This is a genomic window from Burkholderia sp. BDU5, from assembly GCF_001522845.1.
Lineage (GTDB): Bacteria > Pseudomonadota > Gammaproteobacteria > Burkholderiales > Burkholderiaceae > Burkholderia > Burkholderia mayonis.
Window position 1 is genome coordinate 115,344 of record NZ_LOWC01000142.1, and the last position, 113,902, is coordinate 229,245.

The following is a 113,902-nucleotide window of genomic DNA, read 5'->3' on the forward strand; positions in this document are numbered from 1 at the left end:
GCGCGGGTGCGGGCAACACGCAGCTCGAGACGCTCGTCGCCGCGATGGAGCGGGAGGGGCACGACACGCGCACGACGTTCGAGCTTGTGATGACGCTCGCGCGCAGCACCGACGCATTCCTGAATCCCAAGACGGCGCACATCCAGCCGGCGAACATCGCGAGCGGGCTGTACGGACTCTTCTCCGGCTATGTGCCGCACATCCAGAAGGCGGCGCAGGAGTTCGACGTCAACGAGTTCGAGCTGTACAAGCGGCTCGCGGAGCGCAAGCTCGTCGCCGGACAGGAAGACATCATCATCGAAGAGGCGAGCCGGCTCGCGCGCGAGCGGGACGCACAGCGCGCGACCGACGGCGTGCGGATTCGCGAGCTGTCCGCGTAGGCGCGCGGGCGCTGCTTCACATGATCGAACGATCGAACGAGGAGGCAATCGTGGCCGGTTTGAATGAACGAGGTTTCGGCGCATGGGATTGGGTCGAGCGCGAAGTATTGACCGATCGGATCGAGCGGCAGGTCGTCTCGGGCGACGCGCTGATGATGGCGAAGCTGTTCCTGAAGAAAGGCGCGTTCGTCGGGACGCACTCGCATCCGAACGAGCAATTCACTTACATCCTGGAAGGGCGCCTGCTGTTCCGCTACGGCGTGCAACTCGAGCACGAGGCTGAGGTCGGGCCGGGCGAGATCCTGCACATTCCCGCGAACGTGCCGCACAACGCGCTGTGTCTCGAAGACGCAGTCGATCTAGACGTGTTCACGCCGCTGCGGGCCGACTGGCTCGCGCCGGGCGGCAATCGCTATTTCGCCGGCGCGTCGGCCGCGGCTTCGTCCGCGTCGGCGACCGAACGATGACGGCTACCAACGAGGCCGACGAACCGAGGAGGCGCCGTGCTCATTCAGGATGCATTGCTCAAGATGTCGTTCTACGTGTCGCTCGTGCTGATCGTGCCGGGGCCGACGAACACGCTGCTGCTGTCGTCGGGCCTGAAGGTCGGCCTGCGCGGCACCTGGCGCCTCGTGATTGCGGAGGCGCTGGGCTATGTCGCCGCGATCTCGCTATGGGGATTCTTCCTGCTGTCGGTGGCGGCCAGCCGGCCGTGGCTCTTCGGCACGATCAAGCTGTTGAGCGCCGCATACATCCTGTGGCTCGCAGTCAAGATGTGGACGAAGAGCCGCGCGCTGCACGACCTGTCCGCAGGCCCGATCGGCTTTGGAGACCTGTTCGTCGCGACACTGATGAATCCGAAGGCGCTGCTGTTCGCGAGCACGATGTTCCCGCTCGAAGCGTTCAGGTCGCTCAGCTACTTCGGATGGGCGGTCGTCGCGTTCCTGGTCGTGCTGGCGCCGATCGGCGTCGGCTGGTCGAGTCTCGGCGGCCTGCTGACGTCGCAGCGTTCGTGGGCCGCGCATACGTCGACGTTCATGCGCTGTGCGTCGCTCGTGCTCGCGACGTTTTCGGGCTCGCTCGCGTATTCGGTGTTGGGGCATTGAGCGGACGCACGGTTCGTGTGCAGCGTCGAACGATCGTCGTCGACGGGGCGAGCGACGCAATCCACGTATGACGCGACGGGACGAGCGGGCGACGGACGAGTCGCGAGCATGCCTGATCGATCGATGCGCGGGTGCCGTCGTCTCTCCCGTCCCGCCCCACCGCTCACGCACCGTGCGTCGCGATCCACGCGCCCCAGAACAGGCTCGCGAAAAACCGCACCGGCTCGCGAAACCCGGCGGCGTCGAGCAGCGCAAGCACGGCGTCCTCGGACGCGGGCGGATCGGCGCCGCGCAGGATCGTCGCGAGCTTCTGCGCGACTTCGTCGGGCGATGCCCCGTGCATCCGCCAGCGCTGCGCCCATGCGCTCAGCAGCCGCGGATGCTCGGCGTAGCGGCGGTAGTTGCCTGCGACGACGAGCGGCGCGCCCGGCTTCAAGCGCCGCGCGATCGAGCCGAGCAGCGCGGCCTTCGCGTCGTCGCCGGGCACGTGATGCAGCACGCCGATCAACGTCGCGCCGTCGAAGCGCGCGTCGGGCGGCAGATCGTCGACATAGCCATGATGCATTCGCACGCGCGCGTCGAGGCCGGCCGCCGCGACGTTCGCGCGTGCGAGGTCGAGCATCGGCTGTGAAGGATCGACGGCGGTGAAGCGCCAGCCGGGCTCGAGGCCCGCGAGCGCGACGATCTCGCGCGCGGTGCCGCCCGCGCCCGCGACGAGGATCTGCGCGGCGCCGTCTTCCGCCGCGGCGGAAGACGCGAGCATGCACGCGGCGAGATCGTGACACGCGTCGTAGCCCGCGAGCGCGATTCGGCTTTGCGCCGCGTATTCCGCGGCGCGCGATGGGTCGAATTTTGCGGCGCCGGATGGCGTGGACATGGCGGTCGGACTCCTGATCAAATGCGCGGCCGGGGTGGCGTGCGAAACGAAGCAGGAGCGTAGACGGCGGCGCGAGCCGCAACAAGTCAAGCGTCGATCATGGTATCGCGACTACCGCTCTTTTTCAGGGTCACTCCACGTTTAAAGCCTGCTGCGACGCTCGCATCGCGGCCCGAATCGGCGCATACTGATTGCCCCTTCTTCGTCGGGCCACGCGTGTCATGCATGTGCGCCGCACACGGCGCATCGTCATGCCTCTGAACGCAGGAGGAGCGCATCATGTCCGAATGTCCTCACGATCCATATGCGCGGCACCATTCGCATTGCCTGCCGTTCGGCGCACAACCGTGCGGCGCGGCTGGTGCGACCACACGCACGCATTTCCGCGTCTGGGCGCCCGCGCATGCGACCGCCACGCTCGCGCTCGAAACCGCGGACGGCCCGCATGAACTGCCGATGGCGCCCGCTGGCGACGGCTGGTTCGAGACGTTTGCCGATTGCGGCGCCCATACGCGCTACCGGTACCGGCTCGATGATTCTCTGACGATTCCCGATCCTGCCTCGCGCTCGCAGCCGGAAGGCATCGAAGGGCCGAGCGAAGTGATCGATCCGCGCGCGTTCACGTGGCGCCATACGTTCTGGCGCGGCCGGCCGTGGGAGGAGATCGCGCTCTACGCGGTCCAGCCCGGCGCGGCGGGCGGCTACGACGGCGTGCGCCGCCGTCTGCCGCAGCTCGCGCGGCTCGGCGTGACGGCGCTCGAGCTGCTCGCGGCGCCGCAAGCGCGTGACGACAGCCTGCCGTTCGCGCCGATCGCCACTTACGGCGGCCCCGAGGCGCTGAAGCAACTGATCGACGACGCACATGGCTTCGGTCTCGCGGTACTGCTCGATCTCGATTACGCGCGCTTCGGCTGCGGCACCGACGAAATGCGGCGCTACGCACAGCCTTTCTTCCATACGCGCGACGATCCGCTGCAGGCGCCGCCGCTCGCGCTCGATCATCCGCAGGTCTGCGAGTTTTTCTGCGACAACGCGCTGTACTGGCTCGAAGAATATCGATGCGACGGGCTGCGAATCCGCGAGGCGGATCGCATCGACAGCACGTGGCTGTGCGAGATCGCCGACCGCGTGCATGCGGCGATGCCGACCGATCGGATCGTGCATCTGGTGCTCGGCAGCGAGCGGCATCCGTCACATCTCGCCGATACGCATTTCGACGCGCAATGGAACGGCAGCGGCGAGCGCGCGCTGTACCGGCTGACGGGCCGCCGTGACCGCGCGCGCGGTGACGGCGTGTCGACTCATCAGTCGATTCACGCGCTCGCGCGCGCATTGACTGCGGACGGCGCGGTGTTCCAGCGCGCGCAGCCGATCGGCGACGGCGGGATGGCCGACGTTGGGCTACCGCTCACGTCGCTCGTGCTGTCCGACGGTGTCGTGCGCGATGCGCGCGAGGCGGATCTCGCGGCGCTCGCGCTGTCGTTGCTGACACCGCAGATTCCGCTGATCTTCGACGAAGCTGCGGGCGACCCGTCGCGACGCCACTTCCTGCAGTCGGCGCTCGCGGTGCGCGCGAAGCTGATCGCGCCGCGCCTCCTCGACGTGCAGCCACGCACCGCAGACATGCTGCGCACGGCCGACGGCGTCGAAGCCGATGCGCTAGTCGCCGCGTGGCGGCTCGGCGACGGAGAGACGCTCAGCATCGCGCTGAATCTGTCGCCGCAGCCGGTGCCGTTCTACGGCGCGCCGGACGGGATGATCGTGTTCGAGACACCGGGCCGCGCGAGAGATCGCGTCGACGGCGGCGAACTGCCGGCATATGCGCTCGTCGCGTGGCTGACGGGTGACGTCAATCAGTACGCGCTAACGCACGATGCGCGTCGCTACGCGGATGTCGCGCCGCGACCGTTGGGCAGCGTTTGAGCGGGCGAAAGCGCTCGGGGGGGCGTCGCGTCGGCCGAGCCGGCGGCGCCTGCGCCGTTTCGTCCGATCAGGATGGCTGAACGAACGCGGGCCGAAGACGGCGTGCGCGTGACGAGGTGACAGGCGCGTGGCGCCCGTTGCTGGATCGTCTCCTACCAGAGCCCTCGAATGCTGGCGATGCCGTGCGCGCGATGCGCGCGCGCCGTCGCCAGATGCTCGCGCGTCATCCCGCCGAGCGCGTAGACGGGCATGCGCGCTTGCGCCGCGTATTCGGCGAAGCGGCGCCAGCCGAGCGTCGGCGCGCCGGGGTGCGTGAGCGTCGGCAGGACCGGGGAGAGCGTCGCGAAATCCGCGCCGATGCGCTCCGCGTGCCGTAGCTCGTCGAGCGAGTGGCACGCGGCCGATAGCAGGTAGTCCGAAGAGATGGGGCGCGCGCTCGCGTTTCGCAGCGCCGCGCTGCCGAGATGCACGCCGCTTGCGCCGAGCGCGAGCGCTGCATCGGCATCGATCGGCCCGTTGACGATCAGGTGCGCGCGTTGCGCGCGGCATCGTGCGGTCGCGTCGGCGGCGAGCGCCGCGTACGCGGCGGCATCGAGCGACTTCACGCGCAATTGGACAAGTGTGAGCCCCGTCTCGAGCGCGGCCGACAGCCGGTCGAGAAACGCCGCGAGGTCCGCGTCGGAACCGGAGGCCGGCTCCGGCGTGATCAGGTAGTACGGCGGCAGTGCGAGGACATCGGTCATTTCGCCATCCTACGCAGCCGCAGCCGCACTTTCGCGCGCCGCCCGCTCATTCGTCCGCCTCCTTGAACGCCTTCGGATACACGCGCACGAGCACGATCCGCGGCCCGATCATCTTCTTCACGACGACGTCGAAGCGATCGAACGACACGCGTTGGCCTTCGGTCGGCAGGTCGTTGAGCGCCTGGATCACGAGGCCGCCGACCGATTCCGCACGACCCTCGTCGATGTCGATCCCGAGCGCCTGTTCGAGCGACACGACCGGCAGGCTGCCCTTGCCGATCAGCGTGCCGTCGTCGAGGCGGCTCCAGTCCGAATCGCCCTGACGGAACTCGTCGTGGATCTGGCCGACGAGCGCGCCGAGCAGGTTGTCGAGCGTCAGGTAGCCAATCGGCTTCTCGCCTTTCTTGCCGACGAGCGCGAAGTGCGGCGCGCCCTTGCGAAAGCGGCGGAACAGGTCGAGCGCGGGCGTGTCGGGCTTCACGTACTGCACCGGGCGCATGTAGTCGGACAAGTCGGCTAGCGACGCGCCCGCGTGCCGCGCGAGCAGCAGATCCTTCAGGTGGATGAGGCCGTTCACGCGCTCGCGCGACTTGTCGTCGAAGAGCGGGTAGCGGCTGAAGCGGTGGCGTGCGACGACTTCCATGTTGTCCGCGAGCGGCACGTCGCGGCGCAGGCCGACCATCTCGTGCGCGGGCCGCATCAGGTCCGATACGGTCATCGACGAGAAATCGAGCGAATGCGCGAGCGTGTTCCATTCGTCGGTGCTGTACGTGTCCTTCGACGCCTTCGCCGCGCCGGCCGTGTTTCGACGGCTGCGCAAGATCAGCTTCAGCTCGTCGGTCGAGTAGTGCGCGTCGCCGCCGTGATCGGCGGACAGCCCCGCGAGCCGCAGCACCGCGTTCGCGCTCGAGTTGAGCACCCAGATCGCCGGATACATCGCCCAGTAGAACGCGTAGAGCGGAATCGCGACCCATAGGCCGGTCTTCTCGGCCTGGCGGATCGCCATCGATTTCGGTGCGAGCTCGCCGACGACGATGTGCAGGAACGAGATCATCGAGAACGCGAACACGAGCGAGATCAGATGCACGAGCCGTTCCGACTCGACGCCGACGAACGCGAGGATCGGCGACAGCAACGCGGCGAACGCCGGCTCGCCTATCCAGCCGAGGCCGAGCGAGGCGAGCGTGATGCCGAGCTGGCAGGCGGACAGATACGCGTCGAGCCGCGCATGGACGATCCGCAGGATGCGCCCGCGCAGGCCGTGCTGGCGGGCGAGAGACTTGACGCGCGTCGCACGCAGTTTGACGAGACCGAATTCGGCGGCGACGAAAAAGCCGTTGAGGGCCACGAGGAACAACGCGCCGACGAGCGCGAAGATCTGTATCAACGAAGGAACTCCGGAAATGAACGAAGCGACAGTATAAGGTTGGAAAGGAAAGCGTAATGTATCGCGGCGTGATCGTGACGCGCGCGGCCGATCACGCGCGGGCGGCGGGAATCGTCAGCGTGAGCGTAGCCGGCGCGCCGTCCGCGAGCGGGCCTTGCGCGAACCTGCCGCCGTGCGCGCGCGCGACGCGCTGCGCGAGTGCGAACACCGACGCCGGACGTTCGCCCTGGCGTTCGGCGAGCGCATCGCGCCGTGTGAACATTTCGAATACGTGCGGCAGCGCCGCGTCGGTCAGCGCCGACGGCCGCGCGTGGAGCGTCACGTCGAAGCGCGTCGCGTCGGTCGCGGCGTCGCAGCGGAGCGCGACTTCGCTGCCGGGCGCGCTTGCTTCGATCGCGAACGTCAGCATCGACCACAACGCCTGCGCGACGCGCTCGCGGTCGCAATCGAGCGAAGCGCCGGGCTGCGCGAGCGGCGCGATCGTCACGCCCGTGCCGCGCGCGTCGCCGAGCGCGGCGCGTGCGAGCGCCGCGCATTCGTCGACGAGCGGCGCGAGCGCGACGCCGGCGCGTGCGATCGGGAGCGTGCGCGTCTCGGCGCGCGGCGCGTCGACGACCGTTTCCAGCAAGCTCGTCTGTTGCTCGATCCCGATCCGGATGCCGGCGAGCGCGCGTTGCAGGATGTCGTCGCCGGGCGCGAGCCGGCGCTCGAGCACGTATGCCCAGCTGTGCATCGCGTTGAGCGGGCTGCGCAGGTCGTGCGACGCGACGGACAGCGCGTGGTCGCGGACGAACAGCGCCACCTCGGCGGCGAAGCGCGCGGCGCGTTCGCGCAGCAGCGTGGCGGCCGGATCGGCGGCGGACGGAGTCACAGTGTTTCCCTTGCGTGAAATCGAGATGACGGGCGAATCGACATTATAGGGAGCGGACGCGCGCGCGGCGCCCGGCGCGCGTCAAGCGGGGAGCGCGTCGTTGTCGTCGGCGCGCCGTGTCTGGCCCGGCAGAAGCTGGCAGACGAGAAGCCCCGCGAGCATCAGCGTGCAGCCCATCAATGCGCGCAGCGACAGCGTCTCGCCGAGCGCGGCCCAGCCCGCGATCGCGGCGAACACGCCTTCCATGCTGAAGATCACGGCCGCGTGCGCGGGCGCGGCGTTGCGTTGCGCGACGACCTGCAGCGTGTAGCCGACACCGACCGACAGCAGCCCGCCATACAGCAGCGTCGGCAGCGCGCGCACGATCGACGTGCCGCCAACGGGCTCGATCGCGAGCCCGAGCGCGAGACACAGCGCGCCGCAGACGACGAACTGCATGAACGACAGCACGAGCGGATCGTGCCGGCGCACGAGATGGCCGACCGCGATCACGTGCACGGCGATCACGATCGCGCCCGCAAGCTGGAACCAGTCGCCGTGCAGCATCGAGAAGTGCTCGTCGACGCTGAGGAAATACAGGCCGATCGCCGCGAGGAGCGCGCCGAGCCACGTGCCGGTTCCGGTGCGATGCCGGAAGAACACGCCGATGATCGGCACGAGCACGACATAGAGCGAACTGATGAAGCCCGCGTTCGCGATCTTCGTGTATTGCAGGCCGATTTGCTGCATCGAGATCGACACCGCGAGCAGCCCGCCCAGCACGAGCCCCGGCAGCAGCAGCGTGCGGTCGCGCGCGATCGCCGCGCAGTGCGCGCGCGCCGCGCCGTTCAGGCGCAACAGCGGCACGAGCACCGCCGCGCCGAGCAGGAAGCGCAGCCCGGTGAACAGGAACGGGCCGATCACGGCGAGGCTCAGTCGCTGCGCGACGAACGCGGACCCCCAGATCGCAGCGGCGGCGAGCATCAGTAGATTGGCGCGGAGGTGTTGGCGGGCGTCGTGATTCATGCGGTGGTGGAAAAGCAGACGAAAGGCGGTAAATCGGCAGACGAAACCTAACAGTCTACTCGCGTCCGGCCGACTGCGCCGGCCCCGCCAGGCTGTCGGCGAAGCGCCGCAACGTGTCCTTCGAGCGCACGTCGCGCACCCGCGAATACAGCGCGACCTGCGAGTCCGGCAGCGCCGGCAGCCCGAGGCGCGCGCCGACGTCGACGAGCGAGCGCGGCGCGACGCGCCGGGCGAGCGGACACACCGCAAGGCCCGCGGCGGCGGCGGCGACGACGGCCGCGACACCGCCGCCCGTGAAGCGTTCGCGCCACGGCACGCCGGCGCGATCGAGCGCGCGCAGCGCGGCCGCGCGCACGCCGCACGGGCCGGCCAGCACCGCGAGCGGCAGCGGCTCGCCCGTGCGCGGTGTCCAGCCGGGCGCGGCGAGCCACGCGAGCGGCTCGGTGAAAAGCAGCGTCGCGTCGTCGCGCGGTGGGTCTTCGCCAGGTTCGTGGCGGACGAACGCCGCGTCGAGGCGCCGCTCGTCATATTGCACGAGCAACCCGGCGGATATCCCGACGTGCATCTCGAGCGCGAGCCCCGGGTCGTGCCGGTTGAGGCCGGTGAGGACGGCCGGCAGATCGGGCACCGCGACGTGCTCGCTGACGCCGATCGACAGCCGGCGCTGCTCGGACGACAGCGCGGCGAGCGCGCGCTCGTGCGCGTCGAGCAGGTCGCGCGCGGCAGGCAGGAACGCGGCGCCGACGGCTGCGAGCGTCACGCGCCGCGGCGTGCGTTCGAGCAGCGGCTTGCCGAGCTGCGCTTCGAGCCGCTTGAGCTTGAGGCTGACGGCCGATTGCGTGGTGCCGAGCGCGTCGGCGGCGCGCGTGAAGCTCGCCAGGTCGGCGACGAGGACGAACGCGCGGACGGCATCGAGGTCGAGCAATTTCATTTCAAATGAAAATAGATGAAATATTGATTGATATCTATTCATTATAGATGTCGAGACCTAAGCTGCATGCGTGTCCCAACCCACGAGGAGAAACACGATGCCGTTCACCCGTATCGCATTGCGCGAAAGCAAGTCCGCCGAATACCGCCGGGCGTTGTCGGAGGGCGTTCATCGCGCGCTGCAGCGTGCGTTCGACGTGCCAGCCGACGATATTTTCATGACCGTGACCGAGCACAGCGCCGATAATTTCTTCTACGGCCGCGACTATCTCGGCATCGTGCGCAGCGACGATCTGGTGATGATCCAGATCACCGCGAACGACACGCGCACGCTCGAGCAGAAGCGCGAGCTGTATCGACTGATCGCCGACCATCTCGCCGAACGTCCGGGTGTGCGTCGCGAGGACGTGTTCATCAGCCTCGTCGAGGTGCTGAAGGAGGATTGGTCGTTCGGCAACGGCGTCGCGCAGTACATGAGCTGAAACTCGACGCAGCGAAGCCGGTCGGACGGCTGAAGGCCGATAAGCCGACATGAAAAGCCGAAACGCGGCGCGCCCGCGCGTAGACGATTCACTTCGTCCGCGCGCGGCGTTCCGCCTCACAAGTTGTAAATGAGGCTGTCTAGTATAGGGAACGTCGGAGTCCGTCGACGAGCGTGGGACGCGCAGCGGACAGGCCCGACCATCGCCGGAGCTTCCATGGCGCGTGTTCTGGAAATCGTGTTGGATTTTCCGCTGCAGGGCTGGCAAGCCGAACGCGGGTCGCGGGCGCGCACGTCGCGCGGCGCGGCGCGCGACTTCGGCGTGGAGCTTGCGCGGGCATGGCGGATCTGTCCGCCGGTGAAAATGCGTCGCGGGCACGAGCGCGTGACGATTGAGCCGTGCCGGTTCGTCGAAGCGGAGCCCGACGACGGCGGCCGCTGGCAGACCTGGATCGAGACGAGCGGGCAGGCGCGGCGGGTGCTTGCGGCGCGTAGCCATCCGTTCGTGCCGGGCGTCACGGTGCGCGAGCGCTTCGACGACTACCGCGGCGATGTGCGTATAGCATCGCAGGCGTCGGGGGCGGCAGCCGCATCGCCGGCAGCGGCGGAGGCCGCGCAGGGAAGCACGCCGCCGCCTGATTCGCCGGCGGCGGTGCGAGCGGCGCCGCCGCCGCGGGGCCGGGCGTCGAAAGCTGCTTCCGGACGCTCGTCGAAGCATGCGTCGACGAGCGCGTCTCCGCTGCCGGGCGAACCCGGCGCAAAGGGCGGGGCTCGATCTTCCGAAACCGGTCCCGCCGCGTCCGGAGATTCGATCGCCGATTCCGCTTCGATCGTCGGCGCCGCCGTTTCCGGCGCGGCTTCCGCCGATTCGCAATCTGCCGATCAATGGGCGCACGGCTTCGTCGCCGATCGCCGTCGCGGACGGTGGCTGGACGCCGACGGCATCGAAGTCGAACTGACGCTCGACGACATCACGTTCGCGCCGGCGGCCGCCGCCGCGTCTTCCACCGCTACCCAAGCCGCGCCGTTGCGCGTCTGCGAATTGCGTCTCGCTGTCGCCGACGCGGACGATCCCGATGCGCGCGCCGCCGCGTTGCGCGCGCTCTTCAGCGCGGCCCGCGAGCTGAGCGGCGCGTGGCCGGCATCGCTGTCGCTGACGAGCGTCCTCGACCGCGCGTGCACGGGCGAAGCACCGGACGCGCTTGCCGCGCCGGTGAAGGCGCAGTCGGTCGATTTGTCGAAGACGCGTACGCAGCGTGCGGCATTCTTCGCGCTCGGCTGCGGCGTGACCGGGCACTGGCTCGGCAACGAAGCCGGCGTGCGCGACGCGGGCGATCCGGAATACGTCCATCAGATGCGCGTTGCGCTGCGCCGGCTGCGCACGCTCGCACGGCTGTTCCCGCGTTGTGCCGACGTCGCGTGGAAGGACGCGTTCTCCGGCGATCTCCGCTGGCTCGCCGGGATGCTCGGCACGGTGCGCGACTGGGACGTCTGCGTGACGTCGACGCTACCCGATCTTGCCGCCGCGGACGGCGACGAGGCCGCGTGGGCCGGCGCGCTCGATGCCGCACGCGCGCAAGGCGACGCGGCGCGCGCCGAGTTGCGGCAGGCGCTCGGCACCGCGCGCTATGCGCAGCTCGTGTTCGCATGGCTCGAATGGCTGAGCCTGCTTCCGCTGACGCACGACGATCCGGCGCGCGGCAAGGCGCCGTCGCTCAAGCGACACGCGGCGAAGCGCGTGAGCCGGCTGTTCGGCCATCTGTACGGCTCGGGACGGCTGACGACGCTCGACGCGGCCGCGCGTCACCGCGTGCGGATCGACGCGAAGCGATTGCGCTACGCATTGGAATTCTTCTCGTCGCTTGCGTCGCGCCGCACGCGCGAGAGGACGGTGCGGCTGCTCGCGCGCGTGCAGAACGCGCTCGGCGATGCGAACGACGCGGCTGTCGCGCTGCGCTGTCTCGAGCGGCTGTCCGCACCGCCGTATCAGCTCGGCTTCGCGCGCGGCTACGGCGCGGCGGCGCAGCGCTATGCGGCGGAGGTGGCCGAGCAGATGCTGCGCGGGATGCGGCCGCCGAAGATCGGCGGCAGGAAGGCGTGACTATAATGGCTCCCCGTCTTGCTTCGCTGCGTCGATGACCGCCGATTCGTCCTCTCCCCGTTCCGACGCGCCCGCCGCGCACGAGCCGCTCGCACTGCGCGGCGAACTGTGGCTGAATGCGGGCGCCCAGACGCTCGGCGGCGCGACGCGCATCGCGCTGCTCGCCGCGATCGGCGAGACTGGCTCGATCACGCGCGCGGCGAAGGCGGTCGGCCTCAGCTACAAGGGCGCATGGGATGCGATCGACACGATGAACAACCTCGCGGGCGAGCCGCTCGTGTTGCGTTTGACGGGCGGCAAGGGCGGCGGCGGCACGACGCTCACGCCGCGCGCGACGGCGCTGATCGCGGCGTTTCGCGCGATCGAGCGCGAGCATCGGCGCTTCATCGACGCGGCGAGCGCAGCCGTCGAAGGCTTTGCGGTCAATTGGGAACTCATCGGGAGAATAGGCATGAAGACGAGCGCACGCAATCAGCTGTTCGGCAAGGTTCTGTTGGTCAAGCACGGCGCGGTGAACGACGAAGTGGTGCTCGCGTTGCCGGGCGACCACACGATCACCGCGGTGGTCACGCACGAGAGCACCGAGGCGCTCGGGCTCACGCCGGGCGTCGACGCATGCGCGCTCGTGAAGGCGTCGTGGATCGTGCTCGCGGTCGACGACGGCGCGCCGCTCAAGCTGTCGGCGCGCAATCAGCTACCTGGCGTCGTCGAGACGGTCACGCGCGGCGCGGTGAACAGCGAAGTGCTGCTCGCGCTCGACGGCGGCATGACGCTCGCGGCGATCGTGACGAACGATAGCGTCGATGCGCTCGGGCTCGCGAAGGGCGTGAGCGCGGTGGCGGCGTTCAAGGCGTCGAGCGTGATTCTGGCGGTCAACGGCTGATGCGGCGGCCGTGTTCGCCGGGCGGTATTCGGTGACGCGAGCGAGGGCGGAACGAAGCCGGCTCGAAGCCGGCGTTTTTGCGTCTGTCCGTTCGCCGAAGAAACGAGCGCGCGGCCGTATGCCGTCTCGTGGAGAGGCGTTAAGAACCGCGTCGAACGGAGTGGAATGGCCGAACATGTCGAAAGATTTGCGCGGTTCCCGGCGGACGATCGCCAAGCAGCCGTATCGCGCGACGCATCGACATCGAAATCGCATCCCGGCAAGCACCGGCCGCGCAAACGACGCGAGCCGATCTCGTCACCGAATGCTCGTCGCCCATTCGGCGATTGGCGCCTCGGGCAGCACGCGCCCTTCCTGAAGCTGCACGACCTGATCGCCGAACGCGGCGACATCGTCCGGATCGTGCGTGATCAGCACCATCGGAATGTCGAGCCGCATCTGCAGATCGGTCAGTTCGCTGCGCATCCGCTGGCGCATCGCGACGTCGAGTGCCGAGAACGGCTCGTCGAGCAGCAGGATCCGCGGTTGCGCGATCAGCGCGCGCGCGAGCGCGACGCGCTGCTTCTGTCCGCCCGACAGCTGCGCCGGATAATGCCCGGCGAGCGCCTCGAGTTCGAACGCGCGCAGCCAGTATGCGGCTTCGACCGGCAGCGCCTTCGCGCGCGGATTGCGCCAGCCGCGCTTCAGGCCGAACGCGAGGTTTTGCCGGACGTTCAGATGCGGAAAGAGCGCGTAGTCCTGGAACAGATACGCGACACGGCGCGCCTGCGTCGGCATGTCGATGCCGCGTGCTTCGTCGAACAGCGTGTCGCCGCCGAGCGAGATCGTGCCGCAATCGGGCGCGAGCAGTCCGGCAATCGCCTGCAGCGTGAGACTCTTGCCGGCGCCCGACGGCCCGAACAGCACGATGCGCTGCGCGGCCGACGCAAACGACACGTCGAGCGTGAAATGCCGTTCGGGCGTGACGAGCGTCTTGCGGATGTCGACGACGAGGCTCATCTCATCGCGCTCCGACGAGCGCGCGCTGCGGCACGAGCCGCCCCGCGGCGAGGAGGATCAGCACGCAGGTCACCGACGTGACGAGCACGAGGAAGTTCGCGGTCGTGTCGTTGCCCGCCTGCACGGCCGCGTAGACGGCGACGGACAGTGTTTGCGTGCGTCCGGGCAGGTTGCCCGCGATCATCAGCGTCGCGCCGAATTCGCCGAGCGCGCGCGCGAATGCGAGCAGCGCGCCCGCGAGAATGCCCCGCGCGGCGAGCGGCAGCGTCACGCGAAAGAAAATCCCGGCTTCGCTGACGCCGAGCGTGCGCGCCGCGCGCTCGAGCTGCGGATCGACCGCTTCGAACGCGGCGCGCGCGGATTTCAGGATCAGCGGAAACGCGACGACCATCGACGCGATCACCGCGCCTTGCCACGTGAACACGAGCTGGATGTCGAGTTCGTCGAGCCACGCGCCGAACACGCCGCGCCGGCCGAGCAGCACGAGCAGGTAGTAGCCGAGCACCGTCGGCGGCAGCACGAGCGGCAGCGTCAGCAGCGAATCGATCACGTCGCGCGCGCCCGAGCGCCAACGCGCGAGCGCATAGCCCGTCGCGACGCCGAGCACGAGATCGAGCGCCGTCGCCCAGCCGGCGACCTTCAGTGACAGCAGCAGCGGAACCCAGGCGTCGTGCATCGCGTATCCCGATCAGTTCGCGGCGTTCGCGGCCGGCTTGAAGCCGTACTTCGCGAGCACCGCCTGGCCCGCTGGCGACAGCACGAAGGAGACGAAGCCTCGTGCGGCGCCCGCGTGCCGGCTGTCCTTGACGACGGCGATCGGATAGGTGATCGGCGTTTGCGTCGGGACGGTCAGCGCGACCTTCACGCGCTCGGGCATCACGGCCGCATCGGTGCCGAACACGAAGCCCGCGTCGACTTCGCCGCGCGCGACGTAGTCGAGGCTCTGACGCACGTTCGCGGCGAGCACGCCCTTCGCGCTTACGTCGTTCCACACGCCGGCCGCCTTCAGCGCGCCCTCGGTGTAGCGGCCGACGGGCACCGACGCCGGATCGCCGAACGCGACGCGCTTCACGGCGGGCGCCGCCAGATCGCGCAGCGAGCCGAAGGTCGCGCGGCTGTCGGTGGACACGATCAGTACCAGCGAGTTCTCGGCGAAGTCGCGGCGCGTGCCGTCGGCGATCACGCGCTCGGCGACCGCGCGATTCATCGCCTTCTGGTCGGCCGACGCGAACACGTCGGCCGGCGCGCCCTTCGCGATCTGCTGCATCAGCACGTCGGACGCGCCGAAGTTGAACAGGATCTTCGTGCCCGGATGCTGCTTCTCGTAGGCGTCGCCGACTGCCTTGAACGCATTGGTCAGGCTCGCCGCGGCCGATACGACGAGTTCGTCGGCGGCATGTGCGGCCGGAGCGGCGAAGCCGGCCGCGAGCGCGGACAGCGTCGCGAGACGCAGGAACAATCGGCGGGCGGAACGGACGGGAGCGGACATGGCGGGAAACAATGACGTGGAGGAAAACCGTAATCGTAATATAGGCGAGGTTATAACGCCCCGGGTTTTCGTACTGTGTTGGTGCTGCATGACGCCGCAGCGCGCGAAGGGCGGCTTAGGACGGCGGGAAGCGGGACAATTGGGCAGCGGAACAGCGGAACAGCGGAACAGCAGGATCGCGGAAACGCTCGGCGGCTTCCCGGCCTGCTTTACGCGCGGACCGCCGTCGGCATGCCGAGCGTCTGTTGCTGGGCTGGTCGCGACGCGGGCCGGTAGTTCGGATTCGCTTTCCAGCGCGCCCGCACATACGGACGCTCGTGGCCGGAAAGCTGCAGCGCGACCGCGGTAACCCAGCGATGCGACGGCACGGTGACTCCGTGCAGCGCGATCGTGACGGCCACGAGGCTCGTCGCGACGGCGGGCGCCGACCAGCGGTGCGGCATCGCATGCCACGAGCCGGCGATGAACGACAGCGCGGCGACGGCGCCGATGATGCAGCCCGTGACCGCCTCGGACGGCGAATGCGCGTCGAGCGCGACGCGCGACAGCCCGACGGCGATGCCCGCCGCGAGCCCGACCACGATACCGGCGATGCGCACCGCCGGTTTCGCACGAGCGAGCGCCAGGAACATCGCGACCGGATAGACTGATGTCGACAGCATCGCATGACCGCTGAAGCCCGTGAAATCCCACGCGCGCACGCCGATGCCCCAGCCGAGGAACGCGATTTTCGTGAGCGCGACGATACCGATCGCGACGCCCAGCACGGCGAGCCATGCGGCGGCGCGGCGAAGCGAATAGCCGAGCGCGAGCCAGACGGCGATCGTGATGGCGAGGGGCAGGGTCAGGCCGGCACCGCCTAGGGCGGTGATCGAGATCCACAGACGGGGCGGCAAATCGAACATCGGGGGCTGCGGGCAGGTACGGGAAATGCGGGATACTTGCTTAACGCATGAGCCGTCAATAGCGACTACAACGAAGACAAGCGCGAGCGCCCAGTATACAGGTCGTCGTGGGCCGTGCTCCGATCGGAGGCCGGTGGGGAACTATCGGGTGTCGGGATAAATCCCAGAAACAGTGTTATTGTGCATTGCACAAACCAAAATGATTGCGCCCATTGCGGCGTCCCTAATTTCTGACTGCGAGCCCCGACCGATGACCAAAAGTCTGACGAAACTCTGGCTGGGCGGCGTGAAACGCATGCTGCACATGCCGAACTCGCGGACGTCGAAGTCCGCTCTGAAGGCTGCCCAAAAGATGGCGACCGACTGGCCGTTCGCCGGACCGATTGCCGCTGCCGTCGCAGCGCCCGCTGAACCGGCGCCGCCTGTCGCGCGCGAGTCCCGTGTCCGGCCGCGCGCGGCCGCATGGGCGGACGGCGAATGGACTCGCGCCGATCACCCGCTGCCGCCCGCATTCGGGCGCTTCGTCAAGCATCTCGAATACGGCCTGTACGTACCGTCTGGAGCGGACGCGGAAGGCCTGCCGCTCGTCGTGATGCTGCACGGCTGCAAGCAGGACATGGATCAGTTCGCGCAAGGCACGCGGATGAACCTGCTCGCCGATCGATACGGCTTCGCGGTGCTCTATCCGGAGCAATCGCTCAACGCGCATGCACACGGCTGCTGGCATTGGTACGACGACACCGCGCACGGTGGGCGCGGCGAAGCGCAGGCGGTCGCCGTGCTCGTCGACGCGCTCGTTGCCGAACGCGGCTTCGATGCGTCGCGTGTCTATGCGGCCGGCATGTCGGCGGGCGCGGGGCTCGTGTCGCTGCTCTCGCTGCATTTCCCGCAGCGTTTTGCGGCCGTGGCGCTCCATTCGGGACCCGCGTTCGGCGACGCTCACTCCGGGATCACCGCGATGGACGTGATGCGCCGCGGCCTGCACCGCAATCCTGCCGTCGTCGTCGACGCGCTCGTGGAGCCGGGCGCGCATCCGGGGATGCCGGCCCTCATCATGCATGGCGACGATGACCGCGTCGTCGCACCGAAGAATGCGGACGAGCTCGCGGTCCAGTTTCTGCGGCTGAACGGCCTCGCCGACACCGAAGGCGAACCGACGGGCGTCAAGCGCTTCGAGGCGCGCGCGGCCGACGTGCACACGATCGACTACCGGTGCGACGGTGAATCCGTCGTGCGCCTCTGCCGGGTTCAAGGCCTCGCGCACGCGTGGTCGGGCGGCGACGACAGCGTGCCGTTCCACTCGGCGACCGGTCCGGACGCGAGCGAGCTGATCTGGTCGTTTTTTGCGTCGCGCGCGAGGGCGGTTGTCGCGTCGTAACGACGCACGCTTCGAAAGCGGTTGGCTCGAGGTCAGGGTTTTCCCTATAATACGGGTAAATACCTAAGATAAAACCCTTGGATTGGAGTGACCGATCATGTACTTGCTGAGCCGCCTGTTCCTGTTCCTGACGAAGTCGCCCGAGCAACGCGCGAAGGAACGCGCCGATGCGTATCTTTCCGCCGCATCCGATCTGTACGACCTCGAATTCCGCATGCGCAAGCTCGACCGCGAAGCCGCGCTCGATCGCTCGTGATTCCGCGTTAAGCGCGTATTAAATTTATACGCATAAAGTTGTCAAACTGAAGAGGGCGCGCCGGCTCGATGACCGGCGTGCCCTCTTTGTCTTTTCGGCGCTCGCCCGCCGCGCGCAGCGTTACGCGACGACGAGGCGCACCGCGACGTTGTTGCGAGTCGCGTTCGAGTATGGACACACCTGGTGCGCGCGATCGACGAGCGCCTTTGCTGCCGCTGCGTCGAGACCGGGCAGCGCGACGCGCAGCTCGACGTCGAGCGCAAACCCACCTTCCTCGTTCGGGCCGATGCCCACTTCGGCTGTAACGGTCGTGTCGGCGGGCAGCGTCTGCTTGTTTTGGCCCGCGACATACTTCATCGCGCTCAGGAAGCATGCCGAGTAACCGGCGGCGAAGAGTTGCTCGGGATTCGTGCCTTCGGCGCCCGCGCCGCCGAGTTCGCGCGGCGCGGCAAGCTTCACGTCGAGCTTCTGGTCATGGGTCGTCGCGCGGCCGTCGCGGCCGCCGGTGCTGGTTGCCGCCGTCTTGTACAGAATGTTCATGCTGCCTATATGAACGCGTCCCGTTTGCAACAGTTTTCGTGTGGTCAGACTTGACAGGATGGGCTGCAGCTCTATATTCGGCCTTGTTGCAGCCGATACTGCCCGCTGCGGACCCCTATGAAATACGCTGACTCGCACCTCATTCTCCTGGCGAGCTCGAAGCTCTACACGGCATGCAGGTTTAGCGAGTCCCGGTCCTACCTGGCTTGTCATCACACTCGATTACTGCGCAACCTTTCGACGTTCACCCTGTGTTAAGCGTTGAACTTCTACCTCGCGTGAGCCGTTCAAGCCGGCTTCACGCTTACGTAGTCCTTCCGGTACGGCCTGTCATGGGCGAGCACCGCCCAGATCGTCCGTGCCATCTTGTTCGCCAGCGCGACGATCACCATATTCGTCGGTCGCCGCTTCTTCATCTGCTCGATCCACGGGTCGGGCTGCTTCGCATTCGCCACCACGCTGCGCGCGCCGTGAATCAGCAGCGTGCGCAGATACGTGTCGCCTCTCTTGCTGATGCCATGCAGGTTCACCTTGCCGCCCGAGCCGGTCTGCTTTGGCGCCAACCCGACCCACGCGGCAAACTCGCGACCGGACTTGAACGCCTTCGGATCGCCCATCATCGCGACTGCTGCCGTGGAGGTCAGCAACCCCACACCGGAGATCTCGCTGATCGCTTTCACGGCCTTGTCCTCCTTCTCCCATTCGCGCATCCGGCGTTCGATCTCGGCAACCTGCTCGTCGAGCTTTGCCAACCCGTTCCACTGCTCGCGCAGCGTATCGATCAGTGCCGCTGGCAGGCGCTCCGCAATTCGGCCAAGTGCCGCTGGTATCTCCTTGTCCAGTGCTGCTCGCCCCTTGCTCGTCACTTCGCCGTATTCCGTCAGCAGGCCACGCAGTCCGTTGATCTGCATCGTGCGGAACTTCACAAGCTGCTCGCGCATCCGGTGCAGCGCCAACATGGCCTGCTGCATTTCGGTTTTCACCGCGACCGGCTTGCCTGGCTGCTACACCGCCAGCCAGATCGCCCGCGCGTCTGCCGCATCGTTCTTGTTGCGGATGTTGAACGCCTTCACGAACTCGGCTGGCATCAGCCTGACCTCATGACCCATCCTCGTCAGAGTTGCCGGGCCCAGTGGTGCGCACCGCCGCACGCTTCCATCCCGATCAGGCACGGCGCACGGTTCGCGAAGTGCTCGAGAAACTCGGCCCGCTTGATCGGCCGGTTCACGATCTCTCCGCTTGTCTGATCGACGTAATGCACCTGGAAAACCTGCTTGGCGATGTCCACGCCCACGGCCATACCGTTCCTCGTGGATCCTCCGGTTGCCGGGAAATGCGCGCATTTCCCACCTGGGCACTTCGATGGCGTTGGCCCGTGAGGATCCTCCTGCCTCTGCTCTCACGTTCACGGGGGGGGGGCGCTCATTTCAATTCTCCTACTTCGTGAGGGGAAAGGGCCCGGCGAATTGCGAAGCGCGGGCCACGGCAGAAATATATCTAACTAATTATTAGTGTGCAAATTAAATTTTCGGGGTACGATCCGACGGTGACGAACGCGTGTCGATCAGGCGTCGCTGGCGTCCGAGAGCGCTTGTCGCAGCCGCGTGAGATCCTCGCGCAGGCGGATCAGGAAATCGGGCGTCTGTCGCATCGCGCAAAACAGCTCGGCAGGCACGGAGCGGGCCTTCTGCTTCAGCGCGGCGCCTTCGGTGGTGAGCCGCGCGTGGACGATCCGCTCGTCATTCGTGTCACGCACCCGCTCGATGTAACCGAGCGCTTCCAGGCGCTTCAGGAGCGGCGTGACCGTGGCCGGATCGAGGCTGAGCCGCGCGGCGATGTCCTTGACCGCCATGTCGTCGGATTCCCATAGCACGAGCATCGCGAGGTACTGCGGATAGGTGAGCGCGAGCTTGTCGAGCAGCGGCTTGTACGCCTTCGTCATCGCGAGCGACGTCGAATAGAGCGCGAAGCAGAGCTGGTCGTCGAGCGTGAGCGGGAAGGTCGGCGAGTCGTTCATGGCGAGATTTTCTGTAATGTGCAAAAGATTAGAGTCCTAATGATTTTGCGCCTGATCGTGCCGGTTGGCGAGAGGTGCTGGGTGGTCAAAAGGGGGATGGATCGATCGACGGCGGCAAGGGGCCGAGTTTGGCAGCGAGGCCAATGGAGCGAAGTTGCCGCGGGTTGGGCGTGGATTCGACGAAATGTGCAAGAGGCGCAGCGTCGAAAACCCGAGCGAGCGTCGTTCGGCTACGTCGCGTGTCACATCGGCAACATGGCGCCGGATGCCCGCATCCGAGCGGGCATTAATATCGGCTTGAGCGCCGCGTCATCGGCGCTTTTTCCGTCAAAGCACCCGCCGCGGCCTCAGCGTCGACTCCGCCCGACGCACTGACGCACGCGATGCATGCTCGGCCGCGCCGCCGCGCCGCCGCGCCGCCGCGCCGTCTCCGTCCGCGTTGCCTACCGAGCAGAATCCGGAAGATTCGGCGCGCCCGGCTCCTGCACGCCGTAGCAGCCGCGATAGGTCGCGTAGAACGAGCAATAGAGCATTGCGGTGATAATGATCGATGCCGGCATCATCACCGTGAGTGCGTACGCGCCCGCGCCGAGCGCTTGCATCAGCGCGGCGAGCCCGAACGACACGCCGAGCGCGACCGCGAACCACAACAGCCCGTAGATCGTGAACGCGCCCTTGTTGCGCCAGCAGCTCACGACGCTGAAGAACAGCGCCTTCACGGGCGGAATGTCGTGCCACGCGGTGAGCACCGGCGCGAACCAGAACATCATTGCGACCGGCATGTACAGCGCGGCCGCGATCAGCACCGCAATGGCGACGCCCGGCGACGCGAGCGCTTCGGGTTCGAGGTTCTCGGCACCGAGGCCGAACATGATCTTCAGCAGCATGCCGCCGTCGCCGAGCGCCGAGCACGCGAACACGAGCGCCATCGACACGATGTAGATCCCGCCGAGCGCGAAGAGCCGCTGCGTGACGACGGGGCCGTACGAGCGAAAGCCATCGATCAGGATCGTCGGCAGCACCTGCTTGCCTGCGATCGTGTCGCGGCACGCCGCCATGAAGCCGACCGCGATGCCGGGAATGAACAACAGCGGCAGCGCCGCGCCGATTACCGGCACGAGCGATACCAGCATCATCGCGAGCAGGTACGTGAAGAACAGCGTGACGAACGCGAGCGGATTCCGCCGGAACAGCCAAATGCCCTGGCGGAACCACACGTAGCCGGTCTTGGCGGGAACTTCGATCAGTTGCATGCGTGGGTCTCGGGGAGCGTGCCCGCGTGCGCGATGCGTTCGCGCAGGATGCGTTCGAAATGGCCCGGGTCGTGCGGCTTGAGCATCTGCGCGGCGCGGGGGAGGTGGAAATCATACAGGCGCGACACCCAGAAGCGGTACGCGCCTGCGCGCAGCATGTCGCCCCAGTGGCGCCGCTCGCCTGCCGTGAACGGGCGCACCGTCTGATACGCGCGCAGCAGCGCGTCGGCGCGCACGGCGTCGAGCACGCCCGTCGCGAGATCGACGCACCAGTCGTTGACCGTCACCGCGACGTCGAACAGCCATTTGTCGCAGCCGGCGAAGTAGAAATCGAAGAAGCCGCCGAGCCGCACCGTATGCCCGGCGCCCCGATCCGCTTGCGCGAACAGTGCGTTGTCGCGGAACAGGTCGCAATGGCATGGGCCTTCCGGCAGCGCCGCATAGTCGTCGGATGCGAAGAGCGCGGCCTGGTATGCGAGCTCGCTTTCCAGCAGCGCGCGCTGCTCGCCGGTGATGAACGGCGCAATCGCGGGCACCGTCTCGCGCCACCACGGCAGGCTGCGCAGGTTCGGCTGATACCGCGGATAGTCGCGGCCCGCGAGGTGCAGGCGCGCGAGCATCTGGCCGACTTCGACGCAGTGCTCGGCGCGCGGCGCGAGCTCCGCCGCGCCCTCGAGCTTCGTGACGATCGCGGCCGGCTTGCCGTGCAGCTCGCCGAACAGCGTGCCGTCGTCGCGCGCGACGGGCGCGGGCACGGGCACGCCGTGCTTCGCGAGATGGCTCATCAAGTCGACGTAGAACGGCAGTTGCCCGGCCGTCAGGTTCTCGAAGATCGTGAGCACGTATTCGCCGCGCGTGGTCGTCAGGAAGAAGTTGCTGTTCTCGATGCCGGACGGGATGCCGCGGAACGCGACAACGTCGCCGAGATCGTAGTGGCGCATCCAGAGTGCGAGGTCAGCGTCGGAAACTGCGGTGAAAACGGCCATGCAAGAGACGTTGGTTCGGGTTGGCGTGCCGGCGGCGCGCCGGTGTCGCGAAAAGGGCGGAAGAGGGGCCGGCGCCGCGTGGCGCCGGCGGGCGTCGTCAATAGCGCAGGTTGACAGACGGCAGGCGGGTGACCGGCACGCCGGCGTCGTGCGGACGCGGCGACGTGTCGGGCGACGCGCTCATCTGATAGCGGGTGCCGAAGTTCGATTTCACGTTGATCTCGACCGGCTTGCCGCGATCGCGGTATTCGGTGACCTCGGTGCCGTTCTTGCTTTTTTCGTGAAAGCTCGGCGTGCGCTTCACGTCGTTGAAATCGACCTTCGACGTCACTTCGGCGCCGGGGCGGTTGATCTTCGTGAGATCGGGCAGCCCGGCTGCCTCGTTGGCCGCGGCCTGGGCCTTCGCGTCGGCTGCCGCCTGGGCGGCATCGGCGGCGTAGGCGGGGCCGCCGAGAGCGAGTGCCGTCATGGCGGCGGCAAAAAGGAGCGGCTTCATCGTGTTTCTCCCAGTGAACCATTCGATTTTAGCAAATACCGGCGTCTTGACGGTGCCGTCCGTCGACACGCGGGCGGCCTTGCCGTCGCGATGGGCATCGGCCGCGCAAGCGGGTTCCGTGGTAATGTCGAAACGATCTGACGAGGCACCGCTACATGAAGAACGATCCCAACCGCCGTTCCCGGATGCATACGCCGGACAGTCCGTCCGTCGACGCGTTCGACGACCCGATCGCCGCCGTCGCGCGGCTCTCCGAGATCTACGAAACGAATACCGCGTTCCTGCGCGACGCGTTCGCGCGCTATCGCCGCAACGACACGTTCGACGAGCGCGTGCGCGCGTGCTATCCGTTCGTGCGCATCCGCACCGACGTCAACACGCACGTCGATTCGCGCCGCTCGTATGGCTTCGTCGCCGGTCCGGGCGTGTTCGAGACGACCGTCACGCGCCCCGACCTGTTCGCGTATTACTACCGCGAGCAATTGCGCCTGCTCGCGAAGAACCATCACGTCCGGATCGAAGTGGGCGTCTCGGCGCAGCCGATCCCGGTTCACTTCGCGTTTTCCGAAGGGATCCACCTCGAAGGCGATCTCGATCGCGATCGCCTCGTCGCGATGCGCGACGTGTTCGATACGCCGGATCTCGCGTACCTCGACGACCGGATCGTCAACGGCACATACGAACCCGCGCCGGGCGAGCCGCATCCGCTCGCGCTCTTTACCGCGGCTCGCGTCGATTTCTCGTTGCATCGGCTGCGCCACTACACGGCGACGCTGCCGACGCATTTTCAGAACTACGTGCTCTATACGAACTACCAGTTCTATATCGACGAATTCGTGAAGCTCGGCCGCACGATGATGTCGGCGAGCGACGATCCCGAGGTGCGTGCGTATCGCAGTGAATACACGGCGTTCGTCGAGCCGGGCGACGTGGTCACGTACAACGCGAACCTCGGCGATGCGTCGACGGAAGGCACGCCGCCGCCGCGCGCGCCGCAGATGCCCGCGTATCACCTGAAGCGCGCGGACGGCAGCGGGATCACGATGGTCAACATCGGCGTCGGACCGTCGAACGCAAAGACGATCACCGATCACATCGCGGTGCTGCGTCCGCATGCGTGGGTGATGCTCGGCCACTGCGCGGGGCTGCGCAACACGCAGCGTCTCGGCGACTACGTGCTCGCGCATGGCTATGTCCGCGAGGATCACGTGCTCGACGCGGATCTGCCGCTGTGGGTGCCGATCCCGGCATTGGCCGAAGTGCAGGTCGCGCTCGAGCGCGCGGTCGCGCAAGTCACGCAGCTCGAAGGCGTCGAGTTGAAGCGCGTGATGCGTACGGGCACCGTCGCGAGCGTCGACAATCGCAACTGGGAACTGCGCGACCATCGCGAACCGGTGCTGCGGCTGTCGCAGAGCCGCGCGATCGCGCTCGACATGGAAAGCGCGACGATCGCCGCGAACGGCTTCCGCTTCCGCGTGCCTTACGGGACGCTGCTGTGCGTGTCGGACAAGCCGCTGCACGGCGAGTTGAAGCTGCCCGGAATGGCGGACCAGTTTTATCGCGGGCAGGTCGATCAGCATCTGCAGATCGGCGTGAAGGCGATGGAGATCCTGCGCACGAACGGCCTAGACCGGCTGCATAGCCGCAAGCTGCGCAGCTTTGCGGAAGTGGCGTTTCAGTGACAACCCCCTGACTGTACAAGGCTCCCCAGCTGGTTCGGGGGGGCCTTCTTGTCTAACATCAGCGTCAGTGTCTAACTTGCGCGCTTCAATGGGACTGGCCGGGCGCGTTCCACTTCGCGCGACTTCATGTAGTGCGCCGTCATACTCTGGCTTATCGCGAGCGCAGCCTGCAGTCTCCTTTGGAGAGCAGGTTGCAAGTTCGCATGTCGATCCTTGGATCGATCTTGTTCGCGCTGACGTGCAGGCGATGGATTACGCCTTTGAGTATGTCCCGTTTCCGTCTGCGGGCATCGGTGCGGTGTGCGCTCGCGACGCACGATGCGGCCGCATTGGCTGTAGCGGCGCGTCGGCGCGAAAAACACGAAAAAGAGAATCGAATACGAAGCAGAGAATCGCGGCCTGCGGGCCGCTCTTGCCACTGGCGCTGAACGGCTGCGCATCGCCGTCCGAACTGCACGGCAACCGATCGCGACGATCTGGCCAGCGTTTCCGGTGCCGCCAGTGTGGGTACATATTATGCTGGTTCTGCGCCTTCGAAAACCTGAGCGGCCGCGCCTTCAAAAATTGAGATTGAATTTCCGCTTCCGACTCCGATAAAGTAGTTGTATGAACTAATTACAATTCCATTTTTCCCGGTGTTTTCTATGACAACTCCGCGAAGGATATTGAGTAGCATATCAATATACCCGCGTGCAAACGGTGGGGAGTTGGCGGTCCTGTCTCTTATGGTGGAATTTATCGATTCTTGAGGGTTTGCCTCGATGTAAATCCATCCGTGACCTGTATATGCAAGTCTCTCGTGGCGTGCGATTGTATATTGATGGCCGTCAGAGGGAATCCTGGACCAATCATCATTAGCGGTAATCGAGAGAGGACAGTTCGATTGATTGTGGATAATTATATTCATAACTGATGCGATGTATTCTTGTGAATTTTAAATAAATTAGTAATGAATTTGATATTTTGTGAGGCTGATGATTTTTTGCTCATTGGTGAACCGAGTCGGCGTGCACCCTGTTGTGATGGAATGTATCTTTTTGCTAGTTATTAAAAAGTAATGATATTGAATCATATATGTAATAATTTGTTCTGCCTATTTTTTCTAAGATTCTTTTCTGTTTTGTGACAATTGTTAATAATTTAATTTGTTTGTTGGTCTGATTGCCGTGGTAGTCCTGCTCACTTTATTGAGACGCTTCCTGGAGGCGGGGCGAGGAGGCGTTGTTGGGCCGGCCAATTGCTTGGGCCGGCCAATTGCTGCGGACTGGTTGTTGGCGATGCGCCGTTCACATGCTCATTGCTTCGCGCTGCCAAGGGCCGCCAACGTAGTCCCAACGGCGAACCGGCCGCCGGGCAAGAAGTACCTGACGGTCAACGCGTACGCCGAGACGGCGGGCGAGAAGCCAGCATACCGAAGTGCGTGGCGAGCGGGCCAGCGCTGTTTGATTCCGGCAGTGTGGATTTACGAGCCGAAATGGGAAACCGGAAAGCACGTCCGCTACTGGATCGGGCTCGCTGGCTGGCGGCCATTTTGTGTCGTCGGTTTGTTGTGTGCGCGGAAGACGCTGAAAGGCGGCGAAATCCTCGCAATGGCGATGCTGACGGTGAGCGCCGACGAGCATCCGATGATGAGGCACGTGTACCGCCCGGGCGACGAGGAGCGGTCCGTTGTCATCCTGCGGTCAGTCGATGACGACGCGCGATTCGACGCGAAAAATGTCGAAGTCGCGCGCACGTCGTGGTCGCTTTCTCAGGCGGACGAGATGGCAGCCGAGCCAGCGCTGAGGTCGTGGAAAGGCTGTCTAACTTGCCAAAAAGCACAGATCAATTCGCGGGAAAAGATACAGCGCGTCAAGTGATTGAAGTTAGAGAAACTCTGGAAAGCATTGATTTTGCAGCGTAGTGCGACTTCGAACTGCGCTGCTTCGCGGAGGTCGCGTTCCCGTAACGCGACAACGCGCCGGTGCGTGCGGCGCCGAGGCGATTGCGCAAAAGACGACAAGGTCGTCCATGATCCGATCATGGACGACCTTGTCGAGAAGATCGTCGGCCTGACTGAAACTGCCCGATCGGGCTGTTTCGTTTCGCATTGGCCGGCTGCGCAGACGGCCGCCGTCGATGTTTGCCGCGCGGCGCGAATCAGGCGCGCGGCATCAGCATTCGCCCTTCTTCGCGTGTCCCGGCGGGCAGAATCCGCGATGGCGGTGATGCTCCTCCCACTCGCGACGTTCCCAATAGCGGTGGCCGTCCCAGTAACGGTCGCCGTGCCAGCCGACGATGACGGCGGGCGCGGGCGCGGGGGCGACGACGACGGGGGCGGGCGCCGGTGCGACGACGGCAGGAGCCGGCGCGCCGATGTTGACGTCCACATTCACGGCGTGCGCCGCGCCCGATAGCGCGATACCGATACCGGTCAATGCAAGGGCGATCAACGAGCGTTTCATGTTCTTTTCCTCACGAGTTGAGATGAGCGTCCGTTCCGACGCGTGCAGGCTTCGAGCCCCAAACCCGCCGTGTCCGTTCCGACGGACACGCAGCAGGACAAAGTGTGGCGGCGCGGTGGATTAATTGGCGTGTGGATTTGTAACGGTGCGTTCTCGCACAGTTCGCGCGGCCGGATGCGGGTAGGGCGCCGCTTGACAATCCGATCGGCGAGCATATCGATTCGGGACGCGTGGCGCGCCGAATTTGACATTTGCCCTGCGGCCGGTGAAATGAACGGTTACGAAGTGCGTGCCGCGCCGCGCCCAAATCGCTGGGTTTCGATCGTCGCGGCGCACAAGAAAAACGGGCGGGCGCTTCGTCGGCCCCGCCCGTTCGCGTGTACTCGATGTGCGCCGTGCGCGCCGCAACGGCATGCGGCGCGCGTGTTCGTCACAGGTAGAACATCCGGTCCTCTTCCGGCCGCGGCGGTTGCGCTTCCTCAGTTTCCTCGCCGCGATCCTCGTAGAACGCCAGCACCGCTTCGAGCACTTGGTCGGGATCGTCGATCACCTTCATCAGGTTCATGTCGTCCGGATTGATGAGGCCCATCGGAATCATCTGATCGCGGAACCACTGCAGCAGTCCGGTCCAGAATTCGCTGCCGACGAGCACGATCGGTACGAGGCGCGATTTCTTCGTCTGAATCAGCGTGAGCACTTCGGACAGCTCATCGAGCGTGCCGAAGCCGCCCGGCATCACGATCACCGCGTCCGAGTTCTTCACGAACGTGACCTTGCGCGTGAAGAAATGGCGGAAGCGCAGCGAGATGTCCTGGAAGTGGTTGCCGGCCTGCTCGTGCGGCAGCTCGATGTTGAGGCCGACGGACGGCGCCTTGCCGGCGTGCGCGCCCTTGTTCGCCGCTTCCATGATCCCCGGGCCGCCGCCCGAGATCACGGCGAAGCCCGCGTCGGACAGCTTGCGCGCGATCTGCACCGCGAGTTTGTAGTGCGGCGAATCCGGTTTGAGGCGCGCGGAACCATAGATGCTGACGGCAGGGCGGATCTCGGACAGGTACTCGGTCGCCTCGATAAACTCTGCCATAATCGTGAACATCTGCCACGAAGCGCGGGCCTTCTTCGCCGTCGCGCGTTCTTGATCTGCGAGCGAACGCAGACTCGGAATCACTTTTCTCTTATTCATAATGCCTGAAGAACGAAATCTGGAAGGTAAGACCCTGCTATTGGTTGATGGTTCGAGCTATCTGTATCGGGCTTACCATGCGATGCCTGATTTGCGCGGCCCTGGCGGGGAGCCGACCGGAGCGCTCTACGGAATCATCAATATGCTGCGCCGCATGCGCAAGGATGTCAGTGCAGAGTATAGCGCGTGCGTGTTCGACGCAAAGGGCAAAACCTTCCGGGACGATCTGTACGCCGAATACAAGGCGCACCGGCCGCCGATGCCGCCCGATCTCTCGCTGCAGATCGAGCCGATCCACGCGGCGGTGCGCGCGCTCGGCTGGCCGCTCCTGATGATCGAGGGCGTCGAAGCCGACGACGTGATCGGCACGCTCGCGAAGGAAGCCGAGCGGCGCGGAATGAAGGTGATCGTGTCGACGGGCGACAAGGACCTCGCGCAGCTCGTCACCGGCCACGTCACGCTGATCAACACGATGACGAACGAGGCGCTCGATCGCGACGGCGTGCTCGCGAAGTTCGGCGTGCCGCCCGAGCTGATCGTCGATTATCTGTCGCTCATCGGCGACACCGTCGACAACGTGCCGGGCGTCGAGAAATGCGGCCCCAAGACGGCCGTCAAATGGCTGTCGCAATATGGCACGCTCGACGGCGTCGTCGAGCACGCGGGCGAGATCAAGGGCGTCGTCGGCGACAACCTGCGCCGCGCACTCGATTTCCTGCCGCTCGCGCGCAAGCTCGTGACGGTCGAGACCGCATGCGAGCTCGCGCCGCACGTCGAGTCGATCGAGTCGTCGCTCGCGACGGACGGCGAAGGCCGCGACGCGCTGCGCGACATCTTCTCGACCCACGGCTTCAAGACCTGGCTGCGCGAGCTCGACAGCGAGCCCGCCGCGAACGGCGCGGCCGCTGAGGCCGGCGCGGTTCAGGATCCTGCAAGCGGCGCGACCGCCGAACTGCCGCTCGCCGCCGCGCGCAACTACGACACTGTGCAGACGTGGGAGCAGTTCGACGCATGGCTCGCGAAGATCTCGGCTGCGGAGCTGACCGCGTTCGATACCGAGACGACGTCGCTCGATCCGATGCTCGCGCAGATCGTCGGCTTGTCGTTCTCGGTGGAGCCGGGGCACGCCGCGTACGTGCCGGTCGCGCATCGCGGGCCGGACCTGCCCGCGCAGCTGCCGCGCGACGAAGTGCTCGCGAAGCTGAAGCCGTGGCTCGAGGACGCGGGCACGAAGAAGCTCGGCCAGCACCTGAAGTACGACGCGCAGGTGCTCGCGAACCACGGGATCGCGTTGAACGGCATCGAGCACGACACGCTGCTCGAGTCGTACGTGCTCGAATCGCATCGTACGCACGACATGGACAGCCTCGCGCTGCGCCATCTCGGCGTGAAGACGATCAAGTACGAGGACGTCGCGGGCAAGGGCGCGCAGCAGATCGGCTTCGACGAGGTGCCGATCGACAAGGCGTCCGAGTATGCGGCCGAGGACGCGGACATCACGCTGCAGCTGCATCGCGCGCTGTATCCGCAGATCGAGCGCGAGCCGGGGCTCACGCGCGTGTATCGCGACATCGAGATGCCGGTGTCGCTCGTGCTGCGCAAGATGGAGCGCACGGGCGTCCTGATCGACGGCGACCGGCTGACCCGGCAAAGCAGCGAGATCGCGACGCGGCTCGTCGAGCTCGAGCAAGAGGCGTATGCGCTCGCGGGCGGCGAATTCAATCTCGGCTCGCCGAAGCAGATCGGCCAGATCTTCTTCGAGCGGCTGCAACTGCCCGTCGTCAAGAAGACGCCGAGCGGCGCGCCGTCGACCGACGAAGAAGTGCTGCAGAAGCTCGCCGAAGACTATCCGCTGCCGAAGCTGCTGCTCGAGCATCGCGGCCTGTCGAAGCTGAAATCGACCTACACCGACAAGCTGCCGCGAATGGTCAATCCGAACACCGGCCGCGTGCACACGAACTATGCGCAGGCGGTTGCGGTCACGGGGCGGCTTGCGTCGAACGATCCGAACCTGCAGAACATTCCGGTGCGCACGGCCGAAGGGCGGCGCATCCGCGAGGCGTTCATCGCGGCGCCGGGCAGCAAGATCGTGTCGGCCGATTATTCGCAGATCGAACTGCGCATCATGGCGCACATCTCCGAGGACGAGTCGCTGCTGCGTGCGTTCGCGCATGGCGAGGACATTCACCGCGCGACCGCGGCCGAGGTGTTCGGCGTGACGCCGCTCGAAGTGACGTCCGACCAGCGGCGCATCGCGAAGGTGATCAACTTCGGCCTGATCTACGGGATGAGTTCGTTCGGCCTCGCGTCGAACCTCGGCATCACGCGCGATGCGGCGAAGCTCTACATCGACCGCTACTTCCTCCGCTATCCGGGCGTCGCCCGCTACATGGAAGAGACGCGCACGCGCGCGAAAGAGAAGGGCTACGTCGAAACCGTGTTCGGCCGCCGCCTGTGGCTGCCCGAGATCAACGGCGGCAACGGTCCGCGCCGCCAGGCCGCCGAGCGCGCGGCGATCAACGCGCCGATGCAGGGCACCGCGGCCGACCTGATCAAGCTGTCGATGATCGCAGTCGACAACTGGCTCGAGCGCGGCGGCTTCGCCGCGCGGATGATCATGCAGGTGCACGACGAACTCGTGCTCGAGGTGCCGGAAAGCGAACTGTCGGTCGTGCGCGAGAAGCTGCCCGAAATGATGTGCGGCGTCGCGAAGCTGAAGGTGCCGCTCGTCGCCGAGGTCGGCGTCGGCGAAAACTGGGAAGAGGCGCACTGACGCGTCGTCCGCGCGACGTGCGCGTCGCAGGTATGCGCCGTGCATCAGGCCCGGCGCGTACCGTTTCCATCACATCCCCCGCCGTTTCTTTCGCGCTCGTTGCAATTTAAGCGCTTGCGGCTGTCATGCAAACTCCGGGACAATGCAGAAACTGGCATCGCCGCACCGTGATCGCGCGGATGCGAGCGACGCCGAGGCGCTCGCGTGCCTAAAGTGTCCGAACTAGTTAGGATGTCGATTGGCGGCGAACGCGGTCGTGCTCGCCGCCTTGACCGCAAGCAGTCTCGAATCGTAAGGGGAATCGGATGCATCGTTTCATCATCGTCGGCGGCGGTGCGGGCGGGCTCGAATTGGCGACGCGCCTCGGGGACCGCTATGGCGCGCGCGGCAATCGGCCCGCGCGTGCTCTCGTCACGCTCGTCGATCGTTACCCGACTCATATCTGGAAACCCCTGCTGCACGAAGTGGCGGCGGGCAGCATGGACCCGTTCACGCAAGAGCTCGAATATGCGGCGCAGGCGCGCTGGCACGGCTTCGAGTTCCATCAGGGCGAGCTGATCGCGCTCGACCGCACGTCGCGGCGCGTGACGCTCGCGCCCGTCGCCGATAACGACGGCGCCGAGCTGTTGCCGCAGCGCGAGCTCGAATACGACACACTCGTCATCGCGATCGGCAGCACGACGCATTACTTCGGCGTGCAGGGCGCGCCGGAGCATTCGATCGCGCTCGACACGGTCGCCGAGGCGGAGCGGTTCCGCAAGCGCCTGATCGCCGCGTGCATGCGAGCCGAGCATCAGCCTCACGAGCTCGTCGCGCAGACCGCCTCCGCGACGGACCCGGCAGATCCTGCCGAGCCTGCAGACCCGGTGGAGCCTGCCGAGCCGCGCATCCAGGTCGCGATCGTCGGCGGCGGGGCGACGGGCGTCGAACTGTCCGCGGAGCTGCGCAACACCGCTCAGGTGCTGTCCGCGTACGGGCTGCACAAGCTCGATCCGCGACACGACGTCGGCATCGTACTGATCGAGTCCGGGCCGCGCATCCTGCCGGCGCTGCAAGAGCGCGTGTCGACGGCAACCGCCGAGCTGCTCGAGAAACTCGGCGTGCGATTGATGCTCGGCGAGCGCGTGACCGAAGTCGCGCCGGGCGTTGTGCGCACAGCGAGCGGCAAGAGCGTGCGCGCGGACCTGACGGTGTGGGCGGCGGGCATCAAGGCGCCCTCGGTGCTCGCGAAGCTTGACGGCCTCGAAGTGAACAAGCTCGGCCAACTGGTCGTGCGCCGCACGCTGCAGACCGAGACCGATCCGAACGTCTTCGCGCTCGGCGACTGTGCAGGCTGCGCGTGGCCCGGCCACGACCGCAACGTGCCGCCGCGCGCGCAAGCCGCGCATCAGCAGGCGAGCTTCATGCTGCGTGCGTTCGCATGCCGGCTCGAAAGCCGGCCGCTGCCCGAATTCACCTATCGCGATTTCGGCTCGCTCGTGTCACTCGGGCACTTCAGCGCGGTCGGCAATCTGATGGGCGGGCTGATCGGCGGCAACATGCTGATCGAAGGGCTCTTCGCCCGCTTCATGTACATGTCGCTGTATCGATTGCACGTCGCGGCGCTGCACGGTTATCCGCGGATGGTGCTCGACACCGTCGCGCACTGGCTGCGGCGCTCGACGCTGCCGCGGGTGAAGCTGCACTAGCGAAGCCGCGGAGAGAACGGCGGCATGGCGCGAGCCGGCCGTCGTTCGCGCGGCGCTCGTTCGGCGCGCGTGGCTCGTCGGCTCCGGTGCTGCCGAATCTCGCCGCCGGCGCGCGCGCCGTCACTTTTCTTCATGCGCGACACGCATTGGCTTCTCCTTGCGCTCGCACGCGCATCGTTCGTCGTCCGTAGTTGCTCATGATTCAGGCCTCACCCCGAGGGATGAAGCCGACGGTCGATCCGCCCGAGCGGAGTGCGGGCGGATATGATGGTCCGCGGTGTCGGCATGGAGGTTGGCTTCTTCTTGATGCGCAGAGCCCGTCCAGTAGTTGGGCCCGCAGTCCCGCGAGCACCCCGTATTGTGATTTGGGGCGGCAACGCCCTTGAGCGCGTCTAGTAGACGAGCTGCGACACGCCGCAAGTCAGCGACATGTCGTGGATCGTGCTTTCGCCGACCTGCACACCGAGCAACTGCAGCAGCGGCACGACCGCCGAATCGAGGCCCGACAGCATCGGCGGCAGCACGCCGCCGAGGAACGTATCGAGCGCGGTCTGGATCGGTCCGAGCGGCAGGCTGATGCCGATGAGCGAGATCTGCGTCTGCTGCAGCGATGCGCCGAGGCCCGACAGCGCATTGCCGAGCACGCTGCCGACGCCATTCGAATTCGTGCTTTGATAGCCGCCCGTCGTCCCGTAGAACGTGAGCGTCGGCGTGCTGCTCGCGGGTACGTCGGCCGGGAGCGACGCGAGCGACTTGATCGTCACGAGGTTCGCGATGTTGACGAGCGTCGCGGGCGTCGAGCAGGTGAACGGCAGCGACGCGGACAGGTTGGCCGGCGTGTCGCCGATGCACAGGTTCGCGAGGCCCGTCTGCACGCCGATGGCCGACGTGCAGGTCGACGGCGACGACTTGCAGCTGGCCGACTCCAGCCACGCCTGCCCCGGCGCGATCTGTAGCGACAGCGGCAGGTTCACCTGCACCGGCACGAGCGCGCCGAGCACCCCGAGCGGCAGGTTTGCCGTGCCGAGTCCGATATTCAGATAGAGCCGCACCTGCGCCGTTCGCGCGATCGTGCGCCAAGTCTTCGTGACGGGATCGACGCCTGCCTCGCCGATGCCGAGCACGGGCGGCTGGATGATCTGCACTTGCAGGCTCGCGTTCAATCCGCCGACGTTGAGCCCGTTCGCAAGCGAGAACGCGGTTTGGCCGGTGGCGATCTCGGCGGCGACGAGAAGCGCGTCGAACGGGCTGAACGTCGCGTCCAGCGCGGCCTGCGGGTCGGACAGACCGACCGAGAAGATGCCTGTCGAATTCGCGGTGTTGCCAATCTTGAAAGTCCGCCCGCCCGGGATGTTCGCGCTGACGATCGTCTGCAACGCGCCGATGCTCGTCTGCAAGTCCGTATTCGCGACCGACGTTTGCGACAGCGCGGTCAGCATCCAGCTCGCGAGCTGCGGGACGGTGGTCTGCGTATTCAGCAGCGCGTTCACGGTACCGACGTTCGCGGCCGCCATCAGGTCCTTGATCCTGATCCGCGAATTCGCGAGGCCTTGATACGACAGCACCGACAGATTCAGATTCGCGCCGAGCAGCCCGTTGAGAAGCGCGTTCACGACGCCGCCTTGCAATTGCGCGAGCGTCGTGCCGATCGAATACGCGCCGACGTTGGTCGCTTGCGCGGTGCCGGTTGCAGCGACCGTGCGCTGCGAGCCGAGGAAGTAGTACGGCACGGTGCGCGTGACCGTCACCTGAACCGCGTTGAGCTGCGCGTCGCTGTCGGCTGCCGAGCCTGCGGCCGAGCCCGCGAAGAAGCTCGGCCCCGCGTTGTCCTTCACGTCCCAGCGGCCGCAGACGACCGTCATCGATTGTCCCGACGCACTGCTGTCGAAGCCATTGCCGAGCGCCGCCGATTGCGCGGTCGCGGCGGGCTTCACGCAGCCGTCGTCCATCGTTTGAGCGGCCGCGAGCGCGACCGTGTCGGCGATGCCTTGCAGCGCGCGGCGCTGATAGAACAGATTGCCGAGATCGACTGCGCCGAGCGCGGCGATCACGACGCCGATCGCGATCGCCGCGATGACGGCGAGCGAGCCGCGCTGACGGGCGGGCGAGCGTCGTGCGCGGCGCTGCCGACTCGGCTTGCGGCGGTTGGAAATATCACCGGTGATCGGGCGGCGTGTCGGCTTGTTCATTCCCACCTCGTTGTGCTTCGTCGGCGTTGCGTATTCTGATTTGCGCGATGCGCGATGCGCGATGCGCGATCGATCGGCATCGGACGTTCGTTGTCATCGACGGCGCTCCCGGTTCGCATGCACCGCGCAGCGCTCGCCGCACACGGGCGCCTTCTGTTCGGCTGCGACTGTCGGCGGGGGGTGCTGCCGGTTGCGCGCATGGCGCGCCAGCGAATCATGCGGGCAATCGCATTTATTTGGCAATCCAATATTTTCCCGGAATACGTGTCGACGAGGACTTATCTCGATATGCAAGGGGAAATGAAAAGCAGGGAGTGGGAATCCGTAGGAATGTGAATGAAATGGGCGCGTGCGATTCGATGACGGTCACGGCGGAAAATGGCAATGCATGTCGCATGCGTGGCGCGTGCGACACGACGATCGATCGTTCGATACGCGCTCATGCGACATGCTGCGCTCGCCGGCGATTGCATGTCGAGGACGCGACGCGCATCTTCGGCCGGCATTTCGATGCAATGTTCTAGAAGCGCCGACAGTGGCGATCAGGCATCGCGCCGCGACCTGTTCGCGAAGGCCGGCCAATGCCGCCGCGATTTTCACTTCTGACAAAAGGTTGACGCCTCCCCGCATTGTTGGGCATCGTGTGCGGGTTCCGCCTCGGCGGGGCGGGCGGCGACGCTCGGCGCGGCTGCATCGCGCCAGGGCCGCCGCGGTTCGAATTCATGTCGCCGCCGCGTGCGCCGCGTGGCCGCGACAACGAGAAGAGAGGAGCACATCCATGTTGAAACCCGAAGTCGACAGCCTGGTTCCGCACGTTCCGTTCAGCCGCCGCAAGTTCGTCAAGACGGCGCTCGGCGGCACCTTCGCCGCGGCCGTGCTGCCCGTGTCCGCCCAGACGATCGCGACCGACAGCGCCGGCCTCGACGTCGACACCGTCGAGATCCGCTCGGGCGACGCGAGCGTGCCGGCCTATCGCGCGCAGCCGGACGGCAAAAGCAACCTGCCCGTGATCGTCGTGATCCACGAGGTCTTCGGCGTGCACGCCCACATCGCCGATATCTGCCGGCGCTTCGCGAAGCTCGGCTATCTGGCGATCGCGCCGGATCTGTACGCACGACAGGGCGATCCGTCGAAATATCCGTCGATCCAGGCGCTGCTCGACCAGGTGGTCAGCAAGGTGCCCGACCGGCAGGTCAGCGAGGATCTCGACGCGACGGTCGCGTGGGCGGGGAAGAACGGCGGCGACCTGTCGCGGCTTGGCGTGACGGGCTTTTGCTGGGGCGGCAGGCAGGCTTGGCTGTTCGCCGAGCACAATCCGCACGTGCGTGCGGCGGTCGCGTGGTACGGCAGGGTGGTCGGCGAGACGAACGAGATGACGCCGTTCAATCCGGTCGATCATGCGTCGCAACTGAAGGCGCCTGTGCTCGGCCTCTACGGCGGCAAGGACGACAGCATTCCGCAGCGCTCGCTCGCGGAGATGCGCACGCGTCTCGCGGCGGCCGGCACGAAGGCGGCGCGGGAATCGGAGATCGTCGTGTACCCGGACGCGGGCCACGCGTTCTTCGCCGATTACCGCCCGAGCTACGTGAAGGCGGACGCCGAGGATGGGTGGAAGCGCGCCGTCGCGTGGTTTCGGCATCACGGCGTGATGTGACGCCGGTACGCGCCGCCGTGGCGGGCGGCGGCGCGCGTGGCGTGTCGCTTATGGGTTCGCGCCGGTCGCGACGGGGCGGGACGGATCCGCGCTCCATTCGCTCCACGATCCCGCATAGAGCGCCGGGTCGTGCAGGCCGGCGATCTCCATCGCGAGCGCGTTGTGGCATGCGGTGACGCCCGAGCCGCATTGCAGGATCACCTTGTTCGAAGGCGTCGCGCCGAGCAGCGGATTGAATGCCTCGCGCAGCTCGTGGCCGCTCTTGAAGCGGCCGTCAGCCGTCAGGTTGTTCTTGAAGAAATGATTGAGCGCGCCAGGGATGTGTCCGCCGACGCGATCGATCGTCTCGTTTTCGCCGCGATAGCGGTCGGCGGCGCGGGCATCGATCACGAGATGGTCCCTCGTCGAGAGATTCGCGAGCACCGTTCGCGCATCGACGACCGTCGCGAGCGGCGCGGCCGCGTGGAAGTCGCCCTGGGTCTTCTGCGGCGTGCCCTGTGTCGCCGCGTGGCCGGCTGCTTGCCAGGCCTGCAGGCCGCCGTCGAGCACCGCGGCGGAATCGTGGCCGAGCCAGCGCAGCAGCCACCAAAGGCGCGCCGCGTACATGCCGCCTTGCGCATCGTACGCGACGACCTGCTGATTCTGCTTGAGCCCGTGGGCCTTCAGCGTGTCGACGAGCGCGTCGCGCGCGGGCAATGGGTGACGACCGTTCGTGCCGGTCTTCGCGCCCGACAGGTCGCGGTCGAGATGCAGATAGTGCGCGCCGGGAATGTGACCGGCTGCGTACGCTTGCTCGCCCAAGCCGGTATCGGCGAGATCGAAGCGGCAATCGAAGACGAGCACGCTGTTCGGCGCGGCCGCAAGACGTTCGGCGAGATTGTCGGCCGAGATGAGCGTGGTGTAGTGAGTGTGTGGCATGACGACTCCCTTGGAGAAACGGGCCGGATGCTCTAAGTCTAAACAAAAAAAGACGGGCTGCAGCCCGTCTTTCTTTTCCGTGCCGATCCGGCGCAAGGCCGGGAGCGGATCAGGTTTCGACGAATGTCGGATGAAGCGTCGCGCGGGACTCCGCTCAGATCGCGCCGAGCTGCCGGCGCAGGAACTCATGGAAGTGCTGCATGCCGTCTTCCATCGGGCTCTGATACGGGCCAATCTGCGATTCGCCGCGCTCCATTAGCGCGCGGCGGCCGGCGTCCATGCGCAGCGCGATTTCGTCGTCCTCGATCGCGGTTTCCATGTACGCGGCGCGCTCCGCCTCGACGAACTCGCGCTCGAACAACGCGATTTCCTCAGGGTAATAAAACTCGACGATGTTCGTCGTCTTTTGCGGGCCGCGCGGAATCAGCCACGACACGACGAGCACATGCGGATACCACTCGATCATGAGGCCCGGATAGTAGACCATCCAGATCGCGCCGAACTCGGGCGGCACGCCGTCGCGATAGCGGAGGACCTGATCGTGCCACTTCTGGTACGTCGGGCTGCCCGGCTTCGCGAGCGCGTTGTGCACGCCGACCGTCTGCACGCTGTACCAGTCGCCGAACTCCCATTTCAGGTCGTCGCACGACACGAAGCTGCCGAGACCCGGATGAAACGGGACGACGTGGTAGTCCTCGAGGTAGACCTCGATGAAGGTCTTCCAGTTGTAATTGCACTCGTGAATCTCGACGTGATCGAACATGTAGTCCGAGAAGTCGAAATGGTGCTTCGTGCCGAGCTGCGCAAGATCGTGCGCGACGTCGCGGCCCTCGGCTTCGAACAGCAGGCCTTGCCAGTTCTGCAACGGCGTCGCGTGCAGGTTCAGGCAGGGCTTGTCCGGAAAATGCGGCGCGCCGAGCAGTTGGCCGTCGAGATCGTAGGTCCAGCGATGCAGCGGGCAGACGATGTTCTGCGTCTGCCCGCGGCCGTTCAGCATGATCGCCTGGCGATGGCGGCACACGTTCGAGAGCAGTTCGATCTGCGAAGTCTGGTTGCGCACCAGCACGCGGCCCTCGTTTTCGGAAGGCAGCGCAAAATAGTCCCCCGCTTCGCGCACCATCAATTCGTGCCCGACATAGCGAGGTCCCTTCTTGAAAAGTGTTTCGATTTCGCGCGCGAGGAGCGCCTCATCGAAATAAGCGGTGACTGGAAGCTGGCTGTGTGCCGACTTCAGTTGCAATGCGTCGCTCAGATTGGACATTCCCACTCCCGGTGAAAGCGTGAAAGCAGTGAACAACCCAACCATCGAAAATTCGATTTAGGGGAACCGGCGATTATACCCGGATCAACTTTCTTGGGGTGGGATAAGTGACTGATTTGTGTCAAATTTTTCCCGGAATTTGGACGGGTTTCGTGCGATTTGCACACGAAGCGCGCTGCGCTCGAGCCCCTTGAAGCCAAGTCGGCAGGTCGGAAAATTCTCTTTTGCCGTAGAATGTCCGACTTGTTTTGACTTTTGACACCCCGTCCATGGCGAAAACCGCAACCCCAGGCGCGTCCGCGTCCGACCCCGGTTCCGGACCGCTGCCGGAAAATTACGAGGCGGCGCTCGCGGAACTGGAGGCGCTCATCGCCCGAATGGAGGGCGGGACGCTGAGCCTCGAGGATTCGCTTGCGGCGTATCGCCGCGGCGCGGCGCTCGTTGCATTTTGCCAACAACAATTGGAAAAAGCGGAGCAGCAGGTGCGTGTGCTCGACGGCGCCACGCTCAAGCCGCTTTCCGCCGGAACGGCCGCCGCGGACGGCGGAGACGACGATCTATGACATTCGACCAATGGATGCGCTCGGTGCTCGAGCGTGTCGAGACGGCCCTCGGCCATTATTTGCCGGCCGAAACTGTAGCGCCCGCACAACTGCACGAAGCGATGCGCTATGCGGCGCTCGGGGGGGGGAAACGGGTGCGTCCGCTGCTGTGCCATGCGGCGGGCGAGCTCACTGGCGCGTCGGAAGCGGCGCTGAACGCTGCAGCGGCGGCGCTCGAAATGATTCACGTGTATTCGCTCGTGCATGATGATATGCCGTGCATGGACGACGACGCGCTGCGTCGCGGCAAGCCGACCGTCCATGTCGAGTATGACGAGCCCACCGCGCTTCTCGTCGGCGACGCGCTGCAGTCGCAGGCCTTCGTCGCGCTGACGGACGCCGCCGCGCTGCCGCTCGACCGGCAGGCCGCGCTCGTGCGCGAGCTCGCGCTCGCGAGCGGCTCGATCGGCATGGCGGGCGGTCAGGCGATTGATCTCGCGAGCGTCGGTCATGCGCTTTCGCGCGACGCGCTCGAGACGATGCACCGGATGAAGACGGGCGCGCTCCTGCGTGCGTCGGTGCGGATGGGCGCGCTCGCGGGCGAGACGCCGTCCGAAGACGCGATGCGCGCGCTCGACGCATACGCGGCCGCTGTCGGCCTCGCGTTCCAGGTGGTGGACGACATTCTCGACGTCACCACCGATTCCGCGACGCTCGGCAAGACGGCCGGCAAGGACGCGGCGAACGACAAGCCGACCTACGTGTCGATCATCGGCCTCGACGCGTCGCGCGCGCTTGCCGCGCAACTGCGCACCGACGCGTACGCCGCGCTCGAACCGTTCGGCGCGCGCGCACGGCGCCTGGCTGAACTGGCGGACCTGGTGGTGAACCGGGTCAGCTGACGCGAAAGCCCGCCGCCGCGCCCATGCTACGGGTGGTGCGTGTAAGAAGTGCGGGCGCGTTTGTTTTCCTACAATGGAACGACGATGTACGACTTGCTGAAAACCATCGACGACCCGGCGGATCTGCGCCGTCTCGATCGTCGCCAACTGCAGCCGCTCGCCGACGAGCTGCGCGCGTTCGTCCTCGACAGCGTGTCGAAGACGGGCGGCCACCTGTCGTCCAATCTCGGCACGGTCGAGCTGACGATTGCGCTGCACTACGTGTTCGACACGCCGGACGACCGGATCGTGTGGGACGTCGGTCACCAGACCTATCCGCACAAGATCCTGACGGGCCGCCGCGACGCGATGAAGTCGCTGCGCCAGCAGGACGGCATCTCCGGCTTCCCGCGCCGTTCGGAGTCCGAATACGACACGTTCGGCACCGCGCATTCGAGCACGTCGATTTCGGCCGCGCTCGGGATGGCGATCGGCAGCAAGCTGCAGGGCGACGACCGCTTCTCGATCGCGGTGATCGGCGATGGCGCGATGACGGCCGGCATGGCGTTCGAAGCGATGAACAACGCGGGCGTGTCCGAGGATGCGAAGCTCCTCGTGATCCTGAACGACAACGACATGTCGATCTCGCCGCCCGTCGGCGCGCTGAATCGCCATCTCGCCCGCCTGATGTCGGGCCGTTTCTACGCGGCCGCGCGCGCGGGCGTCGAGCGCGTGCTGAGCGTCGCGCCGCCCATGCTCGAGCTCGCGCGCAAGCTCGAGGAGCATGCGAAGGGCATGGTCGTGCCCGCGACGCTGTTCGAGGAATTCGGCTTCAATTACATCGGGCCGATCGACGGCCACGACCTCGATTCGCTGATCCCGACGCTGCAGAACATCAAAGAGCTGCGCGGGCCGCAGTTCCTGCACGTCGTGACGAAGAAGGGCCAGGGCTACAAGCTCGCCGAGGCCGACCCGGTGCTCTACCACGGCCCCGGCAAGTTCAACCCGGCTGAAGGCATCAAGCCGTCCACGACGCCCGCGAAGAAGACCTACACGCAGGTGTTCGGCGAGTGGCTGTGCGATGCGGCCGAGCTCGATTCGCGCGTGGTCGGCATCACGCCGGCGATGCGCGAAGGCTCCGGCATGGTCGAGTTCGAGAAGCGCTTCCCGGAGCGCTACTACGACGTCGGCATTGCCGAGCAGCACGCGGTGACGTTCGCGGGCGGCCTCGCGACGGAGGGGCTCAAGCCCGTCGTCGCGATCTACTCGACGTTCCTGCAGCGCGCTTATGATCAGCTGATTCACGACGTCGCGCTGCAGAACCTGCCCGTCGTGTTCGCGATCGACCGCGCGGGCCTCGTCGGCGCGGACGGCGCGACGCACGCGGGTGCGTACGACCTCGCGTTCCTGCGCTGCATCCCGAACATGACGGTGATGGCCGCGTCGGACGAGAACGAGTGCCGACAGATGCTGCATACCGCGCTGCAGCAGCCGAACCCGACCGCGGTCCGTTATCCGCGCGGCGCGGGCACGGGCGTTGCGACCGTCAAGGCGTTCACCGAGATCCCGCTCGGCAAGGGCGAGGTGCGTCGCCGCACGTCGCAGCCGGAGGGCAAGCGCGTCGCGATTCTCGCATTCGGCACGATGGTCGCACCGTCGCTCGCGGCGGCCGAAGTGTTCGATGCGACCGTCGCGAACATGCGCTTCGTGAAGCCGATCGACGCCGAGCTCGTGCAGGAGCTCGCGCAAACGCACGATTACTTCGTCACCGTCGAGGAAGGCTGCGTGATGGGCGGCGCGGGCTCCGCATGCGTCGAGGCGATGATGGAGGGCGGCGTGATCCGTCCGGTGCTGCAGCTCGGCTTGCCAGACCGTTTCATCGATCACGGCGATCCGGCGAAGCTGCTGTCGATGTGCGGTCTCGACGGCGACGGTATCGCGAAGTCGATTCGCGAGCGCTTCCTGAGCCACGCGACGAGCGTCGCAAGCCCGGCGAAGCGCGTCGCGTAAGCCGTCGCGCGGTGGCTTTCCCCCGAATGCATGGGCCTGCGGGCCCATGTCGCATTTCCGGCAGGTTATGCGGCATATGGCGATGTCGTGCCGCGTGACCCTATAAGGATCGAACAAGATGAACCTGATGAATCCCGAATTCGTGATGCCCGACGTGCAGAGCACGGTCGACACCCGACAGATGCCGATCCAGCGCGTCGGCGTGCGGGCCGTCCGACATCCGCTGACCGTGCGCACCGCCGAAGGCGAGACGCAGGCCACGGTCGGCACCTGGAATCTCGACGTGCATCTGCCGGCCGATCAGAAGGGCACGCACATGTCGCGCTTCGTCGCGCTGCTCGAGGAAACCGACGCGCCGCTGACGGCCGACGCGTTCCGCGCGATGCTGGCGACGATGCTCGAGAAGCTCGAAGCGCAGGCGGGACGCATCGAGGTATCGTTTCCGTACTTCGTGAACAAGACGGCGCCCGTGTCGGGCGTGCGCAGCCTCCTCGACTACCAAGTGACGCTGACGGGCGACGTGTGCGACGGCGTTACGCGCGTGTTCGCGAAAGTGCTCGTGCCGGTGACGAGCCTCTGCCCGTGCTCAAAGAAGATCTCGCAGTACGGCGCGCACAACCAGCGCTCGCACGTGACGATCGACGCGGAGCTCGCGGCCGACGTGCCGGTCGAGGATCTGATCCGGATTGCCGAGGAAGAGGCGTCGTGCGAGCTGTGGGGGCTGCTCAAGCGCCCTGACGAGAAGTTCGTCACCGAACGCGCATACGAGAATCCGAAGTTCGTCGAGGACCTGGTGCGCGACGTCGCGCGACGGCTCGATGCGGACGAGCGGATCGTCGCGTACGTGCTCGAGGCGGAGAATTTCGAGTCGATCCACAATCACAGCGCGTATGCACTGATCGAGCGCGACAGGCGGCGAGCCGCGTAGGCGTCGCGCGGCGGTTGTAGCCGTATGCGGAAAGGGGCCGTTCGACGTGAACAGCCCCTTTCGTTTTGGGTGACGGCAATCGAATGACTGCGGTTCGGGAGCGGTTGTCGCGTGGTGATGGCTGGTGCGGGGCATCGATCGTAGTCGGCGCGTGTGCCGAGCGGGCGGGTGCGCGGCGTTGGCGATATTCGCCGACATTTGCAGGCGGCCGGTACAACCCGCCGGTTGCCTGCGCCTCATCGTCGATGGAAAGCCGACCGCGACGCGGTATGGCAGCGGTGCTGCGCGGCCATCTCGCCGCGGCGATGTTTCTTCGGGTGCGTCTTCGACAGGCGCGCTGCGCTTCAGCGCGCAAGCGACGCCAGATCCCAGCGCGGCCTCACGGTGAACGCGTAGTCGCGGCTCGCCTGCGACGGCCAGCGCGCAAGCCGCAGTGCACCCGCGAGCGCGATCATCGCGCCGTTGTCGGTGCAGAGCGCGAGGTCGGGGTAATGGACGTCGAAGCCGCGCTTCGCGGCCGCGGCCGACAGCGCCTCGCGCAGCTGGCGGTTCGCGCCGACGCCGCCCGCGACGACGAGCCGCTTGAGCCGCGTCTTCTTCAGCGCGGCGAGCGATTTTGCGACGAGTACGTCGACGGCCGCGTCGACGAAGCCGCGCGCAAGGTCGGCCTTCGCGCGCTCGAACCCGGCGCCGCTCGCGTGCGCTGCTTCGAGCTTCTTCATCTGCGTGAGCACCGCGGTCTTCAGCCCGCTGAAGCTGAAATCGAGATCGCCCGAATGGAGCATCGGCCGCGGCAGCGCGACCGCGCCCGGCGTGCCGGTTTCGGCGAGCTTCGACACTTCCGGTCCACCCGGGTAGCCCAGACCGAGCAGCTTCGCGGTCTTGTCGAACGCTTCGCCCGCGGCGTCGTCGAGCGTTTCGCCGAGCGTCTCGTAGACGCCGACGTCGGTGACGCGCATCAGTTGCGTATGGCCGCCCGACACGAGCAGCGCGACGAACGGGAACGGCGGCGGCTCGGCGACGAGGAGCGGCGACAGCAGGTGCCCTTCGAGATGATGGATGCCGATCGTCGGCTTGTCCCACGCGAACGCGAGCGCGTTCGCGATGCTCGCGCCGACGAGCAGCGCGCCCGCGAGGCCCGGGCCCTGCGTGAACGCGATCGCATCGATGTCCTCGCGGCGCGCGCCGCTCGCGGCGAGCACCTCCTCGAGCAGCGGCAGCGCGCGGCGAATGTGGTCGCGCGACGCGAGCTCGGGGACGACGCCGCCGTATTCGCGATGCATCGCGATCTGCGAGTGGAGCGCGTGCGCGAGGAGGCCGCGCTCGGTGTCATAGAGCGCGAGGCCGGTTTCGTCGCAGGAGCTTTCGATGCCGAGAACGAGCATGATGGTGTGCGGCGGCCGCGTCGAGACGCGCGCGGCCGGAAATCAACGTAACAGAAAAGTATAACAGCGCGGTCGCTTTGTCCGTCGGCGCGCGGGCGAAGTGCCGCGCGACGCAGGTACAATCCGCGCCATGGAAAATTTCGACATCGCAGTGATCGGCGCGGGCGCGGCCGGCATGATGACGGCCGCGGTGGCCGGTCAGCTCGGCCGGCGCGTCGTGCTGCTCGATCACTCGCCGCGGCTCGCGGAGAAGATTCGCATCTCGGGCGGCGGGCGTTGCAACTTCACGAATCTGTACGCGGGGCCGGACAACTACCTGTCGTCGAATCCGCATTTCTGCCGCTCGGCGCTCGCGCGCTACACGCCGCGCGATTTCCTCGGGCTCCTGAAGAACTACCGGATCACGTGGCACGAAAAGCACAAGGGGCAGCTCTTCTGCGACCATTCGAGCGACGCAATTATCGACGTATTGAAGGGCGAATGTGACGCGGGCGGCGTCGCGTGGCGGCGGCCTGTGTCGGTCGACACGGTGCGGCACGTGCACGCGGATGGCTTCGCGCTCGACACGAGCGCGGGCGCGATCGGCGTGCGGGCGCTCGTCGTCGCGACGGGCGGGCTGTCGATCCCGAAGATCGGCGCGACCGATTTTGCCTACCGGATCGCGAAACAGTTCGGCCACAAGCTCGTCGACACGCGGCCGGCGCTCGTGCCGCTGACCTTCGCCGTCGATGCGTGGGCGCCGTTCGCGGCGCTGTCGGGCGTGTCGCTCGAGGCGCGGGTGTCGACCGGCGCGAAAAAGGTCGGCGGTGAGTTCGTCGAAGACATCCTGCTCACCCATCGAGGACTGTCCGGGCCCGGGATCCTGCAGATTTCGAGCTACTGGCGCTCGGGCGAGCCGATCCATGTCGATCTCGTGCCGCAGCTGGACGCGGCGGACGAATTGGTCCGCGCGAAGGCGGGCTCGCGACGTCAGATCGGGGCGCTGCTCGCCGAATGGGTGCCGGCGCGGCTCGCGCATGCGTGGCTCGAGGCCGAGCGGGTGCGCGTGGACGCGCGCCTCGCCGACCTGCCGGACAAGACGCTGCGCCGGATCGGCGAAACGCTGTCGCGTTGGACGCTCACGCCGAACGGCACTGAGGGCTACCGGAAGGCCGAGGTGACGAAGGGTGGGATCGACACGCGCGAGCTGTCGTCGGCGACGATGATGAGCGAGCGCGTGCCTGGCCTCTTCTTCGTCGGCGAGGCGGTCGACGTGACGGGCTGGCTCGGCGGCTATAATTTCCAGTGGGCGTGGGCTTCGGGCGTCGCGGCCGGGCGCGCGGCCGCCGACTGCACGCACCGCTTGACGGGTTAGTGCGTTTGTGCAAGGCGTCTGCTATACTCCAAAACCTTTCTCCGCGATACCTTTACTTTTTTTACGTGACGGGTCATGACGATCATCCGCGTTAAGGAAAACGAGCCTTTCGAAGTTGCGATGCGCCGCTTCAAGCGCACGATCGAAAAGAACGGTCTGCTGACTGAGCTGCGCGCGCGCGAGTTCTATGAGAAGCCGACTGCGGAGCGCAAGCGTAAGAAGGCCGCTGCGGTGAAGCGCCACTATAAGCGCATCCGCAGCCAGATGCTGCCGAAGAAGCTCTACTGAGTATTGCCCGCGCCGCGTGGTTCGCTAGGCGGCGCACCGATGGGATTCGCCGAGCGCAGCCCGTCGATGCCGAATTCGAGCAAACCCGCTTGAGAAACCGTCTCAAGCGGGTTTTTGTGTTGACGCCGCTGGGCGGTGTCGCATGGAATTTTCATACCGGATATACGATGAGTCTGAGAGACCAGATCAGTGAAGACATGAAGGCCGCGATGCGCGCGAAGGAAAGCGAGCGGCTGGCGACGATCCGCCTGCTGCTGGCTGCGATCAAGCAGCGCGAGGTCGACGAGCGCGTGACGCTCGACGATGCGGGCGTCATTGCGGTCGTCGACAAGATGATCAAGCAGCGCAAGGATTCGATCAGCCAGTTCGAAGCCGCGGGCCGCACCGACCTCGTCGAGAAGGAGCAGGCGGAAGTCGCGGTCCTGACCGCGTACATGCCCGCGCAGTTGTCGGAAGCAGAGGTGGCGGCCGAAGTGCGGTCGGCCGTCGCGCAGACGGGCGCAGCGGGCCCGCAGGACATGGGCAAGGTGATGGGCGTGCTGAAGGGCAAGCTCGCCGGCAAGGCCGACATGACAGCCGTGTCCGCGCTCGTCAAGGCGGCGCTCTCGAAGTAACCCCGGCCGGCGCGACGCGCGCCCGCCCGTCAAGCGGCCCGGCGGCCGCGGCGGCGCGCGTCGGCCGGCACGTCTTCCGATCGATCCAACGGTGATTCCGCATTCGTTCCTGCAGGATTTGCTGAACCGCGTCGACATCGTCGACGTGGTCGGCCGGTACGTGCAGCTCAAGAAGGGCGGCGCCAATTTCATGGGGCTGTGCCCGTTCCACAACGAGAAGAGCCCTTCGTTCACGGTCAGTCCGACGAAGCAGTTCTACCATTGCTTCGGTTGCGGCGCGCATGGCACCGCGATCGGCTTTCTGATGGAGCACGCGGGGCTCACGTTTCCCGAGGCGGTGCAGGAGCTCGCGCAATCGGTTGGGCTCACGGTGCCGCACGAGCCGTCGCCGATGCGCGGCGGTGGCGGTGGAGGCCCGGGCGACGGCTATGTGCCGCCCGCCGCGTCGAAAGCGGTCACGACCGCGCTGTCGGATGTGATGCACGCCGCTTGCGACTATTACCGTAAGCAGTTGCGCGGTGCGCCGAACGCGATCCAGTATTTGAAGCGGCGTGGACTGACGGGCGAGATCGCACTGCGTTTCGGGCTCGGCTACGCGCCGGACGGCTGGCAGAACCTCGAGGCGGCGTTCGACGACTACCGCCACGATTCGCTCGTCGATGCGGGCCTTGTGATCGTCAGCGAGAAGACCGATGGGAACGGCGCGGCGCGCCGCTATGACCGGTTTCGCGAGCGGATCATGTTCCCGATCCGCAACGTGAAGGGGCAGGTGATCGGCTTTGGCGGCCGGGTGCTGGGGGGCGGCGAGCCCAAGTATTTGAATTCGCCCGAGACACCCTTATTCAACAAAGGCAGCGAACTATACGGGTTGTTCGAGGCCCGGCTCGCGATCCGCGACCACAAATACGCGCTCGTCGTCGAAGGGTATATGGACGTCGTCGCGCTCGCGCAGCTCGGCTTTCCGAACGCGGTGGCGACGCTCGGCACCGCGTGCACGCCGATTCACGTGCAGAAGCTGTTGCGGCAGACGGACACGGTCGTCTTCAGCTTCGACGGCGACTCTGCCGGCCGGCGCGCCGCGCGGCGCGCGCTCGAGGCGTGCCTGCCGCACGCGGCGGACAACCGGACGATCCGCTTCCTGTTCCTCCCGCCGGAGCACGATCCGGACAGCTACGTGCGGGAATTCGGGACGGATGCGTTCTCGGAGCAGGTGAAGCGGGCGATGCCGCTGTCGCAGTTCCTGCTGAACGAGGCGATGGCGGGCAAGGAGCTCGACCAGCCGGAGGGGCGCGCGAAGGCGCTGTTCGACGCGAAGCCGATGCTGCAGGCGCTGCCGGCGAACGCGTTGCGTGCGCAGATCATGCACATGTTCGCCGACCGGCTGCAGATTCCGTTCGACGAAGTCGCGGCGCTCGTCGAAGTGGACGCACGGATCGCCGCGCCGGCCCGTCAGGCGCCCGCGCGCAGCGAGCGGCGGCGCGTGACGGACAGCGAGAAGCGCGCGCTGCGCAATCTGGTGATGCATCCGCGGATCGCGGCGACGCTCGACGACGAGAGCCTCGCGACGCTGCGGGCGCTGCCGAGAAACGGGGAACTGTTCGACGAGGTGGTCGGCCATGCGCGCGCGCTCGGCGATGGGGCGGAGTTCCGGCTTTTGTCGGATGTGCTACGCAATTCGGCTAACGCGCCCACCTACGACGAAATTTTCCGGGAAATTCTGGTCTATGATGAAAATGTCCGCGACTTGATGCAGCAGAATCCGGAAAGCGACGTGGCGCAGGAGGGTCTGCGCGAGCAGGAACGGATCGCAGGCGAGGAGCTTCAGGCAGCGGTGCTCAAGATGCGCTACGACGCATGCTGTGACAGGCTCAACAGCCTTTCGAAGCGGCCGGCGCCCTCTTCCGAGGAATTGGCGGAAATCAAGGACTTGCATCAGAACCTGGCAGACATGAAGCGAAGGCTCGGGCTGTGAACCGGCCGGGGAAGGGTCTGTCTCAACGTGCTATAATATAAGGTTTTCAGCGGTTTGTTTTCTTAGCAGAGGCGAGAATCGCAATGGCAAAGACTATCGGCGGAAAAAAAGCGGCGGGCAAGGCGACGGAATCGACCGTGAAGGTCGCGACGGCCAAATCCGCAGCTTCCGCAAAGACGTCTTCGGCCCGCGCGGCGCACCCTGTGAGGAAGAGGGCCGCGGCCGGCACCGCCAAGGCTGCGCCGGCGCCGACGGCCAGCGCATCACGGGTCGTCGTGAGGTCCGAAGCGAAGACGGCCAAGCCGGCTTTGAAGCGGGCGAGTGCGAAAAGCGCAAGGGGAGCGGCTGCCGCGCCGGACGAAACGGCAGCTACTCGAGCATCCACGGTTCAACCGGCTGTAGTCCAGCAGCCGCGAGTCGATTTAGCCGGTACGGCGAACTCCATGACGAAAAAGCTGAACGAAGTATCCGTCGATGACGACGCAAACCAGAGCGACGAACAGCCTACCGCTGCGTCGGGCAAAGGCGAAAAAGCCAAGGCGCGAGATCGCCGCGCCAAGGAAAAGGCGCTGCTGAAGGAAGCGTTCGCGACGAGCACGCCCGGCACGGCCGAGGAGCTCGAAGAGCGTCGTACGAAGCTGCGCGCGCTGATCAAGCTCGGCAAGGAGCGCGGCTTCCTCACGTATGCCGAAATCAACGACCATCTGCCGGACAACTTCACGGAAACGGAAGCGCTCGAAGGCATCATCGGCACGTTCAACGACATGGGCGTCGCGGTGTACGAGCAGGCACCCGACGCCGAGACGCTGCTGTTGAACGACAACGCGCCCGCCGCGTCGTCCGACGACGAGGTCGAAGAGGAAGCGGAAGTCGCGCTGTCGACCGTCGATTCCGAATTCGGCCGCACGACCGATCCGGTGCGGATGTACATGCGCGAGATGGGCACGGTCGAACTGCTCACGCGTGAAGGCGAAATTGAGATCGCGAAGCGGATCGAAGACGGCCTGCGCCACATGGTGATGGCGATTTCCGCGTGCCCGACCACGATCGCCGACATCCTCGCGATGGCCGAGCGCGTCGCGAACGAGGAGAGCCGCGTTGACGAGCTCGTCGACGGCCTGATCGATCCGAACGCCGCGGACGCCGACGGCTTCTCCGAAAAGGACGCCGAGGAAATCGAGAACGAGGACGAGGAAGCCGAAGAGGACGAAGAAGAGGAACAGGAAGACGACGACGGCGCCGCGCAGGCGACTGCCAACGCGGCCCAGCTCGAAGCGCTGAAGCGCGCGTCGCTCGAGAAGTTCGCGCTGATCAGCGAATGGTTCGACAAGATGCGTCGCGCGTTCGAGAAGGAAGGCTACAAGTCGAAGTCGTACCTGAAGGCGCAGGAGACGATCCAGAACGAGCTGATGTCGATTCGCTTCACCGCGCGTACCGTCGAGCGTCTGTGCGACACGCTGCGTGCGCAGGTCGACGAAGTGCGTCAGGTCGAGCGTCAGATCCTGCATATCGTCGTCGACAAGTGCGGCATGCCGCGCTCGGAGTTCATCGCGCGCTTCCCGAGTAACGAGACCGATCTCGACTGGGCCGAGAAGATCACGGCCGAAGGCCATTCGTACAGCGCGATCCTGTCGCGCAACATCCCGGCGATCCGCGAACAGCAGCAACGTCTGCTCGACCTGCAGGCACGCGTCGTGCTGCCGCTCAAGGACCTGAAGGAAACCAACCGCCAGATGGCGGCGGGCGAACTGAAGGCGCGTCAGGCGAAGCGCGAGATGACCGAGGCGAACCTGCGTCTCGTGATTTCGATTGCGAAGAAGTACACGAACCGCGGCCTGCAGTTCCTCGACCTGATCCAGGAAGGCAACATCGGCCTGATGAAAGCGGTGGACAAGTTCGAATACCGCCGCGGCTACAAGTTTTCGACGTACGCCACGTGGTGGATCCGACAGGCCATCACGCGTTCGATCGCGGACCAGGCGCGTACGATCCGGATTCCGGTTCACATGATCGAGACGATCAACAAGATGAACCGCATCTCGCGGCAGATCCTGCAGGAAACCGGCCTCGAGCCGGATCCGGCAACGCTCGCCGAGAAGATGGAGATGCCGGAAGACAAGATCCGCAAGATCATGAAGATCGCGAAGGAGCCGATCTCGATGGAAACGCCGATCGGCGACGACGACGATTCGCATCTCGGCGACTTCATCGAGGACACCAACACGGTCGCGCCGGCCGATGCCGCGCTGCATGCGAGCATGCGCGATGTCGTGAAGGACGTGCTCGATTCGCTGACGCCGCGCGAGGCGAAGGTGCTGCGGATGCGCTTCGGCATCGAGATGAGCACCGATCACACGCTCGAGGAAGTCGGCAAGCAGTTCGACGTCACGCGTGAGCGGATCCGTCAGATCGAGGCGAAGGCGCTGCGCAAGCTGCGTCATCCGAGCCGTTCTGACAAGCTCAAGTCGTTTCTCGAAGGGAACTGATCGTCCGTCTCCGATCGATCGCCGCCGGGGGCAGAAATCCGGCGGCGATTTCCTTACTTAGTTGTTACAATGCCGACCCGGCCAGCATTACCGGGTCTTTTTTTGCGTCGCGTTCGTTTTTAGGGCCTGTAGCTCAGGGGTTAGAGCAGTCGACTCATAATCGATTGGTCGTGGGTTCGAAACCCACCGGGCCCACCAAGATTCTTATTTCTACTTCAGCGGCTGAGTTCAATCTGCGTCTCTTCCGGGGCAATGCCGGGGGAAGAAAACGACGATTCGAGGCGCGCGATCTCCAGTGCGTTCTGCTGCCAAGCGGCTTCGTTTGGCTCTTGTCATAGGCAACGCTGCGCCAAAAATTCACCACCGCACGATAGCCCACGAGTGTCGATTTTTCGACGCGCTCGACGGTGATCCAGGTTAAAGTCATGTCGCGAGCGTAACGGCGCTGGAGGCGGCAATTGATTCAATGCGCATCCCGCTGCAGGAGGAACGCGTCGCCGTGCCGTGAGGCGACTGCATGGCTGGCCCGGGTATCATCGTGCCTGTGCGCCGCCCGTCTCGGCATAATCCGCTTTCGCCAGTCACCCGATGCCCCAGTCCGCAAAGCTCTCCGAGGTTCTCACTCTTGCCGAAGTCCAGTCGCTGGCTGAAACGAAGACGTTTGCGCGCGGCAAGGCCTATTTCCATGATGGCGCGGTCTCCCGTTTGGAGGCGCGCGACGAAGCTGTTCGTGCCAGCGTACGCGGCACGCATCGTTACCGGGTTGAACTTGCCGTCGACGACGATGGCGAACTCGCTTACGACTGCAACTGTCCGGTGGGCGACGACGGTGTTTTCTGCAAACACGCGGTCGCCGTTGCTCTCTCTTGGCTCGAAAATTCGGGCGAAGAGGTGTTCCATTCCGACGAGCCCGCCCTGGAGAAGCCGCGCAGGAAGCGAAAGACCTACGAGGAAGTGATTCGGGAATACGTAGCGACGCTGTCCAAGGACGCGCTTCAGGACTTGTTGCTCGAAGCCGTCACGCGCGACCCGACGCTGCGCGACAAACTGCTGTTCTCCGCGCGTGCGGCGGGGGCATCCGACTTGGCTGGGATGAAGGCTGCCGTGAGGCAGGCGACACGTATTTTCCGACCGCTGGACTGGCGGGAAGCGGGTGCATACGGTGATGGCCTGATGTCGCTGGCCGATATGTTGCACCAGAGGCTTTCCGGGTCACACGCCGCGCAGGTGGTCGAACTGTCAGCACTGGCGATTGCCGGCGCGGAAAAGAGTCTCGAGCAGATTGACGATTCGGGCGGGGAGGTGATGCCGGCGATTTTTGAGCTTGCAGCCGTCCACCTCGATGCATGTAAACTGACTCGACCGGATCCCGTAAAGCTTGCGGAGCGGCTTTTCCGTTTGCAGACGGAAGGCATGTGGGACACTTTCTACAATGTCTTGCCAGCGTATGCGGAGCCGCTGGCCGATAACGGCTTGCGCCGCTATCGTCAACTCGTCAGCGAGGCCTGGGAAGCGCTGCCCGCGCTCGCTCCCAGCAACGAATTTCGGCGGTCATTCGACTCGCGGCGCATGAAGTTAGACCATGCGATGGAGGCGCTGGCCGAGCTTGACGGGGACGTCGATGCGCTCATTCGCATCCGTTCGAAGGATCTGTCGAGTTCGTACCGCTTCTTGCAGGTGGCGGAGCTTTGCGCAAATCACGGTCGCCTGGACGAAGGACTCGCGTGGGCGGAGCGTGGTCTCAAGGAGTCGGGCAGGAATGTTGATTCGCGCCTGCTCGACTTCTGCGTTGATGCGTATCTGCGTCGCAGCGAATTCGAACAGGCCGATGCGTTCGCATGGCGACGTTTCGAGATGCACCCGACGGCCGATGCATTCCCCGCATTGATGAAGGTCGCTACGGCTACCGGTAAGCATGACGAAATCCGGGGGCGTGCGCTCAGGCGCCTCTGGGCGCTGGTCAGGGAGGAGGAGTCGGTCGCAAAATCGAAGCGCACCGTCTGGCATCGGTCAACGCGAACCGAACTGGTCAGAATTTTTCTTGCCGGGAAAGAGAACGACGTTGCATGGGAGACGTTTAACGGCGGTCCGGTTGCAACACAACTGTGGCCGGAAATGGCGGCTGTCCGTGGCAAGACCCATCCGCACGATGCCATCGCCCTCTATCATCGCCTGCTGCCGGTTGCTGCGGAAAGCGGTACACGCAACGCCCGATATGATGAAGCGTTCGACATCGTGCGCGCCATCAGCCGCTTGCGGGCAAAGCTCGGTGAGCGCGCGGAGTTCAACAGCGAACTGGAGGAGATTCGGGCGACATATCGCGCGAAGCGCAACTTCATCAAACTGCTCGCCACACTGTCCTGAAGTCGCCCTCAGGCCGTGTCGGGCAGATATCTGCCCGGAGCCAAGGCACTGGTCGTGCGCTTTTGCATCTCCGAGCCGTTGGCCGGCAGCGTATGCTCCCACAGTGCAATGTGCTCATTGAGAAGGCCCGCCAGCCAGCGAAAATATTTCTCGCTGATGAAGCGCTGGCGGCAGCGATTCGAAAAATCGTCCATCTCTCGGGCCTTGCGTTCGAACTCCCAGAGCGCGGGTTGCGGACGGTACGCTCCGTTCTTACCACTGCTCGAAATGGGCATTCAGGTTTCCATCCATCTCCCGTCTCGGTATAAACCAGAGTACACGAAAGAGTTGTCTATACAATTTTGGGCGGTTAGGGTGAGCGCTCCGAACCTCAGACTTTTCCCGGACCCGCCGCCATGCCGAACGCCACCGACGTCCAACGCCGCCCGTTGCGCGAGCGCCGCACCATCGATTACATCCCCGGCCACGAACGCCACGGCAGGCTGTCGAGCCAGTTCACGCTGTGGCTCGGCGCGAACCTGCAGGTGACGGCGATCGTCACCGGCGCGCTCGCGGTCGTGCTGGGCGGCGATGTGTTCTGGTCGCTCGTCGGGCTCGCGCTCGGCCAACTGCTGGGCGGCGCGGTGATGGCGCTGCACGGCGCGCAGGGGCCGCAACTTGGCCTGCCGCAGATGATCTCGAGCCGCGTGCAGTTCGGCGTCTACGGCGCGGTGATTCCGCTCGTGCTCGTCTGCCTGATGTACGTCGGCTTCTCCGCGAGCGGCACCGTGCTCGCCGGGCAGGCGCTCGCGCAGCTGTTCGGCGTCGCCGACACGGTCGGCATCTTCGCGTTCATCGCGGTCGTCGTCGTGCTCGCGGTGTTCGGCTACCGGACGATCCACGCGCTCGGCCGCGCGTCGAGCGTCGTCGGCGTGATCGCGTTCGTCTATATGTTCGCGCGGCTCCTGTCCGGGCACGATATCGGCGCGCTGCTCGCGATCCGGCATTTCTCGCTGTCGAGCTTCCTGCTCGCGATGTCGCTGTCCGCGTCGTGGCAGATCGCGTACGGGCCGTACGTCGCCGACTACTCGCGCTATCTGCCGCGCGCGACGTCCGCGCGCCGCACGTTCTGGGCGATCGGTCTCGGCTCGGTGCTCGGCGCGCAGGCGTCGATGGCGTTCGGCTTGTTCGCGGCGGCGCTTGCGGGCAAGCAGTTCGCCGGTCACGAAGTGCAGTTCATCGTGAGCCTCGGCGCGGGCGGTGCGACGGCCGCGCTGCTCTATTTCGCGATCGCGTTCGGCAAGCTGACGATCACGACGCTCAACGCGTACGGCAGCGTGATGTCGGTCGCGACGATCGTCACCGGTTTCTCGGGCCGCACGCAGATCTCGCAGCGCGCGCGGATGGCGTACGTGCTCGCGATGGTCGCTGCGGTCGCGTGGCTCGCGCTCGTCGGCCGCCACGCGTTCCTGAAGGATTTCTCTGCGTTCATCCTGTTCCTGCTCGCGTTCTTCACGCCGTGGAGCGCGATCAATCTGGTCGACTTCTATTGCGTGACGAAGGAGCGCTACGACGTGCCCGCGCTCTACGATCCCGACGGCCGCTACGGACGCTGGAACGTCGCGGGCGTGTCGATCTACGCGGTCGGCGTGCTCGTGCAGATGCCGTTCATCGCGACCGAGTTCTACACCGGGCCGCTCGTCGCGAAGCTCGGCGGCACCGACATCTCGTGGATCATCGGCCTCGTCGTGCCCGGCGTTCTGTATCATGTGACGGCACGCAGGCGAGCCGCGCACATCCCCGAGCGGCTGGTCCTGCCGGACGAGCCCTCATTGTCATGACTGATTCCGCCGTTTCGTCGCAGGCGCTTCCGCCTTCCGATGCCGTTCCGTCGGCCGATCCGCACGCGTTCGACGCGCTGCACGCGTTCGTCGAGCGCCATCCGCGTCTGTTCGTGCTGACGGGCGCGGGCATCAGCACCGATTCCGGCATTCCCGGCTATCGCGACCGCAACGGCGCATGGATGCGCTCGCAGCCGATCCAATTGCGAGAATTTCTCGATTCCGATCACGCGCGCCGCCGCTACTGGGCGCGCAGCATGCTCGGCTGGCCGGTGGTCGGGCGCGCACGGCCGAACGCGTCGCATCACGCGCTCGCACGGCTCGGCGCGGCGGGGCGTGTCGCGCGGCTCGTCACGCAGAACGTCGATGGGCTGCATCAGCGTGCAGGCAGCACCGACGTCATCGAGCTGCACGGCGGCATCGACGGCGTCACCTGTCTCGATTGCGGCGCGCATCATGCGCGCGTGGCGATCCAGCAAATCCTCGAAGCGGACAACCCCGCGCTGCTCGACGCGCAGGCGGAGCCCGCCGCCGACGGCGATGCGCATCTCGAATGGCGCGCGCTCGACACGTTTCGCGTACCCGCGTGCCCCGCGTGCGGCGGCCTGCTGAAGCCCGCTGTCGTGTTCTTCGGTGAGAACGTGCCGCACGAGCGCGTCGCGGCGGCCGCGCGTTCGCTCGACGAGGCCGACGCGATGCTCGTCGTCGGCTCGTCGCTGATGGTGTATTCGGGCTATCGGTTCTGCGTGTGGGCGAACGACCAGCGCAAGCCGATCGTCGCGATCAATCTCGGGCACACGCGCGCCGATCCGCTGCTGGCGCTGAAGGTCGAAGCGTCGTGCGGACAAACGCTCGACGCGCTTGCCGCGCATCTCGGGCTCGCGGCGAGCGGCGCGCATGATGCGCGCGGAAGGCTTCACGTTTGACGCACCCATACCGACTCGTTTCGTCATGCAGATCGATTCTTCTTCGCGCCAATGGGCGCCTGCCACCGAACGCAATCGCGAGCCGATTCTCGACGTGCTGAAGCGCGTACTGCCGGTGCGCGGCACCGTGCTCGAGATCGCGAGCGGCACCGGCCAGCATGCGATTCACTTCGCGGCCGCGCTGCCCGACCTCGTCTGGCAGCCGACCGATACGGAGGCGGCGGCGCGCGCGTCGATCGCCGCGTGGGCGGCCGATGCCGCGCTGCCGAACCTGCGCGCGCCGCTCGCGCTGGATGTCTGCGTCGAGCCGTGGCCGCTTGCCGCCGCCGATGCGATCGTCTGCATCAACATGATCCACATCGCGCCGTGGGCGGCCGCGTGCGCGCTCTTCGACGGCGCGGCGCGCGTGCTGCCCGACGGCGGCGTGCTGTATCTGTACGGACCGTATCGCCGCGGCGGTGCGCACACGGCCGAGTCGAACGCGCAGTTCGACGCGCAGCTGCGCAGCCGCGATCCGGCGTGGGGCGTGCGGGACCTGGAGACGGTGGCCGAGCTCGGGCGCGCGGCGGACCTCGCGCTCGACGAGATCGTCGAGATGCCGGCGAACAATCTGAGCGTCGTGTTTCGGAAGCGCGCGTGAGCGCATGCGGGGCGAGCGTCGGGCGGGCGCGCTCGCGTGCGGGCCGATCGCGTGAGCGCAGAACGGATGCCGCCGCGCTCCCGCCGTTGCGCGCACGACGCAAATCGACCAAGCTCGCGTGCGCACGTCGAAAGTATTCCGAACTAACGCGGAAGCATCACCGAACCGGCGTTGCCTCGCCGCCGAATCCATGCGCCGAACCGGCGTTGAGCCAACGCCGAATCCGCATCCAGCCGCCACCGTGCGGCCGGACAACGTGGGCCGAATCGCTCCCGAACCCCTCCCATTCGCGGCGCACTCGCGCGGTTTCCCTTATCCTTGCGCCTATGCGCGCGACCCCGGTGGGTCGCGTCCTGTTTTTTCCGGAGAATTGAACAATGGGCAAACAAGCAATCGGTGTGGTCGGTCTCGCGGTGATGGGGCGCAATCTGGCCTTGAATATCGAAAGTCGTGGCTATGCGGTGTCGGTCTACAACCGCAGCCGCGAGAAGACCGATGAACTGATCGCCGAATTTCCCGATCGCAAGCTCGTGCCGACTCATACGCTCGAGGCGTTCGTCGCGTCGCTCGAGACGCCGCGCCGCATCCTCCTGATGGTGAAGGCGGGCGAAGCCACCGACGCGACGATCGCGGCGCTCAAGCCATTGCTCGACAAGGGCGATGTGCTGATCGACGGCGGCAACACGCACTTCACCGATACGATTCGCCGCAACCAGGAGCTCGCGCAGGCGGGGCTGCACTTCATCGGCACGGGCGTTTCGGGCGGCGAGGAGGGCGCGCTGCGCGGCCCGTCGATCATGCCGGGCGGCCAGCGCGACGCGTACGATCTCGTCGAGCCGATCCTCAAGCAGATCGCCGCGAAGGCGCCAGCCGACGGCGAGCCGTGCGTCGCCTACATGGGCCCGGACGGCGCGGGCCATTACGTGAAGATGGTCCACAACGGAATCGAGTATGGCGACATGCAGCTGATCGCCGAGAGCTACGCGGTGCTGAAGCAGGTCGCGGGCCTGACGAACGACGAACTCGGCGCGGTCTACGCCGAATGGAACCAGGGCGAGCTCGACAGCTACCTGATCGAGATCACCGCGAAGATCTTCGGCAAGAAGGACGAAGAAACCGGCAAGCACCTCGTCGACGTGATCCTCGACCGCGCCGCGCAGAAAGGCACGGGCAAGTGGACGAGCCAGAACGCGCTCGATCTCGGCGTGCCGCTGCCGCTCATCACCGAATCGGTGTTCGCGCGCGTGCTGTCGTCGCTGAAGGATCAGCGCGTCGCGGCGAGCAAGGTGCTGACCGGGCCGACGGCGGCGCCGCTCGAAGGCGATCGCGCCGCGTTCGTCGAGTCGGTGCGCCGCGCGCTGTACCTGTCGAAGGTGATCTCGTACGCGCAGGGCTTCGCGCAGCTCGACACGGCGTCGAAGGAATACGGCTGGCACCTCGATCTCGGCACGATCGCGAAGATTTTCCGTGCGGGCTGCATCATTCGCGCGCGCTTCCTGCAGAAGATCACCGATGCTTACGCGAAGAATGCGGCGCTCGCGAATCTGCTGCTCGATCCGTACTTCCAGGACATCGCCGCGAACTATCAGTCTGCGCTGCGCGATGTCGTGGTCGCCGCGGTGAAGGCGGGCGTGCCGGTGCCGGCGTTCGCGTCGGCGGTCGCGTACTTCGACAGCTACCGGTCGGCGCGCGTGCCGGCGAACCTTGTGCAGGCGCAACGCGACTTTTTCGGCGCGCACACGTTCGAGCGCACGGACAAGCCGGGCAGCTTCCACGCGAGCTGGGCCGAGTGACACGCGCGATCGGTAATTGTTGCAATCATCTATGCTATTGGTAGGGTTTTTCTAGAGGGAGATGGCAATTGTTATCGGTCGCGAAACAGTGTTTTCGTTGATCAATGGTTTTCCCTAGGTGCCTTGGTGACTAGACTGTGATTAATCGCTGCTCGCATGGTGCTTGCGGCGAAGCAAAAAAAGTCACGGAGGTTGGATCATGAAATCGCTTATCGCTACTGTCGCAGTCGCCGCCGCTCTCGCCGTCCCGGCCGTTTCGTTCGCTCAACAATCGAATGGCCCGGTGACCCGCGCGCAAGTCAAGGCCGAGCTCATCCAGCTGGAGCAAGCGGGCTACAACCCCGCCGCTGACCGCGTGAACTACCCCGAGGAAATCCAGGCGGCCGAAGCGCGGATCCACGGCCAGCAGAACGTCGCCGCACAGGCCGACACGAGCGGCTACGGTGCGCAACCGGCGGCTGCCGCCGAATCCGGCACGCCGAACAAGATGAAGCGCATCGCCGATGGCGCACCGGTCTACAAGGGGCGTTGAGCGGCACGGCGTTACGTCGCGCGCCGCATTCGAACGCGGGCGCGGAGAATTCAGGCCGGCGCATAGCAGCAGTCCACTCAGCCCGCGCGTTCCATTCGATGGAGCGCGCGGGCTGAGTCTTTTAGGGCGCTGAAAAGCGCGGCGGCGCGCGGGCCGGCCGCAGCCATCGCCCGGCGCACGACGCATTTGCCCGTCGAACGATCGCATTCGCCGCTGCGCTGCCCGCCGGAAGCGGGCGAGGGCGCATGTCGGGCAGGTTTGGCCAGCCGGCCGAGTCCCTGGCAATTTACATCGGCCATGTCGGGCGAGTTACTATCCATCCGGCATGGGGCCGCGCGATCGCCGCGCCGGCCGCCGCAACGCCACGGGAATGCCCATGAAGATCGTCCGCAGCAGGCGCTTCACCGCATCGCGCGCGTGGGGCGCCATCGACATCGCCAACATGCGCGGCATCACGACCCGCCTGCATTGGACGGATCAGCCGTACAAGTGGCACGTGAACGACGGCGAGGAAGTGTTCGTCGTGCTCGACGGCCGGGTCGAGATGCGCTATCGCGATGCCGGCGCCGAGCATGCGACCGTTCTCGAGGCGGGCGACATCTTCTTCGCGTCGGCGGGGACGGAACATGTCGCGTGCCCGCTCGGCGAGGCTCGGATTCTTGTCGTCGAAACCGAAGGCAGCGTTTGAGTTCCGATAGGAACGGTCCGGCCGGGGCTCGTGCGGCGTTGGCCCGAAAAGAAGTGGTGTGGCCATGCGCGCCCCCCCAGATGCGGGGCTTGGCTTGGCCCGGCTGTTCGGACGCGCAAGCAAAGGCGGCGCACGCCGCCGCAGCAATGAAGTGAAATGATGGAGGTACGCTTGAGAAGCAATATGTTCGTGGAACGGCCCGGCATGGGCTGGGCGGTGCGTGCGACGCTCGTCGCGGCGGGCGCCGCGCTCGTCGGCGGTTGCACGCTGACGCCGTGGACCGACTCGTGGCAGCCGACGCACGTGCCGCAGCAGCCAGCGCCGCGGGCGTCGTCCGGCGTGCTCGCCGGCTATTACCGGGCGAATCCGGGCGATACGCTCGCGAGTATCGCGTCCGCGTTCGGTCAGCGCACACTGGACGTCGCGAGCTGGAATCACATGGCGCCGACCGACATGGTGACGCCCGGCCAGGTGCTGCGCGTCGCGCCGCCGCCGAGCATGACGACGCTCGCGCCGCCGCCTTCCGCCGCGCAGCCGGAAGCGGCCGCGCAGGCGCTCGCGTGGCCTGCGCGCGGCACCGTGACGACGCCGTTCGGCGCCGGCAGGAATCACGGGATCGTGATCACCGCGACGGGCGGCGATCGCACGGTGCGCGCGGCCGCGCCCGGACGCGTGGTCTACGCGGGAACGGGCGTTGCCGCATATGGCCCGCTCGTGATCCTGAAACACGAGAACGGTCTCATCACCGCGTACGGTCACAACGACAAGCTGCTCGTCAACGAAGGCGATGCGGTGAGCGCGGGCCAGCCGGTCGCGGAGATGGCGACCGACGCGAGCGGCCGCTCGACGTTCGAGTTCGAAGTGCGGCGCAACGGCAAGGCCGTCGATCCGCTCGGCCTGCTGCCGCGCGTCGGCCCCTGACCATCCCTTCGCGCCGCCCGCCGCGTCGTGCGCGGCCGCCGCGCGACGCTTCCCCGGCTCGCCGGGGCGCGCTCGGGCGCACGGCGGCACCGTCAGGCGCGCTCCGTCTGCGGTGCCGGCGCGCCGGCCCAGTTGCCGAGCAGCACGATCAACGCGGCGAATCCGATACTGCCTGCCGCGATCGCGCCACTGTACGCGGCGACGATCAGATAGCCGTGCGCACGCGGATCGACGAACGGATACGGATACCAGTCGACGAACGCGCCGCGCACGAGCGTATAGCCGAGATAGGCGAGCGGAAAAGCGAGCCAGCGCGCGAGATGCGACCAGTCGATCCGCACGCGCGGCGCGACATACAGCCAATCGAGAAACACGGCGATCGGCATGATCCGATGCAATACCCAGTTCGTATAATGCGGCGTCGCGTGATGCAGCGCATCCACATCCGCGAGCAGCAGCGCGTAGACGATGCCCGCGATCGCCATGTAGAGCACGACGGCGCCGCGCGCCGATTCATAGCGTCGCGACGGCGGTCGCGTAGCGAGCCACAAGCCGGCGGCCAGCACGGCAGCCGCGTACAGGCTGCTCAGTTGCGTGAAGTAGCTGAAGAAATTGCTGAGCCGGAAGGTCGGCGCGTGCCATCTGAGCGCGATGCTGTAGCTCGTCGCCGAAAGGGTCAGCGCGCAGCACAGGAGCCTGTAGGCTGCGACGAAAACGGCTTTCTGCATGGTGGGGCCTTGCGTGTAGCGGTGATGCGGGCGTCGTGGCGGGATCGTGCGCGACTGTTCGTTTCTAGAATCGAGCATAGTTCACGCGTCGCTTCGCCGACATGCGGCCCTACCCGAGCCTGCCCGACGCGCTATTGCGCCGAAACTTGATCGAGCTGCATGGACGGCGCATCGCGCGTCATTACAATTCGATAACGTCGCGGGCGATGCCGTACGCGATGCCGTGGTTCCCTTCAATACGAACGAGACTGATCATGAACCGTGTCCCCGCCGGCCAGGCGCGCTACAACCGTCCTGCCGTGTTCTTCCATTGGGCGATCTTCCTGCTCGTCGCGTTCGCGTATCTCTCGATCGAAGTCCGCGGGCCGAAGGGTGCCGACAGCCGATTGTTCTGGTCGAACGTCCACTACCTCTCCGGCACGCTCGTGCTGACGTTCGCAGTGCTGCGGATCGTCTGGCGGTTCGCGACCCGCGCGCCGCGCGCGCTGCCGCAGCCGGCGTTGCTCTCGCTGCTGTCGAAGCTCGCGCATCTCGCACTGTACGTGTTCATCGTCGCGCAGCCGCTCCTCGGCATCATGACGCTGAACTTCGGCGGCAAGCCCGTGACGCTCGCCTGGATCGACTGGTCGTTCACGCTGTTCGGCCCGAATCCGGGCCTGCGCTCGTCGATCAAGGACGCGCACGAGGTGATCGGCAACGTGTTCTATTACGTGATCGGCCTGCATGCGCTCGCCGCGCTCTGGCATCACTTCGTGAAGCGCGACGCGACGCTGCGCCGGATGACGTTCTGACGACGCGTCGCGACGCCGCGCCGCACATCGTTGCGCATGCAACGATGCATGCGCGAGGGCGGCGCGGCCGCGACCGTTTCACGCTATTCAAGCCAGCCAACATTCTGTAACATTCGGGCGGCATTACATTCCCTTTACGCCATCCCGCGCCATGCCCAACCGATTCCGCAAACTGACTGCCTGGCTGGGCATGCTTGCGATCTGGTTGGCGATCGTCGCGCCGCTCGTCTCGCAGGCGAACGCGCGGCCCGCCGGGCCGTCCGACGCAGTGATCTGCGGCGACGAGCACCACGCCCGGCCGGCCGAAGCCGGCGCCGCGCACGGCGGTCCCGCACACGACGGCGTCGCGCATCACGCACTGCATCTCGACGCCTGCGGCTACTGTGCATTCTTCGCGCACAGCCCGGCGATCGGCACGGCTGCGCCGGCCGCCTGCGCCGTGCATGCGGCGGCCGTTGCGCCGTCCGTCGCACCTCGCGCCGCCGCGCCTTCGCTCGCACGCTACAACCGCGCCTATCCGCGCGCCCCGCCGACAGACGCCTGAACGCCTGATTTCATTCCTGTTCACGTAATCCCCGCATCCGTTCGATCTGCCGATCGCGCGGAGGGGCGTCCTTAGAGTTTCGATTCATGACATCCAAGTACTTGCGTCACGTGCACGCCGCGCGTGCAGAACGCGCGCGCCGTCGCCGTCGCGCGATCAGCCTGACCGTCCCCGCGCTTGCTGCGGGCGCCTTCACCTTCAATCTCGCGCCGGCCGTCGCGCAGACGACCGACGTCGCGCATCGTCACGACGCCGCCGGCACGACAACCGGCACGACAGCGGACGCGCCCGTGCTGCCGACGATCGAAGTCGTTGCGGCGCCTGAATCGACGCCGCTCGTCGTCGTCACCGATCCGAAAGCGCCGCGCCAGCCGCTGCCCGCGAGCGACGGCGCCGATTACCTGAAGACGATTCCCGGCTTCGCGTCGATCCGCAGCGGCGGTACGAACGGCGACCCGGTGCTGCGCGGGATGTTCGGCTCGCGCCTGAACATCGTCGCGAACGGCATGCCGACGCTCGGCGCGTGCCCCGGCCGGATGGACGCGCCGACGTCGTATATCGCACCCGAGAGCTACGACAAGGTGACGGTCGTCAAGGGGCCGCAGACGGTGCTGTACGGGCCGGGCGCGTCGGCGGGCACGGTGCTGTTCGAGCGCGTGACGCCGCGCTTCAAGACGCCGGGCATGCGTTTCGACGGCAGCGTCGTCGGCGGCTCGTTCGGCCGCAACGATCAGAACGTCGACGTGACCGCCGGCACGCCGGACTTCTACGGCCGCGTGACCGCGAACCATGCGCATTCGCAGGACTACGAGGACGGCAGCGGCCGCACGGTGCCGTCGCAGTGGGACAAGTGGAATGCGGACGCGGCGCTCGGCTGGACGCCAGACGACAACACGCGGCTCGAGCTGACGGCGGGCACGGGCGACGGCTACGCGCGCTACGCGGGCCGCGGGATGGACGGCGCGCATTTCCGGCGAGAGACGTTCGGCCTGAAGTTCGACAAGAAGCACATCGGCGACGTGCTCGACCGGATCGAGGCACAGGTCTTCTACAACGAAGCCGATCACGTGATGGACAACTACACGCTGCGGATGCCCGATCCGACGAGCAGCATGCCGATGCGGATGGCGTCCGAAGTGCGGCGCCGCACGCTCGGCGCGCGCGTCGCGGCGACGCTGCGCTTCACCGATGCGTTCAAGCTCGTGACGGGCGTCGACGCGCAGTCGAACCGTCTCGATTCGCGCTCGGCGATGGGAATGCAGAACTACGGCGACAAACCGTGGAATCCGCAGGCGAACATGTGGAACGCGGGCGCGTTCGGCGAGCTGACCTGGTATGCGAGCGACGTGTCGCGCGTGATCGGCGGCGCGCGGATCGATTACGCGGCTGCGCGCGACAAGCGCGCGACGACGGGCGGCATGATGACGAGCATGCGCAACCCGACCCTCGACGATCTTCGCTCGCGCGTGCTGCCGAGCGGCTTCGTCCGCTACGAGCGCGATCTCGCGTCGCTGCCCGTCACCTGGTACGCGGGCATCGGGCACGCGGAGCGCTTTCCCGATTATTGGGAACTGTTTTCGGCGAAGCGCGGCCCGGCCGGCTCGGTGAACGCGTTCTCGGCGATCAAGCCGGAGAAGACGACGCAGCTCGACATCGGCGCGCAGTACAAGAGCGACAAGCTCGATGCGTGGATATCCGCCTACGCGGGCTATGTGCAGGACTTCATCCTGTTCGACTACGCGACGGGTCCGATGGGGCAGACGACGCAGGCGACGAACGTCAACGCGCAGATCATGGGCGGCGAACTCGGCGCGTCGTGGCGTCCGCTTACGCCATGGCGCTTCGACGCGTCGCTCGCGTATGCATGGGGACGTAACGTACAGAGCGGCGCACCGCTGCCGCAAATGCCGCCGCTCGAAGCGCGCTTCGGCGTCGAATACTCGCACGGGCCGTGGTCGGCAGGCGGCCTGTGGCGCGTCGTTGCGCCGCAGCATCGCTATGCGTTGAACGAGGGCAACGTGGTCGGCAAGGACTTTGGTCCGAGCGCCGGTTTCGGCGTGCTGTCGCTGCATGCGCAGTACAACGTGAGCAAGGCGGTGCAGATTTCGGTCGGCATCGACAACGTGCTCGACAAGGCTTATGCGGAGCACCTGAACCTCGCGGGCAACGCCGGTTTCGGCTACCCGGCGAACATGCCCGTCACGGAGCCCGGCCGCACCGCCTGGATCCGCTTGAGCACCAAACTCTGACCCCCTGCCGACTCCTCCTTTCCGCCTGCATCGCAATGCAGCATCCGCGATGCGGGCGGCGCACCCGCTAATCCGCGCTGTCCGCGTCAATCGATTAGAGAGCCGTGTCTAACCGACGGCAAATTTTCGTTAGGCATGCTTCACTCCGTTTGCCGATGCAGGGGTGTTCGTTTAAATCGTCAAAGATCGTCATCGCACCCTATGCAGCACCGTTGGGCCGTGCAAATGTGTCGGCGTGCAGGCTGCGTATTCGGGCGGCGCGAAACGTAGTCATGCCAACAGAAGCAATCCTCCTCATCCGATACGATTCAAACAAAAGGAGAAGTACATGGCCAGATCGATGCGATCCAAAGCAACGGCGGCTGCGGTCGCGTTCGCGATGAGCGCGGCGCCCGCCGCGAGCATCGGGACGTTCCTCTCGCTTGCAGGCGCGCAATCCGCCGTCGCGGCGACGACTGCCGTCGACAACTACGCGGCGACCAAGTACCCGATCATCCTCGTGCACGGCCTGACCGGCACCGACAAATACGCGAACGTCCTCGAGTACTGGTACGGCATCACCGAGGATCTGCAGGCGCACGGCGCGACGGTCTACGTCGCGAACCTGTCCGGCTTCCAGAGCGACGACGGGCCGAACGGCCGCGGCGAGCAGTTGCTTGCGTACGTGCAGCAGGTGCTCGCCGCGACGGGCGCGTCGAAGGTGAACCTGATTGGCCACAGTCAGGGCGGGCTCACGTCGCGCTACGTCGCGGCCGTCGCGCCGCAGCTCGTCGCGTCGGTGACGACGATCGGTACGCCGCATCGCGGCTCGGAGTTCGCGGACTTCGTGCAGACCGTGCTGGCGTACGATCCGACCGGCTTGTCGTCGACGGTGATCGCCGCGTTCGTCAATGTGTTCGGCATCCTGACGAGCAGCAACAACAACACGAACCAGGATGCGCTTGCCGCGCTGAAGACGCTCACGACGTCGCAGACCGCGATCTACAACCAGAATTATCCGAGCGCCGGGCTCGGCGCACCGGGCTCGTGCCAGACGGGGGCGCCGACCGAGACGGTCGGCGGCAGCACGCATCTGCTGTATTCGTGGGGCGGCACGGCGATCCAGCCGACGCTGTCGGTTCTCGGCGTGACGGGCGTAACCGATACGAGCACGATTCCGGTCGTCGATCCGGCGAACGCGCTCGATCCGTCGACGCTCGCGTTCGTCGGCACCGGCACGGTGATGATCAACCGCGGCTCCGGCGCAAATGACGGGCTCGTGTCGCGTTGCAGCTCGCTGTACGGCCAGGTGCTCAGCACGAGCTACAAGTGGAATCACCTCGACGAGATCAACCAGTTGCTCGGCGTGCGCGGCGCGTATGCGGAGGACCCGGTCGCGGTGATCCGCACGCATGCGAACCGGCTGAAGATGCAAGGTGTGTGATCGATGACGGGGGAAGGCGGCATCGCGCGACGCGTCGCGCTTTATGGGGTGGCCGGCGTCGTCGCGGCCGGTGCGGTCTGGTATGTCGTAGGCGCGCCGGCGAAGCACGACGCCGGCGTGTCCGGCGTCGCGCCTGTCGTCGCGTCGTCGTCGCCCGCCGTCGCGGCGGCGAGCGCCGATGCGGGTTCCGGAGCCGATGCGTTGCCCGCATCGCTCGCGGGCTCGTCGGCGCCGCGCCTGCCGCTCGACGCGCGCGGGCATCTCGCGAAGGCGCGCGCGGTGCGCGATTTCTTCGACTATTGCCTGAGCGCGCAGAACGAGCTGAGCGCCGCGGCGCTCGATGCGCTCGTTTCGCGCGAGATCGCCGCGCAGCTCGACGGCACGGTCGCGCGGGGCGAGGCGCTCGATGTCTGGAAACGCTACCGCGCGTATCTCGACCAGCTCGCGAAGCTGCCGGACGATGGTGCACTCGGCAACAAGTTCGACATCGCGACATTGCAGCTCGCACTCGATCAGCGCGAGTCGATCGCGAGCCGCACGCTCGGCGATTGGAGCATGCCGTTCTTCGGCGCCGAGCAGCAGCGGCAGCGTTACGATCTCGCGCGGCTGAAGATCATGCAGGATGCTTCGCTGACGGATGCGCAGAAAGCCGCGCGTCTTGCCGCGCTCGAGCAGCAGCTGCCGCTCGATCAGCGCGCGGAGCAGGCACGCGAGAAGCAGCAGAACGATGCGGTCACGCGGATCGCGCAATTGCAGAAGTCGGGGGTATCGCCCGACGAGATGCGTGCGCAGCTCGCGCAATCGCTCGGGCCGGAAGCCGCGGATCGCGTCGCGAAGATGCAGCAGGCGAACGATGCGTGGCGCGCGAAGTATGACGAGTACGCAGCGCAGCGCGCGCAGCTCGATGCGCAGAACCTGTCGCCGCAGGATCGCGACGCGCAGGTCGCACAACTGCGGCAGCGCTATTTCACGGAGCCGGGCGAGGCGTTGCGTGCGGCGTCGCTCGATCGCGGCGGCGCGGCGACGCAGACGCAGTAGCGTGTCGTGCACGAGCGCATGCGGTGCGCGCTCGTGCGTATTCGTATGCGTATGCGCATTCGGATATGCCGCGCGTCGCTGCGCATCACGCGACGCGCCGCTTCGCGGCTCGATTCAGATCCACTTCGATCGTTTGCGCGAGCGTGTCGAACGCAGGCGCGATGCGCTCGTTCGGCACGCACGCATAGCCGAGCAGCAATCCCTCGCGCGCGGTCTCCGCATGGTTGTAGTAGGTGGTGAGCGGCCGCACGATCACGTCCGCGTCGAATGCGGTCTGCGTGATCGCGCGATCGTCGCAGCCGTTCGGCAGTCCGATCACGAGATGCAGGCCCGCTTCGTCGCCCATCACCGGCAGCGCATCGCCGAAGCGCGCGTGGATCGCGTCGATCAGCAATTGCCGGCGCTCGCCGTACAGCGCGCGCATCCGGCGCACGTGCGACGTCAGATAGCCGTCCATGATGAATTCGGCGAGCACGGCCTGCTGCATCAGTTGTCCTTCTCGATACAGCTCGGACAGCCCCGTCCTGAACGTCTCGACGAGATGCTCGGGCACGACCATGTAGCCGAGCCGCAGGCTCGGAAACAGCATCTTGCCGAGGCTGCCGACATAGATCACGCGGCCCGCGTCGTCGAGCCCCTGCAGCGATGCGAGCGGCCGGCTGCCGTAGCGGAACTCGCTGTCGTAGTCGTCTTCGATGATCCAGCACTGATGCTGCCGCGCATATTCGAGCAGCATCCGGCGGCGCGCGAGGCTCATCACCATGCCGAGCGGATACTGATGCGACGGTGTGACGAGCACGAGCCGTGGCGGATGCTTCAAATCCTGCGGACGCGGCGCGAGTCCTTCCTGATCGACGGGCACGGGCGCGAGCACGAGTCCCGCCGCCTGCAGCACGCTGCGCACGCCCCAGTAGCACGGCTCCTCGACCCACGCGCGATCGCCGACGTCCGCGAGGAGGCGCACCGATAGATCAATCGACTGATGAATTCCGGTCGTGATGATGATCTGGTCGGGCGAGCATTTAACCGAGCGCGCGACGCGCAAATAATCGGACAGCGCGCGGCGCAGCGGCCGGTAGCCGCCGCCCGGCGCGTAGGTCAGCAGCTCGGGATTCGCTTCCTTCCACAGCCGCGCCTGCAAGCGGCTCCACGTGCGCGTCGGAAACTCCGACACGTCCGGCACGCCCGGCATGAACGCGCCCCATTGGCGGCGCGATACGCCCGCGTACTTGATCAACTGCGTGCCGCGCGCGGACAGCGCGCCGCCGTGCGCGCGCTGCCATGCGGCAGCGGATTCGTCCGATGCATGCGCGGGCGCACCGGCTTGCGCGCGCATCGCCGCCGCGTCGGGACGCGTGTCGGCGACGTAGGTGCCGCTGCCCGTCGTCGTCAGTACGTAACCTTCCGTCGTCAGCTGATCGTAAACGTGCAGCACCGTGTTGCGCGCGATCGCGAGATCGGCGGCGAGCATGCGCGAGCTCGGCAGCTTCGTGCCGGGCGTGAGCTCCCCCGACAGGATCGCCTGCTGCATCAAGCGCAGCAGTTGCCGGTACATCGGCTCGGCCGAGTGCCGCTCGAGTCGCGCGGCAAGCCAGTCGGAAAGGATCACGGTGTCCAAAGTGGTTCTACCGGAAATATTGAAATGGTTCCCTATTGTAGGACCGTGTGCGCCGTATAGTGAATCGCATCTCGAAATACCGAGCCAAGACGAAAAGGGGACGGGACGATGAAGACCGATGATGTGATCGTCAGCTTTCGCGGCGTGCGCAAGACCTACGACGGCGAAACGCTCGTCGTCAAATCGCTCGATCTGGACATCCGGCGCGGCGAATTCCTGACGCTGCTCGGGCCGTCCGGCTCGGGCAAGACCACTTGCCTGATGATGCTCGCGGGCTTCGAATTCCCGACGGGCGGCGAGATTTGCCTCGACGGCGAGCTGCTGAACAACGTGCCGCCGCACAAGCGCAACATCGGCATGGTGTTCCAGAACTACGCACTTTTTCCTCATCTGACCGTCGAGCAGAACGTCGACTATCCGCTGACCGTGCGCCGGATGTCCGGCGCCGAGCGCAAGGACCGCGTCGCGGCCGCGCTGCGGATGGTGCAGATGGAGCGCTTCGCGAAGCGTTATCCGGCGCAGTTGTCGGGCGGCCAGCAACAGCGGATCGCGCTCGCGCGCGCGCTCGTGTTCGAGCCGAAGCTCGTGCTGATGGACGAGCCGCTCGGCGCGCTCGACAAGCAACTGCGCGAACACATGCAGTACGAACTGAAGGCGTTGCACGAAAAACTCGGGCTGACCTTCGTCTACGTGACGCATGATCAGGGCGAGGCGCTGACGATGTCCGATCGCGTCGCTGTGTTCGACAAGGGCATCGTGCAGCAGCTCGACACCGTCGATCGGCTCTACGAATCGCCGTGCAACGAGTTCGTCGCGAACTTCATCGGCGACAGCAACCGGCTGCGCGGCACGGTCGCGAGCGTGAACGGCGAATTCTGCGAATTCCGGCTCGACGACGGTACGCGCCTCGTCGGCCTGAACACGGGCAACGCGCAAGCGGGCGCGATCGGCATCGCATGCGTCCGCCCCGAGCGGATGAACGTCGCGCCGGGCAATGGATGTGCGGCGAACGGCGCGGCGAATGCGCTGTCGGGTGAAGCGCGCAGCCTCATCTATTTCGGCGATCACGTCCGGATGCGCTGCGTGCTGCCGGGACAGGACGAATGCTTCGTCAAGGTGCCGCTCGGCACCGGCGCGCTCGCCGCGTTCACGCCGGGCGCGCCGATTTCACTCGAGTTTCGGCCCGAGCATCTGCGGGTCTTCGCATGAACGCGAGACTGCAAGTCACGCATCACGTTTCGCACAACCACCACGCTTCACCTGTCACGAGAGGAAACATCATGATCCACGCACTCAACACGCCGCGCCGCGCGGTTGCGTTGCTGTCGCTCGTTGCGTTCTGCACGGCGGCGGGCGCGGCCGAGCTGACGGTCGTCAACTTCGGCGGCGCGAACGGCGACGCGCAGAAGGCCGCGTTCAATCAGCCGTTCGAGAAGACGACCGGCAACAAGATCACGGCCGTCGAGTACAACGGCGAGCAAGCGAAAGTGAAGGCGATGGTCGAGGCGAAGCACGTGAACTGGGACGTCGTCGAAGTCGAGTCGGGCGATCTGAACCGCGGCTGCGACGAAGGTCTGTACGAGAAGCTCGACTGGACGAAGATCGCGAAGAAGTCCGAACTGATTCCCGAATCGCCGCAGACTTGCGGCGTCGGCTTCTTCGTGTGGTCGACGGCGCTCGCGTACAACGCGGACAAGCTGAGGAGCGCGCCCGCCGGCTGGGCCGATTTCTGGGACGTGAAGAAATTCCCCGGCAAGCGTGGGATGCGCAAGGGCGCGCGCTACAACCTCGAGTTCGCGCTGATGGCGGACGGTGTCGCGCCGAAAGATGTCTACAAGGTGCTCGCGACGAAGGCGGGCCAGGATCGCGCATTCAAGAAGCTCGACGAGCTGAAGCCGAACATCCAGTGGTGGGAGGCGGGCGCGCAGCCGCCGCAATTCCTGGTCGCTGGCGATGTCGTGATGTCGACCGCGTACAACGGCCGGATTGACGCCGCGCAGAAGGAAGGGAAGAACCTGAAGGTCGTGTGGAACGGCAGCATCTACGATCTGGACTACTGGGCGATTCCGAAGGGCTCGCCGAACAAGGCGCTTGCCGAGCAGTACATCGCGTACACGCTGTCGCAAAAGCCGCAGCAGGAGTACGCGCACCACATCGCCTACGGCCCCGCGAACGTGACGGCGATCAAGGCGCTCGATGCGAAGACGCTCGCGAACCTGCCGAACTCTCCGGCGAACGGCAAGAGCGCCGTGCTGCAGAACATCGCGTTCTGGACCGACCATGGCGACGAACTCGAGCAGCGCTTCGCCGCATGGGCGTCGAAGTGACGGCCGCGTGAGCCGATGAAGCAATCGGCCGCGCGCGTCACGGCGGCGCGCGCGGCATTCCTCCGAACGGCGTTTCGGCCGGAGACAACCGTTGAATTCGATGACGATCGCTACGCAGTCGGCGCCGCCGACTCACTCGCTCAAGCGTGAACTGAAAGCGGCCGAGGCCAGGAAACGCGCGATGGCGCTGCTGCTCGTCGCGCCGCTCGCGGTATTCCTGCTGCTCGTGTTCGTGGTCCCGATCGGCGCGCTGCTCACGCGCGCCGTGCAGAATCCCGAGATCGCGACCGCGCTGCCGCATGCGGTCGCCGCGCTCGCGAACTGGGACCGCAAGGCGCCGCCCGGCAACGCCGCCTACGTGGCGCTCGCGGCCGATCTCACGCTGGTCGCCGACAGCGAGGCGATGGGCGCGCTCGCGCGGCGCCTGAACACCGAAATCCCCGGCTATCGGTCGCTCGTCGCGAAGACCGCGCGCGCGATGCCGTTGACGGGCGATGCGAACGCGACACTCACGCCCGCGCAGACGCGCGCGAAGCTGATCGAGCTTGACGAGCGCTGGGGCGACTCCGCTTACTGGCAGGCGATCGCGAAGAACGGCGGCCGCTATTCGCCGTTCTATCTGCTCGCGGCGCTCGATCACAAGCAGGACGGCTTCGGCCAAGTCGTGCCCGCCGATCCCGATCAATCGATCTATCTCGCGATCTTCGGCCGCACGCTCGTGATCGGCTTCGCGGTCACGCTGTTCGCGCTGTTGCTCGGCTATCCGCTCGCGTACTGGATCTCGACGCTGCCCGAGCGGCGCGCGAATCTCGCGATGATCCTCGTGCTGATTCCGTTCTGGACGTCGGTGCTCGTGCGCGTCGCCGCATGGATCGTGCTGCTGCAAAGCGAAGGGCTCGTCAATCGCGCGCTGATCGACGTCGGACTGATCTCGCAGCCGCTTGCGCTGCTGTTCAATCGTGTCGGCGTCTACATCTCGATGACGCACATCCTGCTGCCGTTCATGATCCTGCCGCTCTACAGCGTGATGAAGTCGATTCCGCCGAGCTATCAGCGCGCGGCGGTGTCGCTCGGCAGCCACCCGTTCGCCGCGTTCTGGCGCGTGTACGTGCCGCAAACGTATCCCGGCATCGGTGCGGGCGCGCTGCTCGTGTTCATCCTCGCGATCGGCTACTACATCACGCCCGCGTTGCTCGGCGGCCCGAACGATCAGATGGTCAGCTACTACGTCGCGTATTTCACGAACGTGACGATCAACTGGGGGATGGCGTGCGCGCTCGGCGGCCTGCTGCTCGCCGCGACGCTCGTGCTGTACGCGATCTACGGCCGCTTCACCCGCACGCAATTGAGCCTCGGCTGAGCGAAGCCGGGCGAACCAGGAAAACGAACATGAAATTGCTTGCGAAGCCGCTCTTTGCACCGCACGTATCGATGGCCGAGCGTGCGTGGTATTTCGTGCTGCGCGGTCTCGTCGTGCTGACGCTGCTGTATCTGATCCTGCCCGTGCTCGCGATCGTGCCGCTGTCGTTCTCGTCGAGCACGTTTCTCGTCTATCCGATCCCGGGCTTCTCGATGCGCTGGTACGAGAACCTGCTTGCGTCCGACGAGTGGCGGATGGCCGCGAAGAACAGCTTCATCGTCGCGCCGGCCGCGACGCTCGTCGCGACCGTGCTCGGCACGCTCGCCGCGATCGGCCTGACGAAGACGGATTTTCGCGGCAAGGGCCTGCTGATGGCGGTGTTGCTGTCGCCGATGATCGTGCCCGTCGTCGTCGTGGGCGTCGGCATGTATCTGTTCTTCGCGCCGCTCGGCCTCGCGAACACGTATACGGGGCTCATCTGCGCGCACGCGGCGCTCGGCGTGCCGTTCGTCGTGACGACCGTCGCGGCGACGCTGCAGGGCTTCAATCAGAATCTCGTGCGCGCGAGTCTGTCGCTCGGCGCGAATCCGGTGACGACGTTCTTCCGCGTGACGCTGCCCGTGATCGCGCCGGGCGTGATGTCGGGCGCGCTATTCGCGTTCGCGACGTCGTTCGACGAAGTGGTCGTCACGCTGTTCCTCGCGGGCGCCGACCAGACGACGCTGCCGCGCCAGATGTTCACTGGCATCCGCGAAAACATCAGTCCGACGATCGCCGCGCTCGCGACGATCCTCATCGTCTTTTCGACCTGTCTGCTGCTTGCGCTCGAATGGCTGCGCGGACGCAATGCGAAGCGTGCGGTGAGCTGAAACGTCGGTATGCAGAAAAGCGCGGCGCGCCCTCCGGTCGCGTCGCGCTTGTCGTTCGCTGCCTGCCGATTGCGGCCTGGCATCTGCTGCTCACGCCGGCGGGCGCCGGCTTAATTGAAGCCGCCCGACTGGATGAGCTGGTTCAGATTCGAGATGTTGATGCTGCCCCAGCCGGTCGGGTAGTCCCAGCCGGTCGACGCGTTGTAGCCGTACCCCTGATAGCCGTTGTTGCCAGACGTGACGTCGTAGCGCACGAGCGACGAATGTGCCGGGATCGAGTGATAGAAGCGCGCGGCCGGGAAGCCGAGGTTCGCACCGTTCGCCGACAGGATCCGTGCCCAGAAGCCGCTGAAGATCGGCGCGGACAGGCTCGTGCCGCCGATCTGCTGCAACTGGCCGTAGTTGTAGATGTACGCCCCCGTGCTTTGCGCGGCGTCGAACGACACGTCCGGCAGCTTGCGGTTGCTGCCCGACTGCCACGACGGATTCGGCAGGATCGTGCTGACGCCGCCGCCCGTCGCCCACAGCTTGCCGTTGCCGTCGAGTCCTTCGTTCCACACGGTCTCGTTCGAGAACGTGCCTGACGACGACGTGTAGAGCGTCGTGCCGCCGATCGCGAGCACGTGCGGCGACGACGCCGGCCACGATACCGAGTAGTTCGAACCGTCCGGATAGCCGCGGTTGTTGCATTCGTAGACGCCTTCGTCGCCCGACGACACGGCGAACGTCTGGCCCTGCGCGACCGCCTGCGTGAAGATCTGCTCTTCGGCGGCGAGCGTGCCGTCCGCGTTCGCATCGGTTTCGCACCAGCCGAGCGACACGTTGATCACTTTCGCCGTGTCGTCCGATACGGCTTGGTTGAACGCTTGCGTGAGGCCGGTGTTGCCCGACGCGTTGAGATCGGCCATGTAGAAGATCAGTTGGCCGACCTGACCGCCCGCGGAGCCGACGATCGACTGGCTGTCGAGATCCCATTCGCCCTGGCCTTCCTGATCGTCGCTGTAGTTGCCGCCCGAGCCGTTGGTCTGCACGGTCTGTGCCGACACGCTCGAATAGCCGTTCGCGCTCGTGAACTGCTGCAGATCCGACAGCGCTTGCGACACGCCGCCGATCGTCATGATGCCGACCGTCGCGTTCGCCGCGGTCGGCACGTCGGTCGCGTTGTAGAGCCCCGGGAATTCCGACGGGTAGTGGCCCGTCGCCGTGCCCGACGCGAGCGCCTGCGGTTTCGCGACGGCGCCGGTCTTCGACAGCGGCCGTGCGCGCGCGACGTTCTGCAGGCCGAGTACGGAGCCGACGACGTCGCCGAGCGCGCTCGGCACCTGCGCGGTGGATGCGTTCGCAAAGCCCGAGCGGCCCGCGTATTCGAAGTGGACGAGCGACGTGTTGAACGCCTGCTTGACCGTGCCCGCGGTGCCGCGCGCGGAAACGAGCATGCGGTTCGGCGCGACGCGGATGTCGACGAAGCCGTTCTTGCGCAGATAGTCGACGACTTGCTTCGCCTGCGCTTCGGTCGGTGCGTAGTTCGACAGGAATTGCGCGCTCGTGATGAATTGACGGTACTGCGAACTATGCGGATCGTTGACGTTGTGCGCGATGGCTTTCAGTTGCTCGGCATTGCGCAGCTTCAGGCTGACCACGATGTGCGTAGCTTCGCCGGACGCGACCTCGAGCGATGCGGTGTTCGCGCTGTGGGCGAGCGTCTCGATCTGCGCATGGTTCAAGAAAGATTTGGTATGCGTATCGACCCAGTCCGTCGCGCCGTGGGCGACGCCGGCGGCGAGCGCGAACGGCCACACGCAGGCAAGTCGCCTGCACAGCGGGGAAAGGGAGAGTGCAATTTCGGCGGTCCTGTTCATCGAGTGTGTCCTTTTGAGAGAGTGCGACGTTGTCAAGCTCCGACCCTTGTGGGGACGAGAGCGCGCTAAGCGTATGCGAGCACTTCTCGTTTCGGTAACTGCCAGTTTCGTTAGCTGTTACTGCTGACAGAGAAAAAGTGACACACCAGCCCACTATCTGAATGGTGAACGGTGAATGAAAGGTGAAATGGAGTTGGATGAAATTGCTTGGGATGCTGAATGAAAGAATGTGGTGCGTGCGCGCGACACCTTTCTCTTTTGACGGGCCCTTCTAGAGGCTGCGTCGAGGTGCGAAGTCGAGACCGGTGAGGCGTCGACGAACGCTGTTTTCGCCGTGAGCCGATACGATTGGCGGTCCGATCGGGCAGCGATTTCGCTTGGCGGCGGCCGATGTGGAAGCGGCCGCGAGCTTGCACGCCGCAGCCGGGTTACGGACGAAACAGATCGAAACTCGCAAGCGCGACGACGCCGCTCATCGCGATCATCGGCACCGAGTGCCGTCCCAGATAGAGCAGCGCGGCGGCCGACCAGGTCGCAATGAAAAACGCTCCGATTCGCTTCATGATGGATTCGCGGCGAAGGCCGCATCGAAATATGGCACGGATCCTGCCTCCGCGCGTGGCTCGGTACGTGGGCGCGGACGACCGGATGCGGCCCGAGCCGAAGCGACATTATAGGGTTTTCCCTTGGGTCGATGCCTGACGCAATGACGCAGCCGGGAGATTGGATCGTGTGCGTGATGGCGTCGATGCACTCACCCCGTATTGCTCCGAACGCTCGCGGGGCTTTGGGATCGATCGCGTGGGCCAGCAGGATGCGCAGGCCACCGGCGGTGGGGGCACGATGAACATCATCGCGCATGGTCTTCTGTTCATCAGATTTCGATCGTGTCGCTGGAATCGCATGGGAACAATCGACACGCAAAATCCGCGCGATGGCGGCGCGTCGTCTGTGGGGCGCCGACGAAGAGGGCGACACGCGTAATCGTCTCGACAAAGAACGGTGTTCGATCGGCGGCGCATGCGTGGCTGGCGCAGCGAAAGTAAGCGCGAGACAGTGCGAACCAATAGCAACGAGTCCATTCATCGCAAACGCTTTTAACGAAGCACATCGTTACGAAGACTGCTCGGAGCGGTGCGCGCCCAACAGCATGTCGATGCTTCCGTGCCGTTGGCAAGCGGCTCTTCCGCGTCGCAGAAAGTGGTGCGCGGCGCGGCCCGGCCGATCGGCATCGCAAGCCGACCGGGCCTACTACTTCTGGTAGTTGGGGAATCGCTCTGCCGCCGCCTAGATTGATCTGTGATTCGTCGAGTTGAGATGCTTCGACATTCGAATGATCGAGGGAACGGCCGTGACGGCCGGCAACGAAGCATCGTCGACGAGAGATCGCTCATGATCTCGTGACATGTCGCGCGGAGGCGCACGGCATCGTTCGCAGGACGAAACTGCACCGGATACAGAAGGAGGGCGCGAAAGCCCGGAGCGCCGGCAAAAAGGGGGCTGCGCGTTGACGACGCCCGTGCCGAAAGGGGCGCTCGCCGCAGGCGCTGTCGCGTGCGCACCGGGTCCCATTGCATCGAAGCGGAAGGACATGGCGCGAATGCTATGCCTTCGGCGACGATTGTGCGCCGTATCCGTCGTCGATGAAGCGCGATGTCGCCGACGGAAATCGGGCGATCGGAATCGAGACCACGCCGAAGGCGGCCGCGCCAACGAACACGAAGAAATACATGACGGGGATCATCAGATGTTCCGTGCATCCAGCATCGGCTTCGATCGGGCGCGCTCGGTTCGCGTCGTACTGCACGCGTTGGCGGGCTGGGTCGCGTGCGTGCTGCCCATCGCGGCATCGCATACGCCGACGTTCTGGGCATGGAACGCGCTGCCTGCGCTCGCACTTGCCGGCGTCGGGACGATGCGTGCATGGCGAGACGTGCGCGCAGGCGTATTGCCGATCGCAGGCGCGGCCGTGTTGAGCGGCGCGCTGCTTGCGGATTTTGCGTCGACTTATCCGGAGGCAGTGCTTGCACTGTGCAGCCGTGCGTCCTTCGTCGACGATTGGATCCTGCACGTCCGCCTGTTTCCGTTCACCGCCGCGGCGATGCTCGGCTTGAGCATCCTGAGCGTGCACGGCGAGCGAAAGCGCGGCGTCCGCCCGCTCAGGCGGATCGTCGATGTCGCCGTCGCGCTCGGTACGATGATGTTCGCAATGAGCCTGTCGGCCATGCTGCTGACGACGTGGGCGGATCTGGTCGACTGGCCGTGGGGCGCCAATGGACTGGTGTGCTCGATGCTGGTCGGCATGATGCTCCATCACGTCGCAATGCGGGCGATGGACGACGCGATAACGGTGGCGAGGGCGAGCCATGCGATCAACTGACGCTTATCGGATCGGCATCATCGTGTACGACGGCGTAGACCTGCTCGACGTCGCGGTGCCGCGCGAGCTGTTCGACTGGATGGCGCAGATCGAGCCCGACGTGATCCACGATGCGCCGCATCGCGAAGTGCATCTGATCTCATTCGACGGTTCTTCCGTTGCGACGCGCGACCACCTGACGCTTGGTGGCGATTTGCCGAGCTTTCGCGATGTCGAGCAAGTGGATCTGCTCTGGGTGCCCGGCGGCGATCCCGCTGCGCTGCAGCGCTTGATGCTCGATTCGGCGCGCATGGATTTTCTGTCGCGGCAGGCGTCGTTCGCCGATTACGCGGCATCGGTGTGCGAAGGGGCGCTGCTTGCCGCGGCAGCCGGTTATCTGGATGGTTACAAAGCGACGACGCATTGGGCGTTTCTCCCCTGTCTCAGGCTGTTTCCATGCATCGACGTGGCGCCGGACTATCCGCGCTTTGTCATCGACGGCACGCGCATCACGGGCGGCGGCATTTCATCCGGGCTCGATGAGGGGCTGAAGATCGTTGCGCTGCTATCCAACGACGTCGTGGCCGGCAAGGTTCAGCTCAGCATTCAGTACAACCCTTTACCCCCATTTACCGATGGCGATCCGTCGGTCGCCCGTCCGCCCGTTCTTGAGCCGGGCGAGGGCAGCGCGTGCGCGTTTCCCGGCATGGCCGAGACCATCGCGCGCGTGCTCGCAAGACGACGCCGTCATCCGTAAATCCCGAGGCATGCCGAGGGACTACAACGCTACGCGATAAAAGGAGTGGACATGTCTAACTTGAATGGATTGAGAGTGCGCCGGTCGGTGCGCGACCTTCAGAAGCTCTACGACACAGATGAGGACAAGAGGCCGCTCGAAGATCTCGTGCGCGCGTGGGCCGGCATCAAGGCATTGCCGCCGTCGGATCCGAAATCGTTCTTCGCGCTTGGCGGCTATCACGGCGAACCGTTCCAGTATCGCAAGCCGGTGGACGCCTTGCCGCCAGATGACATCTATCCGTATTGGGGCGGCTACTGCAATCACGGCAACGTGCTGTTCCCGACCTGGCACCGGATGTATGTCTACAAGCTCGAAGAGGCGCTCCAGAGCATCGTGCCGGGCGTGTCGATGCCGTTCTGGGACGAGACGGATGACTATACGCTGAAGCACGGGATTCCGTCGATTCTGACCCAGGAGACGTTCGTGCTGGACGGCAAGGAAATCGACAATCCGCTGCGCTCGTTCGTGCTGCCCGAAGCGCTGTCCGATCACCTGCCGGGTGACGGCAACATCTACGAGAAACCAAAAGGGTATGTGACGAAGCGTTACCCGTTGTCCGGCCTCGTCGGCACGCCGGAGGCACGCGAGCAGACGACTATACACAATGCGAAATTCCCGAATCCGAAGAAGAATACCGAACTGCTCAACAGCAACGTGAAGGCATGGTTGCGCGGCAGTTCGCCGACGCCGGAGGATCCCAATCCGACCAGGAACGGCGTCTATGCGAAATACATCCGCTGCCTGTCGGCGCCGAACTACACGGTGTTTTCCAATACGACTTCCGCATCGGTATGGAACAGCTCGAACCCGGGCTACGTGACGCCCGTCGAATCGCCGCACAACGACATCCATCTGTCCGTCGGCGGTTTCGATCTCGGCAACGGGCCCGGCGACGAAGTCGGACAGATCGCCGGCGCGAACGGCGACATGGGGGAAAACAACACGGCCGGCATGGATCCGATTTTCTTTTTCCATCACTGCAACGTCGATCGCATGTTCTGGGTCTGGCAGAAGCAGACGGGGCACACCGACCATCTCGACATCATCCGCGACTATCCGGGCACGAACGCGAGCGATTCGCAAGGGCCGACTCCCGGTTTCGCGCCGGGCGAGGCGCTCGGTCTCAAGACGCCGCTCAATCCGTTCAGGAAATCCAATGGCGACGCCTACATGTCCGAGGACTGCATCAACATCGAGCGCCAGCTCGGATTCACGTACGGGCGGGGTTCGCTCGACGACGTCGCTTCCGAACTGAAGGCGTCGTTGCTGGCCGTACCGAGCGGAAACAGCACGAAGAAGCTGACGGTGACGGGCGTTGACCGCGCGCAGTTCCAAGGATCCTTCATCATGAAGGCGTACGCGGCCGTGACGGACTCGAACGGCAAGACGCGCGAGTATTACCTCGGCCACAAATCGGTTCTGAGCCGCTGGAACGTCGTGCATTGCGCGAATTGCCTGACGCATCTGGACGTCGTCGCGCATTTCCCGTTGAGTGCGATTCCGGCCGACGACGTGCCGAAAGCGAAATTCCGGGTGGAATTCATTCACCGCGGGGGCGGCGTGCCGAGCGCGGCGAGGGCTGCCATCGCGACGGTGGCTGGATTGCAGCCGCAGTTCGAGGTCGCCGACTGAAGGACGGCGAGGGCGCCGTGCGCGTCCTCGCCGATGGTCCGTTTCTTTTTTCCATGTTTTTCCACATGTGCAGCTCCGGTTCGGCGCGCAGGCCGATCCGACGTGACAAAGGAGTGCGACATGAGCTATGACCCGGAAATCGGCAGCCTGGCAGGCATCTGGACGTACCGCAGTTTGATCAACAATCCTAACTTGTCGATGGACTTCGACAAGCTGGAGTTCGGCCGCGCCAACATCCAGATCGACAAGGCGCCGATGGGCGTCTTCAAGGGCCGCATCTATGGCGACGGATGGGAACTGACGCTGAGCGGCTACGTCGACTACGGCGCGCCCAATACCGTGAGGTTCCAGGGGCGCGGCAAGGTGGGCGGCGAGGAGTGGATCTACGACTACGTCGGCTATCTGAGTCCGGCCTGGCCGAACGGCATCAAGCAGCGGCCCGCGCTCGCCGGGTCTATCGTGCGCACCGTGCCGCACTCGAACGGAGCGGGCGGCGTCGCGCCCGCAGGCGTCGTGTGTTCGTGGTATGCGGTGCTCGACAAGCCGGCAAGCTGACGGTCGATCCGACCGCCGCTTGCCGATCGAGACGCCCGGCGTGGCCGGGCCAGGCGCTGGCCGCGCACGCGTTGCTGCGTTGCGCGGCCGTCCAGGAATCAGCTCTTACTCGGTAAGCGCTCGATTCGAGTGCGAACGGCGCAATGCCGCAGCGAGTCCGCACCAGTCGTCGGCAGCGCCTTCGATCGCTATGTCGATGCGCGCCGGCATCGGCGTATGCTCCGTTTTGCGGGACTGCGGCGCTCGTGAGCGCGACGGTCGTCGCCCGGAGCGAAGCGGTGCGCTGGCGGTGGACGATCCGGTTCGTCCTGCGGCCGTTGTCGCACGCGTGGTCGATGTAGCTGCGCCTACCCGCGTCCATCCGCGTGCGCCACGCACCGGCGTCGACGGCATGGCCACAGCAAGCAGGCACCGCATCGACGCGCGGCGACGTCCCGCGCGGCGATCCCGCCGCCCGCTCAAAGGACATCATGGTCTGGCTTGCCGATGCGGTACTCGTCTTGCATGCGCTGATCGTGCTTTTCATCGTCGGCGGACTCGTCGCGGTCTGGACGGGCGCCGCGCTCGGCTGGCGATGGGTGCGCGACCGGACGTTCAGGCTCGTCCATCTGCTTGCGATCGGCGTCGTCGCCGCGTTGGCGGCGCTCGGTATCGATTGCCCGCTGACGGTGCTCGAAGACCGTCTGCGCACCGGTTCGCCGAGTGCGCAGGGCTTCCTGCAGCGCTGGGTCGGCCGACTGCTGTACTACGACTTGCCGGCGTGGGTGTTCACGGTCGCGTACGTGCTGTTCACGCTGATCGTGTGGCTGACGTGGCGCCGGATTCCCGCTCGCCGGAACCGATAGTCGCGGAGGCGACAAAATCGACTCGCGTCGTTGCAAGCGGCTTCGTCCGGCGATCGCGGTTCGGATCGTCGATGGGGTCGATGCACTTCTTCGTTGGCCGAACGACGTCGATGCCGAATTTCGGCAAAACGAGCCTGCCAGATTTCGTAATTGGGTGCGATATCCCGCTGTTCATATATTGATATTCGCGGCATGCGCGCGGCGAGCCGCACTGACCGCACTGACCGCACTGACCGCACTGACCGCGCGAAGCAGGCTCCGCGATCGCACGCGAGGTTTCCGCAGCCGGATGAACCGGCACAAAAAAGCCCGGCCAGGCCGGGCTTCAAATCGACCGCGCACGCATCGCTGCGTCGCGCGGTCCCTGCAAAAAACAGGATGCTTACGCTGCGAGCAGCGAGCGCAGCACGAACGGCAGGATGCCGCCGTGCTTGTAGTAATCGACTTCGATCGGCGTATCGATGCGCAGCAGCACCGGCACGCGCTTCGTTTCGCCGTTCTTGCGATGGATCACGAGCGTGACGTCCTGTTGCGGCTTGAAGTCGTCGCCGAGACCTTCGATGTCGTACGTCTCGTCGCCCGTGATGCCGAGCGACTGGATGCTGTCCGAGCCCTTGAACTGCAGCGGCAGCACGCCCATGCCGACCAGGTTCGAACGGTGGATCCGCTCGAAGCTGCGTGCGATCACGGCCTTCACACCGAGCAGTTGCGTGCCCTTCGCCGCCCAGTCGCGCGACGAGCCCGTGCCGTACTCCTCGCCCGCGAACACGACGGTCGGCGTGTCGGCGTCGATGTACTTCATCGCCGCGTCGTAGATCGACAGCTGTTCGCCGCTCGGCTGGTGGATCGTCAGGCCGCCTTCGACGCGCGTGCCGTCGGCCTTCGCGGGGATCATCAGGTTCTTGATCCGGACGTTCGCGAACGTGCCGCGCATCATCACGTCATGGTTGCCGCGACGCGAGCCGTAGCTGTTGAAGTCGGCCTTCTGCACGCCGTTTTCCTTCAGCCACTTGCCGGCCGGCGAGTCTTCCTTGATCGAGCCTGCCGGGCTGATGTGGTCGGTCGTGACCGAATCGCCGAAGATGCCGAGCGCGCGCGCGCCCTTGACCGTCGCGATCGAATCGGCCGGCTCCATCGAGAATTCGCTGCCGAAGAACGGCGGTTCCGCGATGTACGTCGACTTCGGCCAGTCGTACACCTGGCCGCTTTCGCCTTCGATCTTGCTCCAGAGGTCGCCCTTCTTCGTGAGCTGCGAGTAGTTCTTCTCGAACTTCTCCGGATCGAGCGCGAACTTGAGGAGCGACTGGACTTCTTCGCTCGTCGGCCAGATATCGCCGAGATAGATGTCCTTGCCGCCCTTGCCCTGGCCGACCGGCTCGGTCATCAGGTCGCGCGTGATGTTGCCGGCGATCGCGTACGCGACGACGAGCGGCGGCGACGCCAGGAAGTTCGCGCGGATGTTCGGGTGGATGCGCGCTTCGAAGTTGCGGTTGCCCGACAGCACGGCCGCCGCGACGATGTCGTTCTTCGTGATCGCTTCGTTCAGCTCGGGCGTGAGGTCGCCCGCGTTGCCGATGCAGGTCGTGCAGCCGTACGCGGCGACTTCGAAGCCGAGCTTCGCGAGGTAGGGCAGCAGGCCCGTCTTCGTCAGGTACTCGGTGACGATCCGCGATCCGGGCGCGAGCGACGTCTTGATGTGCGGCGCGACGGTCAGGCCGGCTTCGACGGCCTTCTTCGCGACGAGGCCGGCGGCCAGCAGCACGCTCGGGTTCGACGTGTTCGTGCACGACGTGATCGCGGCGATCAGCACGTCGCCGTTCTTCACGTCGACGCCGTTGCTCGTCTTGTACTCGGCGTTCAGGTCTTCCGCCTTCTTCGCGAAGCCGTTTTCCGCGACGGGCTTCGAGAACAGATCGGTGAACGTCGACTTGACGTTGCCGATCTCGATGCGGTCCTGCGGACGCTTCGGGCCTGCGAGCGACGGTGCGACCGTCGACAGATCCAGCGTCAGCGTCTTCGTGTAGTCGATGTCGCCCGCCTTCGGAATGCCGAACAGGTCCTGCGCCTTGAAGTAGTTCTCGAACGCGGCGATTTCCGCCTTCGTGCGGCCCGTGCCCTTGAAGTAGTCGATCGTCTTCTCGTCGACCGGGAAGAAGCCCATCGTCGCGCCGTATTCCGGCGCCATGTTCGCGATCGTCGCGCGGTCCGGCAGCGCGAGCGTCTTCGTGCCAACGCCGAAGAACTCGACGAACTTGCCGACGACCTTCTCCTTGCGCAGCATTTCGGTGATCGTGAGGACCAGGTCGGTCGCCGTTACGCCTTCGCGCAGCTTGCCCTTCAGCTCGACGCCGACGACGTCCGGCGTCAGGAAGTACACCGGCTGGCCGAGCATGCCCGCTTCGGCTTCGATGCCGCCCACGCCCCAGCCGACGACGCCGATGCCGTTGATCATCGTCGTGTGGCTGTCGGTGCCGACGAGCGTGTCCGGGTAGTAGACGGTGTCGCCGTCGTCCTTCTTCTTGTGGACGCCGCGCGCGAGGTACTCGAGGTTCACCTGGTGGACGATGCCGACGCCCGGCGGCACGACCTTGAACGTGTCGAATGCCTGCATGCCCCACTTCATGAACTGGTAGCGCTCGTTGTTGCGCTGGAATTCCAGCTTCATGTTCAGGTCGAGCGCGTCCTTCTGGCGGAAGTAGTCGATCTGGACCGAGTGGTCGACGACGAGATCCACCGGGACCAGCGGCTCGATCTTCTTCGGATTCTTGCCCGCGCGCTTCGCGACGCCGCGCATCGCGGCGATGTCGGCGAGGAGCGGCACACCCGTGAAGTCCTGCAGCACGACGCGCGACACGACGAACGGGATTTCGTCGACGCGCTTCGCGTTCGGCTTCCAGTTGGCCAGCTGCTCGATGTGCTCTTCGGTGATCTTCTTGCCGTCGTAGTTGCGCAGCACGGACTCGAGCACGATCCGGATCGAGACCGGCAGGCGCTCGATCTTCGTCTTCAGTTCCTTGCCGAGCTTCGGCAGCGAGTAGAACTTGCCTTTGCCGGAACCGCTGTCGAATTCCTTGAGTGTTTTGTGGAGATTGTGGGCCATGGTGATTTCCTGGGTTTGAGGCTAGGAAAGAAGAAGTCCTGTATCTGACGGCTATATCACATACAGATCGACGTACTCATCGACCGGCATCGCTTCGAGCTTTGCCTGGTCCAGCGACACGTCGAGAATCGCTTGTTGCTGCTTCGCCGGGAAACGGCGCGCGAGATTCGTCCTGAACTTGTCGATGAGGAGCGGAATCCCGTCGGCGCGCCGCCGCATATGGCCGATCGGATACTCGACCGCCGCCTCGGCGAGCGTCGATCCGTCGTTGAACTCGATCGCGAGCGCGTTCGCGATCGAGCGCTTCGCCGGGTCGTGGTAATCCTTCGTGAATTGCGGGTCTTCGACGCACGCGATCTTCGCGCGCAGCGCGTCGATCCGCGGATCGGCCGCGATTGCGTCCTCGTAGTCGGCGGCCGTCAGGCGGCCGAACAGGAGCGGCACGGCGATCATGTACTGGATGCAGTGATCGCGGTCCGCCGGGTTCGCGAGCGGGCCCTGTTTGTCGATGATGCGGATTGCCGCCGCGTGCGTGCGCACCGAGACGCGGCGGATCTCGTCCGCCGTGCGGCCGGCGGCCGCGAGCTGCGCGTGCAGCGTCATCGCGGCCTCGACGGCCGTCTGCGCATGGAATTCGGCCGGATACGCGATCTTGAACAGCACGTTTTCCATCACGTACGTGCCGTACGGGCGCTGGAAGCGGAACGGCCTGCCGCCGAACGACACGTCGTAGAAGCCCCAGGTCTTCGCGGTCAGCGCGGACGGATAGCCCATCTCGCCCGTCCTCGCGATCAGCGCGAGGCGCACGGCGCGCGATGTTGCATCGCCTGCCGCCCACGACTTGCGCGAACCGGTGTTCGGCGCGTGGCGGTAGGTGCGCAGCGCCTGGCCGTCGACGAACGCGAGCGACAGCGCGTTGATCAGCTCGTCGCGCGACAGGCCGAGCAGGCGGCCGACGGCCGCGGTCGACGCGACCTTCACGAGCAGCACGTGGTCGAGGCCGACCTGGTTGAACGAATTCTCGAGCGCGAGGCAGCCCTGGATCTCGTGCGCATGGATCATCGCGACGAGCACGTCCTTCATCGCGAGCGGCCGCTTGCCGGCCGCGATCGCGGTGCGCGACAGCCAGTCGGCCGTCGCGAGGATGCCGCCCAGATTGTCGGACGGATGGCCCCATTCGGCCGCGAGCCAGGTGTCGTTGAAGTCGAGCCAGCGGATCGCCGCGCCGATGTTGAATGCGGCCTGCACCGGATCGAGCTGGAATGGCGTGCCGGGCACCTTTGCGCCGTGCGGCACGATCGTGCCCGGCACGATCGGCCCCAGCAGCTTGGTGCAGGCGGGATACGACAGCGCTTCGAGCCCGCACCCGAGCGTATCGATCAGGCAGTGGCGCGCGGTTTCGAGCGCGAGCGCACTGTCGATGCGATGGTTCAGCACGTAGTCGGCGATATCGACCAGCACTGAATCCGGCGCGGGCCGGACGTTCGGGATTGGGGCGGACATCGAAGCTCCTGTCGACCAGAGCCGGCGCTTCAGCGCTTGCTCTGGTCCCATGCAAGATGGTTGCTGTCGGGATCGACCTCAGTTCGCCGGCTTCAGCTCGTTCGACTGGGTCGGCGCGACGGCGTTGCCGGCCGCCATTTCGGGCGTCTGGCATTCGTCGGCGAGGCGGCTGTCGTCCTTGTCGCTGAAGAGCATGGCCTTCGTCGGGATCACGACGAGCTTCATGCCGCTTGCCGGGTCGTAGAACACGTCCGCGCCCGTCGTCGTCTGCTGACGGGGCAGCTTGTAGTTCTTGTTGGCCCAGTGGACCGTGACGATCTGGTCGCGCTTCATGTCGCCCGCGAGGTCGTACGACAGGCCGTCCTTGCAGGACCACTTGACCGCGCCTTCCGGCACCGGATCGGTTTTCGCGGCCGCGCGCGCCTGCGCCTTCTTGCTGCGCGGGATCAGGTGACGCTTCGGCGCGGGGCGCTTCGGCGTGGCTTTCTTCGCGGTGGTGGACGAAGCCTGGGCGAACGCGCTCGGCGCCGCGGCCAGCATCGTGGCGGACAGCGCGCCGATGACGGTGGCGATCAGCAGTTTCTTCATGGAGTCAGAACCTTACATTTAATCGTTAACAAGGGCGGACGCACAGCTCGTCCACCGGGTTGAACTGCACGCGCCCCGGAAGCGCGCAGCGGCCGCTATTTTCACCTATTTGGCCCGTCGAATTCAGTTTTTGCGCGCTCGTGCACCGTTCATGCTTCGCGTCGCTCCGCCGCCGGTTCGTCCGCGCGTCGAAAGAGCGGCGCCGATTCCGCCGGCAGCGGCTGGCCGGTCGCCCGCGCGCGGCGCAGCACTGACCAGTAGTAGCGGTAGCTCGCCCGGTCGTGCAGCGCGTCGTCGTGGCGCGTCGGGCCCCAGTCGGCCGCCTGCGCGGCAAGCAGGATCTCGGTCGCGCGCACGATTTCGCCCGCGCGCGGCGCAAACGCCGCGACGATTTCGCGGATCTGCGCCGGATGGATGCTCCACATCCGCGTGTAGCCGAATTCCTCGCGGGCGCGGCGCGCGTCGTCGGCGACGACGCGCATGTCGCGCACCTCGGTCGTCACATTGTGCGATGGGGTCTTGCCGTGCGCATGGCACGCGGCGGCGATCTCGAGCTTCGCGCGGCGCACGAGCGGGTGGTCGAACTGGCCGGGCGCGCGCATCGCGTCGTCCGGAATCGCGCCGTGATGCGCGGACACGAAGTCCATCAGGCCGAAGCTCAGCGTCGCGACGGTCGGCAGCGCGGCGATTTGCGCTGCATCGGCGAGCGCGCCGTGCGTCTCGATCAGCACGTCGACGGGGATCGGCTGCGCGATGCCGAGCTCGCGGCGGGATGCTTCGATGAACGCGCACATCTCGGCCGCGTCGGCCGCGCCGCCGACCTTCGGCAGCGTCAGATAGGCGAGCGGGCGCGCCGCGCGCAGGACAATGCGGACGTCGTCGCGCCAGTGAGGGTGGGAAATGTCGTGGATCCGGGCGCCGACGCGCCCGAAGCGGTTCGCGTCACCGCCGACGAGCGCCGCGACGAGCGCCGCGTGCTCGGCTTCGCGGCCGACGGCGGCGCCGTCCTCGCAGTCGAGCGTGATGTCGAAGACGGGGCCGAGCTCGGCCTGCAGCGCGAGCGATTTCAGCATCAGCTTCTCGCTGCCCGCGTAATGATCGCAGCACGGCGGGATCGCGGGCGGCGCAACGCCTTCGTACAGCACTTCTGCGGGTGTGAGCGCGGACATCTGTTCTTCTGCGTCAGGTCAGGATCTGGGCCAACGTGGAACATCGGATTCGTGCGGGCTCTGGGGCGGCGCCGATGCGTGGCGCCAGGCGCAAAGCCCGTGCGAATCGGATTGCCGGCGGGGCCGGGCGTCGCGCCCGGCCCCGCCGGCCGACCGGTCCGCCGCAGCGCGGCAGACCGGTCGAAGGGCATTACTTCAGCAGGTGGGCGACGCCGTCGCGCTCTTCGAGCAGCTCGGCCAGCGTGCCGTCCATCTTCTCGCGCGAGAACGCGTCGATTTCGAGACCTTCGACGCGCTTGTACTCGCCGTTTTCGCAGATCACCGGCACGCCGTAGATGATGTCTTCGGGGATGCCGTACGAGCCGTCCGACGGGATGCCCATCGTGACCCACTTGCCGTTCGTGCCGAGCACCCAGTCGCGGACGTGGTCGATCGCCGCGTTCGCCGCCGACGCCGCCGACGACAGGCCGCGCGCTTCGATGATCGCCGCGCCGCGCTTGCCGACGGTCGGGATGAACGTGTCGCGGTTCCAGGCATCGTCGTTGATCAGCTTCAGCAGCGATTCGCCTTCGGCGGTCGCGAAGCGGAAGTCGGGGTACATCGTCGGCGAGTGGTTGCCCCACACGGCGAGCTTCTCGATCGACGCGACCGGCTTGCCCGACTTGGCCGCGAGCTGCGACAGCGCGCGGTTGTGGTCGAGGCGCAGCATCGCCGTGAAGTTCTTCTTCGGCAGATCCGGCGCGGACTTCATCGCGATGTACGCGTTCGTGTTGGCCGGGTTGCCGACGACCAGCACCTTCACGTCGCGGCTCGCGACTTCGTTCAGCGCGGCGCCCTGAACCGTGAAGATTTCCGCGTTGGCCGACAGCAGATCCTTGCGCTCCATGCCCTTCGAGCGCGGGCGGGCGCCGACCAGCAGCGCGACGTCGGCATCCTTGAACGCGACCTTCGGGTCGTCGGCGATCACGACGCCTGCGAGCAGCGGGAACGCGCAGTCGTCCAGTTCCATCACGACGCCTTTGACGGCGGCTTGTGCTTGCGGGAGGTCGAGCAGTTGCAGGATGACCGGCTGGTCCTTGCCGAGCAGGTCGCCGTTCGCGATGCGGAACAGCAGCGAGTAAGCGATTTGACCTGCGGCGCCGGTGACGGCAACGCGCTTTGCGGGCTTAGCCATTGAGAAATCTCCAGGACATTGAGCGTGGGACGCTAGGGAAAACGCCATTTTATGCGCGTTACACGAAGCGTTGCTTTAAAGCAGGGCGGAGGACTCGCGGCGCATGCGCGGCGACGCCTGAAGATAGGCTAGGCACGTAGCCCGGGACGCGCGCTGCAACCCCGCGAACCCTTGCTCGCCCCGGAGTTTAGGAGCCGGGGCGGGTAAAGTCAAACAGTATCTTATGTCTTATATAAGACAGATGTTTTCGAGGGAAAAATCTGGACGGAAAAGCGGGGTTTATGTTGAAATGCGCGCCATGACTTCCAATCAGGCGAGCGCATCCAATCCGAACGGCGCAGCCGGCTCCACGCAGCCCGGCGGCGAGGCCGCGGCCGCGCCTTCGCCTTCGCCGACTTTCAGCCCACTTTACCAGCAGATCAAGGCGCTGATCACGCAGAGCCTCGAGGCGGGCGACTGGAAACCGGGCGAGATCATCCCGAGCGAAGTGGAGCTCGCCGGCCGATATAAGGTGAGCCAAGGCACGGTGCGCAAGGCGATCGACGAGCTTGCGGCCGACAACCTGCTCGTGCGCCGCCAGGGCAAGGGCACGTTCGTCGCGACCCACAGCGAGGAGCGCGCGCAATTCCGTTTCCTGCGGCTCCTCGCCGACGACGGCGTCGAGCATCCGCACGTGAGCCGCCTGCTCGAGTGCCGGCGGATGCGCGCGCCCGCCGAGATCGCGCGCCAGCTCGATCTGAAGCCCGCCGATCCCGTCGTCCAGGTGCGGCGCCTGCTCGAGTTCGACAGCGCCGTCACGGTGCTCGACGAGATCTGGCTGCCGGGCGCGATGTTCCGCGGGCTCACGTTCGAGCGCCTGAGCGAATACAAGGGGCCGCTGTACGCGATGTTCGAGAGCGAGTTCGGCACGCGGATGATCCGCGCGAGCGAGAAGATTCGCGCGATCGCGGCCGAGCCTTCCGTCGCGGACCTGCTCGGCGTTCCGTCGGGCTTTCCGCTGCTGTCGGTCGAGCGCGTGTCGTACACGTATGGCGATCGTCCCGTCGAAGTGCGGCGCGGATGGTATGTCACAACCGGGTACTACTATCAGAACGATTTGAGCTGAATTTCGGATGCAAGGTAAGGCGCAGCCTGAATCAAGGTAAGGCGAAACGACAGGTAATTGCGCACCCCACGCGCATAGCACGTTTCGCGCCGCGTTTATTCCGTGGAATGCAACGCTCCAGAGCAGAGCTTTCGCTGCAGCGCGAAATAAAAAGGCGCTAAAATCACGGATTAGTGTGACAACATAGTAGGGGTCTAGCATGACTGAAACAGTAAGAAAACCGAGGCCGGAGTACCGGAACATCGGGTTCGGCGACATCACGCTCAAATACCGTATGCCGCTCGCGGCTCGGGTTTCGATTCTGCACCGGGTGAGCGGTGCGCTGCTGTTCCTGTTCCTTCCTTTCCTGCTTTACCTCTTCGACCAAAGCCTCACGTCCGAACTCAGCTTCGAAGTCTTCAAGGCATTCCTCTCCAACATCGTCGTCAAGCTGATCGTCCTCGCGCTGTCGTGGGCGTTCCTGTTCCACTTCTGCGCCGGGGTCCGCCATCTGATGATGGACATGAATCACGATGCGGTGTCGAAGGAACGCGGCCGGAAGACGTCGGTCGTCGTGTTCGTCGTGTCGACCGTCCTCACGATCGCCGTCGCGCTCAAACTGTTCGGAGCATTCTAAGAAAATGGCAGCGAATAACCGTATCGGCTCGAAGCGCCTCGTCGTCGGCGCTCACTATGGTCTGCGCGACTGGCTCGCGCAGCGCGTCACCGCCACCGTGATGGCGATCTACACCGTCATCCTGCTCGTCTGGTTCTTCACGGCGCGCGATTTCTCGTACGAGGGCTGGGCGTCGATCTTCGCGACGCAATGGATGAAGCTCGCGACCTTCGTCACGCTGCTTTCGCTCTTCTATCACGCATGGGTCGGCGTGCGCGACATCTGGATGGACTACGTGAAGCCCGTCGGTGTGCGCCTGCTGCTGCAATCGCTGACGATCGTCTGGCTGCTCGCGTGCGCGGGCTACGCTGCGCAGATTCTCTGGAGAGTTTAAAAGAATGGCTGCAATCAAAACTTCCCTGCCGCGTCGCAAGTTCGACGTGGTGATCGTCGGCGCGGGCGGCTCGGGGATGCGCGCGTCCCTGCAACTGTCGCGCGCGGGTCTCTCCGTCTGCGTGCTGTCGAAAGTGTTCCCGACCCGTTCGCACACGGTCGCCGCGCAAGGCGGGATCGGCGCGTCGCTTGGCAACATGAGCGAAGACAACTGGCACTATCACTTCTACGACACGATCAAGGGCTCCGACTGGCTCGGCGACCAGGACGCGATCGAGTTCATGTGCCGTGAAGCGCCGAACGCCGTGTACGAGCTCGAGCACTTCGGCATGCCGTTCGACCGCAATGCGGACGGCACGATCTACCAGCGCCCGTTCGGCGGCCACACCGCGAACTACGGCGAGAAGCCGGTCCAGCGAGCGTGCGCGGCGGCAGACCGCACCGGTCATGCGCTGCTGCACACGCTGTACCAGCAGAACGTCGCGGCGAAGACGCAATTCTTCGTCGAATGGATGGCGCTCGACCTGATCCGCGACGCGGACGGCGACGTGCTCGGCGTGACCGCCCTCGAAATGGAAACGGGCGACGTCTACATCCTCGAAGGCAAGACCACGCTGTTTGCGACGGGCGGCGCGGGCCGGATCTTCGCGGCGTCGACGAACGCGTTCATCAACACGGGCGACGGCCTCGGCATGGCGGCCCGCTCGGGCGTCGCGCTGCAGGACATGGAGTTCTGGCAGTTCCACCCGACGGGCGTCGCGGGTGCGGGCGTGCTGATCACCGAAGGCGTGCGCGGCGAGGGCGGCATTCTGCGCAACTCGAACGGCGAGCGCTTCATGGAGCGCTACGCGCCGACGCTGAAGGATCTGGCGCCGCGCGATTTCGTGTCGCGCTCGATGGATCAGGAAATCAAGGAAGGCCGCGGCGTCGGCCCGAACAAGGACCACGTGCTGCTCGACCTGTCGCACATCGGCGCCGAGACGATCATGAAGCGTCTGCCGTCGATTCGCGAGATCGCGCTGAAGTTCGCGAACGTCGATTGCATCAAGGAACCGATCCCGGTCGTGCCGACGATCCATTACCAGATGGGCGGCATCCCGACCAACATCCACGGCCAGGTCGTCGGCACGCCGCGCGGCCACGAAGAGCCGATCAACGGCTTCTACGCCGTGGGCGAATGCTCGTGCGTGTCCGTGCACGGCGCGAACCGCCTCGGCACGAACTCGCTGCTCGATCTGGTGGTGTTCGGCCGCGCTGCCGGCAACCACATCGTCGAGCACGTGAAGAACCAGCGCGAGCACAAGCCGCTGCCGGCGGACGCCGCCGAATTCTCGCTCGAGCGCCTCGCGAAGCTCGAGAAGTCGACGTCGGGCGAGTACACGCAGGACATCGCGAACGACATCCGCGCGACGATGCAAAAGCATGCGGGCGTGTTCCGCACGTCGAAGCTGCTGGAAGAGGGCGTTCAGCAGATGGCGGGCCTGAAGGAGCGCGTCACGCACGTGCACCTGAAGGACAAGTCGAAGGTGTTCAACACCGCGCGCGTCGAAGCGCTCGAGCTGGCGAACCTGATCGAGGTCGCGCGCGCGACGATGGTGTCGGCGGAAGCGCGCAAGGAAAGCCGCGGCGCGCACGCGCACAGCGACTACGAGCACCGCGACGACGACAACTGGCTGCGCCACACGCTGTGGTTCAGCGAAGGCGATCGCCTCGACTACAAGCCCGTCCATATGAAGCCGCTGACGGTCGAGTCCGTGCCGCCGAAGGCGCGTACGTTCTAAGCCAGCGCAAAGGAATCTGAAATGGCCAAACGCATTTTCGAAATCTACCGCTACGATCCGGACAAGGACGCCGCGCCGCGCATGCAGACGTACGAGCTGGAGCTCCAGCACGAGCGGATGCTGCTCGACGCGCTCGTCAAGCTGAAGTCGGTCGACGAGACGCTGTCGTTCCGCCGCTCGTGCCGCGAAGGCGTATGCGGTTCGGACGCGATGAACATCAACGGCAAGAACGGCCTCGCGTGCCTGACGAACCTGAACGACCTGCCGCAGAAGATCGTGCTGCGGCCGCTGCCGGGTCTGCCCGTCGTGCGCGACCTGATCTGCGATTTCACGCAGTTCTTCAACCAGTACCACTCGATCCGTCCGTACCTGATCAACGACGAGCCGCCGCCCGAGAAGGAGCGCCTGCAGTCGCCGGAAGAGCGCGACGAGCTCGACGGCCTGTACGAGTGCATTCTGTGCGCGAGCTGCTCGACGTCGTGCCCGAGCTTCTGGTGGAATCCGGACAAGTTCGTCGGTCCGGCGGGCCTGCTGCAGGCGTATCGCTTCATCGCGGACAGCCGCGATCGTGCGACGGGCGAGCGCCTCGACAACCTCGACGATCCGTACCGTCTGTTCCGTTGCCATACGATCATGAACTGCGTCGACGTGTGCCCGAAGGGCCTGAACCCGACGAAGGCGATCGGCAAGATCAAGGAATTGATGGTTCGCCGCGCGGTCTGACATGAGCGAATCGTCGCATCAATCCGACCCGCATCGCCGCGCGCGGCTTCGCTGGCGCGCGCGGCGCGGTCTGCTGGAGAACGATCTCATTTTCGAGCGTTTCTTCGACAGACACGAGCACGACCTCAGCGACGCGGACGTGAGCGCACTGTCGCGCCTGCTGGATCTAAGCGACAACGACCTGATGGACTTGCTGCTCGCACGCAAGGAACCAGAAGGCGACTTTGCCGGCCCGGACATGTCCAGGCTGCTGGAGATGCTGCGCAGCGTTTGAGAGCGTTGTGCCCGTTATCGAATCCGTTTCTTTTTTCGATTGAGGATGTGTCATGACCCCGTCTGATGTTAAAGCCACGCTATCGTTCAGCGACAATTCGCCGAGCGTCGAACTGCCGATTTACAAGGGTACGATGGGCCCGGACGTAATCGATATCCGCAAGCTGTACGGCCAGACCGGCAAGTTCACGTATGACCCGGGCTTCATGTCGACGGCGTCTTGCAACTCGGCGATCACGTACATCGACGGCGACAAGGGCGAACTGCTGTACCGCGGCTTTCCGATTGACAATCTCGCTGAAAACGCGGACTTCCTCGAAACCTGCTATCTGCTGCTGAAGGGCGAGCTGCCGAACGCCGCGCAGAAGAAGGAATTCGTCGCCACCGTCACGAAGCACACGATGGTGCACGAGCAGATGCAGTTCTTCTTCCGCGGCTTCCGCCGCGACGCGCACCCGATGGCGATTCTCGTCGCCGCGGTCGGCGCGCTGTCCGCGTTCTACCACGATTCGCTCGATATCAACGACCCGCGTCACCGTGAAGTGTCGGCGATCCGCATGATCGCGAAACTGCCGACGCTCGTCGCGATGGCGTTCAAGTACAGCATCGGCCAGCCGTTCGTCTATCCGCGCAACGACCTGTCGTACAGCGCGAACTTCATGCGCATGATGTTCGCGAACCCGTGCGAAGAGTACAAGGTCAACGACGTGCTCGTCCGCGCGCTCGACCGCATCCTGATCCTGCACGCCGACCACGAGCAGAACGCGTCGACGTCGACGGTCCGTCTCGCGGGCTCGTCGGGTGCGAACCCGTTCGCGTGTATCGCGGCCGGCATCGCGTGTCTGTGGGGCCCGGCGCACGGCGGCGCAAACGAAGCCGCGCTGAACATGCTCGAGCAGATCGGCACGCCGGACAACATCCCCGAGTTCATCAAGCAGGTGAAGGACAAGAACTCGGGCGTGAAGCTGATGGGCTTCGGCCACCGCGTGTACAAGAACTACGATCCGCGCGCGAAGCTGATGCGCGAGACCTGCTACGAAGTGCTGAACGAACTGGGCCTGCACGACGATCCGCTCTTCAAGCTCGCGATGCAGCTCGAGAAGATCGCGCTCGAAGACGAATACTTCGTGTCGCGCAAGCTGTACCCGAACGTCGATTTCTACTCGGGCATCGTTCAGCGCGCGCTGGGCATCCCGACGTCGATGTTCACCTGCATCTTCGCGATGGCGCGCACGGTCGGCTGGATCGCGCAGTGGAACGAGATGATCGCCGATCCCGAGCAGAAGATCGGTCGCCCGCGGCAGCTCTTCATCGGCGAGACCCCGCGTACGGCGAAGCCGATCGATCAGCGCTGATCGGCGGCGCGCAGCGCGTGCGGCCAGTCCGCCGCGCGTGGTGCGTGCAACGCTGAATGAAACACCCCGACGGTTCGCCCGTCGGGGTGTTTGTTTTTCAGCGGCGCGTTTTCGTGGTCGTACCGCGCTCGAGCGACGGCGGGCGCACGTCGATGCCTTTCGTCCGTGCCGGCGCGTCGTCGGGCGGGCGGTCGTGCTCCGCGAGAAATTGCCGGTATGCGCGCGGCGTCATCTGTCGCGCGGTGAGGAACTGGCGATTGAAGTTCGCGAGATTCGCATAGCCGGAGCGCGTCGCGACGAGCGACACCGGCCAGTCGGTCGACGCGAGCAGCCGTGCCGCGTGCGCGAGCCGCAGCCGCTGCAGATAGCGGCCGATGGTTTCGCCGACGTGCTGCGCGAACCGCCGTTGCAGCGAGCGCTCGGACAGGTGCGCGACTGCCGCGAGTTCGGCGATGCGCAGCGGTTCGTGAAAGCGGCGGTCGAGCAGGTCGAGCACGCGGTCGAGGCGCTCGGCTTCGGGCGCGAGCGCGGCGCCGTCGGCGGTGTGGTAGGCGGCGGCCGTCGCGAGCGGCGTCGCGTGCGCGTCGGCGAGGAAAGCGAGGACGTCGAGCGCGGTCGTGAGCCGCACGCGCGGCGCGCGGTCGACGAGCGCGGGCAGCCGCGAGCGCATCTCGGCCGCGGCGTCCGGCCCGAACGCGAGCCCTGGCGCGGCTCGGCGCAGCAGCGTGCGCAAGCCTGCGAATTCAGGGCAGCAGTCGGCGATGCGCTGTGCCCAGTCGCCGTCGAACCAGACGACGAGTGCGACGAGCGGCGCGTCCGGATCGATACGCGCGTCCGACGCCCACGTATGCGGCAGGTTCGGCGGCACGAGCACGAGATCGTCGCCGGCGTAATCGGCGACGTGATCGCCGACGAAGCGCTTGCCGCGGCTGTTCAGCGTGAGCGTCAGCTCGTATTCCGGATGGTGGTGCCATTCGAACGGAATCTGCGCGAGCCTGCGCCGATAGACGCGGACCGAGCAGCCTTCGGGAATCGCGATGCGTTCGTAGCGCGGCTTCATGTCGGCGTCCATTCGTCCGCGTGGCGGGTGGGCGTGGCATCATCGTCGGGTTTCGACGATCCGGGAGGCACGCGAATGTTCTCACATGTCTGCATGGGCGTAACCGACGTAGAACGCGCTTATGCGTTCTACGCGCCGTTGATGGAAGCGTTGCAGTTCGCGCTCAAGTTTCGCGATCCCGACGGTTGGACCGGCTGGATGCCGGCCGACGCGCCGCGTCCGGTGTTCCTGATCGGCCGGCCGTTCGACGGCGCGCAGCACGCGCCCGGCAACGGTCAGATGACCGCGTTTCTCGCGGCGAATCGCGCGATGGTCGACCGCGTGTACGCGCTCGCGCTGCGAGCGGGCGGCACGAGCGAAGGGGCGCCCGGCTTGCGACCCCGCTACCACCCGAACTACTACGGCGCGTACTTTCGCGATCCCGACGGCAACAAGCTGTGCGTATGCTGCCACGAGCCGGAGTAGACGTGCGCGTCTCCGCTTCGAGGCGGGAATAAGCGTCGGCGCGTAGCCAAAGCCCTTCGACGGCAGTCGTGCGGCCGGCGATCGCGCGGCGGGAGAGAATGGGCGCGATGCGGCCGAATCGGCATATGGCACCGCGCGCAGCCGTCTGGAATGCGTGCATTCCCTATCTTTTGCGAGGTGGAGCGTATGTGCGCAATGCGGTTTGTCGTGGCGCTCGCCTGGTTGCTGGCGATCGAAGGCGCAATTGCCGGCGTCGCCGAGGACAACGTGCAGCGGGCCGCGCTTCCGATGCCCGTACGATCGACCGGCCGACTGCCGGCAATGGGCGCAGCCCGTCTTTGTCGGCGCGCAGCGCGACGCATCGCCCGGCTGGGCGCACGCGCTCGTTGCGATGGCCGCCTATGACGCCGCGGCGATGTCGAACACGCCGCGCTCGCGAGACGGCCCAGTCGCTGTGCGACGAGCATCGCGCCGCGATGTTCTCGAGCGAGCACTACATGCTCGCGCCGCCGGTGATAGCGCGCTGATCGCGCGGTCCCGCGACGGACGCGGACGCGGCAGTTGCCGCGTCGTCGTCGCTCTCCCCGATCGGATGCGTTGCAACGCCGAAAGCCGTGCCGTCGCGCGTCGTGCACTGCTCCCGCGCCAGGCCGCGTGGCGGTTCTTTCGGCCTTCGGCGCGCTTGTCCGGACGGCTGGCGTAATCCTATCGATGGTTGGCGCAATTGCATCACTTCTCACGGATCAGGCGATCTACGCTGAATGGGTGCGTTGACGTACGCCGCACCCATCCAGAATCAGATCAAGGAGACACCCGATGCCGTTTCATATCGACGACCTGCCGGCGGCGATCCGCACGACGAAAGCGGCGCTGCGCGCCGCACTGCCGAACCGCGCGCAGGTGTTTCGCGAGCTCGAGGGCGAGATCGCGCGGCAAGCCGACTCGATCCTGACCGATCGCGCGCAAGGCCGCGACACGATCCCCGTGCTGCGCTTCGCCGACGTCGCCGCGGATCGCGTCGATTCGGCGTCGCTCGCCGCGCTCAGGGCGCGTGGCGCTTGCGTGATCCGCGGCGTGTTCGACGCGCGGCGGGCGAGCGATTGGAACGACGAGATCACCGCGTACGTCGAGTCGAACCGGCTCGACGACAAACTCGCCCATCGCGCGGAAGACCGCTATTTCGGCACGCTCGCGTCGAGCAAGCCGCAGATCTACGGCGTTTATTGGTCGAAGCCGCAGATCGCCGCGCGCCAGTCGCCCGAACTGACCCTGGCGCGTGTTTTCCTGAACCGGCTGTGGCGCGCGCAGAGCGAAGGGCGCGTGCATTTCGATCCGGCGCGCGTGCCGGCCTATGCGGACCGCATCCGCCGGCGGCCGCCGGGCTCGTCGTCGCTCGGCTTGTCGCCGCACGTCGACGGCGGCTCGGTCGAGCGCTGGCTCGGGCCGAACTTCCGGCGCGTCTATCGGCACGTGCTCGCGGGTGACTGGCGCGCCTACGATCCGTTCGACGCGGCGTTCCGGCCGGACGTCGAGGAGATTCCGTCGCCCGCCGTCTGCTCGATGTTCCGCACGTTCCAGGGCTGGACGGCGCTGACGCCGCAGGGGCCCGGCGACGGGACGCTGCAACTGATTCCGATCGCGAACGCGATGGCCTACGTCGTCCTGCGCGCGCTGCAGGACGACGTGCCCGGCGACGACCTGTGCGGCGCGCGGCCGGGCCGTGCGCTATCGGTGCTGCCCGAATGGCATGCGCCGCTCCTCGCCGCGCTCGCACCGATTCCGCCGATGCAGCCGGGCGACGCGGTGTTCTGGCACGGCGACGTCGTGCACGCGGTCGAGGACGCGCATCGCGGGACGGGCTACAGCAACGTGATGTACATCGCGTCGGCGCCGGGGTGCGCGAAGAACGACGCTTACCTGACGCGGCAGTTGCCGAGCTTCCTGCGCGGCGAGAGCCCGCCGGATTTTCCGGCCGATCACTTCGAGACGGATTTCGCCGGGCGTGCGCAGGCGGACGATCTGACCGCGCTCGGGCGCGAGCAGATGGGGTTCGGGTTGTGAGCGGTCGGCAGGCGTTGGCGCCGGGGCGAAATACGATCGCCCCGGCGCCCGCAAATGCCTGCGTGCCGCGCGCCGAGCGAAGCCATTGCGTCGGAGACGCGCGCTCGACCTGCTGAAACGGGCGTCGGTCGCATCATGCTCGCGCCGTCACCGCTCCCACGGCGGCGTGCGCGACGTGTCGCGCTTGCCGTAGCGCTCGATCGCATCGCGCACGACGTCGCGCGTCACGGCTCCGTCGTCGGCGAGCGCGCGCAGCGCCGCAATCACGATTGACGCGCGATCGACCTCGAAGAACGCGCGCAGCGCCTGGCGCGTGTCGCTGCGGCCGAAGCCGTCGGTGCCGAGCGTCACGTAGCGGCGCGGCACGTATGCGCGGATCAGCTCGGGCAGCGCGCGCGCGTAGTCGGTCGCGGCGATCACCGGCCCGCGCGTCGCGGCGAGCGCGGACGTGACGTAAGGCGTCGCGTTTTCGTTCGCTTCGTCGCCGTCGAACAGACGCTGCGCGCGCTCGGCCGCGATGCCGTCGCGCTGCAGTTCGGTGAAGCTCGTCACGCTCCACACGGCCGCATCGATCTGCCAGCCGTCGCGCAGCATGCGCGCGGCCGCCTGCACTTCGCCGAGAATCGCGCCCGAGCCGAGCAACTGGACGCACGCGGCGGGCTGCGCCGTCGCGTCGAGCGGATACATGCCCCTGAGAATGCCGTCGCGCACCGCGTCGGCCCGGTCCGCGGGCAGCGACGGCTGCGCGTAGTTTTCGTTCGTGACGGTCAGGTAATAGAACGTGTCGCGCTGCCGTTCGAGCATCTCGCGCATCCCTTCGTCGACGATCACCGCGACTTCGTACGCGAACGCCGGATCCCACGCGCGGCAGTTCGGCACCGTCGACGCGGCGAGATGGCTCGTGCCGTCCTGATGCTGGAGCCCTTCGCCGCCGAGCGTCGTCTTGCCGGCGGTCGCGCCGATCAGGAAGCCGCGCGCGCGTTGATCGGCGGCGGCCCAGATCAGGTCGCCGATCCGCTGGAAGCCGAACATCGAGTAGTAGATGTAGAACGGCAGCATCGGCAGGTCGTGCACGCTGTACGACGTCGCCGCGGCGATCCACGACGACATCGCGCCCGCCTCGGAGATGCCTTCCTCGAGGATCTGTCCGCGCGTGTCCTCGCGGTAGTAGAGCATCGAGCCGAGGTCTTCCGGCTCGTAGCGCTGGCCGAGCGGCGAGTAGATGCCGACCTGCCGGAACAGGTTCGCCATCCCGAACGTGCGCGCCTCGTCGGCGACGACGGGCACGACGCGCGGCCCGAGCGCCGCGTCCTTCAGCAGGCCGCCGAGCATCCGCACGATCGCCATCGTCGTCGACATCTCGCGGCCGCCGGCGTCGAGCGCGAATTGCCCCCAGGAAGGCAACGACGGCACGGTCGATGCCGTCGTCGCCGCTTTCCGCCTTCTGGGCAGACAGCCTCCCAGGGCAGCCCGGCGCGCATGCAGGTATCGCATCTCCGGGCTGTCTTCCGCGGGCTTGTAGAAACGGAGCTGCTCGACGTCTTCGTCCGTGAGCGGCAGCCGGAAACGGTCGCGGAACGCGAGCAGGTGCTCGACGTCGAGCTTCTTCTGCTGATGGGTCGTCATCCGGCCCTGGCCGATCGCGCCCATTCCGAAGCCCTTCATCGTCTTCGCGAGGATCACGGTCGGCCGGCCTTCGTGACGGACCGCGCTTTCGTACGCGGCGTACAGCTTGCACGCGTCGTGGCCGCCGCGGCGCAGCCGGTCGATGTCTTCGTCGCGCAGATGCGCGACGAGCGACGCGAGCGCGTCGTCCTGGCCGAAGAAGCGTTCGCGGTTGTACGCGCCGTCGTTCGCCGAGAAGGTCTGGAACTGGCCATCGACCGTCTGCGCGAACGCGCGCGCAAGCGCGCCCGTCGCGTCGCGCGCGAAGAGCGCATCCCAGTCCGAGCCCCACAGCACCTTGATCACGTTCCAGCCGGCGCCTGCGAACTGCGATTCGAGCTCGTCGACGATGCGGCCGTTGCCGCGCACCGGGCCGTCGAGCCGTTGCAGATTGCAGTTGATCACGAACACGAGATTGTCGAGCCCTTCGCGCGCCGCGAGCGACAGCGCGCCGATCGATTCGGGCTCGTCCATCTCGCCGTCGCCGAAGAAGCCCCACACCTTGCGGCCGTCGGTGTGCAGCAGTCCGCGGTTCTGCAGGTAGCGCATGAAGCGCGCCTGGTAGATCGCATTGATCGGACCGATGCCCATCGAGCCCGTCGGGAACTGCCAGAAATCGGGCATCAGCCACGGATGCGGATACGAGCAGAGGCCCGGTCCGGCGATCTCGCGCCGATAGTGCTCGAGCTGCGCTTCGCTCAGGAATCCTTCGAGAAACGCGCGCGCATAGACGCCCGGCGACGAGTGCGGCTGGAAGTAGACGAGATCGCCGCCCGACGCGTCGCCCGCCGCGAGGAAGAAGTGGTTGAAGCCGACCTCGAACAGATCGGCCGCCGACGCGTAGCTCGCGATGTGGCCGCCGAGCTCGCCGTACGCGCGGTTTGCGCGCACCACCATCGCGAGCGCGTTCCAGCGCAGCACCGCCGCCAGGCGCGCTTCGAGCTGAAGGTCGCCCGGATACGGCGGCTGCGCGTCGAGCGGGATCGTATTGACGTACGGCGTCGTGTTCGCGTGCGGCGGCGCGACCCGGCGGCGCGCCGCGTGCTCGGCGAGCTGCGCGAGCAGGTACCGCGCGCGGTCGACGCCCGTGTGCTCGACGACGCCGTCGAGCGCGTCCAGCCATTCGGCGGTTTCCTGCGGATCGGTGTCGTCGTGGCGGCGCGCGGCCGAGAGGACCGGGCGGATACCGTTCGACAAGTCGTTCATGCGCGGCTCCAGATGGGGCGGGTTCGAGGAAGCGACATCGGCAGCAACAGCCGTCAAGGTTATCCACGGAGCCGCAGAATGTGCATCTCTTTTGGTTGGAATTTTGGTTTCGTGTAACGTACAAATTCCTGAAAAATCTCTGTTTTCAGAATATTTGTACTATGAGCGCTCCTTCCCGCCGGCTGGACCGGATCGACATCGGCATCCTCAATCAACTGCAGCAGAACGCGCGGATCACGAACGCGGAGCTCGCGCGCGCGGTGAACCTGTCGCCGACGCCGTGCTTCAACCGCGTCCGCGCGCTCGAGAAGCTCGGTCTCATCAAGCAGCAGGTGACGCTGCTGAATCCGGAGCCGCTTGGGCTGCGGATCAACGTGTTCATCCAGGTGAGCCTCGAGAAGCAGGTCGAGGCCGCGCTGCGCCGCTTCGAGGAGGCGATCGACAAGCGGCCCGAGGTGATGGAGTGCTATCTGATGTCGGGCGACGCGGACTACCTGCTGCGCGTCGTCGTGCCGAGCATGAAGAGCCTCGAGCGCTTCATCCTCGATCAGCTGACGACGATTCCCGGCGTGTCGAACATCCGGTCGAGCTTCGCGCTCAAGCAGGTCCGCTATCGGACCGCATTGCCGCTGCCTGCGGACGGGCTCACGCTTGCCGACGGCGACGACGCGCCGCAGGAATGGGTGTGAGCGAAGCGTTCGCGATTCCGGCGGCGCGATGCCTTCCTTCCGATTTGCCGGGTAATCCTGATACCCGTATCGGCTGTACCACTCAACCCACTGTTTTTTATGGGTTTTTTCGTTTTCCTGGTACAAAGGTGCGGGCTTCGCGTGGCATAATCGACTGCACCCGAACGCATGTTCGCAGTCAAACGACCCCGCATACCCATGGCACAGACTCTCTACGACAAATTGTGGAATTCGCACGTCGTCCACACCGAGGAGGACGGCACCACATTGCTCTACATCGATCGCCAACTGCTGCACGAAGTCACGAGCCCGCAGGCGTTCGAGGGGCTGAAGCTCGCGCAGCGTCCGGTGTGGCGAATCAGCGCGAATCTCGCGGTTTCCGATCACAACGTGCCGACGACGGACCGCAGCCACGGCATCGCCGATCCGGTGTCGAAGCTGCAGGTCGACACGCTCGACGCGAACTGCGATGCATACGGCATCACGCAATTCAAGATGAACGACGTCCGTCAGGGCATCGTCCACATCATCGGGCCCGAGCAGGGCGCGACGCTGCCCGGCATGACGATCGTCTGCGGCGATTCGCACACGTCGACGCACGGCGCGTTCGGCGCGCTCGCGCACGGCATCGGCACGTCGGAAGTCGAGCACGTGCTCGCGACGCAGACGCTTTTGCAGAAGAAGAGCAAGAACATGCTCGTGAAGGTCGAGGGCCCGCTGCCGCGCGGTTGCACCGCGAAGGACATCGTGCTCGCGATCATCGGCAAGATCGGCACCGCGGGCGGCACCGGCTACGCGATCGAATTCGGCGGCTCGACGATTCGCGCGCTGTCGATGGAAGGCCGGATGACGGTCTGCAACATGGCGATCGAAGCGGGCGCGCGCGCCGGCATGGTCGCCGTCGACGACACGACGGTCGAATACCTGAAGGGCCGTCCCTTCGTGCCGACGGGCGCGGAATGGAATCAGGCGGCCGAATATTGGAAGACATTCAGGTCCGACGAAGGCGCGCGGTTCGACGCCGTCGTCGAGCTGAACGCGGCGGAGATCGTGCCGCAGGTCACGTGGGGCACGTCGCCGGAAATGGTCACGTCGATCGACGGCCGCGTGCCCGATCCCGAGCGCGAGAAGGACCCGGTCAAGCGCGACGCGATGGAGCGCGCGCTCGCGTACATGGCGCTCACGCCGAATACGCCGATCGAGGCGATCAACGTCGACAAGATCTTCATCGGCTCGTGCACGAACGCGCGGATCGAAGACATCCGCGCGGCCGCGTACGTCGTCAAGAAGCTCAATCGCCGCGTCGCGCCGAACGTGCGCCTCGCGATGGTCGTGCCGGGCTCGGGCCTCGTGAAGGCGCAGGCCGAGCGCGAAGGGCTCGACAAGGTGTTCACGGAAGCCGGCTTCGAATGGCGCGAGCCGGGCTGCTCGATGTGCCTCGCGATGAACGCCGACCGGCTCGAGCCGGGCGAGCGCTGCGCGTCGACGTCGAACCGCAACTTCGAAGGGCGTCAGGGCCAGGGCGGCCGCACGCATCTCGTCAGCCCGGCGATGGCCGCGGCGGCGGCGATCGAAGGCCACTTCGTCGACATTCGCAAACTGGGGTGAGCGCGTGAAAGCAACGGCATTTTTCGGGCGGCTCGCCGCCGTGATCGCATTGGCGGGCTTCGCGTTCGGCGTTGCGGGCTGCAACACGGTCGCGGGCATGGGCGAGGACATCAACGCCGCCGGCCACGCGATCAAGAAGGCTGCGGAGTGACGGCGCGCGAGCGCGACGATTCGATTTCGCCGGCCCGCGCGGCCGGCCTCCAATCTGGTTGACGGATCATGGAAAAATTCAATGTGCATACCGGCGTCGTGGCGCCGCTCGATCGCGAGAACGTCGACACCGACGCGATCATCCCGAAGCAGTTCCTGAAGTCGATCAAGCGCACGGGCTTCGGCCCGAACGCGTTCGACGAGTGGCGCTATCTCGATCACGGCGAGCCCGGCCAGGACAACTCGAAACGTCCGCTGAACCCGGACTTCGTGCTGAACCAGCCGCGCTACCAAGGCGCGTCGATCCTGCTCGCGCGCAAGAACTTCGGCTGCGGCAGCTCGCGCGAGCATGCGCCGTGGGCGCTGCAGCAGTACGGCTTCCGCGCGATCGTCGCGCCGAGCTTCGCCGACATCTTCTTCAACAACTGCTACAAGAACGGCTTGCTGCCGATCGTGCTGACCGAGCAGCAGGTCGACCACCTGTTCAACGAGACGTACGCGTTCAACGGCTATCAGCTCACGATCGATCTCGACGCGCAGGTCGTGCGCGCGCCGGACGGCCGCGAGTATCCGTTCGAGATCACCGCGTTCCGCAAGTACTGTCTCGTGAACGGCTTCGACGATATCGGCCTCACGCTGCGCCACGCGGACAAGATCCGTCAGTACGAAGCGGAGCGGCTCGCGAAGCAGCCGTGGCTCGACAACCGGCTGATCGGCTGACGCCTCTCTCGCGCGAGCGCGCGCCGCGACCGATGGCCGGCGCGCGCGCTTCGTCCGAATCCAACAACTCATTCATCCAGTCAGGAATTTCGCATGAAGATTGCAGTGCTGCCCGGCGACGGCATCGGTCCGGAGATCGTCAACGAAGCGGTGAAGGTGCTGAACGCGCTCGGCGAGACGTTCGAGCTCGAACAGGCGCCCGTCGGCGGCGCCGGCTACGAGGCGAGCGGCCATCCGCTGCCGGAAGCGACGCTCGCGCTCGCGAAGGAAGCGGACGCGATCCTGTTCGGCGCGGTCGGCGACTGGAAGTACGACTCGCTCGAGCGCGCGCTGCGCCCCGAGCAGGCGATCCTCGGTCTGCGCAAGCATCTCGAGCTGTTCGCGAACTTTCGCCCGGCGATCTGCTATCCGCAGCTCGTCGACGCGTCGCCGCTGAAGCCCGAGCTGATCGCGGGCCTCGACATCCTGATCGTGCGCGAACTGAACGGCGACATCTACTTCGGCCAGCCGCGCGGCGTGCGCGCAGCGCCCGACGGCCCGTTCGCCGGCGCGCGCGAAGGCTTCGACACGATGCGCTATTCGGAGCCGGAAGTGCGCCGCATCGCGCACGTCGCGTTCCAGGCCGCGCAGAAGCGCGCGAAGAAGCTGCTGTCGGTCGACAAGTCGAACGTGCTCGAGACGTCGCAGTTCTGGCGCGACATCATGATCGACGTATCGAAGGAATACGCGGACGTCGAGCTGTCGCACATGTACGTCGACAACGCGGCGATGCAGCTCGCGAAGGCGCCGAAGCAGTTCGACGTGATCGTGACCGGCAACATGTTCGGCGACATCCTGTCCGACGAAGCGTCGATGCTGACGGGCTCGATCGGCATGCTGCCGTCGGCGTCGCTCGACAAGAACAACAAGGGCTTGTACGAGCCGTCGCACGGTTCCGCGCCGGACATCGCAGGCAAGGGCGTCGCGAATCCGCTCGCGACGATCCTGTCGGCCGCGATGCTGCTGCGCTACTCGCTGAACCGCGCCGAACAGGCGAACCGGATCGAGAACGCGGTCAAGAAGGTGCTCGAAGCGGGCTACCGGACGGCGGACATCGCGACGCCGGGTTGCCGCCAGGTCGGCACCGCGGCGATGGGCGACGCGGTCGTCGCCGCGCTGTAATCGCGGCGCACGGGCCGCGCGTTCGGAGCGGTTCGTCGTCGCAGTTCGGCCGGGCGGCCCCGAAAACGGGGTCCGTCCGGTTTTCCTGGCCGTTGTGCGGCCTCTTGGGTTTGTGTAGACTCGAGCGATGGCGCTGACTTCCCTGATCTCCCCGGTCTTGAAACCCCACGGCAATGAAGCCCGTGCGGGTGCGCGCGCCATTCTCGTCGGCAAAATCATCATCACGAAAACGATCACGAAAATCTGATCGTCGTCCGTCGTGCCCGCCTGTTTCCCCGCGCGGTCGCGCCGGGGACGGAAAAGGCGGGGAAGCTCCAGCAAAGGATGAGTCATGAACGTAGGTCTCGTAGGTTGGCGCGGCATGGTCGGCAGCGTGCTGATGCAGCGCATGCAGGAAGAAGGCGATTTCGATCTGATCGAGCCGGTGTTTTTCAGCACCAGCAACGCGGGCGGCAAGGCGCCGTCATTCGCGAAAAACGAGACCACGCTCAAGGATGCGACGAGCATCGACGACCTGAAGAAGTGCGACGTCGTCATCACGTGCCAGGGCGGCGACTACACGAACGACGTGTTTCCGAAGCTGCGCGCGGCCGGCTGGAACGGCTACTGGATCGACGCGGCGTCGTCGCTGCGGATGAAGGACGACGCGGTGATCATTCTCGACCCCGTGAACCTCGGCGTGATCAAGGACGCGCTCGTCAAGGGCACGAAGAACTTCATCGGCGGCAACTGCACGGTCAGCCTGATGCTGACGGCGCTGGGCGGCCTGTTCCGCGAGAACCTCGTCGACTGGATGACGGCGATGACGTACCAGGCCGCGTCGGGCGCGGGCGCGCAGAACATGCGCGAGCTGCTCGCGCAGATGGGCGCGCTGAACGGTGCGGTTCAGGCGCAGCTCGCCGATCCGGCGTCGGCGATTCTCGACATCGACCGCCGCGTGCTCGCCGCGATGAACGGCGACGCGATGCCGACGAGCCAGTTCGGCGTGCCGCTCGCGGGCTCGCTGATTCCGTGGATCGACAAGGATCTCGGCAACGGGATGTCGAAGGAAGAATGGAAGGGCGGCGCGGAAACCAACAAGATTCTCGGCAAGCCGGCGATGGGCGAGCCGGGCTCGATCCCGGTCGACGGCCTGTGCGTGCGGATCGGCGCGATGCGCTGCCACTCGCAGGCGCTCACGATCAAGCTGAAGAAGGATGTGCCGCTCGACGAGATCAACGGCATCCTCGCGTCGGCGAACGACTGGGTGAAGGTCGTGCCGAACGAGCGCGAAGCGTCGATGCGCGATCTGTCGCCCGCCGTCGTGACGGGCACGCTGTCGGTGCCGGTCGGCCGGCTGCGCAAGCTCGCAATGGGTGGCGAATACCTGTCGGCATTTACCGTCGGCGACCAATTGTTGTGGGGCGCGGCCGAGCCGCTGCGCCGGATGCTGCGCATTCTGCTCGACAAGTAAAGTAAACTACGCGATTACGACGCGTACACAACCCGAAAGCGTCGCGTTTCACGCGACGCTTTTTTATTTGCGGTCCGATTTTGTCTCATTCCAAACGCGAACCCAGGCCGCGTAATGCCGCGGCGACCAAGCCGATGACGCTTCGATTCCTTTCTTCTACGACGATCTCTGACGGCCGCCCGTCCGCGCGACGCGCTGTCGCGGCCGCCGTCCTCGTACTTGCCGGCGCGACCGTCGCGCACGCGGCGCCGGATGCGGCGAGCGCCGCGGCGGGCGACCCAGCCGCGCCGCTCACGATCACCGTGCGACCCGGCCAGTCGCTCAACGACATCGCCGTCGCCGTCACGCAATCGCACGATCCTGCCGTGCTGGCCCGCGTGGGCCGCGCGCTCTTCGATGCGAATCCGCAGGCGTTCATGAAGCGCGATCCGAGCCGCTTGAAGATCGGCGCGCAATTGGCGGTGCCGACGCTCGATGCGACAGGCGCGGCGGCCGGTGCGGCCGCGAGCGGCGCCGCGGCGAGCGGTGCGGCTTCGGCTTCGGCGGCGGGCGCGGCGTCGCATGCGGTCGCGTCGGCGGCAACGGCTGCGGCGTCGCATCCGGCGGCGACGTCGATGTCGACGGCATCGCACGCCGCGGCGGCGCTTGCGGCTTCCGCTGCCGCCGGCACGGCGTCGAGCGCGAACGGCGCATCGGCACCCGGCGCCGCTTCGACGCATGCGCCGTCCGCAGCCGCGCAGGCGGCGGCTCCCGCGGCATCGTCCAGTGTCGGCGGTCCGCACGTCTGGAGCGGTTCGATTCAGCAAGCCCCCGCCGCCGCGAGCGGCGCGTCGGCGGCCGGCGCGGAAGCGTTGCTCGTTCCTGGCGCCGCGAATCTGGCGCTGTCGGGTTCGTCGGCGCAGGTGGCGACGGGCGCGTCGCAAGCGCGGCCGTCGAGCCTGCAGCAACTGCTCGCGCTGAAGAATCGCGTGTTGATGGAACTGCAGAAGCACGGGATCGGCAAGCCTGCCGCGAACGGCGCGCTGACGCCCGCTCCGGTGGCCGGAAGCGCGCAGAAGCCGCAGCCGAGCGCGGCGGCGTCCGCTGTGCCCCGCTCGGGGGAGGGCGGTTCCGAAGCGGCGGCGACGGCCGGATCGACGACGAGCGCCGCTTCCGCGCCTGCCGTGACGCCGCCCGTGAGCGCCGCGCCGCGCACCGCGGTGCCGCAACTGTCGTTCAATTCGGGGGCTGCGATCGCGGTCGGCGCGGCCGTCGTCGCGCTGATCGCGGGCTTCGCGCTGCGCCGGCGCAAGAAGGGGCCGCCTGCCGACGCGATCGAGCCGGGCGCATTCACGCCGGCGCCGGCGCTCGATCCGGATGCGGTCGCCGCCATTGCCGGTGCGCCGGATGCGGCGGCCGAAGAAAAGCGCGAAGCAGGCGGGCAAGCTGCGACGGCTGCCGCGCATTGCGAGTCGCCGATCGCGCCGCCCGCCGAAGTGAAGACTGCGCCGACGAAGACCGAATCGACGATCGCCGAATCGAAGTCGGCGCCTGCGACCGGGCCGGACATCGCTGCGACTCGTGGGCCGCAAACGCCGCCCGTCGAGCCATTGACGCTGGAAATGCCGCAGCCGGACGAGCGAAGCGGCGCGCCGCATACGCCCGAATCGGACGACGCACAGTCCGGTGTTCCGCAGACCGGCGCGAAGACGGCGCCGTACGCGTGGCGCCAGGCATTTCCGCACGATGCGATCACGGCGCTCGACAGCCTCGACATGCCGCTGCCACCCCGCGCGTCGATTTCGGACGATGCGGGCCAAGCGGCGGAATCGCAGCATGCCGAGCCGGCCGGTTCGGGTTCGGCGCAGCGCGCAACTAACGGTCAAGCCGCCACGCACCGGCCAATTGGCGCGGAAGATTCGCGTGAAGTGGGAACGCATGGCGAAGCAACGCCAGGGGCGGATCATGATGGGGGCGAATCGCTTCGCGACGAAACGCCCGTGGCCCGCCCGTGGGGGGCCGAGCCGCATCAGGCGACACCGCTGGGCGGAGCCGAACAGGGTGAAGCGGCGGCGCCGGTGGCCGGATCGCCCGCGATCGAATCGCAATCGGAGGGGCAGCGTAGGCAGGATGCGTCGGGAGCCGAATCTCAGGCATTTGCGGCGGGAGCGGGCGGATCGGGGGCGGGCGCGTTGTCCCAGCCCGCGGCGCTCGGCGCGGCGCAGCCGCTGACGTCGAACGAAGCTACGCCGCACGCGGACGAGCCGCCGCAAACTGCGCCGCAGCAGGCCGGCGACGCATCGCCGCAGGCCGCCGCGCCGCACGAAGCGAGTACGCCTGGCTTCGCACTGCCGAACGCGCTTCCTGGGCACGCCGAGACGCCGTTGGCTGCTCCGCAGCCCGGCGCATCGTTCGCCGCGCCGTCGCCTGCCGCTCCGAGCCGCGAGCCGGCCGCATCGTCTCCGAACCTGCCGCCGCTCGGCGTCGCGCAATTCGGCGCGCTGAGCCTCGATTTCGACCTCGATCTGCCGACCGGCCCGAGCGCGTCGCTGCCGGCGTTCACGCCCGAAGCGCTCGCGAAGATCGCGCGCAACAAGCTCGAGCTCGCGTCCGAATATGTCGAGCTCGGCGACCTCGCCGGCGCGCGCACGCTGCTGCACGAAGTGATCGAAGCCGGTCACGCCGACACGCGCGACGAAGCGCACGTGATGCTCGCCAAACTGGCCGATCTGTCGTGATGAGAATCGCACTCGGCATTCAGTACGACGGCGCGGCGTTTTGCGGTTGGCAGTCGCAGCCGCACGGCAAGACCGTCCAGGACGCGCTCGAGCGGGCGCTCGCCGAATTCGCGCAGACCTCGCTGCACACGACGGTCGCGGGTCGCACCGACACGGGCGTGCACGGCCTCGGCCAGGTCGTCCATTTCGATACGGCGCTCGACCGCGCGGACTTCTCGTGGGTGCGCGGCACGAACGCGTTCCTGCCATCCACGGTTTCCGTGCAGTGGGCGAAGCCGATGCCGGACACATTTCACGCGCGCTTCGCCGCATTCGAGCGCACCTATTACTACGCGCTCTACGTGCATCCGGTGCGCTCGCCGATGCTCGCCGGACGCGCGGGCTGGGTCCACATGCCGCTCGACGTCGACGCGATGCGCGACGCCGCCGAATATCTCGTCGGCGAACACGATTTCTCGGCGTTTCGCTCGTCCGAGTGTCAGGCGAAGTCGCCGATCAAGCATCTGTACCAGATCGGCATCCGTCCCGACGGCGATTTCATCCATTTCCGCTTCCGCGCGAACGCGTTCCTGCACCACATGGTGCGCAACCTGATGGGTTGCCTCGTCGCGGTGGGACGCGGCCGCTACCCGGCGTCGTGGCTCGCGGACGTGCTCGACAGCCGCGACCGCGACTGCGCGGCGCCGACTTTCATGCCCGAAGGGCTCTATCTCGCGCACGTCGGCTATCCGGCCGAATTCGCGGTGCCGCCCGCGCAGCTCGGCAGCGTGTCGTGGAGCAGCGTGTGGGCCGATTTGGACGGACGGCCATGATGACCGATACGACGAACGACGCGCCGTCCGCAGACGCGCACCACGAAGCCGGGCGCGCCGCGCCGCCGCCGCGCACGCGGATCAAGCTCTGCGGGCTGTCGCGGCCCGGCGACGTCGACTGGGCGGCCGAGCTCGGCGCCGACGCGATCGGTCTCGTGTTCTATCCGAAGAGCCCGCGCGCGGTGACGATCGAGCAGGCGGCCGAGCTCGCGAAGCGCGTGCCGCCGTTCGTGTCGGTCGTCGGATTGTTCGTCAATCCGACCGCGGACGAGATCGCGCGCGTCGCGAGCGAAGTGTCGCTGTCGCTGCTGCAATTCCACGGCGACGAGACGCCCGGGCAGTGCGCGGCGCTCGCCGCCGCCGCCCGGCTGCCGTGGCTGCGCGCGTTGCGCGTGGGCGTGGCGACTCGGCCGGCCGATTTGGTAGAATCGGCACTTCAATATTCGGCAGCCCGCGGTTTCTTGTTCGACACCCTCGTCGAGCACTATGGCGGCAGCGGCAAGGTCTTCGATTGGTCACTTATTCCAGCAGAGCTCGCGCGTCGGGCCGTTTTGAGTGGTGGGTTGAACGCGCAAAACGTCGGTGATGCGATCCGTCAGGTGCGTCCGTTCGCGGTCGATGTCTCGAGCGGCATCGAAACGCCGGGCGCAAAGGGCGTGAAGGATCGCGCCCGCATGGCGGCGTTCGTGCGCGCAGTGCGCGAAGCGGACGCCGGGTGATGCCAGCCCGCGCGGCGGGCGCCGGAAGCGAGAACCGGCGCGCCGCGCGGTCGAACCGAGAGTGACGTCATGTACAACCTCCCCGATGATCGTGGCCATTTCGGCCCATATGGCGGCGTGTTCGTCGCCGAAACGCTGATTCACGCGCTCGACGAGCTGCGTGCCGCGTACGAGAAATTCAAGAGCGACCCCGACTTCGTCGCCGAGTACGAACGCGAGCTGAAGCACTTCGTCGGCCGTCCGTCGCCGATCTATCACGCGCAGCGCTGGAGCGAGATGCTCGGCGGCGCGCAGATCTACCTGAAGCGCGAAGACCTGAACCACACGGGCGCCCACAAGGTGAACAACGTGATCGGCCAGGCGCTGCTCGCGAAGCGGATGGGCAAGAAGCGCGTGATCGCCGAGACGGGCGCGGGCCAGCACGGCGTCGCGACCGCGACGATCGCCGCGCGCTTCGGCATGGAGTGCATCGTCTACATGGGCGCCGAGGACGTGCGCCGGCAGGCCGCGAATGTCTACCGGATGAAGCTGCTCGGCGCGACCGTCGTGCCCGTCGAATCCGGCTCGCGCACGCTGAAGGACGCGCTCAACGAAGCGATGCGCGACTGGGTCACGAACATCGAGAACACGTTCTACATCATCGGCACGGTCGCGGGCCCGCATCCGTACCCGATGATGGTGCGCGACTTCCAGCGCGTGATCGGCGACGAATGCAAGGTGCAGATGCCCGAGCTCGCCGGCCGGCAGCCGGACGCGGTGATCGCCTGCGTCGGCGGCGGCTCGAACGCGATGGGTATCTTCTATCCGTACATCGATGACGCGGCCGTCCAGCTGATCGGCGTCGAGGCGGCGGGCGACGGGCTCGACACCGGCCATCACGCGGCGTCGCTGATCGGCGGCAGCCCGGGCGTCCTGCACGGCAACCGCACGTACCTGCTGCAGGACGACGACGGCCAGATCATCGAGACGCATTCGGTGTCGGCGGGCCTCGACTATCCGGGCGTCGGCCCGGAGCACGCATGGCTCAAGGACAGCGGCCGCGCGCAGTACGTCGGCATTACCGACGTCGAGGCGCTGAAGGCGTTCCACGAGTGCTGCCGGATCGAGGGCATCATCCCGGCGCTCGAGTCGAGCCACGCGATCGCCTATGCGACGAAGCTCGCGCCGACGCTGCCGAAGGAGAAGATCCTGCTCGTCAACCTGTCGGGCCGGGGCGACAAGGACATGCACACGGTCGCCGAGCGATCGGGCATCGCGCTCTGAACCCCGACCGATGCGCGACCTGATCGAAGAGCCGGGGGGCGGCGCGGCGAGCGAAGCGGAAGCGGTTCCGGCCGCGTCCGCCGCCTGCGCGCTGCCCGCCGGCATCGAATTGCACAACCGCGATTTCCTGACCGAAGCCGCGAGCCTGCCGGATGCGTCGATCGACCTGATCGTCGCCGATCCACCATACGGGCTCGGCAAGGACTACGGCAACGACTCGGACAAGCGCTCGGGCGACGAGCATCTCGCGTGGACGCGCGAATGGCTCGATCTCGCGATTCCGAAGCTCAAGCCCAGCGGCTCGATGTACGTGTTCTGCACATGGCAGTACGCGCCCGAGATCTTCAGCTTCCTGAAGACGAAGCTCACGATGGTCAACGAGATCATCTGGGACCGGCGCGTGCCGAGCATGGGCGGCACGACGCGCCGCTTCACGTCGGTGCACGACAACATAGGCTT

General features: G+C 66.2%; 99 protein-coding genes, 1 tRNA gene and 3 pseudogenes (2 of these 103 only partly in view). 66 read left to right on the forward strand and 37 right to left on the reverse strand.

Going from position 1 to position 113,902, the window contains the following annotated elements; genetic code table 11:
- The 3 genes in view from dmpG to WS69_RS21765 are tightly spaced (at most 59 nt apart) and all read left to right on the forward strand, a layout consistent with a single transcriptional unit that may run on beyond the window.
- Positions 1 to 380: the end of a 4-hydroxy-2-oxovalerate aldolase gene (dmpG, locus tag WS69_RS21755; RefSeq protein WP_059472744.1), read on the forward strand. It extends 664 nt beyond the left edge of the window; 380 of the gene's 1,044 nt are visible here — the last part of the coding sequence; its start codon lies off the left edge, out of view; the stop codon is at positions 378 to 380.
- 59 nt (positions 381 to 439) lie between these two features.
- Positions 440 to 847: a cupin domain-containing protein gene (locus WS69_RS21760; RefSeq protein ID WP_059472928.1), complete on the forward strand. Its 408-nt coding sequence runs from the start codon at positions 440 to 442 to the stop codon at positions 845 to 847.
- A gap of 36 nt (positions 848 to 883) precedes the next feature.
- Positions 884 to 1,486: a LysE family translocator gene (locus WS69_RS21765; RefSeq protein ID WP_059472745.1), complete on the forward strand. Its 603-nt coding sequence runs from the start codon at positions 884 to 886 to the stop codon at positions 1,484 to 1,486.
- Positions 1,487 to 1,649: 163 nt separating this feature from the next.
- On the opposite strand, the gene WS69_RS21770 is transcribed toward WS69_RS21765, so the two are convergent.
- Positions 1,650 to 2,363: a methyltransferase domain-containing protein gene (locus WS69_RS21770; protein ID WP_059472746.1), complete on the reverse strand. Its 714-nt coding sequence runs from the start codon at positions 2,361 to 2,363 to the stop codon at positions 1,650 to 1,652.
- 279 nt (positions 2,364 to 2,642) lie between these two features.
- On the opposite strand from WS69_RS21770, the gene WS69_RS21775 reads away from it, so the two are divergent.
- Positions 2,643 to 4,286 (forward strand): DUF3459 domain-containing protein, encoded by a 1,644-nt coding sequence (locus WS69_RS21775; protein WP_059472747.1) that lies wholly within the window; start codon positions 2,643 to 2,645, stop codon positions 4,284 to 4,286.
- 152 nt (positions 4,287 to 4,438) lie between these two features.
- Here WS69_RS21775 and WS69_RS21780 read toward each other — a convergent pair whose 3' ends face one another.
- The 5 genes from WS69_RS21780 to WS69_RS21800 all read right to left on the reverse strand — a co-directional run bounded on the left by WS69_RS21780 (position 4,439) and on the right by WS69_RS21800 (position 9,223).
- Positions 4,439 to 5,029 (reverse strand): thiamine phosphate synthase, encoded by a 591-nt coding sequence (locus tag WS69_RS21780; RefSeq protein WP_059472748.1) that lies wholly within the window; start codon positions 5,027 to 5,029, stop codon positions 4,439 to 4,441.
- A 46-nt stretch (positions 5,030 to 5,075) separates the two neighbouring features.
- Positions 5,076 to 6,416: a hemolysin family protein gene (locus tag WS69_RS21785; protein ID WP_059472749.1), complete on the reverse strand. Its 1,341-nt coding sequence runs from the start codon at positions 6,414 to 6,416 to the stop codon at positions 5,076 to 5,078.
- Between the two features lie 91 nt (positions 6,417 to 6,507).
- Positions 6,508 to 7,287 (reverse strand): sensor histidine kinase, encoded by a 780-nt coding sequence (locus WS69_RS21790; RefSeq protein WP_059472750.1) that lies wholly within the window; start codon positions 7,285 to 7,287, stop codon positions 6,508 to 6,510.
- An 81-nt stretch (positions 7,288 to 7,368) separates the two neighbouring features.
- Positions 7,369 to 8,292: a DMT family transporter gene (locus WS69_RS21795; protein ID WP_059472751.1), complete on the reverse strand. Its 924-nt coding sequence runs from the start codon at positions 8,290 to 8,292 to the stop codon at positions 7,369 to 7,371.
- Positions 8,293 to 8,347: 55 nt separating this feature from the next.
- Entirely contained in the window at positions 8,348 to 9,223 is an 876-nt protein-coding gene (locus WS69_RS21800) for a LysR family transcriptional regulator (RefSeq protein WP_059472752.1), read from the reverse strand.
- Positions 9,224 to 9,320: 97 nt separating this feature from the next.
- Between WS69_RS21800 and WS69_RS21805 the strand changes: the two genes are divergently transcribed.
- The 3 genes from WS69_RS21805 (at position 9,321) to WS69_RS21815 (ending at position 12,687) form a co-directional block, all read left to right on the forward strand.
- Entirely contained in the window at positions 9,321 to 9,704 is a 384-nt protein-coding gene (locus tag WS69_RS21805) for a tautomerase family protein (protein WP_059472753.1), read from the forward strand.
- A 216-nt stretch (positions 9,705 to 9,920) separates the two neighbouring features.
- Complete coding sequence (locus WS69_RS21810; protein ID WP_059472754.1) at positions 9,921 to 11,804, forward strand: CHAD domain-containing protein; 1,884 nt, start codon at positions 9,921 to 9,923, stop codon at positions 11,802 to 11,804.
- A 34-nt stretch (positions 11,805 to 11,838) separates the two neighbouring features.
- Entirely contained in the window at positions 11,839 to 12,687 is an 849-nt protein-coding gene (locus WS69_RS21815) for a TOBE domain-containing protein (RefSeq protein ID WP_059472755.1), read from the forward strand.
- A gap of 297 nt (positions 12,688 to 12,984) precedes the next feature.
- On the opposite strand, the gene WS69_RS21820 is transcribed toward WS69_RS21815, so the two are convergent.
- From WS69_RS21820 to WS69_RS21835, 4 genes are all read right to left on the reverse strand, one after another.
- The gene (locus WS69_RS21820; protein WP_059472756.1) at positions 12,985 to 13,686 is read right to left on the reverse strand and encodes an ATP-binding cassette domain-containing protein; all 702 of its coding nucleotides are present in this window, start codon (positions 13,684 to 13,686) and stop codon (positions 12,985 to 12,987) included.
- A gap of 1 nt (position 13,687) precedes the next feature.
- A complete protein-coding gene (gene modB, locus WS69_RS21825; RefSeq protein ID WP_059472757.1) occupies positions 13,688 to 14,362 on the reverse strand; it encodes a molybdate ABC transporter permease subunit in 675 nt (224 codons plus the stop codon).
- Between the two features lie 12 nt (positions 14,363 to 14,374).
- Complete coding sequence (gene modA / locus WS69_RS21830; RefSeq protein ID WP_059472758.1) at positions 14,375 to 15,175, reverse strand: molybdate ABC transporter substrate-binding protein; 801 nt, start codon at positions 15,173 to 15,175, stop codon at positions 14,375 to 14,377.
- 209 nt (positions 15,176 to 15,384) lie between these two features.
- Positions 15,385 to 16,080: a phosphatase PAP2 family protein gene (locus WS69_RS21835; protein WP_059472759.1), complete on the reverse strand. Its 696-nt coding sequence runs from the start codon at positions 16,078 to 16,080 to the stop codon at positions 15,385 to 15,387.
- A gap of 250 nt (positions 16,081 to 16,330) precedes the next feature.
- On the opposite strand from WS69_RS21835, the gene WS69_RS21840 reads away from it, so the two are divergent.
- Positions 16,331 to 17,458: an extracellular catalytic domain type 1 short-chain-length polyhydroxyalkanoate depolymerase gene (locus WS69_RS21840; RefSeq protein WP_059472760.1), complete on the forward strand. Its 1,128-nt coding sequence runs from the start codon at positions 16,331 to 16,333 to the stop codon at positions 17,456 to 17,458.
- Between the two features lie 97 nt (positions 17,459 to 17,555).
- On the forward strand, positions 17,556 to 17,714 hold the full coding sequence (locus WS69_RS31815; RefSeq protein WP_082716363.1) for a DUF3563 family protein: 159 nt from the start codon (positions 17,556 to 17,558) through the stop codon (positions 17,712 to 17,714).
- Between the two features lie 120 nt (positions 17,715 to 17,834).
- Here the strand turns inward: WS69_RS31815 and WS69_RS21845 are convergent, their stop codons facing one another.
- From WS69_RS21845 to WS69_RS21870, 6 genes and pseudogenes are all read right to left on the reverse strand, one after another.
- Positions 17,835 to 18,254 carry an organic hydroperoxide resistance protein gene (locus WS69_RS21845; protein WP_059472761.1) on the reverse strand — a complete coding sequence of 140 codons (420 nt, stop codon included), beginning with the start codon at positions 18,252 to 18,254 and terminating at the stop codon, positions 17,835 to 17,837.
- Positions 18,255 to 18,541: 287 nt separating this feature from the next.
- Positions 18,542 to 19,554: pseudogene (locus WS69_RS21850) on the reverse strand (IS110 family transposase).
- 264 nt (positions 19,555 to 19,818) lie between these two features.
- Complete coding sequence (locus WS69_RS21855; RefSeq protein WP_059472762.1) at positions 19,819 to 20,271, reverse strand: MarR family winged helix-turn-helix transcriptional regulator; 453 nt, start codon at positions 20,269 to 20,271, stop codon at positions 19,819 to 19,821.
- Between the two features lie 443 nt (positions 20,272 to 20,714).
- On the reverse strand, positions 20,715 to 21,524 hold the full coding sequence (locus WS69_RS21860; protein WP_059472763.1) for a BPSS1780 family membrane protein: 810 nt from the start codon (positions 21,522 to 21,524) through the stop codon (positions 20,715 to 20,717).
- Entirely contained in the window at positions 21,515 to 22,510 is a 996-nt protein-coding gene (locus tag WS69_RS21865) for a homoserine kinase (protein ID WP_059472764.1), read from the reverse strand. The genes WS69_RS21860 and WS69_RS21865 overlap by 10 nt, the downstream gene beginning before the upstream one ends.
- 97 nt (positions 22,511 to 22,607) lie before the next feature.
- Complete coding sequence (locus WS69_RS21870) at positions 22,608 to 23,006, reverse strand: hypothetical protein (RefSeq protein ID WP_059472765.1); 399 nt, start codon at positions 23,004 to 23,006, stop codon at positions 22,608 to 22,610.
- A gap of 155 nt (positions 23,007 to 23,161) precedes the next feature.
- Here WS69_RS21870 and WS69_RS21875 point away from each other — a divergent pair, with 155 nt between their 5' ends.
- Both WS69_RS21875 and WS69_RS21880 read left to right on the forward strand, forming a co-directional pair.
- A complete protein-coding gene (locus WS69_RS21875; RefSeq protein ID WP_059472766.1) occupies positions 23,162 to 24,688 on the forward strand; it encodes an AMP nucleosidase in 1,527 nt (508 codons plus the stop codon).
- A 1,145-nt stretch (positions 24,689 to 25,833) separates the two neighbouring features.
- On the forward strand, positions 25,834 to 26,547 hold the full coding sequence (locus WS69_RS21880; protein WP_226382884.1) for an SOS response-associated peptidase family protein: 714 nt from the start codon (positions 25,834 to 25,836) through the stop codon (positions 26,545 to 26,547).
- A gap of 294 nt (positions 26,548 to 26,841) precedes the next feature.
- Here the strand turns inward: WS69_RS21880 and WS69_RS21885 are convergent, their stop codons facing one another.
- Both WS69_RS21885 and WS69_RS21890 read right to left on the reverse strand, forming a co-directional pair.
- A complete protein-coding gene (locus WS69_RS21885) occupies positions 26,842 to 27,132 on the reverse strand; it encodes a hypothetical protein (protein ID WP_059472768.1) in 291 nt (96 codons plus the stop codon).
- A 430-nt stretch (positions 27,133 to 27,562) separates the two neighbouring features.
- A complete protein-coding gene (locus tag WS69_RS21890; RefSeq protein ID WP_059472769.1) occupies positions 27,563 to 28,312 on the reverse strand; it encodes a TIGR00730 family Rossman fold protein in 750 nt (249 codons plus the stop codon).
- Between the two features lies 1 nt (position 28,313).
- Here WS69_RS21890 and polA point away from each other — a divergent pair, with 1 nt between their 5' ends.
- Positions 28,314 to 31,085: a DNA polymerase I gene (gene polA / locus WS69_RS21895; RefSeq protein ID WP_059472770.1), complete on the forward strand. Its 2,772-nt coding sequence runs from the start codon at positions 28,314 to 28,316 to the stop codon at positions 31,083 to 31,085.
- Between the two features lie 305 nt (positions 31,086 to 31,390).
- Positions 31,391 to 32,773 (forward strand): NAD(P)/FAD-dependent oxidoreductase, encoded by a 1,383-nt coding sequence (locus WS69_RS21900; RefSeq protein ID WP_059472771.1) that lies wholly within the window; start codon positions 31,391 to 31,393, stop codon positions 32,771 to 32,773.
- A 392-nt stretch (positions 32,774 to 33,165) separates the two neighbouring features.
- Here WS69_RS21900 and WS69_RS21905 read toward each other — a convergent pair whose 3' ends face one another.
- Positions 33,166 to 34,962, reverse strand: a complete 1,797-nt coding sequence (locus WS69_RS21905) for a TadG family pilus assembly protein (RefSeq protein ID WP_059472772.1) — start codon at positions 34,960 to 34,962, stop codon at positions 33,166 to 33,168.
- A gap of 778 nt (positions 34,963 to 35,740) precedes the next feature.
- Here WS69_RS21905 and WS69_RS21920 point away from each other — a divergent pair.
- Positions 35,741 to 36,616 (forward strand): dienelactone hydrolase family protein, encoded by an 876-nt coding sequence (locus tag WS69_RS21920; protein WP_059472775.1) that lies wholly within the window; start codon positions 35,741 to 35,743, stop codon positions 36,614 to 36,616.
- 48 nt (positions 36,617 to 36,664) lie between these two features.
- On the opposite strand, the gene WS69_RS21925 is transcribed toward WS69_RS21920, so the two are convergent.
- The gene (locus WS69_RS21925; RefSeq protein WP_059472776.1) at positions 36,665 to 37,534 is read right to left on the reverse strand and encodes a sulfurtransferase; all 870 of its coding nucleotides are present in this window, start codon (positions 37,532 to 37,534) and stop codon (positions 36,665 to 36,667) included.
- Positions 37,535 to 37,688: 154 nt separating this feature from the next.
- Entirely contained in the window at positions 37,689 to 38,795 is a 1,107-nt protein-coding gene (locus tag WS69_RS21930) for an aromatic ring-hydroxylating oxygenase subunit alpha (RefSeq protein WP_059472777.1), read from the reverse strand.
- 269 nt (positions 38,796 to 39,064) lie between these two features.
- Between WS69_RS21930 and WS69_RS21935 the strand changes: the two genes are divergently transcribed.
- The 4 genes from WS69_RS21935 (at position 39,065) to folE2 (ending at position 43,156) form a co-directional block, all read left to right on the forward strand.
- Positions 39,065 to 39,358, forward strand: coding sequence for an exodeoxyribonuclease VII small subunit (locus WS69_RS21935; protein WP_059472778.1), 294 nt, complete (start codon positions 39,065 to 39,067; stop codon positions 39,356 to 39,358).
- The gene (locus WS69_RS21940; RefSeq protein ID WP_059472779.1) at positions 39,355 to 40,239 is read left to right on the forward strand and encodes a polyprenyl synthetase family protein; all 885 of its coding nucleotides are present in this window, start codon (positions 39,355 to 39,357) and stop codon (positions 40,237 to 40,239) included. The genes WS69_RS21935 and WS69_RS21940 overlap by 4 nt, the downstream gene beginning before the upstream one ends.
- Before the next feature lie 84 nt (positions 40,240 to 40,323).
- Positions 40,324 to 42,228, forward strand: coding sequence for a 1-deoxy-D-xylulose-5-phosphate synthase (gene dxs / locus WS69_RS21945; protein WP_059472780.1), 1,905 nt, complete (start codon positions 40,324 to 40,326; stop codon positions 42,226 to 42,228).
- 118 nt (positions 42,229 to 42,346) lie between these two features.
- A complete protein-coding gene (gene folE2, locus WS69_RS21950) occupies positions 42,347 to 43,156 on the forward strand; it encodes a GTP cyclohydrolase FolE2 (RefSeq protein ID WP_059472781.1) in 810 nt (269 codons plus the stop codon).
- Between the two features lie 344 nt (positions 43,157 to 43,500).
- On the opposite strand, the gene tsaD is transcribed toward folE2, so the two are convergent.
- A complete protein-coding gene (tsaD, locus tag WS69_RS21955) occupies positions 43,501 to 44,541 on the reverse strand; it encodes a tRNA (adenosine(37)-N6)-threonylcarbamoyltransferase complex transferase subunit TsaD (RefSeq protein ID WP_059472782.1) in 1,041 nt (346 codons plus the stop codon).
- A 121-nt stretch (positions 44,542 to 44,662) separates the two neighbouring features.
- Here tsaD and WS69_RS21960 point away from each other — a divergent pair, with 121 nt between their 5' ends.
- From WS69_RS21960 to dnaG, 4 genes are all read left to right on the forward strand, one after another.
- Positions 44,663 to 45,895 (forward strand): NAD(P)/FAD-dependent oxidoreductase, encoded by a 1,233-nt coding sequence (locus WS69_RS21960; protein ID WP_257791910.1) that lies wholly within the window; start codon positions 44,663 to 44,665, stop codon positions 45,893 to 45,895.
- A gap of 75 nt (positions 45,896 to 45,970) precedes the next feature.
- Positions 45,971 to 46,183 carry a 30S ribosomal protein S21 gene (gene rpsU, locus WS69_RS21965; protein ID WP_004190342.1) on the forward strand — a complete coding sequence of 71 codons (213 nt, stop codon included), beginning with the start codon at positions 45,971 to 45,973 and terminating at the stop codon, positions 46,181 to 46,183.
- 167 nt (positions 46,184 to 46,350) lie between these two features.
- A complete protein-coding gene (locus tag WS69_RS21970; protein WP_059472929.1) occupies positions 46,351 to 46,797 on the forward strand; it encodes a GatB/YqeY domain-containing protein in 447 nt (148 codons plus the stop codon).
- 91 nt (positions 46,798 to 46,888) lie between these two features.
- Positions 46,889 to 48,769 (forward strand): DNA primase, encoded by a 1,881-nt coding sequence (dnaG, locus tag WS69_RS21975; RefSeq protein WP_059472784.1) that lies wholly within the window; start codon positions 46,889 to 46,891, stop codon positions 48,767 to 48,769.
- A gap of 46 nt (positions 48,770 to 48,815) precedes the next feature.
- Here dnaG and WS69_RS35020 read toward each other — a convergent pair whose 3' ends face one another.
- Entirely contained in the window at positions 48,816 to 49,154 is a 339-nt protein-coding gene (locus tag WS69_RS35020; protein WP_059472785.1) for a hypothetical protein, read from the reverse strand.
- 58 nt (positions 49,155 to 49,212) lie between these two features.
- Here WS69_RS35020 and rpoD point away from each other — a divergent pair, with 58 nt between their 5' ends.
- The 3 genes from rpoD to WS69_RS21995 all read left to right on the forward strand — a co-directional run bounded on the left by rpoD (position 49,213) and on the right by WS69_RS21995 (position 53,619).
- Positions 49,213 to 51,255, forward strand: coding sequence for an RNA polymerase sigma factor RpoD (gene rpoD / locus WS69_RS21985; RefSeq protein ID WP_059472786.1), 2,043 nt, complete (start codon positions 49,213 to 49,215; stop codon positions 51,253 to 51,255).
- Positions 51,256 to 51,377: 122 nt separating this feature from the next.
- A tRNA-Ile gene (locus WS69_RS21990) sits at positions 51,378 to 51,453 on the forward strand.
- Positions 51,454 to 51,843: 390 nt separating this feature from the next.
- The gene (locus tag WS69_RS21995) at positions 51,844 to 53,619 is read left to right on the forward strand and encodes an SWIM zinc finger family protein (RefSeq protein ID WP_059472787.1); all 1,776 of its coding nucleotides are present in this window, start codon (positions 51,844 to 51,846) and stop codon (positions 53,617 to 53,619) included.
- A gap of 8 nt (positions 53,620 to 53,627) precedes the next feature.
- On the opposite strand, the gene WS69_RS22000 is transcribed toward WS69_RS21995, so the two are convergent.
- A complete protein-coding gene (locus WS69_RS22000; protein WP_156438314.1) occupies positions 53,628 to 53,894 on the reverse strand; it encodes a hypothetical protein in 267 nt (88 codons plus the stop codon).
- 120 nt (positions 53,895 to 54,014) lie between these two features.
- On the opposite strand from WS69_RS22000, the gene WS69_RS22005 reads away from it, so the two are divergent.
- Genes WS69_RS22005 through WS69_RS22015 form a run of 3 tightly spaced genes read left to right on the forward strand, consistent with a single transcriptional unit; the run spans position 54,015 to position 57,005 of the window.
- Positions 54,015 to 55,439: a purine-cytosine permease family protein gene (locus WS69_RS22005; RefSeq protein ID WP_059472789.1), complete on the forward strand. Its 1,425-nt coding sequence runs from the start codon at positions 54,015 to 54,017 to the stop codon at positions 55,437 to 55,439.
- Entirely contained in the window at positions 55,436 to 56,365 is a 930-nt protein-coding gene (locus tag WS69_RS22010; protein WP_059472790.1) for an NAD-dependent protein deacetylase, read from the forward strand. The genes WS69_RS22005 and WS69_RS22010 overlap by 4 nt, the downstream gene beginning before the upstream one ends.
- A 25-nt stretch (positions 56,366 to 56,390) precedes the next feature.
- Positions 56,391 to 57,005, forward strand: a complete 615-nt coding sequence (locus WS69_RS22015; protein WP_082716365.1) for a DUF938 domain-containing protein — start codon at positions 56,391 to 56,393, stop codon at positions 57,003 to 57,005.
- 266 nt (positions 57,006 to 57,271) lie between these two features.
- Here the strand turns inward: WS69_RS22015 and WS69_RS31830 are convergent.
- Positions 57,272 to 57,394 (reverse strand): annotated as a pseudogene (locus tag WS69_RS31830) (6-phosphogluconate dehydrogenase); the annotation flags it as partial.
- On the opposite strand from WS69_RS31830, the gene gndA reads away from it, so the two are divergent.
- The 4 genes from gndA to WS69_RS22035 all read left to right on the forward strand — a co-directional run bounded on the left by gndA (position 57,383) and on the right by WS69_RS22035 (position 60,939).
- Positions 57,383 to 58,798: an NADP-dependent phosphogluconate dehydrogenase gene (gene gndA, locus WS69_RS22020; protein ID WP_059472791.1), complete on the forward strand. Its 1,416-nt coding sequence runs from the start codon at positions 57,383 to 57,385 to the stop codon at positions 58,796 to 58,798. The pseudogene WS69_RS31830 and the gene gndA sit on opposite strands and share 12 nt — an antisense overlap.
- A 199-nt stretch (positions 58,799 to 58,997) precedes the next feature.
- Positions 58,998 to 59,330, forward strand: coding sequence for a DUF4148 domain-containing protein (locus tag WS69_RS22025; protein ID WP_010112559.1), 333 nt, complete (start codon positions 58,998 to 59,000; stop codon positions 59,328 to 59,330).
- Between the two features lie 325 nt (positions 59,331 to 59,655).
- Positions 59,656 to 60,018, forward strand: coding sequence for a cupin domain-containing protein (locus WS69_RS22030; protein ID WP_197419293.1), 363 nt, complete (start codon positions 59,656 to 59,658; stop codon positions 60,016 to 60,018).
- 183 nt (positions 60,019 to 60,201) lie between these two features.
- Positions 60,202 to 60,939 (forward strand): peptidoglycan DD-metalloendopeptidase family protein, encoded by a 738-nt coding sequence (locus WS69_RS22035; RefSeq protein ID WP_162499004.1) that lies wholly within the window; start codon positions 60,202 to 60,204, stop codon positions 60,937 to 60,939.
- A 92-nt stretch (positions 60,940 to 61,031) separates the two neighbouring features.
- Here WS69_RS22035 and WS69_RS22040 read toward each other — a convergent pair whose 3' ends face one another.
- Complete coding sequence (locus WS69_RS22040) at positions 61,032 to 61,667, reverse strand: Pr6Pr family membrane protein (protein WP_059472793.1); 636 nt, start codon at positions 61,665 to 61,667, stop codon at positions 61,032 to 61,034.
- Between the two features lie 254 nt (positions 61,668 to 61,921).
- Here WS69_RS22040 and WS69_RS22045 point away from each other — a divergent pair, with 254 nt between their 5' ends.
- The 5 genes from WS69_RS22045 (at position 61,922) to WS69_RS22065 (ending at position 67,712) form a co-directional block, all read left to right on the forward strand.
- Positions 61,922 to 62,458, forward strand: coding sequence for a cytochrome b (locus WS69_RS22045; RefSeq protein ID WP_059472932.1), 537 nt, complete (start codon positions 61,922 to 61,924; stop codon positions 62,456 to 62,458).
- Positions 62,459 to 62,609: 151 nt separating this feature from the next.
- Complete coding sequence (locus WS69_RS22050) at positions 62,610 to 63,002, forward strand: DUF2946 domain-containing protein (RefSeq protein WP_059472794.1); 393 nt, start codon at positions 62,610 to 62,612, stop codon at positions 63,000 to 63,002.
- Between the two features lie 86 nt (positions 63,003 to 63,088).
- Positions 63,089 to 65,251, forward strand: a complete 2,163-nt coding sequence (locus WS69_RS22055) for a TonB-dependent copper receptor (protein WP_059472795.1) — start codon at positions 63,089 to 63,091, stop codon at positions 65,249 to 65,251.
- 328 nt (positions 65,252 to 65,579) lie between these two features.
- Positions 65,580 to 66,674 carry an esterase/lipase family protein gene (locus WS69_RS22060; protein ID WP_059472796.1) on the forward strand — a complete coding sequence of 365 codons (1,095 nt, stop codon included), beginning with the start codon at positions 65,580 to 65,582 and terminating at the stop codon, positions 66,672 to 66,674.
- Between the two features lie 3 nt (positions 66,675 to 66,677).
- The gene (locus WS69_RS22065; protein ID WP_059472797.1) at positions 66,678 to 67,712 is read left to right on the forward strand and encodes a lipase secretion chaperone; all 1,035 of its coding nucleotides are present in this window, start codon (positions 66,678 to 66,680) and stop codon (positions 67,710 to 67,712) included.
- An 85-nt stretch (positions 67,713 to 67,797) separates the two neighbouring features.
- Here the strand turns inward: WS69_RS22065 and pdxR are convergent, their stop codons facing one another.
- Positions 67,798 to 69,330, reverse strand: coding sequence for a MocR-like pyridoxine biosynthesis transcription factor PdxR (pdxR, locus tag WS69_RS22070; protein ID WP_059472798.1), 1,533 nt, complete (start codon positions 69,328 to 69,330; stop codon positions 67,798 to 67,800).
- 108 nt (positions 69,331 to 69,438) lie between these two features.
- Between pdxR and WS69_RS22075 the strand changes: the two genes are divergently transcribed.
- The 4 genes from WS69_RS22075 (at position 69,439) to WS69_RS22090 (ending at position 73,886) form a co-directional block, all read left to right on the forward strand.
- Positions 69,439 to 70,539, forward strand: coding sequence for an ABC transporter ATP-binding protein (locus tag WS69_RS22075; RefSeq protein ID WP_059472799.1), 1,101 nt, complete (start codon positions 69,439 to 69,441; stop codon positions 70,537 to 70,539).
- Between the two features lie 71 nt (positions 70,540 to 70,610).
- Positions 70,611 to 71,657, forward strand: a complete 1,047-nt coding sequence (locus tag WS69_RS22080) for an ABC transporter substrate-binding protein (RefSeq protein ID WP_059472800.1) — start codon at positions 70,611 to 70,613, stop codon at positions 71,655 to 71,657.
- Between the two features lie 100 nt (positions 71,658 to 71,757).
- The gene (locus WS69_RS22085; protein WP_059472801.1) at positions 71,758 to 73,017 is read left to right on the forward strand and encodes an ABC transporter permease; all 1,260 of its coding nucleotides are present in this window, start codon (positions 71,758 to 71,760) and stop codon (positions 73,015 to 73,017) included.
- Between the two features lie 29 nt (positions 73,018 to 73,046).
- Positions 73,047 to 73,886: an ABC transporter permease gene (locus WS69_RS22090; protein WP_059472802.1), complete on the forward strand. Its 840-nt coding sequence runs from the start codon at positions 73,047 to 73,049 to the stop codon at positions 73,884 to 73,886.
- Between the two features lie 110 nt (positions 73,887 to 73,996).
- Here WS69_RS22090 and WS69_RS22095 read toward each other — a convergent pair whose 3' ends face one another.
- Together WS69_RS22095 and WS69_RS35330 are read right to left on the reverse strand one after the other, a co-directional pair.
- Positions 73,997 to 75,745, reverse strand: coding sequence for a S53 family peptidase (locus WS69_RS22095; RefSeq protein WP_059472803.1), 1,749 nt, complete (start codon positions 75,743 to 75,745; stop codon positions 73,997 to 73,999).
- 428 nt (positions 75,746 to 76,173) lie between these two features.
- The gene (locus WS69_RS35330) at positions 76,174 to 76,308 is read right to left on the reverse strand and encodes a hypothetical protein (RefSeq protein WP_082716366.1); all 135 of its coding nucleotides are present in this window, start codon (positions 76,306 to 76,308) and stop codon (positions 76,174 to 76,176) included.
- A gap of 1,184 nt (positions 76,309 to 77,492) precedes the next feature.
- Here WS69_RS35330 and WS69_RS22100 point away from each other — a divergent pair.
- The 5 genes from WS69_RS22100 to WS69_RS22120 all read left to right on the forward strand — a co-directional run bounded on the left by WS69_RS22100 (position 77,493) and on the right by WS69_RS22120 (position 81,935).
- Positions 77,493 to 78,125, forward strand: a complete 633-nt coding sequence (locus WS69_RS22100) for a hypothetical protein (RefSeq protein WP_059472804.1) — start codon at positions 77,493 to 77,495, stop codon at positions 78,123 to 78,125.
- Positions 78,112 to 78,861 carry a DJ-1/PfpI family protein gene (locus WS69_RS22105; RefSeq protein WP_059472805.1) on the forward strand — a complete coding sequence of 250 codons (750 nt, stop codon included), beginning with the start codon at positions 78,112 to 78,114 and terminating at the stop codon, positions 78,859 to 78,861. Before WS69_RS22100 ends, WS69_RS22105 begins: the two co-directional genes overlap by 14 nt.
- Before the next feature lie 51 nt (positions 78,862 to 78,912).
- Complete coding sequence (locus tag WS69_RS22110; RefSeq protein WP_059472806.1) at positions 78,913 to 80,535, forward strand: tyrosinase family protein; 1,623 nt, start codon at positions 78,913 to 78,915, stop codon at positions 80,533 to 80,535.
- A gap of 120 nt (positions 80,536 to 80,655) precedes the next feature.
- A complete protein-coding gene (locus WS69_RS22115) occupies positions 80,656 to 81,090 on the forward strand; it encodes a hypothetical protein (protein ID WP_059472807.1) in 435 nt (144 codons plus the stop codon).
- 470 nt (positions 81,091 to 81,560) lie between these two features.
- The gene (locus WS69_RS22120; RefSeq protein ID WP_059472933.1) at positions 81,561 to 81,935 is read left to right on the forward strand and encodes a DUF2784 domain-containing protein; all 375 of its coding nucleotides are present in this window, start codon (positions 81,561 to 81,563) and stop codon (positions 81,933 to 81,935) included.
- Between the two features lie 382 nt (positions 81,936 to 82,317).
- On the opposite strand, the gene acnA is transcribed toward WS69_RS22120, so the two are convergent.
- The 5 genes from acnA to WS69_RS22145 form a co-directional block, all read right to left on the reverse strand.
- A complete protein-coding gene (gene acnA / locus WS69_RS22125) occupies positions 82,318 to 85,035 on the reverse strand; it encodes an aconitate hydratase AcnA (RefSeq protein ID WP_059472808.1) in 2,718 nt (905 codons plus the stop codon).
- Positions 85,036 to 85,086: 51 nt separating this feature from the next.
- Positions 85,087 to 86,538, reverse strand: coding sequence for a bifunctional 2-methylcitrate dehydratase/aconitate hydratase (locus WS69_RS22130; RefSeq protein WP_059472809.1), 1,452 nt, complete (start codon positions 86,536 to 86,538; stop codon positions 85,087 to 85,089).
- A gap of 78 nt (positions 86,539 to 86,616) precedes the next feature.
- Complete coding sequence (locus WS69_RS22135) at positions 86,617 to 87,126, reverse strand: hypothetical protein (RefSeq protein ID WP_059472810.1); 510 nt, start codon at positions 87,124 to 87,126, stop codon at positions 86,617 to 86,619.
- 149 nt (positions 87,127 to 87,275) lie between these two features.
- A complete protein-coding gene (locus WS69_RS22140) occupies positions 87,276 to 88,295 on the reverse strand; it encodes an HpcH/HpaI aldolase/citrate lyase family protein (RefSeq protein ID WP_059472811.1) in 1,020 nt (339 codons plus the stop codon).
- A gap of 190 nt (positions 88,296 to 88,485) precedes the next feature.
- Positions 88,486 to 89,469, reverse strand: coding sequence for a malate dehydrogenase (locus WS69_RS22145; RefSeq protein ID WP_059472812.1), 984 nt, complete (start codon positions 89,467 to 89,469; stop codon positions 88,486 to 88,488).
- A gap of 298 nt (positions 89,470 to 89,767) precedes the next feature.
- Between WS69_RS22145 and WS69_RS22150 the strand changes: the two genes are divergently transcribed.
- From WS69_RS22150 to gltA, 7 genes are all read left to right on the forward strand, one after another.
- A complete protein-coding gene (locus tag WS69_RS22150; protein WP_082716368.1) occupies positions 89,768 to 90,574 on the forward strand; it encodes a GntR family transcriptional regulator in 807 nt (268 codons plus the stop codon).
- A 199-nt stretch (positions 90,575 to 90,773) separates the two neighbouring features.
- A complete protein-coding gene (gene sdhC, locus WS69_RS22155) occupies positions 90,774 to 91,190 on the forward strand; it encodes a succinate dehydrogenase, cytochrome b556 subunit (protein WP_059472814.1) in 417 nt (138 codons plus the stop codon).
- Positions 91,191 to 91,194: 4 nt separating this feature from the next.
- On the forward strand, positions 91,195 to 91,563 hold the full coding sequence (gene sdhD, locus WS69_RS22160; protein WP_059472815.1) for a succinate dehydrogenase, hydrophobic membrane anchor protein: 369 nt from the start codon (positions 91,195 to 91,197) through the stop codon (positions 91,561 to 91,563).
- Between the two features lie 4 nt (positions 91,564 to 91,567).
- Positions 91,568 to 93,343: a succinate dehydrogenase flavoprotein subunit gene (gene sdhA, locus WS69_RS22165; RefSeq protein ID WP_059472816.1), complete on the forward strand. Its 1,776-nt coding sequence runs from the start codon at positions 91,568 to 91,570 to the stop codon at positions 93,341 to 93,343.
- 21 nt (positions 93,344 to 93,364) lie between these two features.
- Entirely contained in the window at positions 93,365 to 94,066 is a 702-nt protein-coding gene (locus WS69_RS22170; RefSeq protein WP_006028608.1) for a succinate dehydrogenase iron-sulfur subunit, read from the forward strand.
- 1 nt (position 94,067) lies between these two features.
- Positions 94,068 to 94,340: an FAD assembly factor SdhE gene (locus tag WS69_RS22175; RefSeq protein WP_059472817.1), complete on the forward strand. Its 273-nt coding sequence runs from the start codon at positions 94,068 to 94,070 to the stop codon at positions 94,338 to 94,340.
- A gap of 52 nt (positions 94,341 to 94,392) precedes the next feature.
- Positions 94,393 to 95,694, forward strand: a complete 1,302-nt coding sequence (gene gltA / locus WS69_RS22180) for a citrate synthase (RefSeq protein ID WP_059472818.1) — start codon at positions 94,393 to 94,395, stop codon at positions 95,692 to 95,694.
- 97 nt (positions 95,695 to 95,791) lie between these two features.
- Here gltA and WS69_RS22185 read toward each other — a convergent pair whose 3' ends face one another.
- The gene (locus WS69_RS22185; RefSeq protein ID WP_059472934.1) at positions 95,792 to 96,754 is read right to left on the reverse strand and encodes a helix-turn-helix domain-containing protein; all 963 of its coding nucleotides are present in this window, start codon (positions 96,752 to 96,754) and stop codon (positions 95,792 to 95,794) included.
- Between the two features lie 75 nt (positions 96,755 to 96,829).
- On the opposite strand from WS69_RS22185, the gene WS69_RS22190 reads away from it, so the two are divergent.
- Both WS69_RS22190 and WS69_RS22195 read left to right on the forward strand, forming a co-directional pair.
- Positions 96,830 to 97,219: a VOC family protein gene (locus WS69_RS22190; RefSeq protein WP_059472819.1), complete on the forward strand. Its 390-nt coding sequence runs from the start codon at positions 96,830 to 96,832 to the stop codon at positions 97,217 to 97,219.
- An 816-nt stretch (positions 97,220 to 98,035) separates the two neighbouring features.
- Positions 98,036 to 99,280, forward strand: a complete 1,245-nt coding sequence (locus WS69_RS22195; RefSeq protein ID WP_059472820.1) for a DUF1479 domain-containing protein — start codon at positions 98,036 to 98,038, stop codon at positions 99,278 to 99,280.
- Positions 99,281 to 99,427: 147 nt separating this feature from the next.
- Here the strand turns inward: WS69_RS22195 and mdeB are convergent, their stop codons facing one another.
- Positions 99,428 to 102,151 (reverse strand): alpha-ketoglutarate dehydrogenase, encoded by a 2,724-nt coding sequence (mdeB, locus tag WS69_RS22200; protein ID WP_059472821.1) that lies wholly within the window; start codon positions 102,149 to 102,151, stop codon positions 99,428 to 99,430.
- A 161-nt stretch (positions 102,152 to 102,312) separates the two neighbouring features.
- Between mdeB and WS69_RS22205 the strand changes: the two genes are divergently transcribed.
- From WS69_RS22205 to leuB, 5 genes are all read left to right on the forward strand, one after another.
- Entirely contained in the window at positions 102,313 to 102,840 is a 528-nt protein-coding gene (locus WS69_RS22205) for an Lrp/AsnC family transcriptional regulator (protein ID WP_059472822.1), read from the forward strand.
- A gap of 198 nt (positions 102,841 to 103,038) precedes the next feature.
- The gene (gene leuC / locus WS69_RS22210) at positions 103,039 to 104,448 is read left to right on the forward strand and encodes a 3-isopropylmalate dehydratase large subunit (RefSeq protein ID WP_059472823.1); all 1,410 of its coding nucleotides are present in this window, start codon (positions 103,039 to 103,041) and stop codon (positions 104,446 to 104,448) included.
- A gap of 4 nt (positions 104,449 to 104,452) precedes the next feature.
- Entirely contained in the window at positions 104,453 to 104,599 is a 147-nt protein-coding gene (locus tag WS69_RS22215; RefSeq protein WP_059472824.1) for an entericidin A/B family lipoprotein, read from the forward strand.
- A 68-nt stretch (positions 104,600 to 104,667) separates the two neighbouring features.
- Positions 104,668 to 105,318 (forward strand): 3-isopropylmalate dehydratase small subunit, encoded by a 651-nt coding sequence (gene leuD / locus WS69_RS22220; protein WP_059472825.1) that lies wholly within the window; start codon positions 104,668 to 104,670, stop codon positions 105,316 to 105,318.
- Between the two features lie 93 nt (positions 105,319 to 105,411).
- Entirely contained in the window at positions 105,412 to 106,479 is a 1,068-nt protein-coding gene (gene leuB, locus WS69_RS22225) for a 3-isopropylmalate dehydrogenase (protein WP_059472826.1), read from the forward strand.
- 177 nt (positions 106,480 to 106,656) lie between these two features.
- Here leuB and WS69_RS35710 read toward each other — a convergent pair.
- A pseudogene (locus tag WS69_RS35710) lies at positions 106,657 to 106,812 on the reverse strand (3-isopropylmalate dehydrogenase); the annotation flags it as partial.
- Between WS69_RS35710 and asd the strand changes: the two are divergent.
- From asd to WS69_RS22260, 6 genes are all read left to right on the forward strand, one after another.
- Complete coding sequence (gene asd / locus WS69_RS22235; RefSeq protein ID WP_059472828.1) at positions 106,811 to 107,932, forward strand: aspartate-semialdehyde dehydrogenase; 1,122 nt, start codon at positions 106,811 to 106,813, stop codon at positions 107,930 to 107,932. The pseudogene WS69_RS35710 and the gene asd sit on opposite strands and share 2 nt — an antisense overlap.
- Before the next feature lie 134 nt (positions 107,933 to 108,066).
- On the forward strand, positions 108,067 to 110,649 hold the full coding sequence (locus tag WS69_RS22240) for a FimV/HubP family polar landmark protein (protein ID WP_059472829.1): 2,583 nt from the start codon (positions 108,067 to 108,069) through the stop codon (positions 110,647 to 110,649).
- Positions 110,649 to 111,461: a tRNA pseudouridine(38-40) synthase TruA gene (gene truA, locus WS69_RS22245; RefSeq protein WP_059472830.1), complete on the forward strand. Its 813-nt coding sequence runs from the start codon at positions 110,649 to 110,651 to the stop codon at positions 111,459 to 111,461. The genes WS69_RS22240 and truA overlap by 1 nt, the downstream gene beginning before the upstream one ends.
- Complete coding sequence (locus tag WS69_RS22250; protein ID WP_059472831.1) at positions 111,458 to 112,180, forward strand: phosphoribosylanthranilate isomerase; 723 nt, start codon at positions 111,458 to 111,460, stop codon at positions 112,178 to 112,180. Before truA ends, WS69_RS22250 begins: the two co-directional genes overlap by 4 nt.
- Positions 112,181 to 112,249: 69 nt before the next feature.
- Positions 112,250 to 113,443: a tryptophan synthase subunit beta gene (gene trpB, locus WS69_RS22255; RefSeq protein ID WP_059472832.1), complete on the forward strand. Its 1,194-nt coding sequence runs from the start codon at positions 112,250 to 112,252 to the stop codon at positions 113,441 to 113,443.
- A 10-nt stretch (positions 113,444 to 113,453) separates the two neighbouring features.
- Positions 113,454 to 113,902 carry the 5' portion of a DNA-methyltransferase gene (locus WS69_RS22260; RefSeq protein ID WP_059472833.1) on the forward strand. The gene runs 400 nt beyond the window's last position, so only the first 449 of its 849 coding nucleotides appear in the window; the start codon lies at positions 113,454 to 113,456; its stop codon lies beyond the right edge, outside the window.

Excerpts from the sequence above, each read along its gene's own strand:
- leuB (WP_059472826.1), top strand. The coding sequence starts at position 105,412 with ATGAAGATTGCAGTGCTGCCCGGCGACGGCATCGGTCCGGAGATCGTC.
- WS69_RS21970 (WP_059472929.1), top strand. The coding sequence starts at position 46,351 with ATGAGTCTGAGAGACCAGATCAGTGAAGACATGAAGGCCGCGATGCGC.
- WS69_RS22120 (WP_059472933.1), top strand. The coding sequence starts at position 81,561 with ATGGTCTGGCTTGCCGATGCGGTACTCGTCTTGCATGCGCTGATCGTG.
- WS69_RS21875 (WP_059472766.1), top strand. The coding sequence starts at position 23,162 with ATGAAGAACGATCCCAACCGCCGTTCCCGGATGCATACGCCGGACAGT.
- sdhA (WP_059472816.1), top strand. The coding sequence starts at position 91,568 with ATGGCTGCAATCAAAACTTCCCTGCCGCGTCGCAAGTTCGACGTGGTG.
- WS69_RS21900 (WP_059472771.1), top strand. The coding sequence starts at position 31,391 with ATGCATCGTTTCATCATCGTCGGCGGCGGTGCGGGCGGGCTCGAATTG.
- WS69_RS21835 (WP_059472759.1), bottom strand. The coding sequence starts at position 16,080 with ATGTTCGATTTGCCGCCCCGTCTGTGGATCTCGATCACCGCCCTAGGC.
- WS69_RS21820 (WP_059472756.1), bottom strand. The coding sequence starts at position 13,686 with ATGAGCCTCGTCGTCGACATCCGCAAGACGCTCGTCACGCCCGAACGG.
- asd (WP_059472828.1), top strand. The coding sequence starts at position 106,811 with ATGAACGTAGGTCTCGTAGGTTGGCGCGGCATGGTCGGCAGCGTGCTG.
- WS69_RS22090 (WP_059472802.1), top strand. The coding sequence starts at position 73,047 with ATGAAATTGCTTGCGAAGCCGCTCTTTGCACCGCACGTATCGATGGCC.
- WS69_RS21865 (WP_059472764.1), bottom strand. The coding sequence starts at position 22,510 with ATGGCCGTTTTCACCGCAGTTTCCGACGCTGACCTCGCACTCTGGATG.
- WS69_RS22195 (WP_059472820.1), top strand. The coding sequence starts at position 98,036 with ATGCCGTTTCATATCGACGACCTGCCGGCGGCGATCCGCACGACGAAA.
- WS69_RS21925 (WP_059472776.1), bottom strand. The coding sequence starts at position 37,534 with ATGCCACACACTCACTACACCACGCTCATCTCGGCCGACAATCTCGCC.
- WS69_RS22065 (WP_059472797.1), top strand. The coding sequence starts at position 66,678 with ATGACGGGGGAAGGCGGCATCGCGCGACGCGTCGCGCTTTATGGGGTG.
- WS69_RS21770 (WP_059472746.1), bottom strand. The coding sequence starts at position 2,363 with ATGTCCACGCCATCCGGCGCCGCAAAATTCGACCCATCGCGCGCCGCG.
- WS69_RS21775 (WP_059472747.1), top strand. The coding sequence starts at position 2,643 with ATGTCCGAATGTCCTCACGATCCATATGCGCGGCACCATTCGCATTGC.
- WS69_RS22025 (WP_010112559.1), top strand. The coding sequence starts at position 58,998 with ATGAAATCGCTTATCGCTACTGTCGCAGTCGCCGCCGCTCTCGCCGTC.
- WS69_RS21800 (WP_059472752.1), bottom strand. The coding sequence starts at position 9,223 with ATGAAATTGCTCGACCTCGATGCCGTCCGCGCGTTCGTCCTCGTCGCC.
- WS69_RS21940 (WP_059472779.1), top strand. The coding sequence starts at position 39,355 with ATGACATTCGACCAATGGATGCGCTCGGTGCTCGAGCGTGTCGAGACG.
- WS69_RS22035 (WP_162499004.1), top strand. The coding sequence starts at position 60,202 with ATGTTCGTGGAACGGCCCGGCATGGGCTGGGCGGTGCGTGCGACGCTC.
- rpsU (WP_004190342.1), top strand. The coding sequence starts at position 45,971 with ATGACGATCATCCGCGTTAAGGAAAACGAGCCTTTCGAAGTTGCGATG.
- truA (WP_059472830.1), top strand. The coding sequence starts at position 110,649 with ATGAGAATCGCACTCGGCATTCAGTACGACGGCGCGGCGTTTTGCGGT.
- WS69_RS22105 (WP_059472805.1), top strand. The coding sequence starts at position 78,112 with ATGCGATCAACTGACGCTTATCGGATCGGCATCATCGTGTACGACGGC.
- WS69_RS22175 (WP_059472817.1), top strand. The coding sequence starts at position 94,068 with ATGAGCGAATCGTCGCATCAATCCGACCCGCATCGCCGCGCGCGGCTT.
- WS69_RS21905 (WP_059472772.1), bottom strand. The coding sequence starts at position 34,962 with ATGAACAAGCCGACACGCCGCCCGATCACCGGTGATATTTCCAACCGC.
- WS69_RS22115 (WP_059472807.1), top strand. The coding sequence starts at position 80,656 with ATGAGCTATGACCCGGAAATCGGCAGCCTGGCAGGCATCTGGACGTAC.
- gltA (WP_059472818.1), top strand. The coding sequence starts at position 94,393 with ATGACCCCGTCTGATGTTAAAGCCACGCTATCGTTCAGCGACAATTCG.
- leuC (WP_059472823.1), top strand. The coding sequence starts at position 103,039 with ATGGCACAGACTCTCTACGACAAATTGTGGAATTCGCACGTCGTCCAC.
- WS69_RS22095 (WP_059472803.1), bottom strand. The coding sequence starts at position 75,745 with ATGAACAGGACCGCCGAAATTGCACTCTCCCTTTCCCCGCTGTGCAGG.
- WS69_RS21815 (WP_059472755.1), top strand. The coding sequence starts at position 11,839 with ATGACCGCCGATTCGTCCTCTCCCCGTTCCGACGCGCCCGCCGCGCAC.
- WS69_RS22240 (WP_059472829.1), top strand. The coding sequence starts at position 108,067 with ATGACGCTTCGATTCCTTTCTTCTACGACGATCTCTGACGGCCGCCCG.
- WS69_RS22040 (WP_059472793.1), bottom strand. The coding sequence starts at position 61,667 with ATGCAGAAAGCCGTTTTCGTCGCAGCCTACAGGCTCCTGTGCTGCGCG.
- WS69_RS22000 (WP_156438314.1), bottom strand. The coding sequence starts at position 53,894 with ATGCCCATTTCGAGCAGTGGTAAGAACGGAGCGTACCGTCCGCAACCC.
- WS69_RS22050 (WP_059472794.1), top strand. The coding sequence starts at position 62,610 with ATGCCCAACCGATTCCGCAAACTGACTGCCTGGCTGGGCATGCTTGCG.
- trpB (WP_059472832.1), top strand. The coding sequence starts at position 112,250 with ATGTACAACCTCCCCGATGATCGTGGCCATTTCGGCCCATATGGCGGC.
- WS69_RS31815 (WP_082716363.1), top strand. The coding sequence starts at position 17,556 with ATGTACTTGCTGAGCCGCCTGTTCCTGTTCCTGACGAAGTCGCCCGAG.
- WS69_RS22250 (WP_059472831.1), top strand. The coding sequence starts at position 111,458 with ATGATGACCGATACGACGAACGACGCGCCGTCCGCAGACGCGCACCAC.
- gndA (WP_059472791.1), top strand. The coding sequence starts at position 57,383 with ATGGGCAAACAAGCAATCGGTGTGGTCGGTCTCGCGGTGATGGGGCGC.
- WS69_RS22005 (WP_059472789.1), top strand. The coding sequence starts at position 54,015 with ATGCCGAACGCCACCGACGTCCAACGCCGCCCGTTGCGCGAGCGCCGC.
- WS69_RS21890 (WP_059472769.1), bottom strand. The coding sequence starts at position 28,312 with ATGAATAAGAGAAAAGTGATTCCGAGTCTGCGTTCGCTCGCAGATCAA.
- WS69_RS22185 (WP_059472934.1), bottom strand. The coding sequence starts at position 96,754 with ATGAAGCCGCGCTACGAACGCATCGCGATTCCCGAAGGCTGCTCGGTC.
- WS69_RS21805 (WP_059472753.1), top strand. The coding sequence starts at position 9,321 with ATGCCGTTCACCCGTATCGCATTGCGCGAAAGCAAGTCCGCCGAATAC.
- WS69_RS21840 (WP_059472760.1), top strand. The coding sequence starts at position 16,331 with ATGACCAAAAGTCTGACGAAACTCTGGCTGGGCGGCGTGAAACGCATG.
- WS69_RS21870 (WP_059472765.1), bottom strand. The coding sequence starts at position 23,006 with ATGAAGCCGCTCCTTTTTGCCGCCGCCATGACGGCACTCGCTCTCGGC.
- WS69_RS22130 (WP_059472809.1), bottom strand. The coding sequence starts at position 86,538 with ATGTCCGCCCCAATCCCGAACGTCCGGCCCGCGCCGGATTCAGTGCTG.
- WS69_RS22010 (WP_059472790.1), top strand. The coding sequence starts at position 55,436 with ATGACTGATTCCGCCGTTTCGTCGCAGGCGCTTCCGCCTTCCGATGCC.
- WS69_RS22205 (WP_059472822.1), top strand. The coding sequence starts at position 102,313 with ATGAGCGCTCCTTCCCGCCGGCTGGACCGGATCGACATCGGCATCCTC.
- WS69_RS21855 (WP_059472762.1), bottom strand. The coding sequence starts at position 20,271 with ATGAACGACTCGCCGACCTTCCCGCTCACGCTCGACGACCAGCTCTGC.
- tsaD (WP_059472782.1), bottom strand. The coding sequence starts at position 44,541 with ATGCTCGTTCTCGGCATCGAAAGCTCCTGCGACGAAACCGGCCTCGCG.
- WS69_RS22060 (WP_059472796.1), top strand. The coding sequence starts at position 65,580 with ATGGCCAGATCGATGCGATCCAAAGCAACGGCGGCTGCGGTCGCGTTC.
- WS69_RS21780 (WP_059472748.1), bottom strand. The coding sequence starts at position 5,029 with ATGACCGATGTCCTCGCACTGCCGCCGTACTACCTGATCACGCCGGAG.
- WS69_RS21885 (WP_059472768.1), bottom strand. The coding sequence starts at position 27,132 with ATGAAACGCTCGTTGATCGCCCTTGCATTGACCGGTATCGGTATCGCG.
- WS69_RS22110 (WP_059472806.1), top strand. The coding sequence starts at position 78,913 with ATGTCTAACTTGAATGGATTGAGAGTGCGCCGGTCGGTGCGCGACCTT.
- WS69_RS21930 (WP_059472777.1), bottom strand. The coding sequence starts at position 38,795 with ATGTCCAATCTGAGCGACGCATTGCAACTGAAGTCGGCACACAGCCAG.
- WS69_RS22055 (WP_059472795.1), top strand. The coding sequence starts at position 63,089 with ATGACATCCAAGTACTTGCGTCACGTGCACGCCGCGCGTGCAGAACGC.
- WS69_RS21795 (WP_059472751.1), bottom strand. The coding sequence starts at position 8,292 with ATGAATCACGACGCCCGCCAACACCTCCGCGCCAATCTACTGATGCTC.
- WS69_RS22140 (WP_059472811.1), bottom strand. The coding sequence starts at position 88,295 with ATGTCCGCGCTCACACCCGCAGAAGTGCTGTACGAAGGCGTTGCGCCG.
- WS69_RS22170 (WP_006028608.1), top strand. The coding sequence starts at position 93,365 with ATGGCCAAACGCATTTTCGAAATCTACCGCTACGATCCGGACAAGGAC.
- WS69_RS22075 (WP_059472799.1), top strand. The coding sequence starts at position 69,439 with ATGAAGACCGATGATGTGATCGTCAGCTTTCGCGGCGTGCGCAAGACC.
- modA (WP_059472758.1), bottom strand. The coding sequence starts at position 15,175 with ATGTCCGCTCCCGTCCGTTCCGCCCGCCGATTGTTCCTGCGTCTCGCG.
- WS69_RS22080 (WP_059472800.1), top strand. The coding sequence starts at position 70,611 with ATGATCCACGCACTCAACACGCCGCGCCGCGCGGTTGCGTTGCTGTCG.
- modB (WP_059472757.1), bottom strand. The coding sequence starts at position 14,362 with ATGCACGACGCCTGGGTTCCGCTGCTGCTGTCACTGAAGGTCGCCGGC.
- mdeB (WP_059472821.1), bottom strand. The coding sequence starts at position 102,151 with ATGAACGACTTGTCGAACGGTATCCGCCCGGTCCTCTCGGCCGCGCGC.
- rpoD (WP_059472786.1), top strand. The coding sequence starts at position 49,213 with ATGACGAAAAAGCTGAACGAAGTATCCGTCGATGACGACGCAAACCAG.
- WS69_RS22150 (WP_082716368.1), top strand. The coding sequence starts at position 89,768 with ATGACTTCCAATCAGGCGAGCGCATCCAATCCGAACGGCGCAGCCGGC.
- WS69_RS21995 (WP_059472787.1), top strand. The coding sequence starts at position 51,844 with ATGCCCCAGTCCGCAAAGCTCTCCGAGGTTCTCACTCTTGCCGAAGTC.
- acnA (WP_059472808.1), bottom strand. The coding sequence starts at position 85,035 with ATGGCCCACAATCTCCACAAAACACTCAAGGAATTCGACAGCGGTTCC.
- dxs (WP_059472780.1), top strand. The coding sequence starts at position 40,324 with ATGTACGACTTGCTGAAAACCATCGACGACCCGGCGGATCTGCGCCGT.
- WS69_RS21860 (WP_059472763.1), bottom strand. The coding sequence starts at position 21,524 with ATGCAACTGATCGAAGTTCCCGCCAAGACCGGCTACGTGTGGTTCCGC.
- WS69_RS21935 (WP_059472778.1), top strand. The coding sequence starts at position 39,065 with ATGGCGAAAACCGCAACCCCAGGCGCGTCCGCGTCCGACCCCGGTTCC.
- leuD (WP_059472825.1), top strand. The coding sequence starts at position 104,668 with ATGGAAAAATTCAATGTGCATACCGGCGTCGTGGCGCCGCTCGATCGC.
- WS69_RS22030 (WP_197419293.1), top strand. The coding sequence starts at position 59,656 with ATGGGGCCGCGCGATCGCCGCGCCGGCCGCCGCAACGCCACGGGAATG.
- WS69_RS21920 (WP_059472775.1), top strand. The coding sequence starts at position 35,741 with ATGTTGAAACCCGAAGTCGACAGCCTGGTTCCGCACGTTCCGTTCAGC.
- WS69_RS35330 (WP_082716366.1), bottom strand. The coding sequence starts at position 76,308 with ATGAAGCGAATCGGAGCGTTTTTCATTGCGACCTGGTCGGCCGCCGCG.
- WS69_RS22100 (WP_059472804.1), top strand. The coding sequence starts at position 77,493 with ATGTTCCGTGCATCCAGCATCGGCTTCGATCGGGCGCGCTCGGTTCGC.
- WS69_RS22135 (WP_059472810.1), bottom strand. The coding sequence starts at position 87,126 with ATGAAGAAACTGCTGATCGCCACCGTCATCGGCGCGCTGTCCGCCACG.
- WS69_RS22145 (WP_059472812.1), bottom strand. The coding sequence starts at position 89,469 with ATGGCTAAGCCCGCAAAGCGCGTTGCCGTCACCGGCGCCGCAGGTCAA.
- WS69_RS22015 (WP_082716365.1), top strand. The coding sequence starts at position 56,391 with ATGCAGATCGATTCTTCTTCGCGCCAATGGGCGCCTGCCACCGAACGC.
- sdhC (WP_059472814.1), top strand. The coding sequence starts at position 90,774 with ATGACTGAAACAGTAAGAAAACCGAGGCCGGAGTACCGGAACATCGGG.
- WS69_RS21845 (WP_059472761.1), bottom strand. The coding sequence starts at position 18,254 with ATGAACATTCTGTACAAGACGGCGGCAACCAGCACCGGCGGCCGCGAC.
- WS69_RS22085 (WP_059472801.1), top strand. The coding sequence starts at position 71,758 with ATGACGATCGCTACGCAGTCGGCGCCGCCGACTCACTCGCTCAAGCGT.
- WS69_RS21810 (WP_059472754.1), top strand. The coding sequence starts at position 9,921 with ATGGCGCGTGTTCTGGAAATCGTGTTGGATTTTCCGCTGCAGGGCTGG.
- folE2 (WP_059472781.1), top strand. The coding sequence starts at position 42,347 with ATGAACCTGATGAATCCCGAATTCGTGATGCCCGACGTGCAGAGCACG.
- WS69_RS22190 (WP_059472819.1), top strand. The coding sequence starts at position 96,830 with ATGTTCTCACATGTCTGCATGGGCGTAACCGACGTAGAACGCGCTTAT.
- sdhD (WP_059472815.1), top strand. The coding sequence starts at position 91,195 with ATGGCAGCGAATAACCGTATCGGCTCGAAGCGCCTCGTCGTCGGCGCT.
- WS69_RS22045 (WP_059472932.1), top strand. The coding sequence starts at position 61,922 with ATGAACCGTGTCCCCGCCGGCCAGGCGCGCTACAACCGTCCTGCCGTG.
- polA (WP_059472770.1), top strand. The coding sequence starts at position 28,314 with ATGCCTGAAGAACGAAATCTGGAAGGTAAGACCCTGCTATTGGTTGAT.